Source organism: Pseudomonas sp. GW821-FHT02C04 (genome assembly GCF_059421845.1).
In genome coordinates this window covers 345,505-460,847 of record NZ_JBWKVT010000004.1, presented here as the reverse complement: position 1 = coordinate 460,847, position 115,343 = coordinate 345,505, and the positions used below count along the sequence as shown (strand labels likewise).

Genomic DNA, 115,343 nt, shown 5'->3' with positions numbered 1-115,343 from the left:
GAGTTTTTGCCTTACGAAGAAATCCGCTACGAACCGCTGGCCGATGACGAGGGCGATGCTGACAGCCCGCCGCATTACCCGACCTATGCGTTGCCCGTCATCAACCACAGCCCCGGCGGTTACTGCCTGGCGTGGCCAAAAGAAGTGCCTGCCGAATTGCAGGCCGGGGAAATGGTCGGCATCCAGGACACCACGAATCAGGGCTGGAGCATTGCCGTGGTGCGCTGGATCCGCCAGGTACGCGGGGCGGGGACGCAAATGGGCATCGAACTGGTGGCGCCACACGCCCAACCCTGCGGCTTGCAACTGGTGCGCACGCGGGACGATCACAGCCATTACCTGCGGGGTTTGTTGTTGCCGGAAATCAGCGCCATCGACTTGCCCGCGACACTATTGGCGCCACGACTGCCGTTTCAGGAAGGCAGTAAAGTCATGATCAACACCCAGGGTGAAGAACACCGCGCCGGGCTGGATCGGCGGGTGGCGAGCACACACAGTTTCAATCAGTTTGCCTATCGCTCGCTGGAGGCCGCGCAGAATGGCGGGAGCGAGGAGGATTTCGACTCGTTGTGGAAATCCCTTTAAGCCAGGACCGCAGCCGAGGGCCGCGATCCTTTGCCTAGGTCAGAGCTGCCCGTCGCGATCCCGGAAGCCCAGCAGGTACAGCACGCCATCCAGCCCGAGGGTCGAGATCGCCTGTTTCGCCGACTGTTTGACCAGCGGCTTGGCGCGGAACGCCACGCCCAGACCGGCAATCGCCAGCATCGGCAGGTCGTTGGCGCCGTCACCCACCGCGATGGTCTGTTCCAGGCGCAAACCTTCTTTTTCAGCCAGCTGTTTCAGCAGATCCGCCTTGCGCTGAGCATCGACAATCGGCTCGATCGCTACGCCGGTGCACTTGCCGTCGACCACTTCCAGTTCGTTTGCGAACACGTAGTCGATGCCAAGTTTGGCCTGCAACTGCTTGGCGAAGTAGGTGAAGCCACCCGACAGGATGGCGGTCTTGTAACCCAGACGCTTGAGTTCGGCGAACAGGGTTTCGGCGCCTTCGGTCAGGCGCAGCGAGGCGCCAATCGAATCGAGCACGCTGACATCCAGGCCTTTCAGCAGCGCCAGACGCTCCTTGAAGCTGGCGCGGAAGTCCAGCTCGCCGGCCATCGCCCGCTCGGTGATTTCCGACACCTGGTCGCCAACGCCGGCCGCTTTGGCCAGTTCGTCGATGACTTCGGCTTCGATCAGGGTCGAGTCCATGTCGAACACCGCCAGACGACGGTTGCGACGGAACAGCGAATCTTCCTGGAAGGCGATGTCGACGTTCAATTCCTGAGCCACGCTGAGGAATTCGGCGCGCAGGGCCTGCGGATCGGCCGCTTCGCCACGCACGGAGAACTCGATGCAGCCCTTGCCCTTGTCAGCCGGGGTGTCCAGTGGCATGCGACCCGACAGACGGTCGATATGGTCGATGTTCAGGCCGTATTTGGCAGTGATCGAGCTCACGGCCTGCAACTGGCCAGCGGTGACCTTGCGGGTCAGCAGGGTAACGATATGGCGTTTCTTGCCCTGATTGCCCACCCATTGCTGGTAATCCTCTTCGGACACCGGGGTGAAGCGCACCTGCTGGTCGAGCTCATAGCCCTTGAACAGGATGTCCTTGAGCACCGACTTGCCTTGTTCGGAGTCGGGAATTTCCACGAGGATGCCGAACGACAGCATGTCGTGGATCACCGCCTGACCGATATCGAGGATGTTCACACCACCCTGAGCCAGAACACCGGTAATGGCCGCCGTCAGACCGGGACGGTCGACTCCCGTGATGTTAATCAGGACGATTTCGCGCAACGCGCACCCCCGCAACTGGAAAAAAACCGCATTCTACCCACTTTCAGTGACCATCGGGCACCGCCAGCGCTTTGCCGGTCTAGGGCCTGTCGCTATACTGCGCGTCAACTTCACGGACAAAAGAGCCGAGCTCAGTGAACCGGCCCACGCCAGTTAAAACCGATAACTTCTTTCTGCTGATCTTCCGTGCACTGCGCCACCGCCGTGTACCGATTGCATTGCGCATTGCCAGCCATAACGTGATCCTGGTCGCCCTGGCCCTGGTGATCTATGCCTGCGTGATGGGCTTGCAGTTCAAGCAGGCCATGCACGAGCAGGCCGATGCGCTGGGCGAAAGCCTGACCACGCAGACCGCCACCTCCGCGACCGAGCTGCTGGTGTCCAACGACATCCTCAGCCTCAACGTGCTGCTCAACAACCTGACCAAGAACAAGCTGGTGGCCCACGCCGCCATCTACAGCGTGGACAACCGCATCCTCGCCGAGTCCGGTCAGCGGCCCAAGCACAGCCTGCTGGGCGAAGCCGAGGGCATGTACGAGAGCAAGATCACCTTCCAGGACGTAACCGCCGGGCAACTGCGCATCAGCCTGGACATGGACCAGTTCCAGCAGCCGATGACCATCAGCCTGCAAAGCATGGGCATCCTGAGTGCGATCCTGCTGGCACTGTCCCTGGCCCTGAGCCTGCGCCTTGGCCGGCACATTTCCACGCCGCTGCTGCAATTGCGTGTGTGGCTGCGCCGGATCGACGAATACACGCCGGGGATCGAACGTCAGGACGAGATTGGCGATCTGGCCCGTCAACTGCACGCCAGCTACGCTCCGGAGCCGACCATTCCCGAGCCTGAGCCGGAACCCGAGTTCGAGGACGACGACGTCGAGCCGGAGTTCGAAGTGCGCAACCTGCGCGATCCGAGTTTTGACGAGAGCCGCCCGATGGCCGCGCAGAAGCCTGCGCCCCGCCATGTGGTCAGCACCGTTGAAGACGACGATGACGAAGACCCGTTTGCCGATCTGCGTGACGAATCGCTGAACGAACCCGCGCAACCTGCCGTTCGCAAGCCAACCCCGAGCGTGCCGCAACACACGGCGGTGCTGGCGGTGCAACTGGGTTCGCAAGAACAATTGCGCCGCTTGCCACGGGCACGCCTGGAAGAGTTGCAGGATCGTTATCGCGACTGCCTGGAGCAGGCCGCTTCGCTGTATCAGGGTGAAATCGAAACCCTGAACGACGGCAGCACGCTGATGCTGTTCCACACCGAAGACAGCGGCGACGATTACCTGACCAACGCCATCTGCTGTGGCGAGTTGCTGCGAGCGCTGGGCCACCAGTTGCAGATCGAAGTCGCCGACAGCGGCATCACCCTGCAATTGCAGCTGGGCCTGACCCTCGGCGACGAACTGTTCGGCCTGAGCCAGATCGACCTGCTGCTGACCGACTCCGCCCAAGACGCTTTGGCGCTGTCGCAACACAGCCGCAACCTGTTGCTGGTGGAGCGCAAGATCGGTGACGACGCGCTGATTCGCCAGCGTGCGAGGATCCGGCCGATTGCCAGCCCTGAGGGGGCTTGCTGTGTGGAGCGATTGATGGAGCCTTATCCGTCGATGCTTGAGCGGCAATTGGCGCGGATGCATGAGCGCCGGGCCTGAAGCCTTGATGTAAAGAAGCCCGCAGATGATCGCTCGTCTGCGGGCTTTTTTGTGCGGGGTGTTTTCGTGATTGCGCCAGACTTTGGAGCCCCCTCACCCTAGCCCTCTCCCAAAGGGAGAGGGGACCGATTGGGGGATATTCGAGCGATACACCGACTTGAACGCTCGGCTGTGGATCCGTAATCGACACGATTTCTCAGGTCGATGGATAACGCCAGACACCTCGGTCAGTCCCCTCTCCCTTTGGGCGGTCCGACGTTTCGGGAGGGCTAGGGTGAGGGGCTTTTCCAGCCGAGTACCAAAGCATGATCCACCAACGCCCAGAAACAACAAAGCCCGCACAAGGCGGGCTCTGTCTTGACTCGTTCAAGCCTTAGAAGCGAAACACTTCCATATCCGTACGAATCGGCGAAGCCATCGGTATCTTCGGCTGCTTCTCGGCTTCCGCCGCCGGTGCTGCCGGTTTCGGTGCCGACTTACGCGGCGCCTCAGCGACCGGTGGCTGATTGGCCAACGGTTTGAGCGCTACCGACAACTGCTCGGCCAGACGCTGCAATAACACACCTTGCGCCTGCACCTGCGCGGCAGTGGTGCCGGCATGCTGCTCCTGCAGATGAACAATACGGTTATCCCGTACCTGACCACGACGGTCGATCAAACGCCATTGCGCGTCGAGGATCGCCGGTTGCGACTGACCCGAATCCAGACGCGTGATGGTCAACAGCACCTGCACATCCGGGGTGAACCCCAGAGTGGCCGGCGCCAATACCACACGCTGGCTGTCCAGGCGGCCGGCGACCTGACGCAACAGTAACTGATCAATGTCCGAAGACAGGCTGCCGGCCCAACGACCGTCGATCGATGCCTGCAGGCTGCCGTCCGGCTGACGCTGCAACAGGGTTTCACGTTGCAGGTAGTCGGCAACTACCACAGGGCCCAGCAAAACTGCCATGCCCGCGCTTTGCGCAGGCTGAGCCGGACTTCCGCTGTCCAGCTGATACAGCGACACCGGCTGGTGTACGCTGCAACCCGCCAGGCCAAGAACGCCGGCGAGCAGGAAAATAAGGGGGCGCAGAGAAGTCATCATCCCGTCCAGGTGGTCGCCACAAGGCTGACCACAGTGAAAATACTCAAAAAATATGAAGAACGCTCGGCCACGCCGGCGCTTGGAAAGGCCATATCATCCGTGAATATGCGTTCCGACTCCAGCGCCAAAGCGCCGATCTACGGGTTAAATCGAAGATCGGACGCTCTAGAGAGGCGTTCTCACTCATTTTCTCCGCCGGAGAAATAAGCGCGAATGCCCCCTGGCCGCTTAATTGAGGTTTTCGACGAGCAGCGCATCCACTCGCTGGAAGCCCCGCGGCAGTTTATTGCCACGGCGACCACGCTCACCCTTGTAGTGTTCGAGGTCGTCGGCTTTCAGCGACAAGGTACGTTTTCCGGCCTGCAGCACCAGCGTGGCGCCTTCCGGAAGAACGGCGATGTCCGTGACATATTCTTCGCGACTGGCCACGCGTTCACCGGAAATGCCGATGATCTTGTTGCCTTTGCCCTTCCCTAATTGTGGCAGATCGCTGATTTTGAAGATCAGCAGGCGACCCTCGGTCGTCACCGAAGCCAGCCAGTTCTGCTCGCGATCGGCCACTGGGCGCGGCGCGATCACCTTGGCATTGTTCGGCAGGCTCAACAGGGCCTTGCCGGCCTTGTTCTTGGCTTGCAGGTCTTCACCCTTGACCACGAAACCGTAGCCGGCGTCAGAGGCGATCACGTACAGCGCATCGTCTTCCGGCATCAGCACGCATTCGAACGTGGCGCCAGGCGGTGGCGTCAGACGGCCGGTCAACGGCTCGCCCTGGCCCCGTGCCGACGGCAAGGTGTGCGCGGCCACAGAGTAACTGCGACCGGTGGAGTCGATGACCACGGCTGACTGGTTGGAGCGCCCCGCCGCCGAGGTCTTGAAGCCGTCGCCGGCCTTGTACGACAGGCCGGTGGCGTCGATCTCGTGGCCCTTGGCCGAACGAATCCAGCCTTTTTCCGACAGCACAACGGTCACTTTCTCGTTCGGCAGCAGATCGTGCTCGGTCAGCGCCTTGGCTTCCGTGCGCTCGACGATTGGCGACCGACGGTCATCGCCGTAGGTTTCGGCGTCTTTCAACAGCTCGGTACGAACCAGTTTTTTCAGCTTGGCTTCGCTGCCCAGCAGGGCTTGCAGCTTGGCCTGCTCCTTGAGCAATTCGTCCTGCTCGTCGCGCAACTTCATCTCTTCCAGTCGCGCCAACTGACGCAGACGGGTATCGAGGATGTAGTCGGCCTGGATTTCGCTGAGGGCAAAACGCTCGATCAGCTTGGCTTTCGGGTGCTCCTCGGTGCGGATGATGTGGATCACTTCATCCAGGTTGAGGTAAGCGATCAGCAAACCGTCCAACAGGTGCAGGCGACGCTCGACCTTGTCGAGGCGGAACTGCAGGCGGCGACGCACGGTCAGCACGCGGAATTCCAGCCACTCCACCAGCAACGCCCGGAGGTTTTTCAGCTGCGGCTTGCCGTCCAGACCGATGATGTTGACGTTGACCCGGTAGGTCGACTCCAGCTCGGTGCTGGCGAACAAATGCTGCATCAGCGCTTCGTGATCGACGCGGCTGTTGACCGGGATAATCACGATGCGGCACGGGTTCTCGTGGTCGGACTCGTCACGCAGGTCGGCGATCTGCGGCGCTTTCGACGGTTTGGCCTGCATCAGCGCGGCGATCTGTTCCAGCACCTTGGCCCCGGAGACCTGGTGCGGCAGCGCGGTGACGATGATGTCGCCGTCCTCGACGTGGTACACGGCACGCATGCGCACCGAACCCTTGCCGGTTTCGTACATTTTCAGCAGGTCGGCACGCGGGGTGATGATTTCCGCTTCGGTCGGGTAATCCGGGCCCTGAATGTGTTCACAGAGCTGTTCGACCGTGGCTTTCGGCTCATCGAGCAGACGCACGCACGCCGTGGCGACTTCGCGCAGGTTGTGCGGCGGCACGTCGGTGGCCATGCCCACGGCAATACCAGTGGTGCCGTTGAGCAGGATGTTCGGAAGACGCGCAGGGAGAACCAGCGGTTCCTGCAGGGTGCCGTCGAAGTTCGGGCCCCAGTCTGCGGTGCCCTGGCCCAGTTCGCTGAGCAGCACTTCGGAGTAACGCGACAGGCGCGCTTCGGTGTATCGCATGGCGGCGAAGGATTTCGGATCGTCCGGCGCACCCCAGTTACCCTGGCCGTCCACCAGCGTGTAGCGATAGCTGAACGGCTGGGCCATCAGCACCATCGCTTCGTAGCACGCCGAGTCGCCGTGCGGGTGGAACTTGCCGAGCACGTCACCGACGGTACGCGCCGACTTCTTGTGCTTGGAATCGGCGTCCAGCCCCAGCTCGCTCATGGCGTAGACGATACGCCGCTGTACCGGTTTCAGACCGTCGCCGATATGCGGCAGGGCACGGTCCATGATCACGTACATGGAGTAGTTGAGGTAGGCATTTTCGGTGAAGTCAGCCAGCGACCGGCGTTCTACGCCATCTAAGCTGTCTGCAAGGTTGTCGCTCATGCGGGCCTCATCGGTTCGTTGTCTGGCGCAGCAGCATGGTGCCGCCGCGCTGAGTAAATTCAAGTTTGTTCAGGGCGCTCATGCCGAGCAGCACCTGATCACCATGCAGACCGGGCGCCACCAGTGCGCGGACGTCCCGCAGCACGATGTCGCCCAGTTGCAGGCGGTCGATACGGGTGCGATAGCCCTGGCTCAGGCCGTTGGCCGTGCTCAGGGTCACACCGAAACCTTCTTCCAGCTTCAGGCTTTTCGCCACCTCCGCCGGGATTGCCACGTCGGTCGCGCCGGTGTCGAGCATGAACTCCACCGGCCGACCGTTGATCAGGCCGCTGACGACAAAATGCCCTTGGGCGTTGCCGATCAGCTTCACTTCGATATAGCCATTGCCCTGCTGCGAAGTCACCTCTGCATTGGGATTACGCTGGCGCTCTTCCCACTGGCCGAAAAACCGCGTGGCCAGAAACAGCGCCGCGCACCAGGCCAGAATCATCAGCACCCGACCGGCGCGTTTGCCCGGCGGTTGCTGACTCACGGCTTGGCGCTCCAGCCACCCTCAGGTGCGGCGAAACGCCAGACGATCGGGCGGACCTCGCCATCGGCGCGAGGACCAAAATTATTGTCGACACCGATCCAGGCGCCTTGAGCATCGACGACCAGCGCCTCTTCCAGCCCGAAGTTCTGCGCGTAACGACGATTGCCCTGTAACAGCTCGGCCGCGTACGACCAGCAAAGCTCGACCTTGGCCGTCTGCGGATCGCGGCGACAGATCTGGTAGGCGTTGCGCTCAAGGGTAAACAGTTTGCCGTTGAACAATGACAGGTCGGAAAAATCCCGATTGACCGGTCTGGCCTTGGGAAACTGCTGCGGCTGCATTTCCATCCCGCCTTCGCTCAGCAGCACGCAGCGACCGTCACAGTCCCACACTGTCTGTTGGCGCTTGATCAGCAACAGGCCACGGCTTTGTCGTTCGGCGGCCAGCCACATCTGATCGCCCGCCGGATTGATCGCCAGGCCTTCGAAAATCGCATTGAATTGCAGCAGCAGGCCACTGGCCCGCGCTTCGCGCACCATCATCGGCGAAATTTTCAGCCACGACGACGGCCCCTGCGGCGGCACTTGCAGTACGGCTGCATGGCCTTCGCTGACAATGTAGCGATTGCCGGCGCTGTCGCAGGTGATCCCTTCGAAATCCAGATCACCGCCGCGAACGAACGACGCCGCCCAGGTCCGCGACTTGATGCCCCACGGCAAGCCGCTGTCGGGTACTGGCGGCGGATCGATGCGCACGGCAGTCGCCTGCCAGACGGGATCGCGAGTATCGAGACGGTAGATCTGATCATCATCGCGATCTGACACCGTCCACAGCTCGTTGCCACACAGGGCCAGCCCCGACAGATTGCCGCCGCGCATACCTTCGACCGGGTGTTCGGCGAGCACGCGCAGCTCTTGCACGGGCTCTGCCGACACCGTCATCGAACCCAGCAGCAACGCACCCGCCAAGGCCCAGCCAAACCGCATCAGGCCAGCACCTCGGCGAGGTTGCCCTTGGATTCGAGCCAGGTCTTGCGGTCGCCGGCGCGTTTCTTCGCCAGCAGCATGTCCATCATTTCCGAGGTCTCGGCGAAGTCTTCCCCGAGGGTCAACTGCACCAGACGCCGGGTGTTCGGGTCCATGGTGGTTTCACGCAGCTGCGGCGGGTTCATTTCACCCAGACCTTTGAATCGGGTGACCTGCGGTTTGCCGCGTTTCTTCTCGGCTACCAGACGGTCGAGGATCCCGTCGCGCTCGGCGTCATCCAGGGCGTAGAAAATCTCTTTGCCCAGGTCGATACGGTACAGCGGCGGCATCGCGACGTAGACGTGACCGGCATCCACCAAAGGGCGGAAATGCTGGACGAACAAGGCGCACAACAACGTGGCAATGTGCAGACCGTCGGAGTCGGCGTCGGCGAGGATGCAGATCTTGCCGTAGCGCAGCTGGCTCATGTCCTCGGCGCCCGGATCGACACCGATGGCCACGGCGATGTTGTGCACTTCCTGGCTGGCCAGCACTTCACTGCCGTCGACTTCCCAGGTGTTGAGGATCTTGCCGCGCAACGGCAGGATCGCCTGGAATTCCTTGTCCCGCGCCTGCTTGGCCGAACCGCCGGCGGAATCACCTTCCACCAGAAACAGTTCGGAGCGCATCGGGTCCTGCCCGGCGCAATCCGCCAGTTTGCCCGGCAGTGCCGGCCCTTGGGTGATGCGCTTGCGCTCGACTTTCTTGCTGGCTTTCAGGCGACGGCCGGCGTTGCTGATTGCCAGCTCCGCCAACGCCAGACCGGTTTCCGGGTTGGCGTTAAGCCACAGGCTGAACGCATCCTTGACCACACCGGAGACAAACGCCGCCGCTTCACGGGACGACAGACGCTCCTTGGTCTGGCCGGAGAATTGCGGTTCCTGCATCTTCATCGACAGCACGAAAGCAATGCGCTCCCAAACGTCTTCCGGCGCCAGCTTCACGCCGCGCGGCAGCAGGCTGCGGAATTCGCAGAACTCGCGCATCGCGTCGAGCAGGCCCTGACGCAGACCGTTGACGTGGGTGCCGCCCTGCTCCGTCGGGATCAGGTTGACGTAGCTTTCAGTGACCGAGGTGCCGCCTTCCGGCAACCACAACAGCGCCCACTCGACCGCTTCCTTGGTGCCGGCCAGGTTGCCGCAGAACGGCGCGTCCGGCAGGCGCTCGAATTCGCTGACCGCGTCTACCAGGTAGGAACGCAGGCCGTCTTCGTAATGCCACTCGACCTTTTCGCCGGTGCCTTTGTCTTCGAAGCTGATCAGCAGACCCGGGCACAGCACGGCCTTGGCCTTGAGCACGTGCTTGAGGCGGCTGATGGAGAATTTTGGCGAATCGAAGTATTTCGGGTCCGGCGCGAAGTACACGCTGGTCCCGGTATTGCGCTTGCCGACGGTGCCGATCACCTGAAGATCGGTGGCCTTGTAGCCGTCGGCGAAGGTCATCTCGTATTCGTTGCCGTCACGCTTGACCCGCACCCGCACCTGGGTCGACAAAGCGTTGACCACAGAAATACCTACCCCGTGCAGACCGCCGGAGAACTGGTAGTTCTTGTTGGAAAACTTGCCGCCCGCATGGAGCTTGGTGAGGATCAGCTCAACGCCCGACACACCCTCTTCCGGGTGGATGTCGACCGGCATGCCGCGACCGTCATCGCAGACTTCCAGCGAGTGGTCGGCGTGGAGGATGACCTGGATCGATTTGGCGTGGCCGGCCAGGGCTTCGTCGACGCTGTTGTCGATGACTTCCTGGGCAAGGTGGTTCGGCCGACTGGTGTCGGTGTACATGCCGGGGCGTTTGCGCACCGGGTCGAGGCCCGAGAGGACTTCGATGGCGTCGGCGTTATAGGAGCTAGCGCTGGGAGTGGCCATAAGGTCTCGTCGTCAGTGTTCGGTGAATAAGGAATTAATGGGGCAACCGCTCACAGCGCGGTGAAATCGATTGCCTGAAACAAATCGGCGCCAATGCCGGCAAAACTCAGCAACGCCGGCAATTGCCCGGCAAACCCCTGAAAACTATGGTCGCCGCCGGCCTGGATGCGCAAGGCACAGGCCCGGTAATACTGCTGGGCATGGCGATAGTCCAGCGTTTCGTCCCCGGTCTGCAACCACACCTGATACCGCTGCGAATCCTGCGGCGCCGGCACTTCCAGTTCGGCCAGGGCCGTCACATGGTCGTGGGTCAATTCCCAGGTTTCGTCGGTGTACAGGTTTTTCTGCGTCCCCAGGTATCCGTCGAACATCCGGTGCGGACTGACGGCCGGGTTGACCAGCAGGGCTTTCAGGCCATGGCGCTCGGCCAGGTGAGTCGCATAGTAGCCGCCGAGCGAGCTTCCCACCAGCAACGGCCGGCCGAGTTCGGCGATTGCCTGCTCCAGCTGACCGATGGCTTCGCGCGGGTGGTGATGCAGCGCCGGGACACGCAGTTGATCGCTCAAACCCAGCCGCTCCATCACCTCGACCAGCTGACAGGCCTTCTTCGAGGCCGGCGCGCTGTTGAAACCGTGGATATAGAGGATCGAACCGGACATTTGAGCTCCCTGGGTGTCGGCTAAAGAAAGCGGAGTTTACAGGGAGTCGGGGGGTGTTGGGCCAGCACCCGAGGAAATCAGCGCCGCGCCCCTGAATCAGTAGCCGTTGGAGCCATAATCGACGGTGAACCGGAAATCGGTGACACGCTCCACGCCCGTTTCGATCCGCCCATCCGGCAGCAACCGCAACCAGCGATACCCTGGCGCCTGTTCGCCGACCTTGAAGTCGACACTGCCCGGCTCGAACTGAATGCAAGTCGACGGCGAGGCGATCAGTCGCACGCCGTTGCGATCGCGGTCGATCTCCTGATGCACATGTCCCCACAGCACGGCGCGGGCCTGCGGGAAACGGTCGAGCACGTCGAAAAACGCTTCGGGATTGCGCAAGCCGATCGGCTCCATCCAGGCACAACCGATCGACACCGGGTGATGGTGGAAACACACCAGATGATGCCGATCCGGCGCCTCGCTCAGCGAACGGGCCAGCAATTGCAGTTGTTCATCCTGCAGATAACCCGGCACCGAACCCGGCACCGCCGAATCGAGCAAGGTCACGCGCCAGTTGCCGACATCCACCACCGGCTCCAGCAAGGCACTCTGCACCGCGGCCATTTGCATGATCTGCGGTTCGTCGTGGTTGCCGGGGATCCAGCGCGCAGGTGCGTCGATCTGCGCCGTCATCTGACGAAATTGCTGGTAGGACTCCAGCGTGCCGTCCTGGGACAGATCACCGCTGGCAACGATCAAGTCGATCTGCGGCTGCTGCTCGAGCACCAGTTCGATGACTTTTTGCAGGCTCTCGCGAGTCTTCATGCCCAGCAGCGCACCGTCCGCCTCGGCGAACAAATGACTGTCGGACAGTTGCACCAGCAACGCCGCATCGGCGGTGGTCAGAGTCGATACGCTCGGCAAGGCGTTCTCCCAAGGCTGGATCGCCGGGTCGGAAAGGTTCGCAATTATGCTGGGGGAAAGCCCCGGGAAGAAACCGCCGAACCGGACGCAGTTCACAACTTGCCGCTGTTAACAGCTATCGACGCTATCGAACGGCGGCGTACTCGTGACCGCAGGCCAGGCAATGACTCAGCCATTCTCCGAGGAAGAGATTGAGCTGGGCCTTTTCGTCCGGCTGATGCATGGCCGCGTTGGGGTAAGGATAGATGCCGCGAAAGCGTCGTGCATGTTCGGCGCTGATCACTTCGGCCATGCGCGCGTCGTGATAGACCTGCACTTCCAGTTGCGGCACCGGCAGCCACGGCAGGCTGTGTTCCTGACGCACTTGCAGGGTCGTGGTGTAGGGGCAGGCCTGCAACACTTCGATGGCCAGCACGCCGAGCATCTGGTCGCCCTGGGTCACGGCGATGCGCCGCGCTTCAGGTTCGCGGCGCATGTCCGGCAACAGTCGCATCAGGCGCGCGTAGTTGGCCTCGCAGGCGGCTTGCAGGCCCACGAGGTCGACACGATAGCGATCGCGCAGTTTGTTTACGACCATAGCCCCCTCACTTCGGCGCGATTGAGCGCCAGCCACTGCAAGGCGATGATGCTCGCCGCATTGGCAATCCGTCCGTCGCGTACGGCCTGCAAGGCATCTTCGAAGGCCCAGACCGTGACGCGGATATCTTCTGCCTCTTCCTCCAGCCCGTGCAGGCCGCCAACGCCTTCGGTGCTGCAACGCCCCAGATACAAATGCACGAACTCGTTGCTGCCCCCCGGCGACGGGAAATATTGCATCATCGGCCACAGGGCCTTGATGTCCAGTCCAGCTTCCTCCTGCGCTTCGCGGCGAGCAACTTCTTCCGGCACTTCTTCCTTGTCGATCAGACCGGCGACCAGCTCTACCAGCCAGGGATTGGTGGTCTTGCCCATGGCGCCGACGCGAAACTGCTCGATCAGCACCACTTCATCGCGCTGCGGATCGTAGGGCAGCAGGCACACGGCGTCGTGTCGCACGAACACTTCACGATTGATCTCACGGCTCATGCCACCGGCGAACAGTTCGTGGCGCAATTGCACGCGATCGAGCTTGTAGAAGCCCTTGTAGCATTGCTCGCGTCGCACGATGTCGATGGCGGACGGAATGGCTTTGGCGAAATCGGTCATGAGCATCCTCGTTTACTGCAAATCCAATACGAGGTTCATTTCAGTTACCTGCAACCTCGACTTCGCGCCATCCTAACGCGCCCGTGACGTTTGATGCAGCCCCTTTACCGTCACCGGGATGGACGGTGGAGGCGAAACCCACTCTAATTAGCTTAGTGGCGAACTGACCGCTTCGTTGAGAGTCGAAGCGGTAACTTTTTGCCTTCCCCTGTTTCAGAAAGGACGCCCATGTCGCTTTTCAAAATTGCCTCCGTGGCCGCCATCGCCCTGACCCTGGGCGCTTGCGCCAGCCTGTTCCAGCCCAACTACCGCACGCCGCTGGAAACCACCCGCGATGCCTCGGAAACACTGAAACCCGGTTGCGCCAACCCTGATTGCCCGCTGGTGAACATCGACACCCTGCACTTCCCGGCAGAGCCTGCACTGGATGGCATCGTCGAAAAACGCCTGCTGCAATTCACCCGCACATCGCCGGATGCTCCGGTTGCACCGACCCTGGCCGCCTACCGCGAGCAGTTCCTGCGCACTGCAGGCCCACGCAACAGCAGCTATTTGCAGGCGAAAGTACGCGAGCAGCATGACGGTCTGGTGATTGTCGAGGTGTCGAGCTACCTGGACACCGACGGCGCCCATGGCACACCGGGTCGCGGTTTCATCAACTATTCGCGCCAGCAGCACAAGGTGCTGAGCCTGTCGGACATGTTGGTGCCGGGTCAGGAAGAAGCGTTCTGGAAGGCTGCGCAAGTCGCGCATAACAGCTGGCTGATCAGCACCAAGCTCGATCAGGAACCGGAATATGTGAAGAACTGGCCATTCGTCAAAACCCCGCACGTGGCGCTGACCTATGGCGGCGTGATCCTCAAGTACGACGTGACCACCATCGCGCCTTATGCGCTGGGCCACGTCGAACTGAAGATCCCTTACCCGCGCCTGAACGGCATCATCAAGCCCGAGCTGTTTCCCGGCCGTAACTGAAGGCCCGGCCCAGCACCAGCTGCAACAGCCCTGCCAGGACCAGCGCCGGCAGGGTTGCGCCGACATCCGGATACAGATTGGCCAGCAAGTGATAAGTGCTGATGCCACCCAGCCAGGCCAACAGCGCCGGCCAGCGCAACGCGGCCGAAGCCACCTGGCCACTGCGCTTGCGCAGGATGAAGTGATCCACCAGCACCACGCCGAACAGCGGCGCGAACACCGAGCCGATCAGCAGCAGGAAATTCTGGTATTGCGCCAATGGCGCGAGCAAGGCGATCAGGGTGCAGATCACACCGATGGCCAGCGCCAGATGCTCGACTTTCAGGCGCAACAGAATCCCGCTGGAAACCGCTGCCGAGTGAATGTCGGCGAAGGCGTTTTCCGACTCGTCCAATAGAATCAGCAACAGTGGAATCCCCAGACCGGCACCGGCCAGCGCCAGCAGCAACGCGTTGACTTCACCGCTCGGCGCAAAGGCCAGGGTGTAAGCGACGCCCAGGCTCATCAGCCAGAAGTTGCCGATGAAGAAACCGATCGCCGTACCACCGAACACGTTCTTGGCCTTCTTACCGAAACGCGAGTAGTCGGCAATCAGCGGCAGCCATGACAGCGGCATCGCGATGGCAATGTCGAAGCCCACGGCGAACGGCATCGAACCATCCCCGGCCTGTGCCCACAGAGTGCCCAGATCGGCCTTGGCGAACAGGTTCCAGGTCAGCCAGATGCACGCGGCCAGAATCAGCCAGATGCCCCATTTACGCAGGATCTTGCGCACGAATGTCAGCGGACCGCTGACGGCGAGCAAGGTCGCCAGTGCACCGAAGCACAACGTCCACAACATCGGGCTGGCCCACAGCGAGCCTTCGCTGAACGCACGGGTGCCGAGCAGACTGGCAGCGTCGCGCATGACGATGATTTCGAACGAACCCCAACCGATCAGTTGCAGCAGGTTGAGCAGCGCCGGCAGGCTTGCGCCTCTGCTGCCGAGGCTGAGCTTCAGCGCGGCCATCGACGACAGGCCGGTATCGCTGCCGATCACGCCAACGGCGGCCAGCAGCAGGACGCCGACCAGGGTGCCGAGGAAAATCGCCAGCAGCGATCCCGACAGGCCCAGCCCCGGCGCCAGCAACGCACCGGTCTGCAATACCATCAGGCCGATGCCGAGGGAGAACCACAGGGAAAACAGATCGCGACCGCCGAATACACGCTTGTCAGCGGGCACGGCGAGGTCGGGGGAATAAGTACCGGGTTGAATGCTCAAGGGTGTTATCTCAAAGGGACATTTGTTGTTTTTTTGATCGCCATATGATCGTTCCCATGCTCTGCGTGGGAATGCCTCTAGGGACGCTCCGCGTCCAGTGACGCGGAGCGTCACGGGCTGCGTTCCCACGCGGAGCGTAGGAACCATCGGCGCGGGTGGTTCGGCGCAGAGTGCGGGAACGATCAGTGCGGGATCAAACTTTTTTGTACAGCTGACTGCCTTCCTTCTTGAACCGCTCGGCCTGTTCCGCCAGGCCTTGGGCGACGTCCACGTCGACCGCGTCGATCCGCTGGTTGGCCGCGTATTCGCGGACTTCCTGAGTGATCTTCATCGAGCAGAATTTCGGCCCGCACATCGAACAGAAATGCGCGACCTTCGCCGAGTCCTTCGGCAGGGTTTCATCGTGATACGAACGGGCGGTGTCCGGGTCCAGACCAAGGTTGAACTGGTCTTCCCAACGGAATTCGAACCGCGCCTTGCTCAAGGCGTTGTCGCGGATCTGCGCGCCCGGATGCCCCTTGGCCAGGTCCGCTGCGTGGGCGGCGATCTTGTAGGTGATGATCCCGGTCTTCACGTCATCCTTGTTCGGCAGCCCCAGGTGTTCCTTCGGCGTCACGTAGCACAGCATCGCGCAACCGAACCAGCCGATCATCGCCGCACCGATACCCGAGGTGATGTGGTCGTAGCCCGGTGCGATGTCGGTGGTCAGCGGGCCGAGGGTGTAGAATGGCGCCTCGTCGCAGCACTCCAGCTGCTTGTCCATGTTCTCTTTGATCAACTGCATCGGCACGTGGCCCGGGCCTTCGATCATGCATTGCACGTCGTGCTTCCAGGCGATCTTGGTCAGCTCGCCGAGGGTCTCCAGTTCGCCGAATTGCGCTTCGTCGTTGGCGTCGGCAATCGAGCCCGGACGCAGGCCGTCGCCCAGCGAGAAGCTGACGTCGTAGGCCTTCATGATTTCGCAGATTTCGTCGAAGTGGGTGTAGAGGAAGTTCTCTTTGTGGTGCGCCAGGCACCACTTGGCCATGATCGAACCGCCACGGGAAACGATGCCGGTCACGCGCTTGGCGGTCAGCGGCACGTAGCGCAACAGCACGCCGGCGTGGATGGTGAAGTAATCGACGCCCTGCTCCGCCTGCTCGATCAGCGTGTCGCGGAACAGCTCCCAGGTCAGGTCTTCGGCGACGCCGTTAACTTTTTCCAGTGCCTGATAAATCGGCACGGTGCCGATCGGAACCGGCGAGTTACGGATGATCCACTCGCGGGTTTCGTGAATGTGTTTGCCGGTGGACAAGTCCATGACGGTGTCCGACCCCCAGCGAATGCCCCAGGTCAGTTTCGCCACTTCTTCTTCGATGGACGAACCCAGCGCGCTGTTGCCGATGTTGCCGTTGATCTTCACCAGGAAGTTACGGCCGATGATCATCGGTTCCAGTTCGACGTGGTTGATGTTGGCCGGGATGATCGCGCGGCCACGGGCGATTTCTTCGCGCACGAACTCGGGGGTGATTTCTTTCGGGATGCTCGCGCCGAAGCTGTGGCCGGCGTGTTGCTGGTTCAGCAGGCCGGCAGCGCGGGCCTCTTGCAGCTTCATGTTTTCGCGGATGGCGACGTATTCCATCTCGGCGGTGATGATGCCTTTACGGGCGTAATGCATCTGGCTGACGTTGGCCCCGGCCTTGGCGCGGCGCGGGTTGTTGACGTGGGCGAAACGCAGCTTGGTCAGTTCGGCGTCGGCAAGGCGTTGCTGGCCGAAGTTCGAGCTCAGGCCTGGCAGGCGCTCGGTGTCGCCACGGTCGTCGATCCACGCCGAACGCACATCGCCCAGACCTTTGCGTACGTCGATCACCACGTTCGGATCGGTGTACGGGCCAGAGGTGTCGTAGACGGTGACCGGCGCGTTGATTTCGCCGCCGAAGTCGGTCGGGGTCACATCGAGGGTGATTTCGCGCATCGGCACGCGGATGTCCGGGCGAGAGCCCTGAACGTAGACTTTTTGCGAACGGGTGAACGGTTGAACCGACTGTTCATCGACCTTGGCCGAGTCACTCAGGTTGATCGCGTTTTTAGATTTTGTAGTCATCACGGGCTCTCCAGACAGCATCCAGGCAGTGGATTGTCGGAGCAGAACCTGAAAGGCACGGACGCACCAGGACTGGTGCTGTGCATCGTCGTCGAGCGTTCGATTGTCGAACAATTTCCCGGACGAAGCACAAGAGGACTCGCCGGGTGACGAGAAATCTTGTTCCCTACGCAGGCGCTAACCTGATCAGGTTCAACGGGATCCGAAATTATTCGATCTCAGCCTCATAGCAAGGCACCCCGACAAGAACCCGGCCAGTCTAGACACAACCGGCAAAGAACGCCAACACCGTGGCAAACACCATGATGAATGGCGCAATTGCGGCGGCCGACAGGATTGTGAGCGCCTCAATGCACAACTACACTCGCCTTGCCCTGCTGCGCCTTGGCGCCAAGCCTTGACGATGCAGTGCCCGCGCCCTACCTTTGGCGCCCGGATTATTTCCATAATATTCATGCTAGGGATCGCCTCATGCTGCGCAAACTCTCACTGGCTGTTGCCGTGTCTTGTGCGTCCAACGCAATGGTCTGGGCAGCAGAAGCGCCCTTGTCGACCAGGACCGATCTGGTCAGCGTCTATCAGGAAGCGGTCGACAACAACGCCGATCTGGCCGCCGCCCGCGCCCAGTACGGTGCCCAGAAAGAAGTCGTGCCTCAGGCCCGCGCCGGGCTGCTGCCGAACCTCTCCGGCGGCGCCGAAACCGCCAACGTGCGCACCTCGATCGACCAGCCCTCGGCCATCGCCAACCGCAGCGCGCACTCCTATCAGGCGACACTGGCCCAGCCGCTGTTCCGCGCCGATCGCTGGTTCCAGTACCAGGCCGCGAAGGACGTCAACGAGCAGGCCGCGCTGCAACTCTCGGCCACCGAGCAGAATCTGATCCTGCAATCGGCCGAAGACTACTTCAACGTACTGCGCAGCCAGGACAACCTGGCCTCGACCAAGGCCGAAGAAGCGGCATTCAAGCGCCAGCTCGACCAGTCCAACGAGCGCTTCGACGTGGGCCTGTCGGACAAGACCGACGTGCTGCAATCGCAAGCCAGTTACGACACCGCCCGCGCCAACCGGATCGTTGCCCAGCGTCAGGTCGATGATGCATTCGAAGCACTGATCACCCTGACCAACCGCCAGTACAACTCGATCCAGGGCATCGTCCACACCCTGCCGATCCTGCCGCCGGCGCCGAACGACGCCAAGGCCTGGGTCGACACCGCCGCCAAGCAGAACCTCAATCTGCTGGCCAGCAACTTTGCGGTGAGCTCCGCCGAGCAAACCCTGAAGCAACGCAAGGCCGGCCACTTGCCGACCCTCGACGCCGTGGCCAAGTACGAAAAAGGCGACAACGACGCCCTCGGGTTCGCCAACCCGAATGCCTTCGGTACGCCATACAGTGGCAACGTCGAGCAGAGCACCGTGGGCCTGCAACTGAACATCCCGATCTACAGCGGCGGGCTGACCAGCTCCCAGGTGCGCCAGTCCTATGCGCAACTGGATCAGAGCGAGCAGCAGCGCGAAAGCCTGCGCCGGCAGATCGTGGAAAACACCCGCAACCTGCACCGCGCGGTGAACACCGACGTCGAGCAGGTGCAGGCGCGCCGCCAGTCGATCATCTCCAACCAGAGCGCGGTGGAAGCCACGGAAATCGGCTATCAGGTGGGGACGCGCAACATCGTCGACGTGCTCGACGCCCAGCGTCAGCTCTACACCTCGGTGCGCAACTACAACAACACCCGTTACGACTACATTCTCGACAACCTGCGCCTGAAGCAGGCGGCGGGGACGTTGAACCCGGGTGACCTGCAGGACCTGACCCGTTATCTGAAGGCCGACTACAACCCGGACAAGGATTTCCTGCCGCCGGATCTGGCCAAGGCTGCGGAAGCACAGCTCAAGGCCCGGCCTTAAACAAAAAACGCAGCCCTGAGGCTGCGTTTTTTTATGGGCGGTCGATCAACCTTCCCAGGCCATCGAGCAATCGCTGCAACGCGCCCTGATTGCGGCGCATCACGCTCAATCCGGCTTCGGCCATGCGCTGTGCATCGCGCGGCAACTCGAACAGCCGCTGCACTTCTGTCGCCAGACCTTCGGCGTCATCCACTTCGGCCAACGCCCCGGCGCTGCGCAGTTGCGCGGCGATGTCGAGGAAGTTGAACAGGTGCGGGCCGCTGATCACCGGTTTCGCCAGGGCCGCCGGTTCCAGCAGGTTATGTCCGCCGTTGGGCACCAGGCTGCCGCCGACAAACGCGCTATCGGCCAGGGCGTAGAGAAACAGCAACTCGCCCATGGTGTCGCCGAGCAGCACCGACGTTGTGGCGTCGACGTTGACGCCGGTCGAACGACGCACCGTGGCGAAACCTTCGCGCTGGCACAGTTCGAACACCGAGTTGAAGCGCTCCGGATGGCGCGGCACCAGAATCAGCAGCGCATCAGGGTGATTGGCCAGCAAACGGCGATGGGCATTCAGCACCACCTCGTCTTCGCCTTCATGGGTGCTGGCTGCGATCCACACCGGACGCTCCTGCGCCTGCCATTGGCCGCGCAGTTCAGCGGCGCGTTGCAACAGCTGCGGGTCGATGGTCAGGTCGAACTTGATCGAGCCGGTGACTTCGACTGTCTCAGGGCGTGCGCCCAAATCACGGAAACGCTGCGCTTCAGCTTCGGTCTGCACGGCGAACAGGCTCATTTCGGCGAGCATCGGCGCGGTCAGTTTGCTGAACCGGCCATAGCCTTTGGCCGAACGCTCGGACAATCGACCGTTAGCCAGTGCCACCGGAATCCCGCGTTTGGCGCATTGATGAATGTGGTTGGGCCAGAGTTCGGTCTCCATGATCACCGCCAGTTTCGGCTGCACACGATCGAGAAAACGCGCCGCCGCGCACGGCAAATCGTAAGGCAGGTAGCAGTGCTGGATGCGCGGTTCGTCGGCGAACATCGCATGGATGCGCTCCGACCCGGTCGGCGTCATGCAGGTCACGGTGATCGGCAGCTGTGGATAACGTTGCAGCAGCGCGCGGATCATCGGTGCGGCCGCGATGCTTTCGCCCACCGACACCGCGTGGACCCAGATGCCGCCGGGTTGCAACGTCGGCATCCCGTAGGAGAAACGTTCGCCAATCCGTTTGGCATACGCCGGCGCCTTGCGCGAACGCAGCCACAGCCGAATCGCCACCAATGGCAGCCCCAGGTAAAACAGCGCGGTGTAGAGAGTTCTATTCATGGCGGCGGAGTTTATCGGCTTTTGCCGCCGATCGCCCGCAGGTGTATGGCAAATCGCTCCGCCAGCCAGCGCGCCGCCGGCCCGAGCGGTTCATCACGGCGCCAGACCAGCTCCACCACCAGCGCCGGCGGCGTCCATTCGCTGTCCAGTTCCACCATCAGGCCCTGATACGCCGAATACTGCACCACGTGGCGCGGCAGCCAGGCCCAGCCAAGGTCGCGCACCAGCCATTCGGCCATCACGTAGAAACTGTCGGCGCGCCACACCTGTGGGCTGGCCGGTTCACTGCCGGGGTAGACGCTGGTCTGGGTCGACATCAACAGCTGCCGATGCTGGGCAAGCTGCTGACAGTTGACCCGGGATTGCGCCGCCAGCGGATGATTGACGCCACACACCGTGACCATTTCCACGCTGCCCAGCACCCGACGCTCCAATGCCTCGGGGATTTCATCGTGATAGAACAACAGCCCGAGATCGGCCCGGCGCTCCACCAGTTTGCGCGAAACCTCGCCCTGGGCGGCGCTGGTCAGTTGCACCTCCAGGCTCGGAAACTGCTCGGCCAGTGCGCCGAAGCTTTCCACCAGTGCCTGATACGGCATTGCCTCATCCTGGGCGACGCGCAATTGCGCCTCCTGGCCGCGCAACATGGCCATGGCCCGGCCGTTCAGGCGCTCGCATTGACGCAGGACTTCCCGCGCCTCTTCGAGCAAGGCTTCACCCGCTTCGGTAAGACTCGGCTGGCGACCGCTGCTACGCTCGAACAGACTGACACCAAGGTCGTCCTCCAGCATCGCGATCGCGCTGCTGATCGCCGACTGCGCCTTGCGCTGTTGGCGCGCCACGGCGGAGAACGAACGCTGTTCGGCGACCGCGACGAACACGCGTAACTGATCCAGATTCCACTGCATGCTCATCGGCCAACCCATCTCGTAAACAGATAGGTAATGACTTTACCCCATCTGGGGAGTCACTAGAATGCCGCCTCAGAAAGCAACGCTTCACACGAGGATTTGAACATGAACGCTTACGTCTACCTGGCCATCGCCATTTGCGCCGAAGTGATCGCAACCGTTTCGATGAAAGCCGTCAAAGGTTTCAGCACGCCTTTGCCACTGGTGCTGGTCATCGTCGGCTACGGCATCGCGTTCTGGATGCTGACGCTGGTAGTGCGCAGCGTGCCGGTGGGCGTGGCCTACGCGGTGTGGGCTGGTATGGGCATCGTGATGGTCAGCATCGCCGCGCTGTTCATCTACGGGCAGAAGCTGGATATCCCGGCGATGCTCGGGATGGGCTTGATCGTGCTCGGCGTGGTGGTGATCCAGCTGTTCTCGAAAACCGCCGGCCACTGATAAGCCGATCCAGATTCCTGTGGGAGCCAGCGTGCTCCCACAATGGCGGGTGCCTTCCCTCTGTTGATCAGCAACAAATCCCCTTTTCCCCGAGTCTGTATACTGCGCCCTCGTCTTGAACACTGAGGTCGTTGCATGCCATCTCCAATTTCCACCGACGTGCTGATTGTCGGCGCGGGTGTCGCCGGCCTCTGGCTGAACGCGCGCCTGCGCCGCCAGGGTTTTTCGACCGTGCTGGTGGAAAGCGCCAGCCTCGGCGGCGGGCAGAGCGTGAAGTCCCAGGGCATCATCCACGGCGGCGCCAAGTACGCGCTGCACGGTGCGCTGACCGGCGCCTCGGAAGCCATCGCCGACATGCCGCGCCGCTGGCGTGAAGCCCTGGCCGGCGACGGCGAACTGGACCTGAGCGGCGTGCGCCTGCTGTCCGAAGCCCATTACCTGTGGTCGCCGGGCACCCTGGCCGGCAACCTCACCAGTTTCTTCGCCAGTAAAGCGGTGCGTGGCCGGGTCGATCAGGTCAAGGGCGATCAATTGCCACCGGCCCTGCAAGACAAGCGCTTCAAGGGCAAGGTCTACCGCCTCGCCGAACTGGTGGTCGATGTGCCGAGCGTGATCCAGCGCCTGGCCGACCTGGCGGGCGACGGTCTGCTCGCCGGTCAGAACATCGAGCCGTTGCTGGAAAGCGGCGTGCTGGTTGGCTTGAAAGTTGATGGCCGAGAGATTCGTGCCCAGCGCATTGTCATCAGTGCCGGTGCCGGCACCGCAGCGCTGCTGGAAACCCTCGGCCTGACTCATCCGGCCATGCAACGCCGGCCGCTGCACATGATCATCGCCAAGGGCCCGGGCCTGAAGCCGCTGTACGCTCACTGCCTCGGTGGCGGCACCAAGCCGCGCATTACCGTGACGACCCATCCGGCAGCAAATGGTCAGTGGGTCTGGTACATGGGCGGCGACATTGCCGAATCCGAAGGCGTGGCCCGTGAGCCGGCCGAGCAGATCGCCACTGCGCAAAAGGAAATCGCACAGTTGTTGCCGTGGATCGATCTCAGCACCACGCAGTGGGCAACCCTGCGCGTCGACCGCGCCGAACCGCTGCAAACCGGCCTGACCCGCCCTGACAACGCCTTCCTCGCAGAAGAAGGTCGCCTGCTGGTCGGCTGGCCAACCAAACTCGCCCTGGCACCGGACTTCGCCGACCGAGTGATCGCGTCCCTGGCACGCGATGGCATCCAGCCGAGCCACCCGGCTCCGCTGCCCGAGCTGCCAAAACCACCGATGGGCGTTCCGGCCTGGGAGCAACTGCTGCCATGAGCCTGCCGACCCTCCACGATCTGCATCGCCCGTTGGGCAGCACCGGCCTGAAGGTTTCGCCACTGGGCCTGGGCACCGTCAAACTCGGCCGCGACCAGGGCGTGAAATACCCCAACGGCTTTCAGATCCCCGACGACGACGCCGCGCGGATGCTGCTCAAACAGGCGCGAGAGCTGGGCATCAACCTGATCGACACCGCACCGGCCTATGGCCGCAGCGAAGAGCGCCTCGGCCCGCTGTTGCGCGGCGAGCGCGAGGATTGGGTGATCGTCAGCAAGGTCGGCGAAGAATTTGTCGATGGCCAGTCGACTCACGACTTCAGCGCCGCTCACACGCAGATGTCGGTGGAGCGCAGCCTGCAACGTCTGGAAACCGATTTCATCGACCTGGTGCTGGTGCACTCCGACGGCAATGACCTGGCGATTCTCAATGACAGCGAAGTCTATGCAACCCTCGCGGCGCTGAAGGCCGAGGGCAAGATTCGCGGCTTCGGCTTTTCCGGAAAAACCGTCGACGGTGGCCTGAAAGCACTGGAGCAAGGCGATTGCGCGATGGTCACCTACAATCTGAACGAGCAAAACGAGAAGGCAGTCATTGACTATGCTGCTGCCCACGGCAAAGCCATTCTGGTGAAGAAGGCGCTGGCCAGCGGTCACGTGTGCCTGAGTCCCGGCGTGGACCCGGTGCGCGCCAGCTTCGAGTTGCTGTTCGCCCAGCCCGGTGTGGCCAGCGCCATTGTCGGGACGATCAATCCGCTGCACCTCGCCCATAACGTTGCGACCGTTGCCCAGGTCCTTCGTGGTCAATGACGCCGCTTCGCGGCCTTAAGCAGGAGCCGACATGCCGCGTACGCTCATCAGAAAGAACCCGAGCAACTTCAAGACGCTGCCGCTGTTCGTCGAAGCGACGCCCGAAGGCCTGACCTACCAGAGCGTCGGCATGCCGCTGAACTTCGCTCAGACCCTGCAACGGCGCAAACCGGTCAGCGTGGCGGATGCCGAGCGATTTGCGCTGGAGCTGGCCAACCTCGGCGTCTCGGTGCGCCTGACCCTGCACTGGCAGAATCGCGATTACTGGGTGCTGGTGCGCCAGCGGCGGCAGGATCGCGGCGACGTCGTGCTCAAGCTGATTTCCGGCTACGTACCGGCCCATGAACTGAATATCCCGCTGCACACGGCGATCCAGGAGATTGCCGAAGAATGCCTGCTGGAAACCCCGGAAGGCTGGCTCGGCGGGCGTTTCAACGACACCTGGCTGCCGGCGCCGTATGCGTCGGCGCTGCATTATCGCGAGGCCCTGCCCTTTCGCCTGACGCCGCTGTCCGGTTCGGCTCGGCCGGTGCGCTGCGCCAATCTGCAATTGCTCGAACGGCCACAGGCCTACGTGCACTTGCCGACCGCGTCACTGCAATTGATCTACGACCTGCGGCTCGACGTGCCCAAGGAAGCCAAGAGCCTGAGCCTGTTCCATGTCGATGAACGGCTGGAAGGCGACCAACTGGTCGCCCGGCTCGACCGCAAACGCCCCGATCTGTACTTGATGCCACTGCAGGACGGCGAACCGCTCCCTGAGTTGTATACGCTGAAGAAAGGTCAGCTGTACCCGGCAGGCACTCGCGGTCTGTATCTGGCCGAGAGTTTCTCCAGACAGGACGGCTGGCTGGTGCGCGAGGAGCGGATTCGCTGGAAGGACTGGCTGCGGCAGCAAGGTTTGACGCCGCCGCCCAAGGACACGGGGCTGGCGCGATTGCGCGGCAAGGCGAAACAACTGCTGAAGAAGATTGTGCCGCGCAAGAAAGTGAATTCCTGAACGGCAAAAGACCGCGCCTGCGAGTGACTCCAGAGAGTCATCGCAGGCGCGGTCTTTATGTTTGCATCACTCGGACTTGCGGATTTTTTCCACAATCGCCGTGGTCGAGCTGTTTTCCACCAGCCCCAGCACTTTAACGGTGCCGCCGTAGGCTTTGACGATGTCGGCGCCGACAACCTGGTCGATGCCATAGTCGCCGCCCTTCACCAGCACGTCCGGCTTGACCTCGCGCAACAGGTTTTCAGGGGTGCCTTCGGCGAAGCTGATCACCCAGTCCACCGCACCGAGACCGGCGAGCACCGCCATGCGCCGATCAACACTGTTGATCGGGCGGCCAGGGCCTTTCAGGCGGCTGACCGAAGCGTCATCGTTGATCGCAACGATCAAGCGATCGCCCTGGGCCCGCGCCTGCTCGAGGTAGGTCACATGGCCGGCGTGGAGGATGTCGAAACAGCCGTTGGTGAATACGATCCGCTCGTTGTGCGCCCGGGCATCGGCCACCGCCAGCAGCAGTTGCTCCAGACCCAGCACGCCGCGCTCGGAACCTTCTTCACGCTGAATGGCGCGACGCAGTTCCGGGGCGCTGATCGCCGCCGTACCCAGCTTGCCGACCACGATGCCCGCCGCCAGGTTGGCCAGCGCCACCGCGTGCGGCAGTTCTTCACCGGCGGCAATCGCAGCCGCCAGGGTGGAAATCACCGTGTCGCCGGCACCGGTCACGTCGAACACTTCACGGGCCCGGGCCGGCAGGTGCAGCGCCGGATGATCCGGACGCAGCAGGGTCATGCCGTGCTCGCCACGGGTCACCAGCAGTGCGCCGAGCTCGAGGTCGTGCATCAGCGTTGCGCCCTTGCTCACCAGTTCGTGCTCATCGGCGCAACCGCCGACGATGGCTTCGAACTCGCTGAGGTTCGGGGTGATCAGGCTCGCGCCACGGTAGATCGAGAAATCCTTGCCCTTCGGGTCGGCCAGCACCGGGATGCCTTTGGCACGCGCGGCCTGGATCAGCGCCTGATGGTTTTTCAGGGCGCCTTTGCCGTAGTCGGACAGCACCAGCACCTTGATGCCTTCCAGCAGGTCGTCGACCTGAGAGGCAAGCGCCAGGGCGTCGGTGGCGAACGGTTCTTCGAAGTCGATACGCAGCAATTGCTGGTGCCGGCTCATGACCCGCAACTTGACGATGGTCGGCTGGTGCGCGATGCGCTGGAACAAGGCTCGCACGCCCGCACCCTTGAGGCTGTTGCTCAGGCTGTCGGCAGCCTCGTCATCACCGGTCACACCGACCAGCGACGCCGGCGCACCCAGCGCGGCAATGTTCAAGGCAACGTTGGCGGCACCGCCCGGGCGGTCTTCGATTTGCTCGACCTTTACAACCGGTACCGGCGCCTCAGGGGAAATCCGTGAGGTACCACCATGCCAGTAACGGTCGAGCATGACATCGCCGACCACCAAGACAGGGGCTTGATCGAATCGCGGCATGGACAACTTCATGGAGCAACCCACATACAAAATGAACAGGGGCGCGATATTAACACAGGGTTGGCGAAGGCTTGTGCGGTGGCTGCAACAGGATGAAACGACAGGCTTTTTTGCTCATTTTTTGCACAGGAACGCGGCCAGTCGATGACAGGCATCGGCCAGTTTCACCTCATCGGTATCGATCCGGCACTCGGCCGCCAACGGAGCCTCGTACGGGCTGTCGATCCCGGTGAAGTCCTTGATCCGCCCTTCTCGCGCCGCCCGGTACAAACCCTTCGGGTCGCGTCGGGCACAGACCTCCAGCGAGGTGCTGACATGCACTTCAATGAAATCGCCTTCGGCAAACAGCCGGCGTGCCGTATCCCGCTCGGCACGAAACGGTGAAATGGCGGCCACGATCACGATCAACCCGGCGTCCACCATCAACCGCGCCACTTCGGCGGTGCGCCGGATGTTTTCGCGCCGGCAGGCCTCGGTCATCCCCAGATCGCGACAAAGACCGCCGCGCAGGTTGTCGCCATCGAGCAGGAACGTATGCAGACCGAACTGGTGCAGATGCAGCTCCAGTGCATTGGCCAGCGTCGATTTGCCGGCCCCGGACAACCCGGTCAGCCACAGGCAGCGCGGTTGCTGCGACTTCTGCTCGGCGCGAGCCTGGGCGGGCAGTGCCAGGGCATAGGGGCGGATGGCCGGGGGCAACAGCGAAACGGACAGTGCTTCATTCATAGCCGAGCATCTCGTAGTCACGTTCATAGACCCGCCGAACCAGGCGTCGGGTGCGCTGCGTGCAGAAATCACGCGCCGGCGACGGACGCCGCTGACGGGAAACGTTGACGTGCTGCAATTGACTCGTCAGCCCCAGGTGCTCGCACACCAGGCGAAAATCCCGCTCCAGATGCTCCTGATAGCCGACGAAATCCAGCGCCAGGCGGCCCAGCGAATCGGTGAGAAAGTCGGTTTGCGCGGCAAAGTGCAATTGTCGCGAAATGGTGTCGGCATGTAGCCAGCGCGCAACAAAATCGTCGAAGTCGCGGTAATTCCTGACCATTTGCTGCGCTGCGTGATCACGCTCGCTCAGTTCGTTGCCCCGCAGGAACGCGTAGGCCGAATAGGCACGCTCCAGCGGATCACGCACGAAAGCGAACTTGTATGCAGCCGCAAACTGCGCGGGAAACTGTTCTTCATACCAGTACAACGGCAGATGGCCCGGCCGCCAACCGTCGAACATCGCCGCGCACACGCTGCTGCCGGCGCATTTGGGCACATGAATGAACAGGCAGGAATGCTGCGCGAAGGCCTTGGGAAAGCTCAGGTTGGCGGACATCGACTTGTTCACCACTTGCCGGTCGACCACCGACAGGCGCCCGAGCAGAAAGGTCCGCTGCGACTTGGGCAACAGTTTCCACAGATAGCGTTGCAGCATGAGAGTACCCGCGCGACGGGGATAGCCCCTTCGTTGGAAGTCAGAGTTCAGTCAGGAACCTTAACAAGCGCGATGCCGGGTTTTATGCAGGTTTGGTCAAGAAGGGTAAAGATTCGGATACAAATGGCCGGGCGCATTGCGCGCCCGACCTTCACAAGGCTGGATCAGGCGATGTCTTCGGCCGGCGCATCGAGGCCCATGGCGTTCAGACGCGCGTAGTAGCCGTTTTGCGCCAGCAGGTCGCCGTGAGTCCCGCGCTCGACGATCCGGCCCTGATCCATGACCAGAATCAGATCGGCCTTCTCGATAGTCGACAGACGGTGAGCGATCACCAGCGTGGTGCGGCCTTTCATCACCTGGTCCAGAGCCGCCTGAATGTGCCGCTCGGATTCGGTGTCGAGAGCCGAGGTGGCCTCGTCGAGGATCAGCAGCGGCGCGTTCTTGAGCAAGGCTCGGGCAATCGCCAGGCGCTGGCGCTGACCGCCGGAAAGCAGCACGCCGTTCTCGCCGACCTGGGTGTCCAGGCCTTCCGGCAGTTGCGCGATGAAATCCATCGCGTACGCATCACGCGCCGCTTTCTCGATGTCTTCACGCGGTGCCCCGGCCAGGTCGCCGTAGGCAATGTTGTTGGCCACGGTGTCGCTGAACAGGGTGACGTGCTGGGTCACTTGGGCGATGTGGCGGCGCAGGTTGAGCAACTTGTACTGCTCGACTTCCACGCCATCGATCAGGATTTCACCCTTGTCGTGGTGATAGAAGCGCGGGATCAGGTTGGCCAGCGTCGACTTGCCGCTGCCGGAGCGCCCCACCAGCGCCACCATCTGCCCCGGCTCGACCGAGAAGCTGATGTTGTCGAGTACCTGACGCTCGGTCCCCGGGTAGGTGAAGCTCAGGTTACGCACATCGAGACGACCGCTGACCGCATCGCGCTCGATCGTGCCGGTATCGACTTCCGGCTCGACGTCCAGTTGCTCGAAAATGCTTTCGGCACCGGCAACGCCCTTCTGGATGGTCGAGCTGACTTCGGACAACTGGCGGATCGGCTTGGGCAACAGGCCAGCCAGGGTGATGTAGGCCACCATGTCACCCGCCGAGGCGTCACCGCGCAGGAACAGCACCAGGAACATCAACACCGCCATGGCGCTGTAGATCACCAGTTGCAGCATCGGCGTGTAGATCGCGCCGGTGCGGGTCATGCGCAGTTGTTTGTCGGTATTGCTCTGACTGGCGTTGAGGAAGCGCTTTTCTTCGTAGGTTTCGCCGCCGAAGCTGCGCACCACGCGATAACCCTGGATGGTTTCCGAGGCCACGTGTGTCACGTCGCCCATGGCCGCCTGGATCTTCTTGCTCTGCTTGCGGAATTTCTTGCTCGCGGTACGCACCATCACGGCGATCAGCGGCAGGATCGCGACCATCACCAGCGTCAGCTTCCAGTTCATGAACAACAGGGAGGCGAACAGGAAGATCACCGTCATGCCTTCACGGATTACGACCTTGATCGCATCTGTTGCCGCCCCCGTGACCATGGTCACGTTGAAGGTGATACGCGAAATCAGATGGCCGGAGTTATGCTTGTCGAAATACCGGTTCGGCAGCACCAGCAGGTTGTTGAACAGCTGTACCCGCAGATCGTGCACCAGGCCCAGGGAAACCTTGGCCAGGAAGTAGTTGCCCAGATAGGATCCCAGGCCCTGCCACGCAGCGATCAGGATGATCAGCAGCGGTACCGCCTGCAACAGTTGCAGGTCGCGCAGGTACGGCACGGTGGGAAACAGCACTGCCTCGGGATTGGACAGACCGTCGACGAAATACTTGAGAATGTAACCGAGCATCGGCTGGGTCGATGCGAAAATCAGAAAACCGACGATGCTGATCAGGAACAGACTGATATACGGCCGGACGTAGCCGAGCAGGCGGAAGTAGATTTTCAAGCTCGAAGGGCTTGCGGCGAGACTGGAGTCGGTCATATCACGCGAGAGTCGATAAAAAGGACGCTGACTTTAGCACAGCTTCTTCAGGGTTCTGGCAATCGGGCAAAGGCTGTTATTGTTAGGCATCTTTTTCAGCATCAAATAGCCATCAATGAAATGGCCGATTAACTTCAGGATTGAATCTCACAGCATGCAACTTCGCGGCTTCAGCAGTACGTCCAATCGAATCTTCGATTTCATCAGCCTGTGGATACTTCCCGTCGGCTACTTCCTGCTCTTGTGCGCGCTGTTCTTCCTGCCGGGTCGCAGCCTGCATCACAAACTGTTTTATGGTCTGTTCAGCATTCCTGCACTGATCGCCCTGTGCCTGCGCCCGCGGGAGTTGAAAGAGCTGCTGGGCGAACCGGTGATTCTGGCGGTACTTGCGTTCATTGCCTGGGCGCTGCTCAGTCTGTGCTGGGGTCCGCCCGATGGCGAATCGTTCGGCGGCATGCTCAAACCCCCGCTGCATACCTTGCTGTTGTTCGTCGGTTGCTACCTGGTGGTGCGCTACCGCAGTGACATTATTTCGCCAATGCTGTTCGTCGCGGCCGTGGTTGCCCTGATCGCCACGATCTGTTTCCTGATCCCCTTTATCCATCATTACCAGCCAGGTGCGCGTCTGGTCGGCGGCGGGGCGTTCGACAACCCGCTGCTCAGCTCCCATCTGTTCGGTTTTTTCTGTGCCTACTGGCTCAGCGTCAGCATGTCCTGCAAACATGGCCGCCTGCTCTGGCTCAGCCTGCCGGCGATGCTGATCATGTTCGCGGCGGTGATCTCGACCGGTTCCAGAACGCCGCTGGTCGCCTTGACCATGGCGGCCTTGTGGCTGGCCTTCATCTGCTGGAACCGGCGTTCGCTGGTGATGCTGGGGTCACTGGCGGCCGTCGGCATCGCCGTGGTCGCCCTGTTCTCGAAGATGATCACCGAGCGCGGCGACTCCTACCGTTTCGAAATCTGGCAGATTGCCCTGCAAAAAATTGCCGATCACCCCTGGATCGGTCATGGCTACAACGCCGATCTGGCGATTGACCCGGGCGTTGGCTACAGCTTTCAGGAACCGCACAGTTTTGCCCTCGGCGTGCTTTATTACGTCGGCATCCTGGGCCTGCTGCCGTGGCTGTTCTTCCAGGGCTGGAGCTTGCTGAGCAGTTGGCGTCAACGCGTACAACCCTTGCTGATCATCGCCTCCACCTGGCTGGTGTTCGGCATCGGCGCCGGGCTGACAGAAGGTGGCGGCATCATCTCGCGCCCCAAGGAACACTGGTTCCTGCTGTGGATTCCGCTGGCGCTGATTGCTGCGATCAGCATCAATCAGCGGGCCCGACGACTGTTGGCAATACCGGTGCAGAAACTGTCGGTCTCCGGCCTGCAACAACGCTGCGCCGATGCTCAGGTGATTGAAGAGGACGGCCTGGGTCCAAAGGTTCTGCGCCTGACCGATGGCAGCTTCCTCAAGCTGTTCCGTCGCCGCCGCTGGTACACCTCCGGCAACTTCAACCCGTACTCCGAACGCTTCGCCATCAATAGCGAACAATTGCGCCGGATGGGCATCCCGACCCCGCAGGTGCTGAATCTGTATCGCCTGGACGATGGCAGCAGCGCGGTGCACTACGCTCCGCTGCCGGGTCACACCTTGCGTCAGGTGCTTCAGGGCATCCCTGCACCGGCGGTGCGACAGGCGCTGGTCGAACGTTTCGGCAAGTTCATGGCCCGGCTTCATGAGCAGGGTGTCTATTTCCGCTCACTGCATCTGGGTAACGTGCTGGTGCTGGAGGACGGTGAGTTCGGGCTGATCGATCTGGCCGACCTGCGCATCTATCCATCACCCTTGAGCCTTTCATTGCGCCAGCGCAACTTGCGCCACATGCAGCGCTACACGGAAGACAAGCGCTGGCTGTTCGAGGATCACTTCGATGCCCTGCTCCAGGGGTATTCAGTGACGGCCTCCAAGGCTGCCGTCGACAATCTGCACCGGCAAGTGCAACAGGGAGGTCGCCCGGCTCGGGCCCACTGATCATGACGGATACAAACCCAGTCTTTGCCGCGATAGCGTATCTGCTCGCTATCGCGACGTCGGTAATGTTCCTGCGTCTGATACCCAAAGCCGCCCTGCACCTGCGTCATAGCGGCGAAAGCCGCTATAACAGCATTGACGGCTTGCGCGGTTATCTGGCTTTTGGCGTGTTCATTCATCACGCAATCATTACCTGGTTCTACCTGCGTACTGGCGTCATCGACTTTCCGCCCAGCAATCTCTATTCCCAATTGGGCCAGGCCAGTGTCGCGCTGTTTTTCATGATCACCGGCTTCCTGTTCTGGAGCCGCCTGCTCAAACAGGGTCGCGACCATGACTGGCAGGCATTTGCGGTCTCACGGGTATTTCGGCTTTACCCGCTTTACCTGCCGCTGATGCTGATCGTGTTTGTCACCGTCTTCCACCTGCAAGGCTGGGAGCTGAAAGACTCCGGCACGCAGCTGGCCGGGCAGATACTGGCCTGGCTGACGTTCGACCGACCCGACATCAATCAGTACCCCCATAGCGGCATGTTGATTTCCAACGTGACCTGGACGCTGGCCTATGAGGTGTTTTTCTACCTGGCGCTGCCACTTCTGGGGCTGATATTCATCTACCGCAAGCACTGGCTGCAGGTGGTCCTGTGCCTGATCGGGATCTATGCCCTTTATCAGGTGGTCGGCTGGGAGCATTCGCTGAAAAAGCACTTTCTGGCGAGTTTCCTGGGGGGTATCGCCGCGGCTTACTGGGTGAGACGTCCCCATCTGGTGGCATGGAGCCAGACACGGTTCGCCACCTTCATTGCCCTGCTGGCCCTTGTTCTCGTGATGACGCAATACAAACGCGCCTTCAGCCTGATGCCGCTGCTGTTGCTGGGCGTGTTTTTCGTCATCGTGGCATCGGGCAACGCACTATTTGGCGCCTTGCGCCTGCGTAGCGTCCGCTGGCTGGGAGAGATCAGCTACAGCACCTATCTGCTGCACGGCTATGTGCTCTGGATGATGGTGCAGCAACTGCCACACCTGGTTCCCTTCAATCCACAGAACCCGATCCTCTATCTGCTGTTGATGGCCGTGTGCAGTTGTCTGCTGATCGTGATCGCCAGCCTGACATTTCTGTACGTCGAGAAACCGGGCATCGAAGCAGGCAGGAAGTTTCTGCAATGGTTACGCCAGAAGCAGGCGCCGAAAAAACTGGCCGACAAAGCCGTTCAGGACCACTGAGCGGCTACACCGGCTGACGTTGACGGGCATAACTCAGGAAAGCCTCGATGTCATCGCTGCAGAGCTTGTCGACCAGCCCACGCAGTTCGGCTTCCGGCCAATCCCACCAGGCACTCTGCAACAACTGCTGACGCTGCTCCTCGGGAAACCGCCAGCGCAGGAACTTCGCCGGATTGCCGCCCATGACCGCATAGGGTTCGACATCCCGTGTGACCAGTGCACCGGCAGCGATGATCGCGCCACTGCCGATGGTGACACCCGACAGGATCGTGCAGTTGGAGCACAGCCAGACATCGTTGCCGATTATCACGTCCCCGTGAGTACCGCTGTAATCGCAGATGCCAGCGGCCTCCGGCAGCATCGCCGGAAAGGGAAACGTGGTCACCCAGTCCGCCCGGTGATGCCCGCCAAGAAAGATCTGCACACCTACGGCAATCGAACAGTAGGCACCGATCTTCAGCGTCGAGCCTTCCTTCCAGTCATGAACGAGCGGCAGACCATAACTGCCCCGGCCAAAGCTGTAGTCAGGGTAAGCCCGGGCGAACCGCGCCGCGCCGCGTTCGATCTTCGGCAGCTTGCGAATCGCCCGTTTGGCGCGCTGCTCACGCCAGCGCTGAAGCCAGCCCATGGCTCAGTCCTTTTCCAGCGGTGAAAACAGCAACCGGCCCAGACCGCGCCAGGTTTTCTTGTTCCAGGCCTTGAGCGGAATCTGTGCCAGCAGCTCCCGCGCCAGTTTGCGGTCACGGTTGGCGGTTTTCAGGAACATCGAATTGAGCGACTTGTAGCGCACCTCGTCGTACAGCGGGTGATCGCTGAACAGCGCGTAAGTGCGCAGGATGTTTTCGATCATGAAACGATGGTTTTTGTACGAGTTCGTGGCGTGTTTGCGATAGCGCGCCATCACCACGTTCAGACCGTCGATGAAATACCCGGCGCGGGTGACTTTCAGCTCGATGTACAGATCCTCAAGACGAATCGTCGGATCGAACCCACCCACCTTGTCCAGTGCCTCGCGGCGGATCATCAGGGTCGGCGCCGGCGGATACGGCTTGCGCTCCAGGAACATGTCATCGAAATCCAGGCGACGGAACGGCACGTCCCGACGCTGGCGCTTTTCCGGGTAGAGGTTGCCATCGGCGTCCATCAACTCGATGTTGCCGGCGCAGATACCCACTTCCGGCTTGCCGTCCATGTACGCGACCTGGGTGGCGATCCGGTCCGGGTACATGATGTCATCGGAGCCGAACGGTACGATCAGGCTGCCCCTGGCCCGCGCAATCGCGCCGTTCAGCGTATTGGTCAGGCCCTGGTTCTGCTGCACGCGGAAGTCGAAGCCGTGCTTGGCCTGCAAGGCATTGATGCGCTCGACGCTATCATCCTTCGAGCCGTCGTCGACCACCAGCAGCTCAATATTCTTGTAGCTCTGGTTGATGACGCTGAGGATGCTTTCCTCGATGTACGGTCCGTGGTTATAGGACGCGATGATCACGGTGACGATGGGTTGTGCATCGCTCAGGGCGGTGACCTCACTCATGGCTGTTCCTTGCGGGCCTGCGCCAGGCCGGAGTCGATCAGGGTCAGGTATTCCTGACGGAAGACCTCGATGTCGTGTTGTTCCTGCAAATAGCGATAGGCCTGCTCGCCCTTGGCCTTGAGCTCGTCATCCGACAGCCCGAGGTAGGTATCCAGTGCCGTCACCAGGCTCGTCACGTCCTTGGGGGTGATCGACAGACCACCGGCACCTTCGATCAGCGGCAACATGGCCGGCACGTTCGACGCGATCACCGGCAGATGCCCGCTCATGCCTTCCAGCAAGGCCAGGCCCAGGCCTTCGGCCAGTGACGGCATGGTCCAGATATCGAACGCACGCACGTATTGCAAGGCGTTTTCCTTGAAGCCCAGCAGGTGCGCGCGACCGCTCAGGCCCAACTGTTCGATCTCGGCCGCCAGCGGCGCTTGCAGGCGCCCGGCACCGATGATTGCCAGTTGGGTGTTCGGGTATTTGTCTTTCAGTTGGGCGAAAGCCTGCAACAGGTAAGTGTGGCCCTTGACCGACACCAGCCGGCCCAGCGCACCGATCAGGCGCACCTTCGGGTCGATACCGAGCAGCTCACGGGCCCGCTCGCGGCTGTGTTGCAAACCTTCCGCCTGTTCGATGTCGATGGCGTTGGTGATCGCGTACGTATTCTGATCGGTGAAACCGCAATCGCAGTCCAGCAGGTACTGTTTGACCGCCGGCGACACACCGACGAAACGCCAGTGGCGATCGATCAGACGCTGGGTCTGACGACGGCGGTAGAAGCGATCGTACTCGCCAAAACCGTGGGAAATGCCGATGCACAACGGCACTTTCAACCAGCGGTTGAGCGTCAGCATCATGTTCACCGGTTTGAACCGGTTACAGATCACCACGTCGAACTTTTCCCGCCGGCAGAACTTGTACAGCTGCCACATCGCCCGCAGGCGCATGCCTTTGAGGGACTTGTCGGAAAACTCGAAATACACCGAACGGTCGGCCCGGCTGACGGCTTCACCCGGCCCGGGCTTCCCGCGCAGGAATGCTGCCGTCACCTCATAACGATCCGTCGGCAAAGCCTTGACGATCTGTTCGGCGAGGTCGGCGAAATCATGGGATTTGACGTTGTAGTCGGGCTGCAGCTGCAGAACCTTTGCGCGTTGACTCATGACTCTCCCCGTTGCGAACCCGTCGCGCCTGTTTCGCTCTGCTTCAGCACCCAGAACAACTCCTGGCGCCTGACCGCTTTGCGGAAAAATTCGTTCTCGCCGTAGACCGACGGCGTTCGGCCGGCCAGCACTCGCTGAAACAGCCGGCGCAGTCGCCGCTTGAACGGTGCCGGCGGCTGCAGGTCATGCATCATGCCCAGCGCCATGGCTTTGTCCCGTTGCAGCTCGATCGACAGCGGCAGGCACAGCGGCTGCATCGCCACGCTCGCATCGAACGTCGGCGGCAAGGCGATGCCCTGCCCGCTGTCGCCCATCGGCCAGCGATCGTTGTCGTGCAGGTGGTTGGCGTAACCGAGCAGGGTCGGTTGGTAATCGAGACCGCGCAAGGCTTCCAGTACGGCCTCCTGGGCGCAGATATGGTCGGGATGCGGATCCAGCGTCGGATGTGGCAACACGATCACATCCGGACGCGCACGAGACAGGACGTCACGCAGGTCGGCCAGCAGATTGTTCCAGGTCGGCGCGCCGTCGGCATCGCCGGGCAAGGCAAACGGATTCAACTGACGAAAAATTCGCGTGTCGCTCAGATCAGCTTCCCGCGAGCCAATCGGTTGATTCGGCGCAGCCTTCATCGCCGCCAGTTGCAGGCAGAAGTAACCGAGCTGCACGCAATGTTCCTGCGGCACACCGGCCCAACGCGGCACGGCGAGGCTGTCCCAGGCCCGCAAGCGGCCCTTGAGCCGCGATGCCTCGACCTTGTTCAGGCCCATCTGCTGATAGTGTTCGGCTTCGATCTCACCAGCGGTCAGGGTGACGATCCAGGCCTCATCGGCCTGACTGTACAAGCCGTAAGCGGCCAACTCGGCATCGTCGGCGTGCGGCGCGATCACCATCACCCGCTGCCGGCGGTAGTCCGGCTGCTCCAGCGCCCACAACACCGGCTCGCCGGTCACCCGGCAGAAACGTCCGCGCAGGCGCAGCAGCCCTTGCGACAAGGTCTGTGCCTGACCGCTGAGGTTCAGATAACGCAGGCCGTTGACGCCACGTTCGAAGGTCAGTGCATCCGGATTCGCACCGCCCGCAAGCTCCACACGTGGATCGAAGAAACGTCCCAGCCAGGTGCTTTTCACCCGCACGGCGAGGATCAGCGTGGCGTCGTCCACCAGCATCACGCCCTCGTCGAGGCGTAATTGCTCACCGCTCAAATGCACTTTCGGCTGCGGTGTGAACGGCGGAAAGCTGTATTGGTAATCGTCTTTCGGCGAGTAGAACAAGTGATCGGCGAACCACGCTTCGTGAGCGATCCAGCCAACCACCGCCAGCACCAGCGGCAACCACCAGGCCACCAGCACACCGAGGGCGATCAACACGATCAGCGCGATCAACAGGCCGATGCGTTTATTACGCCGGTGACGCTTGAGCAGTTGCTGTTTGCGGCTCATGGGCTGACTCATACGGTGAAGACCGGCACAGGATTGCACCAGCGATCCTTGTATTCACGGTCGGCACGACCGAAGGAAAAGCGCAGCGGCTTGTCCAGTGCCCGCGCGTGTTCCCAGGCAGATTGGGTATTGAGGAAACTCAGGACGCTGCCAGGGCTGAACTCACGGGTTTCGGGATCGACGCCGCCGTTGATGTACTCGACGCTGATCCACTCCGGCGCTTCGACGCGATACACCAGCTGAATGGCGATCGGCGCATCGTTGAGGAAGATCACCGAACCGATCAACAGCTCGCGCAGCAGCTCGATGACCTCGGCCATGCGTGCCGCGCCAGTGGCCGGGAAACCCCAGCGACGCTGAAACAGATCGCAGTAGATCGCTGCCAGTTCGGCACTCGAAAAGTCGCTGACCGGCCGTACGACACCGCCCGCTTCTTCCAGCAGGCGCAGTTCGCGGCGCTGGTTGTAGCGAAACTTCTTCGACAGTTCTTCCGGGGTGCGGGCCATGGCCAGTTGTTCGGTCTGCAACTTGAGACCGCTGAAGCGGTTTTCGTTGAGCGCCGACAGGTAGCGCCCGCGATGGCGCAGCGGGGCCTGGGCATCGACGGCGGCCGGCAGGATCAGCTCGGCGTTGCCGAGGTCGAACAGGCCTTTCTTGCCGTTGCGCTTGAGCACGTCCTTGGACAAGGCCAGATCACGGCCCCAGGTCGGGATCGCCGCTTTGACTTCGCCCTGCTGCTCCCAGGCCAGATAGCGCACCGGAATGCCGGCCAGATCCGCCAGACGCTCGACGACCAGCGGATGAGTCGCGACGCTGCCACCAAAACGCTGCCAGGCCTGTGCATAAGTTGAGGCGTCAACGGGCGACCAGCCACGTTCGCGCCAGCCTTGAAATCGGTTGAGCATCAGCCCCTCGGTGCCAGATCGGTAACTTGCGGCAAATGCCAGAAGGTGTCGCGTACGGCGCGGTCGGAGAAGCACTCGCGCAGGCGATCGAACATCATCTCGGCGCATTGACGGCGTTGCTGCTCGTCCATGCCGGCCAGATGTTTCAGACCCTGGGCCAGATGTTCGGCGTCACCCAGCGGGAACAGGATGCCCACGCCTTCGACCACTTCTTTCGCCCCGCCGCACGCAGTCGCCAACAACGGCACGCCAGCGGCCATGGCCTCCAGCAGCACCATGCCGAACGGTTCGTGATCTGAGCTCAGGGCAAACACATCGAACGCCCGGAAGTAATTGCGCGCGTCCGGCACCTGACCGAGAAACAGCACGCGATCACCGACGCCCAGTTCGCGGGCCAGCGCCTTGAGGTCATCCTCAAGACGACCCTTGCCGAGAATCACCAGTTGGCTGTTGGCCGGCAGACCGGGCAGCGCCGCGGCAAAACCGTGCAGCAGCGTGGCCTGATCCTTGTCCGGGTGCAGGCGACCGACGTTGCCGACAATGAATGCATCCGCAGACAAACCGAGGGTTTCGCGGGCTTCACGGGCGGACACCTGACTCATCTGCAACGCCGAAACATCGATGCGGTTGTAGAGGGTCTGGATTCGCGTCGCCGGCCATTTCGGCAGGCAGCGGCGCATGTCGTCGCGCACCGCGTCGGACACACCGAGCAGGCTCAGACGTTTGCGGAAAATGTGCGCGAACAGCTTGCGCGTGCCGCGTTTGTAATCGCCAAACGCGTGGTGCACGCCAATCACCGGCAGCGAAGTGCCGAGCAAGGCGATGTAGATCGGCTTGAAGCGATGGGCGATGCAGAAACTGAAATTGCGTGAAGCGGCGATCTTGCGCAGATCGCCGATGGCGCCCAGCTTCAGGCCACGAATGGCCTTGGAGCTGTATTCCATGAACAACACTTCGTCGGAAGCGCAGGCCGCAGCCACCTCGCTATCGGCCGCCCCGGTCAGAAAGACCGTGGTGACCCGATAACCGGTGCCCGCGAACAGGCTGGCGTACTGCCGCGCGCAGTCCAGGAACGGCCCGTCATAGCCGTGGCAGAACTGCAGCACATGGCGTTCAGCCGAGCGTGTCATAAGCGTTTGCGCCTTCTTTGACCACCAGGATGTCTTCCATGATCAGGTACTGCAGATCGGAGCCGAAGAACATGTTCAGGGCGTCGGTCGGCGAGCAGATCATCGGTTCACCACGGCGGTTGAGCGAGGTGTTCAGGGACACGCCGTTGCCGGTCAGCACTTCCAGCGCCTTCATCATGTCGTAGTAGCGCGGGTTGTATTCGCGCTTGAGCACCTGGGCCCGGGAAGTACCGTCTTCGTGGACGACTTCCGGCACGCGGGTCTTCCACTCTTCAGCCACTTCGAAGGTGAAGGTCATGAACGGCGCCGGGTGATCGATCTTGATCATCTGTGGCGCAACGGTGTCGAGCATCGACGGGCAGAAAGGCCTCCAGCGCTCGCGGAACTTGATCTGGTGGTTGATGCGGTCAGCCACGCCAGCCACGCTCGGGCAACCGATGATCGAACGACCACCCAGTGCACGCGGACCGAACTCCATGCGGCCCTGGAACCAGGCCACCGGGTTGCCATCGACCATGATTTTGGCGATCTGCTCCGGCATGTTGTCGAGCTTGCGCCAGGTCGGCTTGTTCTCGTGACGGGCGCACGCTGCGATCACGTCTTCGTTGCTGTACGACGGGCCGAGGTAGACGTGTTCCATCTTCTCGACCGGCACGCCACGGGCGTTGGACACATAGGCCGCTGCGCCGACCGCAGTGCCGGCATCGCCGGATGCAGGCTGCACGAACAGTTCCCTGACGTCATCGCGGGCGATGATTTTCTGGTTCAGCTTGACGTTCAACGCACAGCCACCGGCGTAGGCCAGTTTGCCGGTTTCCTTGAGCACGTCGCCCAGGTAGTAGTCGATCATCTGCAGCGCAATTTTTTCGAACAGCGCTTGAATGCTGGCGGCGTAGTGGATGTACGGCTCGTCGGCGATGTCGCCTTCGCGCTTCGGACCCAGCCACTCGATCAGCTTCGGCGAGAAGTAGTAACCCTTGCCCTTCTCTTTGTAGCGACGCAGGCCGATCACGTTGGCGTAGTCGGTGTTGATCACCAGCTCGCCGTTCTCGAACGAAGCCAGGCGCGAGAAATCGTATTTGCTGGCGTCGCCGTACGGCGCCATGCCCATGACCTTGAACTCACCGTCCAGCATGTCGAAACCGAGGAACTCGGTGATCGCGCCGTACAGGCCGCCGAGAGAGTCCGGATCGAAGAATTCCTTGATCTTGTGGATCTTGCCGTTTTCGCCATAACCGAAGAAGGTCGTGGCGTACTCACCCTTGCCGTCGATGCCGAGGATCGCGGTTTTCTCTTTGAAACCCGAGCAGTGGTAAGCGCTGGAAGCGTGGGCCAGGTGGTGTTCGACCGGTTCGATCTTGATTTTCTTCGGATCGAAGCCCAACTGCTCCAGGCACCAGACGATCTTGTTGCGATAGCGCTTGTAGCGACGGTTACCCATCAGGATCGCGTCGAGTGCACGGTCCGGGGCGTACCAGTAACGCTTCGCGTACTGCCAGCGGGCCTTGCCGAAAATGCTGATCGGGGCGAACGGAATCGCCACCACGTCAACGTCGGACGGCTTGATGCCAGCCTGCTCCAGGCAGAACTTCGCCGATTCGTAGGGCATGCGGTTCTTTGCATGTTTATCGCGTACGAAGCGCTCTTCCTCAGCCGCCGCGACCAGCTTGCCGTCGATGTACAAGGCTGCTGAAGGATCATGGCTAAGGGCGCCGGACAGGCCAAGAATCGTCAATGCCACAGGGGTCTAGCCTCTTTAGTCTGCATTCAGGCGCGATGCGCCTTGAAAAATGATGTGCCCTCGCACCGGGCGAGAGACAGCTAAAGGGCGGGATTATAGCTTAAAAGCGCCGACAAACCTCTAGCGGAACTGGCCGGCCGGTGCGTTGACGCAACAGAAGCTTCAACTTAGGCTCCCCTGCAAATGGACTGGGAGATCCCGGTCGGCGTTGATGCCTCGGTGAGATCACCGGGGCTTTTCGCTTTCTGGAAGCCGCAAAAGTTTTAAAAGCCTCACCCACGGCTTGGTCGCCAATAAACACTGATATTCCCGTCCACCGCCTGGCGATAGATCGTATACGGCAGGAACGCCGTATCGAACACACCGGACAGGGTCAGGTCGAGCAGGACGACCGGCACCAGAATGCCGGTAGGATCGGGCGGCGCGTGCAGCAGGCAGAAATCATGGGCGAGCCCGCTGTAGATGCGCGGAATCGACTGACAGTAGGTCTTCTGTTTGCGCAGGCCGCGCGTGGCGTCTTCATCGTCCTGCAACACCGTGACGGCGGTGCCGCAGCCGGACAGTGCCAGGGAAAATGCGCCGATCGTGATAGCGTTTTTGATGCTCAAGGTTTGCCCTCCGGGAACGTCGGGGCAAACTAGCATCGGGGCTTTGCAGGGGGCAGTTCATGGTTTCCGGGAAGGCCGTAGGACAAGTCACAAGGATTTGTCGCCACAACCCTCACCCGGATTCAACTGCAGAAACGTCTTACGCGCTGGCGAAAACAATCACGCAGTGCCCGCTACATCCTTGGGCAATCGCTGATCGATCACACGATATAACGCGCTGCTTTCCGGCCAGTTGCGCATGAACCGCGCACGATCCCGGGCATAGGCCGGGGCGAAGCTGCTCACCGAGCCGTGCTGACACATCGAATCCAGATCGATCAAGGCCCAGCGGTCTTCCTGCCAGAACAGGTTATGACCCTTGAAGTCGCCATGGCTGATGCGTTCGGCGATCAACCGCGCAAACAGTTGATCCAGTGCCTGCAACTCCGCTTCCGGCGCCTCGCCGCTTTCAACATATGGCGCAAAACGCTCGATGATGTCCGGTCCGGCCAGGTACTCGGTGATCAGGTACGCCTTGCTGCGCAGCCAGAAAAACCGCGTTTCCAGCACCGCCAGCGGTTTGGGCGTGGCGATGCCGAGGAACGCCAGGCGATTGCCTTCGCGCCACGAATGCCAGGCACGGCTCGGGCGCCAGAAGCGCTTGAGCCAATGGGCAAAGTTCTTGATGTTGTAACGCTTGATCACCAGCGGACGCCCGGCGACTTCGACCTTGCCGACGCTCGCCGCGCCGCCGGTCTTGTACAAATGGCCCTGATCGAGCAAGGCATCCGCCTGCTCCAGCATCGGCAGCATCGCGGGTTCTTCCTCGCGACGGATCGACCGCAGACCGAAAGCCCCGCGTCGCACGCTGAACAACGTGCATTCACGTCCGACCTTGATCAGGAAATCCTTCAACCGCCAGGCGCGGACCTTGTCGATCTGCTTTTGCAGGGCTTCCAGCGGCAGCGCGTGCTCGCTGTTGCTCAGCAGGTAATACACCAGCAACTCTTCAGTGAACGGCTCGAGCGACTTGGGCAACTGGGCGAAAAACACCCCGAGGTTTTCCAGCACTTTCTGCCGGGACAATGGCTGACCAGCGTTTTCTGCACAGATACCGGCACCATCGATCAGGTACAACTGACCGCCGTGGCGCAGCAGGTTGTCCAGGTGCAGGTCTTCCTGCCACAGGCCTTTGCCGTGCAATTGGCCAATGGCGCCGAGGGCTTCGGCCAGTACCGACGATTGCTCGTCGGCCAACACCGGCAAGGATTCGACCTTGCTCCAGGCATCGCCCAAGCTTTCGGCGCCTTCGAGGAACTCGAACAGCAGCCAGCCACCCTCGCCGTCCTTCAGGCCATCGGCCAGCAGCAACGGCGTAGTCATGCCCTGGGCGGCGAGCAGTTTCACCCCTTCCAGTTCACGCTGAAAATGCCGTGCAGCCTTGCTGCCAACCAGCAATTTGGCCAACACCGGACGCCCGCGCCACACGCCGGCACCGACATAGCGCTGCCCCGGCAACACCCGCAACAGGCTGAGCAACTGCAAATCAGCAGCACCCGCCGCATCCGCGAGCGAAACCGTCAGCGGCAGGCTCGGCGTACGCCCGGCATTTTTCAGGTCGGACAACTGCATCAGCGCGTCTCCTTGCGACTGCGCCGCGCAGTCAGCCGCGTGACCCAGCTATCGACCAGCGAACTGTCGACCGACTGATCGAGATAGGCCGCCAGCAACTCGCGCAACTGGGCATCACTCCACTCCGGCGCACGGCGCAGCAGCGGCTCAAGATCCTTTACCCGATCACGCTGGCCGAACAGCAGGGGCCGGGTCTTTTCCAGGTCGATCAGTTGCGCCTGATACCCGGCACCCTCGGCACGCAGGAAAATGTGCTTGGGATAGAAGCAGCCGTGCACCTGACGAACACCGTGCAGGAGCCGCGCCAGTTGGCCGCAGGCCTTGAGAATCGCCGAATGCTGCGTGACTTCGAGGCTCGACCAGCGCTGCAGCAACGAATCCAGATCATCCCAGCCGTCGAGGGCGCGGGTCAGCAGGACCGCGCGCACTTCGCCGTTGACCTTGCGCTGGCCGAAAAACGCCGCTTGCAGCGCCGGAATGCCGAGCTGGTTGTAACGGCTGATGTTGCGAAACTCCCGGGCGAACGTCGGCTCGCCAAACGGCGCGTGCAAGGTGCGGGTCAGGTAATTGCTCTGACGCTTGAGGTAATAGCCGTGGCCCTCGAGCTCAAGCCGGAACACACTGCTCCAGCCGCCGCCGTCGGTGTTCGGTTCATCCACCGCATCGAGTTGCTTGTCCCACAACGCGTCGAACGTGCCGAGGCCGTGGCGCTCCAGCAGCGCACGGTCTTCAGCGGCGAGAAAATCAGTCATTCGCGTCCCTCGAAAAATCTCACCACGTGACGAATCCGTTTCTTGTCGGCGGCATTGAGCCGGTCACGCTGGCGGTATTGCAGGTAGAAGCGCAGGCGCTGGGTGTTCGACAGGTGATATTTGGCAACCTTGTCGAGACAGGCCAGGTCCTTGGTAATCCGGTATTTGAGCCAGAAACCGCGCCAGAAATCGCCGTTCGGGCAGTCGATGAGAAAAAGCTGCGCCTGATCGTCGATCAGCAGGTTGCGCCACTTCAGATCGTTATGGGTGAAGCGATGGTCGTGCATCGTCCGCGTGTAAACGGCCAATTGCCGACTGATGCCGTCAACCCAGCTGTGACTCTTCAGCTTGGGGTCGTTGCGCTCGGCCAGTGCCGAGAGGTCCTCGGTACGCGGCAGTTCGCGGGTGATCATCGCCCCGCGATCATAGGCCATGCCATTGCGTTCCAGGCCCCAGGCCACCACTTCGGCGGTGGGAATGCCCCACTTGGCGAAACGCTTGAGGTTCTGCCACTCCATCTTCACCCGCGGCTTGCCGAGGTAACGGCGCAAGCCCTTGCCGGCGCCGACGTAGCGTTTGACGTAGTAATTGACGCCGTTGCGCTGCACACGGATGACTTCGGACAGCGGATCGCGGGTCAGACGCTCGCCTTCAAGCGCGAATACCGCTTCAAGGCTGCCAAAATCCGCTGCGAGGTCGCTGTACTCGGGTTCAAGATTCCAACCCGCCATCAGAGCGCATCCCCGTAACGCAACTTGCGCTCGTAGAGTTTGTTGGCCTTGCCTTCGAGCCAGCTCAGCAACGGCGCTTCTTCCGCCAGGATCTGGCGCAGCGGTTGCTGGAAGTAACCTTTGAGAAAGCGCAGCTTGTCGCGACGGGTCAGGCCGATGTCCAGTGCGGAAAAATACAGCGCCGCCAGATCCTTGTTGCGCCAGCGCTGAGTGATCGCCGGGCGGGTCTGGGCGCGGTGCAGGTCGATCACCGAAAGTTTGAAATCTTCCGGGGTCACCGGTTTGTCGGTGTGCAGCAGGAAGTGGCAGATGTAGCAGTCGCGGTGGTTGACCCCCGCGCGGTGCATCATGCCCGTCATGCGTGCAACTTCGGCGATCAGCGCGCGCTTGAGCGTTGGCTGCGGCGGCTGCTTGACCCAGTCGATGCTGAAGTCTTCGAGGCTGATGGTCGGCGCCAGTTCTTCGGTGACGATGAACGAATGCTGGTCCGCCGGGTTGCTGCCCTTCTCGCCGTACGCAACGGCGGTCATGGTCGGCACGCCGACTTCCTGCAGACGCTGGATAGCCTTCCATTCCTGGCCCGCGCCAAGCACCGGCAGCTTGGCGGTCAGCAGGTTCTTGAAAATCTCGCCCCAGCCAATGCCACGGTGGATCTTGACGAAAAAACCGTTGCCGTCGACTTCCGTGCGCAAAGTCCTGCGGGCTTCCAGCTCGCGGTACACCTCGCCCTGCAAGCCCTCGACTTCCGCGAACGCATCGCGGCCGGCCCAGAGGCTCTTGAACGGTTCAGCCAGCATCAACTTCATTTATGCGTGCTCCGCCAGAATCACATCGGCCGCGTGCTGCGGCATGCTGTAGAGGTCGGCCGTCTCGGCGAAAGCCAGACCGTTGCGGCTCCAGGCCGCCCGTGCAGCGTCGTCGTTCAACATGTCAGTCAGGTATTGCGTCAGTTGCGCCTGATCGAACGGTTCGTCCAGCACTCGCCCGGCATCGGCCTCGGCAATGTAATGGGCGTAACCGCAGACTGCGCTGACCAGCACCGGCAACCCGGCGACCAGCGCTTCAAGCAATACTGTACCGGTGTTCTCGTTGTACGCCGGGTGGATCAACAGATCGGCGCCGAGCAGGAAACGCGGGATATCGCTACGCCCCTTGAGGAACGTCACGTTGTCGCCCAGACCCAATGCTGCACTCTGCATCTGGAACAATTTGGGGTCATCCTGGCCGATTACAAACAGCCGGGTGCGTTTCTTCAGTTCGGCGGGCAATGCGGCCAGCGCTTTCAGGCTGCGATCGACGCCCTTGGTCTTGAATCCGGAGCCGATCTGCACCAGCAACAGTTCGTCGTCCTTGAGATTGAATTCGGCGCGGAAACCGGCGCGAATTTCGTCGGCATCCGCCGGACGCCGACGATCCTGGGCGATGCCCGGCGGCAACAGGTGGAAGCGCTCGAGCGGCGTGTCGTAATGCTTGATGAACAGCGGTTGCTGCACTTCGGAGATCATCAACACTTCAGTCTTGGCGTCTTTGGCGAACACCGCGCGCTCGTACTCGGCGAAGTGGCGATAGCGCCCCCAACGGCGATACAGCGAATTGCGCAGGTTCTGCGCCTTGTCCTCGAAGCAGCCGTCGGCGGCGTAGTAGACGTCCAGCCCCGGCATCTTGTTGAAGCCGATCAGGCGATCCACCGGGCGCCTGGCCAGGTCCGCTTCCATCCACGCGCTGAGTTTCTCGTTGCGGCGATGGTTGAAGAACGCCTTGACCGGCGCCACCAGCACTTCGAAACCGGGCGGGACGTCGCCTTCCCAGATCAGGGTGTAGACGCGGATCTTGTGGCCACGCTTCTGGCATTCGAGGGCGATGCGCATGAAATCGCGCTGCAAACCACCGAACGGGAAATACTTGTAAAGGACAAATGCCAATTGCATCAACGCAGCTCCTCAGCCATCAACAACGTGCTCAGTCGGCTGGCGACACGCTCGGGATTCAGACGCGTGAAGCACAAAGGCAACTCGCGTTTCAGGTCAAACTGACGGGCATCCTGCGCGGTCGGTTGATACGTACATTTCTTTTGCAGGCACGGCGCGCACGGGAAATCGCTGCCGAGGTGAATCTGCAGCTTGCCGTAGGCGCCGGTCAGGCCCGGATTGGTCGGGCCGAACAGCGAAATCGTCGGCACGTCCAGTGCCGCAGCGAGATGGCCGAGACCGGTGTCCACCGCGACGCAGGCCTGGGCGCCGGCCAGCACCTTGCCGACCCCGGCCAGGTTCAGCTTCGGCAGCACTTCGGCATGCTTGAAGCCGGCAGCGATGCGCTCGGCCCGGGCCTTCTCCAGCGGGTTGCCCCACGGCAGCTTGATCCCGACGCCGAGGTAGCCGACCCGCTCGGTCAGCTCACGCCAATAGCTTTCCGGCCAGTGCTTGGTGTCCCAAGTGGTGCCGTGGAGGAAAACCACGTAAGCATTCTTGCGTGGCAACTCGACCAGACGCTCGACGTTGAGGCCGTAATCACCGAGGCCTTTAGGCAGGTCGTAACCCAAGGCAATGGCAAATAACTGACGCACACGCTCGACGGCGTGCTGACCACGGGCCACCGCCAGTTTGCGGTCATAAAAACGCGCAGCGATCGGCTCGCGGGCCGAGCCCTTGTCGAGACCGGCCACCGGGGCTTTGACGTAGCGAGTCAGCCAAGCGCTTTTCAGCAGGCCTTGAGCATCGATCACCAGGTCATATTTGTTCGCCCGAACGGATTGCTTGAAGCGTTTCCACTCGCCGCTGGTGATGGTTTTCCAGAGATTCTTGCGCCAGCGGCGAATCGCCACCGGAATCACCTTGCCCACGGCCGGGTGCCAGGTCGGGATTTCGGCAAAGCCTTCTTCCACCACCCAGTCGAACTTGATCCCGGGAATGGCCCGGGCGGCGTCGGTCAACGCCGGCAACGCATGAATCACGTCGCCCAGCGAAGAAGTCTTGATCAGCAATACCCGCAACTTAATGGACCTCGACCACAGAGCCCTGCAAACGCTGCAAGGCATCGTTGACCGCGTCCGGCATCAGCTGGCGCAGGCAGTTGTAATGGCCGAAACGGCAAGTGCGATCAAAGCAAGGGCTGCAATCGAGGCCCAGACGGACGATTTCCACATGCTCGGCCAACGGCGGGGTGAAACCCGGCGAAGTCGAACCGTAGACCGCCACCAACGGACGGTTCAGCGCTGCAGCAACGTGCATCAGACCGGAATCGTTGGAAACCACAGAGTCAGCGCAGGACATCAGGTCGATGGCCTCGGCCAGCGAAGTACCGCCACTGAGGTTCACGGACTCTTCACGCAGGCCCGGAATCAGCCGTGCGCGGATGTCTTCGCCCACGGCGTGATCGTTCTTCGAGCCGAACAGCCAGACTTGCCAGCCTTCGCGGATACGCGCTTCGGCGACCTTGGCGTAATGCTCGGACGGCCAGCGTTTGGCTTCGCCGAATTCGGCACCGGGGCACAACACCAGCACCGGGCGATCGAGGGTCAGCCCGAACTTGGCCAGCGCCGCCTCGCGGGTCACCGGGTCGATCTGCAGGCTCGGGCGCGGATACGGTTTCGGCAGCTCGGCGTTCGGCTCGTAGGCCAAGGCCATGAAGCGCTCGATCATCAGCGGATAACGTTCTTTGTCCAGCGTGCGCACGTCATTGAGCAGGCCGTAGCGGAATTCACCGCGCCAGCCGGTGCGTTTCGGGATGCCGGCGAAGAACGGCACCAACGCCGACTTCAGCGAGTTCGGCAGCAGGATCGCCTGGTCGTACTGGCCGGCCAGGGATTTGCCGATCCGCCGACGGGTCGCCAGTTCCAGCGCGCCGTGGCCGAGCGGGAAGCTCAAGGCCTTGCGCACTTCAGGCATGCGCTCAAGGATCGGCCGGCTCCACTCGGGGGCCAGCACGTCGATTTCGCACTGCGGGTGGCGTTGCTTGAGACACTGAAACAGTGTCTGCGCCATCACCATGTCACCGACCCAACTGGGCCCAACGATCAGAATATTCATGTGGTTTCCAAAAACGAACCGGGGAGGCTTTACGCCTCCCCGTCTCGAGAATCAGCTTAGCCCCAGCTCGCGCCAGATCCGCATCACCTGCCGCCGTTCGTCCGCGAACTGATCGCCCGGTATCACCCCGGCGTCCTTCTGCAAGGCCTGCCGGTGGGCGGCGGAACGATAGGCCTTATAGGCCTCGCGCAACAGGCTGGCGTCTTCGACGGGCATCAGCCCCTCGTGTTCCAGCTCTTCCAGAATGCGGATATTGTCCGTCCAGCGCAGCAACGGCGGGTGGGTCTGCGACCACGCCAGGGCCGCGTATTGCACCATAAATTCAATATCGACGATACCTCCGGCGTCCTGCTTGAGGTCGAACGGCGCCGTGGCATCGAAGGCATTCGCCCCGGTACCGGCGGCGGTGCTCTTGCTGCCGAGGTTATCGCGCATCTTGGCGCGCATCTCGCTCACTTCCTGTTGCAGTTTCGCCAGATCCCGCGCCTTGCCCAGCACCTGAGCCCGTACTTTCTCGAACGCCTGGCCGACATCCTGACTACCCACCAGCACCCGCGCCCGTACCAGAGCCTGATGCTCCCACGTCCAGGCTTCATTTTCTTGATAGCGGGCAAATGCCCCCAGCGAACTGACCAACAGCCCCGACGCACCGGACGGCCGCAGGCGCATGTCCACTTCATAGAGCTGGCCGGAGTTGGTCTGCGCCGTCAGCAAGTGAATGATCCGCTGGCCAAGCCGGGTAAAGAACTGCGCGCCATCAATCGGCTTCGCCCCGTCGGTTTCCGCCTGCGGATCGCCGTCATGGATGAACACCAGATCCAGGTCCGAACCATGCCCCAACTCGATCCCGCCGACTTTCCCATAACCGACAATGATGAAGCCGGGATCGCACAACGTGCCGTCGGTGCGCAGCGGCGTGCCGTATTTGGCCACGGTCTGGCGCCAGGCCAGTGCCAGCACTTGCTCCAGAATCGCTTCCGCCAGCCAGGTCAGGTAATCGCTGACCTTCATCAACGGCAGGCTGCCGGCGATTTCCGAGGCGGCGACGCGCAAGCGGTGCGCCAGTTTGAAATGGCGCAGGGCTTCCATCTGCTGTTCGAGGTCGTCTTCCGGGATCCGGGTCAGGCGCTCGCGCAATTCGGCGGCCAGTTCCGGCGCCAAGGGCGGCTTGAACAGGCGGCCTTCGTTGAGCAATTCATCAAGCAGCAACGGGAAACGGGTGATCTGCTCGGCGATCCACGGGCTGGCAGCACACAGGGTCAACAAGCGACGCAGCGCGCCCGGGTTTTCCGTCAGCAACACCAGATAAGCCGAACGCCGGGCCACCGCTTCAACCAGCGGCAGGACCCGTTCGAGCACCAGGTCCGGATTGTCGTGCTCCACTGCCTGAGCGAGCAGGCGCGGAATAAAGGCGTCGAGGCGTTCGCGCCCCAGACGCTGCATCGCCCGCAGCTGCGGACTGCTGCGCAGACCGGCCAGCGCTTTCAAGGCTTTGGTGGCGTCGGCGAAACCGCCTTCTTCCAACTGACGGCAAGCGGCTTCTTCGTCCTGAGCCTCTTCCCACAGCGGCAGCCATTCGCCGCCGACCACCACTTCGCAGTCGGCGCCTTCTTCCTCATCGGGATCGGCGATGACCTGAGCAAAATGCCAGGCCACCCGGCCACGCCAGAACATCAGCTTTTCATGGAAGGCGTCCCAGTCGGCGAAACCGAGCATGAACGCAATGCGCGCCTGATCCTGCGGGCTGTCCGGCAGCATCTGGGTCTGGCGATCGGCAATCGCCTGGATCGCGTGTTCGGTGTAGCGCAGGAATTCATAACCTTCGCGCAACTCGCTGATCACCGCCGGCGGCAGATAACCCTGCCCTTCCAGCGTGCTCAACACCTTTAATAGAGGCCGCTGTTGCAGGCTCAGGTCGCGTCCGCCGTGAATCAGTTGAAAGGCCTGAGCGATGAACTCGACTTCACGGATACCACCGGAGCCAAGCTTGATGTTGTCGGCCATGCCCTTGCGCCGGACTTCCTGCTGGATCAACTGCTTCATGGTGCGCAGCGCTTCGATCGCCGAAAAGTCCAGATAGCGCCGGTAAACGAACGGCCGCAGCATTTCCTGCAACTGCGCCCCGGCCACCTGATCGCCGGCCACCACCCGCGACTTGATCATCGCGTAGCGTTCCCAGTCGCGGCCCTGATCCTGGTAATACTGCTCCAGCGCATTGAAGCTCAGCACCAGCGCGCCCGACGAGCCGTACGGGCGCAGGCGCATGTCAACGCGGAACACGAAACCGTCGACGGTCATCGGGTCGAGGGCCTTGATCAGGCGCTGACCGAGACGAATGAAGAATTCCTGGTTATCCAGTGCGCGCTTCACGCCGACCGTTTCGCCGCCCTCGGGGTAGGCAAAGATCAGGTCGATGTCCGACGACAGGTTCAACTCGACCGCGCCGAGCTTGCCCATGCCGAGGATGACCATTTGCTGCGGTTCGCCGCTGCGCCGGCCGGTCGGTGTGCCGAACTGTTCGCAATGGCGGCTGTACAGCCATTGATAAGCCTGGTCGATGCTTGCGTCGGCCATGTCCGAGAGGTCGCGGCAGGTCTGCACCAGATCGGCCTGGCGAGTCAGGTCGCGCCAGATGATCCGCACCTGATGCCGGGCGCGCTGACGACGCAGGACGCGGCCCAATTCATCCTCGCTCTGCGCGGTGCTGACCGCCCCGGCAATCTGTCCGCACAGCTCGCCCGGGGCGAACGGCCGGTCGAGTTCGCCGGACTGCACCAGCGACAGCAACATCAAAGGGTCACGAACGCTCTGTTCAATCACGAAATCGCTGGCGGCGGTGACGCGGGCGAATTGCGCCCAGCGCTCCGGAGTCCAGGTGGAGAAGCCTTGATCGTCTTCAAGCTGAGCGACGGCCGTACGGAACGACTGCTCGGATCGGCTGACCAACGGCAGGAGAATGGCGGGCAGTTCGGCAAGCGCGGGCAGGGTCATGGTCTATCCTTGATCGGCGTGTAAATGGCCGCTTGTAGTGATGATTGAAAAACCGCTACGCGAAGGACTGTCGAACAAAAGTGAGAAATAGCTGAAATTTCTTTTTCTTTGGCAGCCAACATCAAACTTTCACCTTTTTCGGATGGCTAAAGAGCAACCTTAACGATTATTCTCACAACGCAGTCGGAGGCCACAAGCCTTTCATCTGTAGTTTTACTACTCGTCTATACATTCGAAAGGCTGAAATGCCGGATGATTTGTAGTAAAACTACACGCCGCCGGAACAACCTGTCGGCAATCCAAGAATTTTAAATCGTCTGCCCACAAGGCCAGTCGCAAACTCAGGCAACCGATTCTGGAAGCCTTTCCGCCCTGGAGCAAGCCATGCAAGACCTCGATCCCGTCGAAACCCAGGAATGGCTGGACGCCCTGGAATCGGTTCTCGACAAAGAAGGCGAAGACCGTGCTCACTATCTGATGACCCGTATGGGCGAACTCGCGACCCGCAGCGGCTCGCAACTGCCTTACGCCATCACCACGCCTTACCGCAACACGATTCCCGTTACCCACGAAGCACGCATGCCTGGCGACCTGTTCATGGAACGCCGCATTCGCTCGCTGGTACGCTGGAACGCGATGGCCATGGTAATGCGTACGAACCTGAAAGATTCTGACCTGGGCGGTCACATCTCCAGCTTCGCCTCCAGCGCGACCCTGTACGACATCGGCTTCAACTACTTCTTCCAGGCCCCGACCGACGAACACGGCGGCGACCTGATCTACTTCCAGGGCCACACCTCGCCAGGCGTTTACGCCCGTGCGTTCATGGAAGGCCGCATCACCGAAGACCAGATGAACAACTTCCGCCAGGAAGTCGACGGTCAGGGCCTGTCGTCCTACCCGCACCCTTGGCTGATGCCTGACTTCTGGCAGTTCCCGACCGTTTCGATGGGTCTGGGCCCGATCCAGGCGATCTACCAGGCTCGCTTCATGAAGTACCTGGAACACCGCGGCTTCATCCAGCCGGGCAAACAGAAAGTCTGGTGCTTCCTGGGCGACGGCGAGTGCGACGAGCCGGAATCCCTGGGCGCCATCTCCCTGGCCGGCCGCGAGAAGCTGGACAACCTGATCTTCGTCATCAACTGCAACCTGCAGCGCCTCGACGGCCCGGTTCGCGGCAACGGCAAGATCATCCAGGAACTCGAAGGTGTGTTCCGCGGTGCTCAGTGGAACGTGACCAAAGTCATCTGGGGCCGTTTCTGGGACCCACTGCTGGCCAAGGACGTCGACGGCATCCTGCAACGTCGCATGGACGAAGTCATCGACGGCGAGTACCAGAACTACAAGGCCAAAGACGGCGCGTTCGTGCGTGAACACTTCTTCAACACGCCTGAACTCAAGGCGATGGTTGCAGACCTGTCCGACGACGAGATCTGGAAACTCAACCGTGGCGGCCACGACCCGTACAAGGTCTACGCGGCGTACCACGAAGCGGTCAACCACAAAGAACAACCGACCGTCATCCTGGCCAAGACCATCAAGGGTTACGGCACCGGTGCGGGCGAAGCGAAGAACACCGCGCACAACACCAAGAAAGTCGACGTCGACAGCCTGAAGCTGTTCCGCGACCGCTTCGACATCCCGGTCAAGGATGAAGAGCTGGAAAACCTGCCGTTCTTCAAGCCAGAGCCAAACAGCGCCGAAGCCCGTTACCTGGCCGAGCGTCGCACTGCACTGGGCGGTTTCGTCCCTCAGCGCCGCGCACAGAGCTTCAGCGTACCGACTCCGGACCTGGATACCCTCAAGGCAATCCTCGACGGTTCGGGCGACCGTGAAATTTCCACCACCATGGCGTTCGTGCGGATCCTCGCGCAACTGGTCAAGGACAAGGAAATCGGCCCGCGCATCGTTCCGATCATCCCGGACGAAGCCCGTACCTTCGGTATGGAAGGCATGTTCCGTCAGCTGGGCATCTACTCGTCCGTCGGTCAGCTCTACGAGCCAGTCGATAAAGACCAGGTGATGTTCTACAAGGAAGACCAGAAAGGTCAGATCCTTGAAGAAGGCATCAACGAAGCGGGCGCCATGAGCTCCTTCATCGCGGCCGGTACTTCGTACTCCAGCCACAACCAGCCAATGCTGCCGTTCTACATCTTCTACTCGATGTTCGGCTTCCAGCGTATCGGCGATCTGGCCTGGGCTGCCGGCGACAGCCGTACCCGTGGCTTCCTGATCGGCGGCACCGCCGGCCGCACCACCCTGAACGGTGAAGGCCTGCAGCACGAAGACGGTCACAGCCACCTGCTGGCTGCCACCATCCCGAACTGCCGCACCTACGATCCGACCTACGGCTACGAGCTGGCGGTGATCATTCAGGACGGCATGAAGAAGATGACCGAAGAGCAACAGGACATCTTCTATTACATCACCGTAATGAACGAGTCCTACCAGCAGCCAGCCATGCCGGCCGGTGCCGAAGAAGGCATCAAGAAAGGCATGTACCTGCTGGAAGAAGACACCCGCGAAGCGGCGCACCACGTACAACTGATGGGCTCCGGCACCATCCTGCGTGAAGTCCGTGAAGCGGCGAAGATCCTGCGTGAAGAGTTCAACGTCGGTGCCGACGTGTGGAGCGTCACCAGCTTCAACGAACTGCGTCGCGACGGCCTGGCCGTAGAGCGCAGCAACCGTCTGAAACCAGGCCAGAAGCCTAAGCGCAGCTACGTCGAAGAGTGCCTGAGCGGCCGTAAGGGTCCGGTCATCGCTTCTACCGACTACATGAAACTGTTCGCCGAGCAGATCCGTCAGTGGGTACCGTCCAAGGAATTCAAAGTCCTGGGCACCGACGGTTTCGGCCGCAGCGACAGCCGCAAGAAACTGCGTCATTTCTTCGAAGTCGACCGTCATTTCGTGGTGTTGGCAGCCCTGGAAGCACTGGCTGACCGTGGTGATATCGAACCTAAAGTCGTGGCCGAGGCCATCACCAAGTTCGGTATCGACCCGGAAAAACGCAACCCACTGGACTGCTGAGGAGAAACTCTGTGAGCGAACTCATTCGCGTACCTGACATCGGCAGCGGTGAAGGTGAAGTAATCGAACTGTTTGTGAAGGTCGGCGACCGTATCGAAGCCGACCAGAGCATCCTGACTCTGGAATCGGACAAGGCCAGCATGGAAGTGCCGGCCCCGAAGGCCGGCGTCATCAAGAGCCTGAAAGTGAAGCTGGGCGATCGCCTGAAAGAAGGCGACGAACTGCTGGAACTGGAAGTCGAGGGCGCCGCGCAAGCGGCCCCGGCGCCTGCCGCTGCTCCTGCTGCCAAGGCTGAAGCCAAACCGGCCGCCGCTCCTGCTGCCGCCGCGCCAGCCGCTGCACCTGCTGCCGCTTCGGTTCAGCAAGTGCACGTGCCGGACATCGGTTCGTCGGGCAAGGCACAGATCATCGAGATCCAGGTCAAGGTCGGCGACAAGGTCGAGGCTGATCAGTCGCTGATCACCCTGGAATCCGACAAGGCGAGCATGGAAATCCCTTCGCCTGCCGCTGGCGTGGTCAAGGCCATCAGCGTCAAGTTGAACGATGAAGTCGGCACTGGCGACCTGATTCTGGATCTGGAAGTGGCGGGTGCTGCGGCCCCTGCTGCAGCCGCTCCGGCCCAGGCTGCTGCTCCAGCCGCTGCTGCTGCTGCTGCGCCGGCTCCGGTCGCTGCACCTGCCGCACCGGTTGCCGACAGCGTTCAGGACATCCACGTTCCGGACATCGGTTCGGCCGGCAAGGCCAAGATCATCGAAGTGTTGGTCAAGGCTGGCGACAGCGTTGAAGCCGACCAGTCGCTGATCACCCTGGAATCCGACAAGGCAAGCATGGAAATCCCGTCGCCTGCCGCTGGCGTGGTGGAAAGCATTTCCATCAAGCTGGACGACGAAGTCGGCACTGGCGATCTGATCCTCAAGCTGAAAGTCAAAGGCGCTGCTCCGGCTGCTGCCCCGGCTCCAGCTGCCGCTGCTGCTCCGGCTGCCGCTGCACCTGCTGCTGCCGCTCCGGTTGCTGCTCCAGCCAAGCCGGGCGCCAAAGTTCACGCCGGCCCTGCCGTGCGTCAACTGGCTCGCGAGTTCGGCGTCGAGCTGAGCGCTGTCGGCGCCAGCGGTCCGCACGGTCGCATCCTGAAAGAAGACGTGCAGACTTACGTCAAAGCCATGATGCAGAAGGCCAAGGAAGCACCGGCCGCTGCTGCTGGCGCAACCGGTGGCGCGGGCATCCCGCCGATTCCGGTCGTCGACTTCAGCCGTTTCGGCGAAATCGAAGAAGTGCCGATGACTCGCCTGATGCAGATCGGTGCGTCGAGCCTGCACCGCAGCTGGCTGAACATCCCGCACGTGACTCAGTTCGATTCGGCTGATATCACCGAGCTGGAAGCGTTCCGTATCGCTCAGAAAGCCGTTGCAGAGAAGGCTGGCGTCAAGCTGACCATCCTGCCGCTGCTGCTCAAGTCCTGCGCGCACATGCTCAAGGAGCTGCCGGACTTCAACAGTTCGCTGGCACCAAGCGGCAAGGCGATCATTCGCAAGAAGTACGTGAACATCGGCTTCGCCGTCGACACCCCGGATGGCCTGCTGGTACCGGTCATCAAGAACGTCGACCAGAAGAGCCTGCTGCAACTGGCAGCCGAAGCCGCTGCGCTGGCCGCCAAGGCCCGCGACAAGAAGCTCACCGCTGACGACATGCAAGGCGCCTGCTTCACCATTTCCAGCCTCGGCCACATTGGCGGCACCGGCTTCACGCCGATCGTCAACGCGCCGGAAGTGGCGATCCTCGGTGTTTCCAAGGCAACCATCCAGCCAGTCTGGGACGGCAAAGCCTTCCAGCCGAAACTGATGCTGCCACTGTCGCTGTCCTACGATCACCGTGTGATCAACGGCGCCGCTGCCGCACGCTTCACCCAGCGTCTGAGCAGCCTGCTGGCGGACATCCGCACCATCCTGCTGTAAACCGCTTGGCCCTCCGGCAACGGAGGGCCAACCGGGTTCCACGTTTTCGAGCGCCACACGCTCGTACCTCAACCCCGTCAGTTTGGCGGGGCTTTTTTTTGCCTGAAATAACTGCCGCCCGCACTTTTCCCACAACTTGCGCTGACTTCAGCCACGGCCCAAGTCCATTTTCTGTCAATATTTTTAAGCAGCAGACAACTAACCTTGGCGCGCCGAAGTTAACCAACAAAGTTGGATAACCTCATATTCAACTTACACTTATTCGAATGGATTCGAACATGCTAAAGCCTACTGCCGGCCCGATCATTGGCCACACCACAACTCATCAGGCAAGAATTTTTGTTCGCGGCGACCTGAAAAACAGCGCCGCAGTATTTGCGGGCATTCGCTACCGGATAACTGATTCGAAACAATGGCTGAAGGGGTTGTTTGTCAAACTGGATGCCAGCCGTGACCAGTCCGGTGTCCTGGTGCTCGATAACTTGAACCCCGACACCGACTACGAATACCAGACCGGCTGGTTCAGCCCGATGAGCCCGGCCCACACGATTGAAAGCGTGGCGGAACTGCCATTGCAATGGCCACGGGAAACCTATCGCTTTCGCACCCGCAGCAGCCAGCCTCTGCAACCACGGGCCTACATCCTCGGCTCTTGCCGTTGCTTGCGACTGACCGCCGGTATCCCCGTGCTCCCGCAACTGGGCGACCGGATCTTCGCCTCGATCAGCCAACTGATCGAGGGCGCACAACCGGCGGTCAGCGCAATCATGATGAGCGGTGACCAGATCTACGCCGATGATTTGAACCTGATTGCACCCGACCGCGAATATAACGAGATCATTGCCAAATATCGCGCGGCTTTCTCTCAGCCCAACATTCAACGACTGATGTCAGGCACTTCGACTTACATGATTCTGGATGACCATGAAATAGAAGATAACTGGCCGGCGAATGCCGACACACCCGACACAGCGCTGTTTCACAATGCAATGACGGCTTATGAAATTTATCAGGCCAGTCACAGCCCGGCCTGCTCGCTGACAACTAACGGCCAAGTAGATCATTCTTCGCTGAAGCACTATTGGTATCAATTCAGCGATGGCGATATCGAATGGTTTGTGACCGATAGCCGAACCCGTCGCAACTTATCCAGCGAGAACCGCCGCATCCTGGATGAAGAGCAGGAACAGGCCTTGTGCAAGTGGCTGGTCGAAAGCCCTGCGCGGGTCAAGTTCGTGGTCACCGGCGTCATGTTTTACCCGGATCGCAGAACGAACGGCGAGGATGCCTGGATGGGCTTCCCCGAGCAGCGCCTGCGTCTGCTGGAAATCATCCGCAGGCATAGAATCAGGAACGTCGTATTCATCTCCGGGGATGTGCATGGCTCGCTGACCAGTCGTCTGACTCACAGTGAAGACTCGGACTTCGAAGTAAACACCGTCGTCTCTTCGCCGCTGAGCAACAGCAAACTGCTGCCGTACGCCACGGCATCGACGTTCATTCTCGATCAGCCGCTGGCTCGCACGGACGCGGGAGAATACCGGCACACACTGACCAGCAAGGTCGTCAGCCAGGACAATTTTGCCCACATGCTGGTCGAAGCCGAACACATCCGGGTCAACTACCACGACCGGGATGGTAAACACTTGCAATCAATCGATATTCCACTGCACTGAAATGAAAAATGTCGCCGTTCCGGACGCCAGAAGGCTCTGGAACGGCACTCTCAGCGCGCCGCTGCATTACTTTCCAGCGCCCGCTGGAGAAATGTTCAGCGCAGCCGACATATTCTTATAGCACTTGGCCTTCATGTCTCTTGTCAGTCGGTGCCGCAATGATGCAACCTTGCCGCAGGCAACAGTAAAGAGGGCGAGAGCCCGGCGCGTTCAGCAAATTTCCAAGCGAGTTCCCTTCATGAAGAGCCAACCCGATGCCGCCAGCCGTATGGTGGCCGAGGTAGTGACGCAGTTGCCTGTGCCCTCGCGGCTCGGCATGCTGCGTTTCGAGCGCCTGAATGAAGCCAGCTGGGCGATGCTGTTTCTCGATCCCAACTGTGAACGACAGTTCGGCCAGCCCGCCGTCGAACTCTGCGCTTTGGTCGGTTCGCCCTACGCCAGCCTGATGGAGCCCGAGGCGCGCTATCAGCTGCACGACGCGATCCAGCAACAACTGCGCGACAGCCCGCATTATCTGGTGCGCTACACCCTGCACACCGCCGCCGGGGCGCTGAGCATTCTCGAACTCGGTGAAGCCTACAAGCAGCACAACCGTCACCTGCTGCGCGGTTACCTGCTGGCGGTCGACGACGTGTTCGACGAAGCGCCAGCATTGCCGTCCGTCGACCTTGAAACCCAGAACTCGCGCCTGCAAATCGCCCTTGAGCTCAATCAGCGTGCCCAGCAGGAACAACTGCAGCATCTGGAGCGGGTGCGCGCCCAGCAGGACCTGATCCTGCTGCTGGCCCGCCAGCGCTACAGCAGCCAGAACTCCCTGCAAGAAGCCGCCGAACTGATCACCCGCTGCGCCTGCGATATCTATGAAATCGACTGCGCCAGCCTGTGGAACCTCGAAGGCCAGAAGCTGGTGCCGATTTCCGCCTATCACCGCGCCACCCAGGAATACATCCTGCCGGAGGTGATCGACGTCAGCGGCTTCCCCGATTACATGGACGCGCTGCACGGCAGCCGCGCCATCGACGCGCACAACGCGATGCGCGACCCACGTACCCGGGAAATGGCCGAAGCCCTGCGTCCGCGTGACGTCAACGCCATGCTCGACGCCAGCATCCGTGTCGACGGCCAGGTGGTCGGCGTGCTGTGCCTGGAGCAGACCGGCGTCACCCGCGCCTGGCAGTCCGACGAAATCGCCTTTGCCGGTGAGCTGGCCGACCAATTCGCCCAGGTCATCAACAATCACAACCGCCGCACCGCCACCAGCGCCCTGCACCTGTTCCAGCGCGCGGTCGAGCAAAGTGCCAACGCCTTTTTGCTGGTCAATTGCGACGGCGTGGTCGAGTACGTCAACCCGAGCTTTACGGCGATCACCCAGTACACCACCGAGGAAGTCCACGGCCAGCGCCTGTCGGAACTGCCGGCCCTGGAAAACCTCAGCGAGCTGTTGTTCGACGCGCCCTCGGCGCTGGCCAAGAGCAACAGCTGGCAGGGCGAATTCAAGAGCCGCCGCAAAAACCTCGAACCCTACTGGGGCCAGTTGTCGATTTCCAAGGTCTACGGCGACAACCGTGAGCTGACGCACTACATCGGCATCTACGAAGACATCACCCAGACCAAACTGGCGCAGCAGCGCATCGAGCGTCTGGCTTACACCGACAACCTGACCAACCTCGGCAACCGCCCTGCATTTATCCGCAATCTGGATGAGCGCTTCGCCCGAGACAGCGATACCCCGATCAGCCTGCTGCTGGTGGACATCGACAACTTCAAGCGGATCAACGACAGCCTCGGCCACCAGACCGGCGACAAACTGTTGATCAGCCTGGCCCGGCGCCTACGCAACAGCCTGAGCCCGAGCGGCAGCCTGGCGCGATTCGCCAGTAACGAATTCGCGGTGTTGCTCGACAACACCGACCTCGAAGCCGGCCAACAGATCGCCAGCCAATTGCTGCTGACCCTCGACAAACCGATGTTCGTCGACAACCAGTTGATCAGTGTCACAGGCTCCGTGGGCCTGGCCTGCGCGCCGCTGCACGGCCGCGACCCGCAGACCCTGATGCGCAACGCCGGCCTCGCCCTGCACAAGGCCAAGGCCAACGGCAAACATCAGGTGCAGGTGTTCACCGAAGCGCTGAACGCCGAGGCCAGCTACAAACTGTTCGTCGAGAACAACCTGCGCCGCGCCCTGACCCAGAACGAGCTGGACGTGTTCTACCAGCCGAAGCTGTGCCTGCGCAGCGGCCGGTTGCTGGGCATGGAAGCGCTGCTGCGCTGGAACCACCCGGAGCGCGGCATGATCCGCCCGGACCAGTTCATCAGCGTGGCCGAGGAAACCGGCCTGATCATCCCGATCGGCAAGTGGATCGCCCGCCAGGCCTGCCGCATGAGCAAGGCGCTGACTGCTGCGGGCATGGGCAACCTGCAAGTGGCGATCAACCTGTCGCCCAAGCAGTTTTCCGACCCGGATCTGGTGGCCTCCATCGCCAACATCCTCAAGGAAGAAGCGCTGCCGGCCAATCTGCTGGAACTGGAACTGACCGAAGGCCTGCTGCTGGAAGCCACCGAAGACACCCACTTGCAGCTCGACCAGCTCAAGCGCCTGGGCCTGACCCTGGCCATGGACGACTTCGGCACCGGTTACTCGTCGCTCAGTTACCTGAAAAAATTCCCGATCGACATCATCAAGATCGATCGCAGCTTCATCCACGAAATCCCGGACAACCAGGACGACATGGAGATCACCTCCGCCGTGATCGCCATGGCCCACAACCTGAAACTCAAGGTCGTGGCCGAAGGCATCGAGACCGCCGAGCAACTGGCGTTCCTGCGTCGGCACCGCTGCGACGTCGGCCAGGGCTACCTGTTCGACCGGCCGATTCCGGGCGCCGAGCTGATCCAGGCGCTCAAGCGCTACCCGCGCGGCCCTCTCCCTCTGTAAACCACAACCAAAGTACCCGCACATTTTGACTAGTGATTAACTGGGCATCATTGGGCACACTGGTGGTCTGTGTAATTGACATCCCATCCTGACTGAGAGGAACGATCATGGTTCTGCGCTCGGAAATTCTGGTGAACAAAAACGTGCTACCGACTAAAGAACAAGCTCTGCCTGGCCGCGAAACCGCGATGACCCTGCCTGAAAACCATTTCGTCTTCAAAGACACGCCGCTGCTTGGCCCGTTCTTCCAGGACGTCGATTTCGCGATTTTCGGACTGGGCTGTTTCTGGGGTGCGGAACGTCGCTTCTGGCAGCGTGAAGGCGTAGTCAGCACCGTGGTCGGTTACGCCGGCGGCTTCACGCCGAACCCGACCTACGAAGAAGTCTGCTCGGGCCTGACCGGTCACTCGGAAGTGGTGCTAGTGGTTTTCGACAAAGACAAGGTCAGCTACGAAGAGCTGCTGACAATGTTCTGGGAACTGCACAACCCGACGCAGGGCATGCGTCAGGGCAATGACATCGGCACTCAGTACCGTTCGGTGATCTACGCGACCCATCCGGAGCAACTGGATGCGGCGCTGAAGAGCAAAGCCGTTTATCAGGCTGAGCTGTCGAAGGCAGGCCTGGGTGAAATCAGCACCGAGATTGAACAGGCCCCGACCGTTTACTTCGCAGAGACCTATCACCAGCAGTATCTGGCGAAAAACCCGGAAGGCTACTGCGGGATTGGCGGCACTGGCGTTTGCATGCCACCGAGTCTGGCGGGTAACTGACCTAAAACTGTGGCGAGGGAGCTTGCTCCCGCTGGGGTGCGAAGCGCCCCCAAAACCGGTGAACGCGTTCTTCAAGAAGAACCGGCTCTCCGATTTTACGACTGCTGCGCAGCCGAGCGGGACGGTGCGACGACTCGACAAGCTCCCTCGCCACAAACTCTGCGAATCAGCTCTCGGCGATCAACCAATCCATCTGCCACCCACCCTGGGTCTGCCCAAGTTTCTTGGACAGCCACGGCAGCAGCTCACGCAATTCTTCCTCCAGCCCCCACGGCGGATTGGCAATCGCCAGCCCGGAACCGTTCAGACTGTTCGGCGTGTCCAGCGGATGTACCAGCAGTTCGACCCGCAGCAGTTTCGGCGCACCGGTGCCGGCCAGATCCTGATAGAAACGACGCAGCGCGCGCTGGTCCTTCACCGGATACCAGATGGCCGCCACGGTTTGGCGCATCCGGCCAATGGCCTCTTTCATCGACGCTGCACAACGCTGCATTTCATCGAGCTGTTCGAACGGCGGATCAATCAACATCACCGCGCGTTTCTCCTGCACTGGCAACATCGCGCGGGCGACATGCCAGCCCTCGCCCAGATGCACTTTGACCCGACGATCGCCGGCCATGTTGTCCTTGAGCAAAACGCCGTCTTCGGGGTGCTTCTCGTTGAGCATCACCCGGTCCTGCGGCCGGGTCAGACGCCGCGCCAGCTCCGGCGAGCCCGGGTAATAGCGCAACTGGCCATCCGGGTTCATCTCGTGCAGCACTTTCATATAGTCGGCAGTCAGCGCCGGCAGATCCGGCTGGTCCCACAAGCGCGCGATGCCTTCCAGGTACTCGCCGGTACGGTTGGCCTGATCGCCCTGCAGGTCATACAGACCGATGCCGGCGTGGCTGTCGAGATAGGCAAACGGCTGCTCCTTGCGCGACATCAGGGCGATGAGGCGGGTCAAGGTCAGGTGTTTGAACACATCGGCGTGATTGCCGGCATGGAAGGCGTGACGATAATTCATGGCTGCTCCTGCGAGGGCCGTGAAGTTTACCTTTTACCGGGCGGCAAGTCAGGGGTTGGGGGCTGAGTGGGCGTTCCCGGCGTTACACTGGCCGCAACCACCTGACAGGAAGTCTGAAAATCATGTACCGCCGGATCATTGCCCTCCTGTGCCTGCTGGGTTCATTTCACGCCTTCGCTGACGAAGAACACACCGAACAAGCACGCCAGAATCTAAAGAACTACGGCTTGAGCCACTGCATCCTGGCGCCATTCAAAGAACAATCTGCACTGGAAAAAGACATCGGACTCTCCGCCGGAGCGTACTCGTTCATGGGCAAAGGCCTGCACACCGTTGTTCAGAATGAAGACACGCTGCATGTCCTGCACGATCCCTACAAGGAAACCAGAGACTACATGCTCGCGGCCTACGATCAGACACCGTCGGCCAGCAAGCACTCGAATCGCAAAGTCGTGTTTTACGCGTGCCTTGAGGTTTACAACTCCCAAGCTTTCGACCGTTTCATCAAGACCCAGGACGCTTACGTCTCGCAATGACCACCAAACGGTAGACCGGGCGATCCTTTGAGTTTGCTGTTGTGGCGAGGGAGTTTGCAGGGTCTGTCAGGCCTGCGTTCGTAGGCGCTTTCCAATCACATCCAACACATCACAGCCGTCGCGCAACGGAATCACGCAGAGCTGGGCAAAGTCGCTCAGGATGACCGAGTCGCACTCGACCGAGCCGCGCATGCACATGTTTTCCAGGACCTGGATGACCGCGCGGATGCGGTAGTTGGCGGCGTCCATCAGGATGTCGAGCGGGGCGTGGGTGTCGATGAACAGGGTGGGCATGTCGTTGCAGTTGCTGGTCAGCGCCATGAGGCGGTTGCTGGGGTGGGGGATGAAGGGTTCGTAGGGTGGATCGGGTTTCAATGTTGGCACAGGAGTAACTCCTAACGTATTGGATGGAGCCGCCAACTCTCACTTCCACGCATTAGGTGGCGGCTGTACGCAGGTGTGGAAGACCGGGACGTTAGGCACCCGGCGCACTCGAAAGCGCCCCGCGCACAGCCACCAAAAACTCAAACGACAAAGACGTCTGACTGGTGCAGCTTGACGCGCCTAACGATAAAAGGGCTTCCACGCCCTGTCACCGAATTTGCGGTGACCGCCAAAAGACTATCCCCGCACCACCGCGCCCACCAGTTCACGCAAACCGCCGCAACTCGCAGGAAACGTCCGAAGCCCTTGCCCAGAAATTTCACTCTGACTCGTCCCGCAAGTAGTCCTGCAATGCCGAAACCGACGATTCGTCCGACGCCGAAACTTCGAAAAACCTGACAACCTTGCAGCGCAAAACATCGGCGGGAAACGCCTCGAATAACGCCGGCTGCTCCTCGCTCAACCACTGCAAGGCATTGTTGATTCGAGCATCACCGCCGAATTGCGCCAGCAGTTTTTCCGGTACCGACCACCAAGGAAACTCACGCCCCGATACCTGTGCCCTGCCCCCGATTTCAACGGCCTGACCGTTGACCAATCCTCGGGTGAGGACCGGCAGCAATTTCCCGGCATCCACCTCGGGGGACTCAAGGATCGGCAACAAGAACCGCCCATCCCAAAACCGAAAGAACACCGCTTTCCCGTCCGGCATCAGCACCTGAGTCAAACTGCGAAAGTGCTCGACCACCGCCTCAAGCCCCGCCGAAGAAACCGCCAGCCAGCCCCAGTCCCGAGACTCCGTGGTCGCCACCCAATCCAGAAACTCACAGCCTGCGTCGACGATTCCCACATAGGGCATCACCGCATCCCACTCGGCATAGATCGTTTCCGTCCAGACCGGTTTCGGCATCTGCGCATTCGAAGGCCAGGCTTTCAGCGGACCCACCGCACTGGCGCTGCTGAAAATCGCGAACAACTGCTCCGATGGTTTCAGCGGATCTCCCTTCAACCATTGATCAGGCTGCACAGACTCCCTCCTTACAGCGCTCGCATTCTTCGCAGAACGGCGCATCTCCCTTAAGGCTCATGATTTGCGCAGCAGTCAGAATCGCAGCCGGCGCCGCCACCAGTTTCTCCGGCAACCCCGGCACTGTCGGCGCGGCGCTCATCGCCGCCATCGGCGCACCACCCACCACAATCGGCACGCTGCTGAAGATCCCGCCGGGGCCGATGTTGATCCACTGCCCGCCCGCCTGAATCGTCGCGCTCGCCCCGCCGTCAATCACCACCTGCTGGCCGGCGCTGACGTGAAATTGCGCACTGGCATTGATCGCCTGATTGCTCACGCGGATGTGCCGGTCGCCGGTCACCGTCAGGTGGTCGTCCTGCTTCACCTCGGTCTGGCGCTGGCCGTGGGTGATGCGCTGTTCATCGGCTTTCAGTTCGTGTTTTGCGAGGCCAGTGACAACGACGCTGCGCTGGTTATCCACCTGCACCTGCTGATCATTCAACACATGCTGCGTCCAGTTTCGCTGGGCGCGCAGGTAGATTTCCTCGGCGCCTTTGCGATCCTCGATGCGCAATTCGTTGTAACCACCGCCACCGGGACTACTCTGGCTGCGGAAAATACTGCGGGTCTTGTCGGCCGGCAGATCCAGCGGCACCGGCGTCGCCGCGTTCGGCAGGCAACCCATGACCAGCGGTTTGTCGGCGTCGGAATCGATGAACCCCACCAGCACTTCCATGCCGACCCGTGGAATCAGCACGCTGCCATAACGGTCATGGGCCCAACCGCTGGCGACCCGCAGCCAGCAACTGGAATGTTCGTTGAGTTCACCGTCGCGATCCCACGCCAGTTGCACCTTGACCCGGCCGTACTCGTCGCAATGGATTTCACTGTCTTTCGGGCCGGTAACCACGGCCGGTTGATAACCAAGCATCCGTGGCTTTTCCGGGCCCATCGGTGGACGGAAGAACACGTCCCACGGCGTGGCGAGAAAGGTATTACGGTAACCCTGGAATTCATCGCCATCGCTGGTGACCGATTCCTCCAGCACTTGCGGCTGTCGTCCATGGTGCTCGACGGCAGTCAGCAGCCAGAGGTCATTCAAGTCCTGGCGCGGATGCTCGGTCAGTTGCAGGAAATGTCCGCTGACCAAGGCAGATTGATCGCTGCGACCTTCAGCCTGACGGTAGTCGGCGACATGTCGCTCAAGGGTGCGCTGGGCCAGTTGTTTGCCGGTTTCGCGCTCGGTGAACTGGCCGGGAAAGTGGTAATCCTCCAGCACCGGGCGCTGTTCGCTTTCTGAGCGACTTTGCAGCGACAGCCGGGGTTTGCTGAAGTCGTAATCACGTCGTGTGACCACGCTGGTGCGGGTTTCTACCCGGACGGTGAAGCGCTTGATCGCCGGCGCCGATGCGGCCATCCCGCTGCCCGGCAGGTACAGCGTCGGCTCGGCCAGACGCGGGAATACGGTTTGATCGTCGCCAAACACCAATAGATGCCCGTCCGGGCTGTGCTGAAAATGGAAATGAATGCCGACTTCGGAACACAGGCGCTGGATGAACGCCAGATCGCTCTCGGCGTACTGCACGCAATATTCACGGGGCGGGTAATCGCTGCCGAGGCGAAATTCGAAGGCATCGCGCAGGATCGAGTGATCCTTGAGGATCTGCGTCACGATCTGCGGCACGCTTTGATGCTGGAAGATTCGTTGATTGATCCGATGGCCGAGATAAGCCAGGCGTGGAACAAGGCTGACGTGATAGCGGGTCAGACGCTTGCCGGAATCCCCCTGTCCGACCCGATAGATCTGACCGTGAATACCGGAACCCTCTTCATCGAAACTCAGAAACGCCTGACAGTGCAGCAGGCTTTCAAGGTCCAGGTCTGGCCGCTCGCTGACCAGTTCCAGGTCGAAGCGAAAGGGCTGGCTGATGGCTTCCTTGCCCGAGAACTCAAGGACTTTGAGGTCAAACCGGGCGCCTTCGACGGTCAACGTGAAACGCGGTTGATTGGCAGGCGCGAACATCCGATGTCTCTCTGCAGAATGAGGGCGGGCGATTCTGCATGAGGGGCAAGGGGTGCAGGTTGGGTGACTGAAAAATCAGATTTCCCCTACTTGAAACTTCGATCTCCCCTTCAAAAATCGGCGCATCCGACTACAGACTTTTCCTTCAGAAAAATCGCAGGCAATAAAAAACGGCCCGCTTCCTGGTAGGAAACGGGCCGTTTTCTTGTGAGCCTCAGCTCATTTCCATCACTTGTTCAGATGGAAATCCTTCTCGGCCGCTTCAAAGCGTTGAACCATGCCGGTGCTCGGCTGGCCCAGCAGGCTGACGAAGTAGATCGCCAGGCTGGCGAAGATGAAGCCCGGGATGATTTCGTACAGGCCGAGCACTTCGAAATGCTTCCACACGATCACGGTGATCGCGCCGACCAGGATGCCGGCCAGTGCGCCGTCGCGGGTCATCTTCTTCCAGATTACCGAGATCAGTACGACTGGACCGAACGCTGCGCCGAAACCAGCCCAGGCGTAGGACACCAGGCCCAGCACGCGGTTTTCCGGGTTGGCCGCCATCGCGATAGCGATCAGTGCAACCAGCAACACCATGGCGCGGCCGACCCATACCAGCTCGACTTGCGAGGCGGATTTGCGCAGGAAGGTTTTGTAGAAGTCTTCGGTCAGGGCGCTGGAGCACACCAGCAACTGGCAGCTCAGGGTGCTCATCACCGCCGCCAGAATGGCCGACAGCAGGACACCGGCAATCCACGGGTTGAAGAGGATCTTCGCCAGTTCGATGAACACACGCTCGTGGTTCTCGCTCACGGGCATTGCCACGTCCGGGTTGGCCGAGAAGTAAGCGATACCGAAGAAACCCACAGCCACGGTGCCGCCCAGGCACAGGATCATCCAGGTCATGGAGATGCGACGGGCGTTGGCGATGGATTTCACCGAGTCAGCGGCCATGAAGCGCGCCAGGATGTGCGGCTGACCGAAGTAACCCAAGCCCCAGCCCATCAGCGAAATAATGCCGATGAAAGTGGTGCCTTTGAGCATGTCGAAGTTGCCAGGATCGTTGGCTTCGATGGCCAGGAACGTGGTGTCCACGCCGCCGGTGGCCAGCAGCACGATGATCGGCGTCAGGATCAGCGCGAAGATCATCAGGGTGGCTTGCACGGTGTCGGTCCAGCTTACCGCGAGGAAACCGCCGACGAAGGTGTAGGCAATTGTCGCCGCAGCACCGGCCCACAGCGCGGTCTCGTAGGACATGCCGAAGGTGCTTTCGAACAGACGGGCGCCGGCCACGATGCCGGAAGCGCAGTAGATGGTGAAGAACACCAGAATCACCACCGCCGAAATGATCCGCAGCAGGCCGCTTTTGTCTTCGAAACGGCTGGAAAAGTAGTCCGGCAGGGTCAGCGCATCGCCGTTGTGTTCGGTTTGAACACGCAGACGGCCGGCGACGAACAGCCAGTTCAGGTAGGCACCGACGATCAGGCCGATGGCGATCCAGCTTTCGGACAGGCCGGACATGTAGATGGCGCCCGGCAGGCCCATCAGCAACCAGCCGCTCATGTCGGAAGCGCCGGCGGACAATGCGGTCACCACGCTGCCCAGGCTGCGGCCGCCCAGAATGTAGTCGGAAAGGTTGTTGGTGGAGCGATAGGCCATGAAGCCGATCAGCACCATTGCTGCGATGTAGATCACGAACGTGATCAGGGTTGGATTGCTTGCGCTCATTACGTACGTGCCCTGGCTTTGTTTTTATGTAGCGGCGGCGGTTGCACCGTTTGCAGACTGACGTCTGACAGACGATTCGCACGGCCGCGCATTTATGACCAATGTTTCCCCAGGAAAGCCATTGGCCGGTACACCGGGTTCCCCGGTTGCACCTTGGGCGCGAATCCTATGCAACAAAGCAAAACAGGTGCAACCAGTTTCTTGAGAATTAGTTGCACCTACGTCGTTTTTTCGACTGCAAACCGCCTATTTTGCACTGTTCCGGCGCAGTGACACCCCTCCATCTTCCTTGAAAGCACCTATCTAGAGCGGTCATCGCGAAGCTGAAATTTATTCCTGACAAGCTGCCGAATATTCCGACAAAAAAAGGGTTGCACCCGGTTGCACCTCTGCAAGCTCACGGCTAATCTTGCCGCCAGCTGTTGTCGCGCAACTGCGGCACCTATGAGGATAAAAATATGGCTACCACCACCCTTGGGGTCAAACTTGACGACCCGACCCGCGAGCGCCTGAAGGCCGCCGCAACCTCGATTGATCGCACGCCGCACTGGCTGATCAAGCAGGCAATTTTCAATTACCTGGAAAAACTCGAGGGTGGTGCAACCCTGACCGAGCTGAACGGTTTGACCGCCAAGGATGCCGACGAGGCAGGCGAAGTCCACACCGATCACGCCCACCAATGTTTCCTCGAATTCGCCGAAAGCATCCTGCCGCAATCGGTGCTGCGCGCCTCGATCACCGCCGCGTACCGTCGCCCTGAGCCGGAAGTGGTGCCGATGCTGATCGAGCAGGCTCGCCTGCCGGCACCGATGGCCGAAGCCACCAACAAACTTGCCGCCTCCATCGCGGAAAAACTGCGTAACCAGAAGAGTGCCGGCGGTCGTGCAGGCATTGTTCAGGGCCTGCTGCAGGAATTTTCCCTGTCGTCCCAGGAAGGTGTGGCGCTGATGTGCCTGGCCGAAGCGCTGTTGCGTATCCCGGACAAAGGCACTCGCGATGCACTGATCCGCGACAAGATCAGCACCGGCAACTGGCAGCCGCACCTGGGCAACAGCCCGTCGCTGTTCGTCAACGCGGCGACCTGGGGTCTGCTGCTGACCGGCAAACTGGTGTCGACTCACAACGAAGCCGGCCTGACTTCGTCCCTGAGCCGCATCATCGGCAAGAGCGGCGAGCCGATGATCCGCAAGGGCGTCGACATGGCCATGCGCTTGATGGGCGAGCAGTTCGTGACCGGCGAAACCATCGCCGAAGCCCTGGCCAACGCGAGCAAGTTCGAAGCCAAGGGTTTCCGCTATTCCTACGACATGCTCGGTGAAGCGGCGCTGACCGAACACGACGCCCAGAAGTACCTGGCCTCGTACGAACAAGCCATTCATTCGATCGGCAAAGCCTCTCACGGCCGTGGGATTTATGAAGGCCCGGGCATCTCGATCAAACTGTCGGCCCTGCACCCGCGTTACAGCCGCGCCCAGTACGAGCGCGTGATGGATGAGCTGTATCCGCGCCTGCTGTCGCTGACCCTGCTGGCCAAGCAATACGACATCGGCCTGAACATCGACGCCGAAGAAGCCGACCGCCTGGAGCTGTCGCTGGATCTGCTCGAACGCCTGTGCTTCGAGCCGCAACTGACGGGCTGGAACGGCATCGGCTTCGTGATCCAGGCCTACCAGAAGCGTTGCCCGTATGTGATCGACTACGTGATCGACCTGGCTCGCCGCAGCCGTCATCGCCTGATGATCCGTCTGGTGAAAGGCGCGTACTGGGACAGCGAAATCAAGCGCGCCCAGGTCGAAGGTCTGGAAGGCTATCCGGTCTACACCCGCAAGGTGTACACCGACGTTTCCTACATCGCCTGCGCCCGCAAACTGCTGTCGGTGCCGGAAGTCATCTACCCGCAGTTCGCCACGCACAACGCCCACACCCTGTCGGCGATTTATCACATTGCCGGTCAGAACTATTACCCGGGCCAGTACGAATTCCAGTGCCTGCACGGCATGGGCGAACCGCTGTACGAGCAGGTTGTAGGCAAAGTCTCCGAAGGCAAGCTGAACCGCCCGTGCCGTGTGTACGCTCCGGTCGGTACCCACGAAACCCTGCTGGCGTACCTCGTGCGTCGCCTGCTGGAAAACGGCGCCAACACTTCGTTCGTCAACCGCATCGCCGACCAGTCGATTTCGATTCAGGAACTGGTGGCCGATCCAGTTGCGCAGATCGAGCAAATGGCGACCGTGGAAGGTGGTTTCGGCCTGCCGCACCCGCGCATTCCGCTGCCGCGTGACCTTTATGGTTCCGAGCGCGCCAACTCCAGCGGTATCGACATGGCCAACGAACATCGTCTGGCATCGCTGTCCTGCGCCCTGCTGGCGACCGCGCACAACCACTGGAAAGCCGCGCCGATGCTCGGTTGCGCCTCCAGCAACGAAGCACCGGCACCAGTCCTGAACCCGTCCGATCTGCGTGACGTGGTCGGCCATGTGCAGGAAGCCACCGTCGAAGACGTCGACAACGCCATTCAATGCGCCCTGAACGCTGCACCGATCTGGCAGGCCACCCCGCCGGCCGAACGCGCCGCGATTCTGGAACGTGCCGCCGACTTGATGGAAGGCGAGATTCAGCCGCTGATGGGCCTGCTGGCTCGCGAAGCCGGCAAGACCTTCGCCAACGCCATCGCCGAAGTCCGCGAAGCGGTCGACTTCCTGCGTTATTACGCAGTGCAGGCCCGCAACGATTTCAGCAACGACGCCCACCGCCCACTGGGCCCGGTGGTCTGCATCAGCCCGTGGAACTTCCCGCTGGCAATCTTCAGCGGTCAAGTCGCCGCCGCACTGGCCGCCGGTAACCCGGTCCTGGCCAAACCGGCCGAACAAACTCCGCTGGTGGCTGCACAAGCCGTACGCCTGCTGCTCGAAGCCGGGATCCCGGAAGGCGTGCTGCAACTGCTGCCGGGTCGCGGTGAAACCGTCGGTGCCGGCCTGGTGGGTGACGAGCGCGTCAAAGGCGTGATGTTCACCGGTTCCACCGAAGTCGCGCGCCTGTTGCAACGCAACATTGCCGGTCGCCTCGACAACCAGGGCCGTCCGATTCCGCTGATCGCCGAAACCGGCGGCCAGAACGCGATGATCGTCGACTCTTCGGCACTGACCGAACAGGTGGTGATCGACGTGGTGTCGTCGGCCTTCGACAGCGCCGGTCAACGTTGCTCGGCCCTGCGCGTCCTGTGCTTGCAGGAAGATTCGGCTGATCGCGTCATCGAAATGCTTAAAGGTGCGATGGCTGAAAGCCGTCTTGGCAACCCGGAGCGCCTGTCCGTGGACATCGGCCCGGTGATCGACGCCGAAGCCAAGGCCGGCATCGAGAAGCACATCCAGGGCATGCGCGACAAAGGTCGCAACGTGTACCAGGTGGCTATCGCCGATACCGAGGAAGTCAAACGCGGCACCTTCGTCATGCCGACCCTGATCGAACTGGAAAGCTTCGACGAGCTGCAACGCGAGATCTTCGGCCCGGTGCTGCACGTGGTGCGCTACAAGCGTAAAGAAATCGACCAGTTGATCGCCCAGATCAACGCCTCCGGTTACGGACTGACCCTCGGCGTGCACACCCGCATCGACGAGACCATCGCCAAGGTGATCGACAACGTCAACGCCGGTAACGTCTACGTCAACCGCAACATCGTGGGTGCCGTGGTCGGCGTCCAGCCGTTCGGTGGTGAAGGCCTGTCGGGTACTGGTCCGAAGGCCGGTGGTCCGCTGTACCTGTACCGTTTGCTGTCGACGCGTCCTACCGATGCCATCGAACAATCCTTCGCTCGCGGTGATGCAGCCGTGGCACCGGATGTTCGTCTGCGTGACGCCCTGAGCAAACCGCTGGTCGCCCTGAAAGCCTGGGCCGACAGCAACAAGTTCGCCGACCTGAGCACTCTGTGCGTGCAATACGCAGCCCAGTCGCAAAGCGGTATCACCCGCGTACTGGCCGGCCCGACCGGCGAGAAGAACAGCTACGCGATCCTGCCGCGCGAGCACGTGCTGTGCCTGGCGGACATCGAAGGTGACCTGCTGACCCAACTCGCTGCGGTACTGGCAGTGGGCGGTTCGGCGGTCTGGCCGGAATCCGACACCAGCAAGGCATTGTTCGCACGCCTGCCGAAGGAGATTCAGGCGCGGATCAAGCTGGTTTCCGACTGGAACAAGGATGACGTGGTGTTCGACGCGGTTCTGCATCACGGCCATTCCGACCAGTTGCGTGCGGTCTGCCAGCAGATCGCCAAGCGTGCCGGCGCCATCGTCGGGGTTCAGGGCCTGTCCCAGGGCGAGACCAACATTGCGCTGGAGCGCCTGGTGATCGAGCGCGCATTGAGCGTCAACACCGCAGCAGCGGGCGGTAACGCCAGCCTGATGACCATCGGTTAATCGCCGACTCTGTCAGCAACATAAAAAATGGGCGCCCTCACCGGCGCCCATTTTTTTTGCCTCTCCATCACCGTTATCAATCTTCCTGTTCAGCCTTTATTCGCAAGCCTAGACTCGGTCCATTCCAAAAAAAGGTAGGCCGCCATGTCCGAGACGCTGCTCAGTTCCCGCAATCTGGCTTTCGAGCTGTACGAAGTCCTCGATGCCGAGGGCCTGACCCGGCGCGAGCGGTTTGCCGAACACAACCGCGAAACCTTCGATGCCGCCATCGGCACGGCGCGCAACATCGCCGAAAAGTACTTCGCACCGCACAACCGCAAGGGTGACGAAAACGAGCCGCGCTACGAGAACGGTCAGGCGATTCTGATTCCCGAAGTGAAACCGGCGGTGGATGCCTTCCTCGAAGCCGGATTCCTCAACGCCGCGCGCAGTTTCGACGCTGGCGGCATGCAACTGCCTACATTGTTGTCCCAGGCCTGCTTCGCCCACTTTCAGTCGGCCAACGCGGCGTCGACCTCGTACCCGTTCCTGACAATGGGCGCGGCCAACCTGATCGAAAGCTTCGGCACCGACGAGCAGAAGCAGCGCTTCCTGCAACCGATGATCGACGGTCGCTTCTTCGGCACCATGGCCCTGACCGAACCCCATGCCGGGTCGTCGCTGTCGGATATTCGTACCCGCGCAGAACCGGCGTCCGACGGCACTTATCGCCTGAAGGGCAACAAGATCTTCATCTCCGGCGGCGATCACCCGCTCTCGGAAAACATCGTGCACATGGTGCTGGCCAAATTGCCGGACGCGCCAGCCGGGGTGAAGGGAATTTCGCTGTTCATCGTGCCCAAGTTTCTGGTCAACGATGACGGCAGCCTCGGCAAGCGCAATGACGTGCTGCTGGCCGGGCTGTTCCACAAGATGGGCTGGCGCGGAACGACCTCGACCGCGCTGAACTTCGGCGATAACGGCGAGTGTGTCGGCTATCTGGTGGGCAAGCCGCATCACGGTTTGAGCTACATGTTCCAGATGATGAACGAGGCGCGGATTGGCGTCGGCATGGGCGCGGTGATGCTCGGTTACGCCGGTTACCTGTACTCGTTGGAGTATGCCCGCGAACGTCCACAGGGCCGTGTGCCGGACAGCAAGGACCCGACGACGGCGCCGGTGGCGATCATTCAGCACGCGGATGTCAGACGCATGCTGCTGACGCAGAAGTCCTACGTCGAAGGTGCGTTCGATCTTGGCCTGTACGCGGCGCGGCTGTTCGATGACACCACCACGCTGGAAACCGAAGCCGGGCGCAAACAGGCCCATGAATTGCTGGACCTGCTGACGCCGATCGTCAAATCCTGGCCATCGGAGTTCTGCCTCAAGGCCAACGAACTGGCGATCCAGATTCTCGGCGGCCACGGCTACACCCGCGAATACCCGGTGGAACAGTACTACCGCGACAATCGCCTGAATCCGATCCACGAAGGCACCCACGGCATTCAGTCCCTTGATCTGCTGGGACGCAAACTGGCGCAAAACGGTGGCGCCGGGCTCAAGCAACTGATTCGCCTGATTGCCGACACGGCCGAACGCGCGGTGGCGTACGAATCGTTGACCGCATTGCGTGAGCCGCTGGAGAAACTGGTCGCACGCCTGCAGAGCGTGACCATCGGCTTGCTGACGGATCTGGCCCAGGGCAAGGTCAACAGCAGCCTGGCGAATTCGGCGCTGTACCTGAAAGTGTTCGGGCACACGGTGATTGGCTGGCGCTGGCTGGAGCAGGCGATTCGGGCCGAAGAAGGGTTGGCCAAGGGGAATGCGGCGGATACCGACTTCTATAAGGGCAAGTTGCAGGCGGCGCGGTATTTCCTGACGTGGGAAGTGCCGGGTTGCCATCATGAGCTGGCGTTGCTGGAGGCTCGGGATGATACGTGCCTTGCAATGCAGGACGCGTGGTTCTGACCCGTTGATGATCGTTCCCACGCGTTGCGTGGGAACGATCAACTAATCAGGTAAGTTTGAACCCACCCATCTGCCGCGCCAGATCATCCGCCAGCCGCTGCAGCATCTGACAATCCTCACGACAAGCCCGAACCTCTCCCGCCGTCGCCCGCGCCAGATCGGAAATCCCCTGCACGTTGCGGTTGATCTCCTCGGTCACCGCCGACTGCTCCTCCGTCGCCGTCGCCACCTGATGGTTCATGTCGCTGATGCGCTCGACCTGCCCGGTAATCGCGGTCAAAGACGCACCCGTACGCTGGCTCGACTCTACGCCGGTGCCGGTTGCCGCCTGTCCCGTACGCATTGAAGACACCGCATTCTCCGCCCCCTGCTTGAGGCTGCCGATCATCTGCTGGATTTCGTCAGTGGATGCCTGAGTGCGGCGCGCCAAGGTGCGCACTTCATCGGCCACCACAGCAAAACCACGCCCCATGTCCCCGGCCCGCGCCGCTTCAATCGCCGCATTCAGCGCCAGCAGATTGGTCTGCTCGGAAACACCGCGAATCACTGCCAACACTTGATCGATCGACGCCACCTGATGCGCCAACTCACCCACCGCCCCCGCCGCGACGCCGATTTCATCGGACATGCTTTCTATATGGCGAATCGAACTGCCGACCACTTCCCGCGCCTGCATCGCTTCATCGCGAGCCGTTTGCGAGGCGAGCGCAGCGTTGCCTGCGTTCTGGGCGATTTCCTGCACGGTCAGGCCCATTTCGTGGACGGCGGTGGCAACCATGTCGGTCATTTCCTGCTGGCGACCGGAGCGCTCGGCGGTGTTATCCACAACCCTGGCAACTTGGCCGACCGCAACGCGCAGACGCTCACTGGTGGTCAGCACCTCGGCGATCATCCCGCGCTGACTGTCGAGGAAACGGTTGAAGCCCCGAGCGAGGTCGCCCAGCTCGTCGGCGCGGCTGGAATCTAACCGATGGGTCAAATCTCCACCACCGCTACCGATTGCTACCAGTGCGGCTGTTACCTGACGAATCGGGCGCACCAATCCCTGAGCCAGCCAGATCACCAGCGCCAGACAAACCAGCGCCACCGCCAGACCGATGCCGCTGCTCATCCACATCGCACGGCGGGCTTCGGCGTAGATCTGTGACTGCGGCACTTCGGCCACCAGGGTCCAACCGAGGTCACGCAAAGGCAGGCTGAAGGCGAGGAAGTCTTCGCCGTCACGCTGGAAGCTGCTGTTGGCCGCCACTTTATGGCCCATGACCGCTTGTGCCGCGCTTGCGCCGATCTGCTCGCTCAAGGTGCGCTTGCCGCTGAACTGTGCTTCGGGATGGACCTGGATCAAACCGTCGGAACGCACGAGATAGACCTTCCCGCGCTCGCCGAAGCTGAAGTTGTGGATCAGCTCCGACAGCTCTTTCATGCTCAACCCGAGCCCCGCAACGCCGACCACTTTGCCGGCCTGCTCGACCTTCAAATCGATGAACAGCGCCAACTCTCCGGTTGCCCCGTCGTTGTCGATGTTCAGGGTTCGGGGCTGATTGCTGTCGAGGAAAGAGTAAAACCAGGCGTCGGCCGATTTGGATCGGCTGAGGGTGCGATCCAGGCCTTTTTCGGTGATGTAGTGATTGGATTCCGTGCCGATGATCAGCGCGGTAAACGCCTTGTGTTCGGCGCGGATGCCTTCCAGATACTGCGCGAAGCCTGCCGTTTTAGCGGAATCTTCGCCATTGGCCAGCCAATCGCGGACCATCGTATTGCTGGCAATGTCTTTGGCGGCGGTGAGGGGTTGAACGAGAATTCGCTCGATGTCGTTGCGCGTCGCTTCGATGCTCGACGGCAACGCCTGCTCGACCAGATAGCTCTGGGCGAGGCGGTTGACCACCAGGGTATAAATGCCAACCACGATCAGGATGCTGACCAGCAGGGCGGTGCCCATGCCGAGGATCAACTGCCATTGAATACTGCGACGCCAGAACTGCATGGAGCACCCCCCAAAGAATAAGAGGCTGAAACACTGCAACAGCCGTGCCGATTGTATACAACGCAATCGACAATCTTATTCTTTGGTTGTGCGCAACCCATCAACCCTGATTGATGGTCTTGGCGATGGTCTCGACCGTGGCGCTGACTTGCTCTTGGTAACGCTCGAGTTCCTGCTGGTGCTGCTTCTTCATTTCAATCTGCTGCGAGCACAGATTCATCGCCGCCAGCACCAGCAGGCGGTCACCGATCAGCGTCGGGTATTTGCGTTTGGTGTCGGCCAGTGCGGCCTTGAGCATCAATGCGGCGTCCAGCAGGGTCTGTTCTTCCCCGGCCGGTGCCTTGATCGAATAGTCCTCCCCCATGATGGAGACGACTTTTACCCCTGCTGTGCCGTGGTTCATGCGCTGACAGGACCTGCGTTGACGCGATCAACCAGGGCCTGGATGCGAGCGGCAGTGGCGCCGTGTTTTTCTTCCTGCTCCATCAGGCTCAGTTGCAGGCTTTCGTTTTCATCCTTGGCCTGGGCCAGTTCCGTGGACAGGGTCTGGTTGGTTTCCGAGAGGGTCTGGTTCTGTTGCACCAGATCGCTGACGAGCTGTTCCAATTGGCTGAGGGATGCTTCCAACATTTTGATCTTCCAGGGCATTTTCAAAGGGCGCGTACGATAAAGAAAAGTCGTCGTGGATGCCAGGGTTAAACCGGCGCAAGGCCTTGATTTTCCTGGTGGCCGACCGTTCCTGCGAGTGTTAGAGACTGTGATCTGCCGATCTGGTTCCTGCACTTCGTCGCCCGGCCTTCAGTGCGACAAATACGCGCACCGGCTCAAGACTTTAGTCGTATGACCGATAAGTCATCCAACAGCAGTCTCAGCCCGCATGGATGCGGCCCTTCCTGGTATACGCCCCATGTCCCTTCGCAATATGAATATCGCCCCCCGGGCGTTCACCGGTTTTGCCCTGATCGGCGGCCTGATGCTCATTCTCGGTGTGTTCGCCCTGAACCAGATGAGCAAGATCCGCGGCGCCGCCGAAAACATCACCACCACCAGCGTGCCGAGCATCAAGAACCTCGACGAGTTCACTCAGCTGACCCTGCGCCTGCGAGTGCTGTCGTACCGTTTGCTGGTGAACCGCGAGCCGGACATCCAGCAGAAAACCATCGAACTGCTGGAGATGCGCAACCAGCAGATCCGCAAGGCCCAGACCGATTACGAGCCGTTGATCGGCAGCCCGGCCGAACGTGCGGCCTATGACCAATATGTGCAGTTGCTGGGTCAGTACCGCCAGATCGAAGACCGGATGAAAACCCTGTCGCGCAACAATCAGGTGGATGAACTGCGCAACCTGCTGAACACCCAGTTGCTCGACAACTCCGAAGCGATGAACTCGGTGCTCAACCGTCTGATGCAAATCAACGGCGAGCAGATCAGCACCACCAACCAGCAAGCCGCCGAGCAGTTTTCTTCGGCTTTCAGCCTGGTGGTGACGCTGCTGGTGATCGCGACCGGCCTGACCTTCCTCTTCGCCTGGCTGCTGACCCTGAGCATCACCAAGCCGATTTCCAAAGCGCTGGATGCGGCGGAAACCATCGCCGAAGGCAACTTGACCCAGCCGATCCACGTTGACGGCACCGACGAAGCCGGACGCCTGCTGGCGGCCATGGCCAAGATGCAATCGAAGCTGCGCGACACCCTGCAGCGAATCTCCGGCTCGGCCACCCAACTGGCCTCCGCCGCCGAAGAGCTGAACAGCGTCACCGACGAAAGCGCCCGTGGCCTGACCCAGCAGAACAACGAAATCGAGCAGGCTGCCACCGCAGTCAACGAGATGACCAGCGCGGTTGAAGAAGTCGCACGCAACGCCGTCAGCACCTCGGAAGCCTCGAAGAACGCCACCACCTCCGCCGGCGACGGCCGTGACCTGGTGCAGGAAACCGTCAGCGCCATCGAACGCATGAGCGCCGACGTGCAGAGCACCGCCACCCTGATCGGTGATCTGGCCAACGAATCCCGTGACATCGGCAAGGTGCTGGACGTGATTCGCGGCCTGGCCGACCAGACCAACCTGCTGGCACTGAACGCTGCCATCGAAGCGGCCCGTGCCGGTGAAGCCGGTCGCGGTTTTGCCGTGGTGGCGGACGAAGTCCGTGCCCTGGCGCACCGTACTCAGCAATCGACCAGCGAAATCGAGCGCATGATCGGCAGCATCCAGAGCGGCACCGAACACGCCGTGGATTCGATGCGCAACAGCACCGAACGCGCCGAATCGACCCTGAACATCGCCCGTGGCGCCGGCCTGTCGCTGGACACCATCAACACGGCCATCGTCGAAATCAACGAGCGCAACCTGGTGATCGCCAGCGCCGCCGAAGAGCAGGCGCAGGTAGCGCGGGAAGTGGATCGCAACCTGGTGAACATTCGCGATCTGTCGGTGCAATCGGCGACCGGCGCGAATCAGACCAGTGCGGCGAGCAACGAGCTGTCGCGCCTGGCGCTGGATCTGAACAATATGGTTGGGCGGTTCAGCCTGTAACCTTCCGCATGACTGATCGTTCCCACGCCCGTGGGAACGATCTTGCACTCCGCGCAAAAAGCTTTTTGACAGCATCACATTTCAACAGGTTAGAATCGCTGGCACGCAGACTGCATGGTCAGTTTGTGCCCGTCTTTCCGCTTCTGGAGTACTGCCTTTGAATGCGACGACCATCAACAGCCTGTTCTTGATCGGCGCGTTGCTGGTAGGTGCGAGCATTCTTGTCAGTTCCCTTTCGTCGCGTCTCGGCATCCCGATTCTGGTGATCATCCTTGCAGTCGGCATGACTGCCGGGGTCGATGGCGGCGGCATCATTTTCGATAACTACCCGACGGCCTATCTGGTCGGCAACCTCGCTCTGGCGGTGATCCTCCTCGACGGCGGTTTGCGCACCCGGGTGTCCAGTTTCCGCGTGGCCTTGTGGCCGGCCTTGTCGCTGGCCACCGTCGGCGTCCTTATAACCACCGGTCTCACCGGCATGGCCGCTGCGTGGCTGTTCGACCTGAACCTGATTCAAGGCCTGTTGATTGGCGCCATCGTCGGCTCGACGGACGCCGCGGCGGTGTTCTCGCTGCTCGGCGGCAAGGGCCTGAACGAACGGGTGACCGCCAGCCTGGAAATCGAATCCGGCAGCAACGACCCGATGGCGGTGTTCCTCACCGTGACCCTGATCGACATGCTCGCCAGCGGCCAGACCGGCCTGCACTGGAGCCTGTTGACCCACCTGATCCGCGAGTTCGGCATCGGTGGCGTGATCGGCCTCGGCGGCGGCTGGCTGATGCTACAACTGGTCAACCGGATCAACCTCGCCACCGGCCTCTATCCGATCCTGGTAATCGCCGGCGGCCTGGTGGTGTTCGCCCTGACCAACGCCCTGCACGGCAGCGGCTTCCTCGCCGTTTACCTGTGCGGCCTGGTGATCGGCAACCGTCCGGTGCGCAGCCGTCACGGCATCCTGCACATGCTCGACGGCATGGCGTGGCTGGCGCAGATCGGCATGTTCCTGGTGCTGGGCTTGCTGGTTACTCCTCACGACTTGCTGCCGATCGCCCTGCCTGCTCTGGGCCTGGCGCTGTGGATGATTCTGTTCGCACGGCCACTGTCGGTGGTGGTCGGGTTGCTGCCGTTCAAGGCGTTCCACGGTCGCGAAAAGGCCTTCATTTCCTGGGTCGGCCTGCGTGGCGCGGTACCGATCATTCTCGCGGTGTTCCCGCTGATGGCCGGGCTGCCGAATGCGCAGCTGTACTTCAACCTCGCGTTCTTCATCGTGCTGGTGTCGCTGCTGGTGCAGGGCACGAGCCTGCCGTGGGTGGCCAGACTGCTCAAGGTGACGGTGCCGCCGGAGCCTGCGCCGATCTCCCGTTCGGCCCTGGAAGTGCACATCACCAGCGAGTGGGAGCTGTTCGTTTACAAGCTCGGCGCGGAGAAATGGTGCATCGGTTCGCCCCTGCGGGAGCTGAAAATGCCCGAAGGCACACGTATCGCAGCCCTGTTTCGCGGTCAGCAACTGCTCCATCCGTCGGGTAGTACGGTGCTGGAAGTCGATGATTTGCTGTGCGTTATCGGCCATGAACACAACTTGCCGGCCCTCGGAAAACTGTTCAGCCAGGCACCGCAACGGGGCCTCGATCTGCGTTTCTTCGGCGACTTCGTACTCGAAGGAGACGCCCAGCTCAAAGCGGTTGCGGCCCTGTACGGCCTTCCGGCCGATGGCATCGATCCAGACATGACCCTGGGCCACTTCATTGCCCAGAAAGTCGGCGGTGCGCCGATCGTGGGCGACCAGGTGGAATGGAACAACACCCACTGGACGGTTGCGGTCATGGACGGGAACAAGATCGCCAAAGTGGGCGTCAGATTCCCCGAAGGAAGTCGCCCGGGCCCCGGGCTCTTCCTCTAAACTGCCTCCACTCTCACTTGCTTGACCGGTCTCTATGCCTACCCTGCGCTCCTTTTTCCTCGCGGCCCTGCTGGGCCTGAGTCTTACTGTCGGCCCGCTGCACGCCGCAGAACCGCCATCCAGCGACGCCGTGCAGGCCAACCTGGACAAGCTCACCGACAGCAAACTGCCCGAGGCCGACAAAAAGGCCCTGCAAACGCTCCTGCAAAACACGCTGAACCAGCTCAACAACCGGCGTGACTACGAGCAGAAGCTGAGCGACCTCAAGCAGCAGTTGGCCACCGCGCCGAAGCAGACCATCGAGAACGCGCGCGAACTGACGCGACTCAAGGCCACCCCTGTGGTGCCAGTGGCGCAGCGCTTCACCAAAGAAAACATCCAGCAGCTGGAACAGATACTCACCGAGCGCTCGACCCAGCAAAGCGATCTGCAAAAAGCCTTGGCCGATGCCAACAGCCTGATCATCACTGCGCAGACTCGCCCTGAGCGCGCCCAGGCAGAAATCGCCAGCAGCCAGACGCGCATCCAGCAGATCAACAGCATCCTCAAGACCGGCAAGGACAGCGGCAAGACCCTGAGCGCCGAGCAACGCGACCTGCTCAACGCCGAGCTGTCGGCGCTCAATGCACTGATCCCGCTGCGCCGTCAGGAACTGGCCGGCAACAACCAGTTGCAGGATCTGGGCAACAGCCAGCATGACCTGCTCACGGAAAAGTCCGACCGCCTGGACCATGAGATTCAGGAACTGCAAACCCTGATCAACCAGAAACGTCTGACCCTGTCTCAGGAAACCGTGACGCAGCAGTCGATCGAGGCTCAGAAGTCCGGCAGCAGCACCCTGCTCGCCACTGAAAGCGCGGCCAACCTCAAACTCTCCGACTATCTGCTCAAAAGCACCGACCGCCTCAACGAACTCACCCAGCAGAACCTGCAGACCAAGCAGCAACTGGACAGCGTGACCCAGAGCGATTCGGCCCTCGACGAGCAGATCAATGTGCTCAAGGGCAGCCTGCTGCTGTCGAAGATTCTCTATAAACAGAAACAGGCGCTGCCGCGCCTCAAGGTCGACCGCGACCTGGCGGATCAGATCGCCGACATTCGCCTGTACCAGTTCGAAATCAACCAACAGCGCGAACAGTTGAGCAATCCGGCGACTTACGTGGACACCCTGCTGTCCACCCAGCCGCCGGAGCAAGTCACGCCGCAGCTGCGCAAGAGTTTGCTGGAGCTGGCCAACACCCGCGTCGATCTACTGGAGCGGCTGAGCCGCGAACTGAGCGCGATGCTCAACGAGTCGATCACCCTGCAACTGAACCAGAAGCAACTGCTGAGCACCGCGCAAAGCCTGCGCGCGACCCTCGACGAGCAGATGTTCTGGATCCCCAGCAACAAGCCGCTGGACAACGAGTGGATTCGCGGCGTGCCGGAACGCCTGAAACGCCAGATCGACACCCTGCCGCTGGCCTCGAGCCTGAGCGAACTGACCGACGGCCTGACCCAGCGCCCGTTGCTGTTCCTGCCGCTGGCGCTGCTGATCGGCGCGCTGCTGTGGCGCCGCAAACAGTTGTATTCACGACTGAACAAGGTTCACCAGGACATCGGACACTTCAAACGTGACAGCCAGTGGCACACGCCGCAGGCGATTCTGATCAACATCCTGCTGGCGATGCCGGTGGCGCTGGGCCTGGCGTTGTGCGGGCTGGCGCTGCAGATCGATGCCCGGGGCCAGAACGCCAACATGGGCGCAGCCCTGCTGCAAATGGGTCAGGCGTGGCTGGTGTTCTATACCGCTTACCGGATCCTCGCGCCGGGCGGTGTGGCCGAGCTGCACTTCCGCTGGGAAAAACCGCAGGTCGAATTCCTACAGGGCTGGGTGCGTCGCCTCGGTCTGGTGGTGATGGCACTTGTGGCGGTGGTGGCGGTTGCCGAGCTGCAACCGGCGGCGCTGGCCGATGACGTCATCGGCATGCCGGTGGTGCTGACCTGCTACGCCCTGATGGGGTGGCTGCTCAGTCGACTGCTGATCAGCAGCCCGGCCCACGAAAACGCCTCGCTGTTCCGCAAGGCCGTGGGTGTGATGTTCACGCTGCTGCCGATCGCGCTGTTCGTCGCGGTGTGCTTCGGCTACTACTACACCGCGCTGAAACTCAGCGACCGCTTGATCAACACCCTGTACCTGCTGATGTTCTGGCTGGTGATCGAAGCCACCTTCGTCCGTGGCCTCGCGGTCGCGGCACGGCGCCTGGCCTACCAGCGCGCCCTGGCCAAACGTCAGGCAGCGAAAGAAGCCGGCGACGGAGAAGCGGTGATCGAAGAACCGACCCTGGACATCGAAAAGGTCAACGAACAGTCCCTGCGCCTGATTCGCCTGGCGCTGCTCGGCGGTTTCATCGCCGCGCTGTACTGGGTCTGGGCCGACCTGATCACGGTGTTCTCGTACCTCGACAACATCACCCTCTACGAATACACCAGCGGCACCGGCGCCAACATGAGCATGGTGCCGATCAGCATCGGCGACATGCTCGGCGCGCTGATCATCATCGGTATCACCTTTGCGCTCGCACGCAACTTGCCGGGCCTGCTGGAAGTGTTCGTGCTGTCGAAACTCAATCTGGCCCAGGGCAGTGCCTACGCGACCACGACGCTGCTGTCGTACGTGATCGCCGGGGTCGGTTTCGTCTCGACCCTGTCGACTCTCGGCGTGAGCTGGGACAAGTTGCAATGGCTGGTGGCGGCGCTGTCGGTCGGCCTCGGCTTCGGTATGCAGGAGATCTTCGCGAACTTCATCTCCGGCATCATGATCCTGTTCGAACGTCCGGTGCGGATCGGTGACACCATCACCATCGGCAACCTGTCTGGCACGGTGAGCAAGATCCGCATCCGCGCCACGACCATCACCGACTTCGACCGCAAGGACATCATTGTCCCGAACAAGACGTTCATCACCGGGCAACTGATCAACTGGTCGCTGACCGACACCATCACCCGGGTGACGCTGAAACTCGGCGTCGATTACGGTTCCGATCTGGACCTGGTCAAGGAATTGCTGCTCAAGGCCGCCCGGGAAAACCCGCGCGTGCTGAAGGAGCCCGAGCCGCATGTGTACTTCCTCAACTTCGGCGAAAGCACCCTCGACCACGAACTGCGCATGCACGTGCGCGACCTCGGTGACCGCAACCCGGTGATCGACGAGGTCAACCGCTTCATCAACCGCGAGTTCAAGAAGCAGCACATCAACATCTCGTTCCGGCAGATGGAGGTTTACCTGAAAAACCTCCACGGCCAGGAGTACAAACTGGTGCCGGTCGAAGACGACAGCAAAACCATCGTGCCCGTCAGCGGCGAGCAAAAACCGCTGCAAGAGCCGCCGCCCGCCAAACTCGACTAACCCGACTAATCCCAGCAGAATGCTCGGACATTCTGCTGGAGCCGGCCCTTGAAAGCCCTCGACGAACTGACCTTCGACAACCGCTTCGCCCGCCTGGGCGACGCGTTCTCGGCCCATGTGCTGCCTGAACCGATCGACAACCCGCGACTGGTGGTCGCCAGCCCGGCGGCCCTGGCGCTGCTGGATCTGGATCCGGCGACGGCCGACACCCAGGAATTCGCTGAACTGTTCGGCGGCCACAAGTTGTGGGCCGATGCCGAGCCGCGGGCGATGGTCTATTCCGGGCATCAATTCGGCGGCTACACCCCGCAACTGGGCGATGGTCGCGGGCTGCTGCTGGGCGAGGTCTACAACGCGGCCGGCGAGCATTGGGACTTGCACCTCAAGGGCGCCGGACAGACACCGTTTTCGCGCATGGGAGATGGTCGTGCGGTGCTGCGTTCGTCGATCCGCGAGTTCCTCGCTTCCGAAGCGCTGTATGCGCTGAACATCCCGTCTTCACGCGCCGCGTGCGTGATCGGTTCCGACACCCCGGTCTGGCGTGAGAAACAGGAACGCGCCGCGATGGTGCTGCGGCTGGCGCCAAGCCACGTTCGCTTCGGCCATTTCGAATATTTCTATTACACCAAGCGTCCCGAGCAGCAGAAGTTGCTCGGCGAACACGTGCTGGCGATGCACTTCCCCGAATGCCTGGAACAGCCGGAACCGTATCTGGCGATGTTCCGCGAAATCGTCGAGCGCAACGCCGAGCTGATCGCCAAGTGGCAGGCCTACGGTTTCTGCCACGGGGTGATGAACACCGACAACATGTCGATCCTCGGCATCACCTTCGACTTCGGCCCGTTCGCCTTCCTCGATGACTTCGATGCGAACTTCATCTGCAACCACTCCGATGATCAGGGCCGGTACTCGTTCAGCAATCAGGTGCCCGTCGGCCAGTGGAACCTCAGCGCCCTGGCCCAGGCCCTGACGCCGTTCATCAGCGTCGAAGCCCTGCGCGAAACCCTTGGCCTGTACCTGCCGCTGTTCCAGGCCCATTACCTCGACCTGATGCGCCGCCGTCTGGGCTTCACCACGGCCGAGGACGAGGACCAGCAACTGCTGGAACAACTGCTGCAATTGATGCAGAACAGTGGTGTCGACTACACCTTGTTCTTCCGTCGTCTGGGTGAGGAATCAGCGGATCAGGCTGTTGCCCGGTTGCGCGATGACTTTGTGGATATCCGAGGTTTCGACGCCTGGGGCGAGCGTTACGTCGACCGTGCTGCACGCGATGGTGCGACCGATCAGGAACAACGCCGCGCGCGGATGCATGCGGTGAATCCGCTCTACATCCTGCGCAATTACCTGGCGCAGAAGGCGATCGATGCGGCGGAACAGGGTGACTATTCGGAGGTTCGCCGACTGCATGCGGTGTTGAGCAATCCATTCGAGGAACAGCCTGGAATGGAGAGCTATGCGGAACGGCCGCCGGAGTGGGGAAAGCATTTGGAGATCAGTTGTTCGTCGTGATCAAGGTCAGGTAAACACGTCGATCGGTACATTGAAGCGCTCGGCCAACCAGCGGATTTGGCGCAGGTTGAGCTTGCGCTTGCCACTCAATACTTCCGAAACAACCGATTGAGTCCCGACACCCGGCAGGTCGCTTTGTGTCAGGCCGTGCTCGCGCATCATATAGCCGAGGACTTCTTCGCCGCTCGCCTCGGCCATGGGGTGATGCGTGCGATCCCATTCCGCAATCCAGTCACTAATGATGTCGACCAGACTCATCAATGGATGCGATTCATCATCACCGGTTATGTCGAGTATTTCTTCGACAGCCCGCACCAGCCTGTCGTAGTCCTCTTCACTTTTCGGTTTTCGAAGCAAAGGCGAGACAAACTCCCAGTGCTCGGCAACCGTCTTGATCAGAATGCTCATACCTTTCCCTCCTTCCATTTACCGCGCTCGTATTCGCGGTGATCAAGCACATGCTTTATGTAGAGCGTCCGAGATCGATAACTGACGAAAGCGATCAACCTCAGTTTGTTGCCTCCAATATCGAAAACATGAAATTCACCGACCTTGTCAGTCGCAGGAAAAATTGACTTCATCGCCGCGAAATCGCAGGGATTACTTCTTTTTGCCAAACGAAACCACTGTGCCAATGCACTTGCTGCCTGTGGCCACATTTCCTTGGCCTCTCGAATTGGTTTTTCGCTAAACACATGCATGCAACATCCTTATCGCATTCTGCTATGGGGAGTTAATCACAGATCAAAGATATCGCAAGTTGCGATACTGCCAGGCAGACCAACGGACTCAGCCGGCATCTCTCAGCCTAGGCTCGGTGCTGAACACTGCACGATTGAAAATATGAGCAAACGTCTCCAACTAGCAGTCATCAGTTCTCCTCCGGATCCCTATCATGACCGACCCACTCCTCATCCCCTGCCCCTCCTGCAACGGCCTCAACCGCATTCCAGCCGAGCGCCTCAACGACCACCCGAAATGCGGGCGCTGCAAGTCAGAGGTGCTGTTGAGCAAGCCGTTCGAACTCAAGCAAGGCGACTACGCCAGCCAGATCAAAGGCGATCTGCCGTTGCTGGTGGACGTATGGGCGGACTGGTGCGGGCCGTGCAAGTCGTTTGCGCCGGTGTTCGAGCAAGCCGCTGCGCAATTGGCAGGCAAGTGCCGGCTGGCCAAGCTGGACAGCGAGGCCAATCAGCAGTTGTCGGCGCAATTGGGGATCCGCTCGATTCCGAGCCTGATTCTGTTCAGGAATGGCCGTGAGGTGGCGCGGCAGAGCGGGGCGTTTCCGCTGCCGCAACTGATGGCGTGGCTGCGCAGCCAGGGCATCTGATCGCGGCGCACATTCCCTGTGGGAGCGAGCCTGCTCGCGATGACGGTTGCTCATTCAACAAATGGTTTGAATGAAAGACCGCTATCGCGAGCAGGCTCGCTCCCACAGTTCTTGATGCTGGCTCAGACGGTCAGGCGTCTTCCAGCAGGTTGTGCAGTTCGACGAACTGCTGCGTCAGCTTGTGTCGCGGATCGAGGTGGATCAGCGGTGTGCTGGCCTGGTGCGATTCGCGCATGCGCACTGAGCTGGCGAGGTAAACCGGCAGCACCGGCAAGCCTTCAGCGATCAATTCATCGAGAATCTGCTGCGGCAGGCTGGCCCTGGCCTGGAACTGGTTGACCACGATGCCTTCGACTTCCAGGCCTTCGTTGTGGTCATCCTTCAACTCTTCGATCTCCGACATCAGCCCGTACAAGGCCTGGCGGGAAAAGCTGTCGCAATCGAAGGGAATCAACACCCGATCGGCAGCAATCAGCGCCGAAACCGCATAAAAATTCAGGGCCGGCGGCGTATCAAGGTAGATACGGTCGTAGTCCTCGCTCAACTCATCGAGCAACTTACGCAGCTTGTTGATCTTGTGCTTGGCCTCGAGTTTGGGCTGCAAGTCGGCCAGTTCCGCCGTGGCGGTGATGATGTGCAGGTTGTCGAACGGGGTTTCGTAGATATCGGCCTTGTTCTTCTTGGAGAACGGGCCTGAAGACAGGGTCTGCTTGAAGAAGTCGGCAATACCCATCGGAATGTCGTCACCGGTGAGCCCGGTCAGATACTGAGTGGAGTTGGCCTGGGCATCGAGGTCCACCAACAGCGTGCGATAACCTTCGCTGGCGCTGACCGCCGCCAGATTGCAGGCGATGCTGGATTTGCCCACGCCACCTTTCTGATTGAACACCACGCGCCGCATGACAAAACCTCCGTGTATCAAAGAATGACCGAGTGTAGTGGTGCCCGACCCCGCTTCGCTACCTTCACGGACACGGACTACAGGGTCAGGCGCAAATATCTCAATGGACACGGCGCAAATGCCGCCATTGACCGCCGATATGCCCGACAGACAATCCCGCCGCAATCCGGATAATGGCCAAGTGACAGTTTTTGCCATGTACCCTTCGGTCCATTTCAGCGCGCAAAATGTAACCAGCATTTGCTACACACTCGTCGCACCGGGATAATGCGCGCCACCCGGCGCCAAGCGCCACGCCACTTTCGGCAAGGTCAGCACCTCTGTGGCTTTGGCAGAACCGCGTCAAAAACAGCCCGCAGGGGCGGGATGAATGTCCGTGATCAACTTCAACATCGCCCAATGGCGCGCCTGGGCTCCCGGGCTCGACAGTGTGGACGCCTGGCAAGCCTGGAGCCGACAGCCGGTCGTGCTCCCGAGCAGCGATGCCGCACCCGATGTGTCGTTCCTTCCCGCCATGCAGCGCCGCCGTCTCAGCCGCCTGGCGCGGATGGCCTTCAGTGTCGGCTGGCCACTGGCCGACGGTCGGGAAAACCTGCCGCTGGTCTTCGTGTCCCGCCACGGTGAAACCCCGCGCACGTTCGACATCCTCAGCGACCTGGCCAACGAACAACCGCTGTCACCGACCCAGTTCAGCCTCTCCGTGCACAACGCGATCATCGGCCTGTGGTCGATCATGCGCGGCGAAACCAGCGAGATGACGGCCCTTGCCGCCGCTGGCGACGGCCTCGAACACGGCGTGCTGGAAGCCGCCGCCCTGCTGGAAGAAGGCGCTCCCGCCGTGCTGCTGGTGATCACCGAAGAGCAGCCGCCCGAGGCCTATTCGGCGTGGATCGATGATGTGCCGTTTCCGTATGCGGTGGGTTTGCTGCTGACCCCCGGTACCGACTGGCGGCTGACCCTGAACAGCGCCCCGGAAGCACTGTCCAAAGCGCAATGGCCCCACGCGTTGAATCTGCTGCAAACCCTGCTCGGCCAGCAAACCCTTTGCCAACATGCCTGGAAAAATCGTGTATGGACCTGGCAACGCAACCCGTGACCGAAAAAAACCGCGACGCCTACTACTGGCGTCTGCTGGCCACCGCCACCAGCTTCGCCCTGTTCGGGCTGGGCGGGCTGTGCCTGCGCCTGCTGGTGTTTCCGCTGCTGGGTTGCCTGCCGGGTGACGCGAAGACCCATCGGGAGCGGGCACGGCAGACCGTCAGTCGGCTGTTCTGGTTTTTCGTCCGGTTCATGGCCCGCACCGGGGTGCTGACCTACGACATCCAGGGTGCTGAGCGCCTTGGCCGTCCGGGGCAGATGATCATCGCCAACCACCCGTCGCTGATCGACGTGGTGTTCCTGATCGGTCTGGTGCGCCACGCCAATTGCGTGGTGAAAAAAAGCCTGTGGGAAAACCCTTTCACCCGCGGCCCGCTGCGCAGCACCGAATACATCAGCAACGACGGCAGCATGGACATGCTCGATGCCGCCGCCGATGCGCTGCGAGACGGGCAGACCCTGATCATTTTCCCGGAGGGCACCCGCACCCAGCCCGGACAGGCACCGGCCTTCCATCGGGGCGCGGCGGCCATCGCACTGCGGGGTGCGAAAATTCTCACCCCGGTGATCATCAAGGTCAGCCCGACTACGCTGACCAAGGCCGAACCCTGGTATCGCATCCCCTGCCGCCGTGTTCACTTCAGTTTTCGCGTCGGGGCCGATATAGACCCACAGACCTTTGCCGCACAAGGCCCTGCACCGCAGGCCTCGCGCAAGCTCAACGACTTTCTGCACCATTTTTTTATCAAGGAGCTCGCCGAAGATGAGCGATCTGCACCGTGAGATAAAACTGCTGATCATCGACGCCCTGGGCCTCGAAGACATCAGCGTCGACGATATTGGCGACGACCAGACGCTGTTTGGCGAAGGCCTGGGCCTGGATTCGGTCGACGCCCTGGAACTTGGCCTGGCCATCCAGAAAAAGTACGGCATCAAGATCGATGCCGACGCCAAGGACACCCGCAACCATTTCACCAACGTGGCGAGCCTTGCGGCGTTCGTCACGGCAAAACAGGCAGCTTGAGACCGGACCATGCAAACTCGTGACGACATTTTCAACACCCTGCGCGATGCCCTGGTCGAGCTGTTCGAACTGGACCCGGCCCGTGTGAGCCTGGAATCGAACCTGTATCAGGACCTGGAAATCGACAGCATCGACGCGGTCGACCTGATCGACCACATCAAGCGTCAGACCGGCAAGAAAATCGCCGCCGAGGAATTCAAGTCGGTGCGCACCGTCGGCGACGTGGTCGAGGCGGTCTACCGTCTGGTTCAACCGGCCGCATGAGCCGACTGATCGGCCTCGGCCTGCTGCTGGCAGGCCTGTTGTACCCCTTTGCGGTGTATTTCGGCATGGAGCACTTTGCGCCGTGGCAGTTCGGCCTGCTGCTGGGCAGCCTGTGGCTGGCCCGCGCACTGACCGGCGAGCGCAAGCCCGGCAGCCTGTGGATGGCGTGCGTGGCGATCGTGTTCTGCCTGCTGCTGGCGCTGTTCGACAGCCCGCTGTTACTGCGCTGGTACCCGGTGCTGATCAGCGGCTTCATGTTGATGCTGTTCAGCCTGAGCCTGAAATATGGCCCGCCGATGGTCGAGCGCCTGGCGCGAATTCGCGAGCCGCAACTGCCGCCCGAAGCGATCCGCTACACCCGCCAGGTCACCGTGGCCTGGAGCGTGTTCTTTTTCTGTAACGGCTTGTGCGCGGCCCTGCTGACCCTTTGGGCGCCGCTGCACTGGTGGATGTTGTACACCGGCCTGATCTCCTACGGATTGATCGGCCTGATGTTTGCCATTGAATGGCTGATACGACAACGGGTAAGAGGTCGCCCATGAACTGGATAAAACTTGAGCAACTGTTGCTCAAGGATCTGCCGCAGCGCGCCATCACCGTCGCGCCGGCGCTCGATCACGCACACCTGCGCGAACAGGCCCTGAGCCTGGCTGCGGGCCTGCAAGCCAAAGGTGTGCAGCGAATGGCCGTGCACCTGGAAGATGCCGCAGAACTGGCCGTCGCCCTGCTCGGTGCCTGGCGCGCTGGCGTCAGCGTGTTGCTGCCTTCGGATCTGCAAGCGCAGACCCGCCAGCGCTGGTCGAACGAAGTCGACCTGTGGCTGACCGATCACGCGGACGACGCGCACCTGAGCGATTGGCAGCACACCGCACTGACCGGCGCCGAACTGGATCTCGACCAGTGCCGCCTGAGCCTGTGCACCTCCGGCTCCAGCGGCGAACCCAAGCGCATCGACAAATCCCTGCGGCAACTGGCCAACGAAGTCGAAGCCCTCGAGCAACTGTGGGGCGCGGATCTCGGTGAGGCCTGCATCATCGGCAGCGTCGCCACCCAACACATTTACGGTCTGCTGTTCCGTGTGCTGTGGCCGCTGTGTGCCGGACGCCCGTTTCTACGCAAACAACTGGCCTTTCCCGAAGACATGCAGCGCGCCAGTCGCGAGCACCCGGCCTTCGCCTGGGTCGCCAGCCCCGCACTGCTCAAGCGCATGGGCGACAACCTCGACTGGCCGGCCCTGAGCGCCGTGCGCCGGGTGTTTTCCTCCGGTGGTGCGTTGCCGGCGGATGCCGCGCAAAGCCTGCACCAGCGTTTGCAACAGTGGCCGACGGAAATCCTCGGCAGCTCGGAAACCGGCGGGATCGCCTGGCGTCAGGGCGAGTCGCTGTGGCAGCCGTTCGCCGGGGTCGAGCTGAGCCAGGATGGCGACGGCGCCCTGTTGATCGCCTCGCCGTACTTGCCTGTCGGGCATGTCGAACACACCGCCGATGCCGCGCGCATCGAGGCCGATGGTCGTTTCGAACTGCTCGGGCGACTGGACCGGATCGTCAAACTGGAAGAAAAGCGTATCTCCCTGCCGATGCTGGAGCAGGCCTTGGTCGCCCACGAGTGGGTCGCCGAAGCGCGACTCGGTGTGGTGCAGGAAAACCGTGCGTCTCTCGGTGCCTTGCTGGTGCTCAGCGAATCCGGTCTGTTTGCCCTGCGCGAACACGGCCGGCGCAGCCTCACCGAAACCCTGCGCCGTCACCTCGGCGAGCATTGCGAAGCCCTCGCCCTGCCTCGGCGCTGGCGCTTGCTGCGACAACTGCCGCTGAACACTCAGGGCAAGTTGCCTCAGGCCGACGTCGAAGCGCTGCTGCTGGCACCCCGTCCGAAGGCACCGGAAGTTCTGGAGCAGACCGAAACCGAGGGCGAATGGAGCCTGCAACTGAGCGTGCCGCCGGATCTTGCCTACTTCAGCGGTCACTTCCCCAAGGCCCCGGTGTTGCCCGGCGTGGTGCAGGTCGAATGGGCGCTGAACCTCGGTCGGCACTTGCTGAACCTGTCTGGTGCATTCGCCGGGATGGAAGTGCTGAAGTTCCAGCAACTGGTGCGCCCCGGCGATGAAATCCAGTTGCACCTGCGCTTCGACGCCGAACGCGGCAAGCTGTATTTCGCCTACCGCAACGACACCGCGACCTGCTCCAGCGGCCGGATTCTGCTGGGGACTGCCGATGCATAATCCTTGTGCGGTCATCCCGGTCTACAACCACCAAACCGCGATCTCCACGGTGGTCGACGCTCTGCTCGCCCAAGGCTTGCCGTGCATTCTGGTGGACGACGCCAGCAGTAAATCCTGCGCAGCCGTGCTGGATGTTCTGGCCGAACGCGAGCGCGTGTATCTGGTGCGACTCACCACCAATCAGGGCAAGGGCGGCGCGGTGATGACCGGCCTGCGTGAAGCCGCGCGACTGGGTTTCACTCATGCCTTGCAGGTCGATGCCGACGGTCAGCACGACTTGCAGGACGTCAGCCGCTTCGTCGAAGAATCCCGTGCCCATCCGCGAGCGCTGATCTGCGGTTATCCGCTGTACGACGCCAGTGTGCCCAAGGGTCGGCTGTACGCCCGTTACCTCACGCACGTGATGGTGTGGATCAACAGCCTGTCGCTGCAGATCCGCGATTCGATGTGTGGTTTCCGTGTCTATCCGCTGGAGCCGACACTGGCGCTGATCGACTCGGCGCGGATCGGCAAGCGCATGGATTTCGACTCGGACATTCTGGTACGCCTGTCATGGCGCAACCAGCCGATGCGCTGGCTGCAAACCAGCGTGCACTACCCGCTGGACGGCGTGTCGCACTTTCGGATGTTCCACGATAACGTGCTGATTTCGAGCATGCACACGCGCCTGTTCTTCGGCATGTTGCTGCGCTCGCCCGCGATTCTCTGGCGACGGTGGCGCGCATGACCGTCGAGACCGACAAGAAGCACTGGGCCGACCGCGAAGAGCGCGGCAGTTTCCTGCTGATGAAATTCACCGCGTTCGCCGCCAAGGTTCTTGGCCGACGCCTGCTGAGCCCGTTGCTGTACGGCATCGTCCTGTACTTTTTCCTGTTCGGCCGCACGGCCCGGCGCAGTGCCTGGCAGTATCAGCAACGCCTCGCCGACTGGAGCGGTCGCCACGAGCTGCGTCCGAGCCTGTGGCGGGTGTTCGGGCAGTTCATGGCGTTCGCCGATTCGCTGCTCGACAAGCTCGACGTGTGGAACCGCAAGCTGCGCATCGAGCAGATCGAAATCATCGACCCGGCGCTGTTGCGCGATCAGTTGCGCGGTAGGCGCGGGCAAATGCTGGTAGGCGCGCATTTGGGTAACCTCGAAGTGTGCCGGGCGCTGGCGGAGATCGGCGAAAAGGTCACCATGAACGTTCTGGTGCACACCAAGCACGCCGAACAATTCAATCGCTTGCTGGGCGAGGCCGGGGCGACCAATCTGCGACTGATCCAGGTCAGCGAGCTGGACCCGGTGATCATGCTGCAACTGCACGAACGCCTGGAGCGCGGCGAATGGCTGGCGATTGCCGGCGACCGCGTGCCGCTGCACGGCGGGCGCAGCGTGACCGTGGACTTCCTCGGCCACCCGGCGCGTTTCCCACAAGGCCCGTGGCTGCTGGCCGGCCTGCTGAAATGCCCGGTCAATCTGCTGATGTGCCTCAAGCAACCTGACGGGCACTATCGCCTGACCCTCGAGCCATTCGCCGATGCCGTGACGTGGACACGCCGCGATCGCGAACAGGTCATTCATCAGTGGGCGACCCGCTACGCCGAGCGCCTGAGTCACTATTGCCTCGAAGCACCCAAGCAATGGTTCAACTTTTACCCTTTCTGGAAGACCGATGACGACGCCAACCCATGAGCCGGTAACCTTCGGCGAACGCCCTTTGCGCATCGAAGACGTGCTGGCCCTGGCCAACCGTCAGGCACCCGTGCAGTTGCAGAGCGACGCCGACTACCGCGAACGCATCGCCAAAGGCGCGCGGTTCCTCGATTCGCTGCTGGACAAGGAAGGCGTGATCTACGGTGTGACCACCGGTTACGGCGACTCCTGCGTGGTCGCGGTGCCGCTGCATCACGTCGAGGCGCTGCCACGTCATCTCTACACCTTCCATGGCTGCGGGCTGGGCAAACTGCTCGACGCTCAGGCCACCCGCGCGGTGCTGGCGGCGCGTTTGCAGTCGCTGTGCCACGGCGTGTCCGGGGTGCGCATCGAACTGCTGGAGCGGCTGCATGCCTTCCTCGAACACGACATCCTGCCGCTGATCCCCGAAGAGGGTTCGGTGGGCGCCAGCGGCGATCTGACGCCGCTGTCCTACGTCGCCGCGACTCTGTCCGGCGAGCGTGAAGTGATGTTCCGTGGCGAACGCCGCCAGTCCGCCGATGTGCATCGCGAACTCGGATGGATGCCGCTGGTGCTGCGCCCGAAAGAAGCGCTGGCACTGATGAACGGTACCGCCGTGATGACCGGTCTCGCCTGCCTTGCCTACGCCCGCGCCGATTACCTGCTGCAACTGGCTACCCGCATCACCGCGTTGAACGTGGTGGCGCTGCAAGGTAATCCGGAACACTTCGACGAGCGCCTGTTCGCCGCCAAGCCGCATCCGGGGCAGATGCAAGTTGCCGCATGGCTGCGCAAGGATCTGGCGATCGACGCACCGACCGCGCCGCTGCACCGGTTGCAGGATCGCTACTCGCTGCGTTGCGCACCGCATGTGCTCGGCGTATTGGCCGACAGCCTGAACTGGCTGCGTTCGTTCATCGAGACCGAGCTGAACAGCGCCAACGACAACCCGATCATCGACGCCGAAGCCGAGCGCGTGCTGCACGGCGGGCATTTCTACGGCGGGCATATCGCGTTCGCCATGGACAGCCTGAAAAACCTCGTGGCCAACGTCGCCGACCTGCTTGACCGGCAACTCGCGCTGCTGGTGGACGAGCGTTACAACCACGGTTTGCCGAGCAACCTGTCCGGCGCCAGCGCGGATCGGGCGATGCTCAACCATGGCTTCAAGGCTGTGCAGATCGGCGCCAGCGCCTGGACCGCCGAAGCGTTGAAAAACACCATGCCGGCCAGCGTCTTCTCGCGCTCCACCGAGTGCCACAACCAGGACAAGGTGAGCATGGGCACCATCGCCGCCCGCGACGCCATTCGCGTGCTGGAGCTGACCGAACAGGTCGCCGCCGCCACCTTGCTCGCGGCCAATCAGGGCGTCTGGCTGCGTGGCCGTGATGAAGACGCACGACCACTGCCACCGTCGCTGGCCGCCATGCACGAAGAGCTGGCCAAAGACTTCCCGCCAGTCATCGAAGACCGCGCCCTGGAAGGCGAACTGCGCCTGTGCCTGCAACGTATCGCCGAACAACACTGGAGGCTGCATGCGTAGCGCCGGAGTGCTTCACGCCGATACGGAAATCCTCGTGCCGTTCTTTGACATCGACACCATGCACGTCGTCTGGCACGGCCATTACGTGAAATACCTGGAAGTGGCACGCTGCGCGTTGCTCGACAAGATCGGCCACAACTACAACCAGATGGTCGACTCGGGCTACGCCTGGCCGGTGATCGACCTGCAATTGCGCTACGTGCGCGGCGCGGTGTTTGGTCAGCGGCTGAACGTGCGCGCCAGCCTGGTGGAATGGGAAAACCGCCTGAAGATTCACTACCTGATCACCGACGCCCAGACCGGCGAACGCCTGACCCGCGCCAGCTCGGTGCAGGTCGCCGTCGAGGTGAGCAGCCGCGAGATGCAACTGGCCTCGCCGAAAATCTTCACCGATGCCGTGGAAAGGATGCTGCGATGAATGTGTTTGTGAAATCCCTCGGAGCCTTGGCGCTGCTGACGCTGTCGTCGCTGGCCAATGCCTTCGACCTGCAACAGTTGAGCGATCAGTTGGCGAAACCGGACGTGATCCACGGCCAGTTCATCCAGGAAAAGCACCTGCGCGCCCTGCCCCAGCCGCTGATCAGCAAGGGCAGTTTTGTCCTCGCTAAAAATCACGGCCTGCTCTGGCTGCTGAAAACCCCGCTGCAGCAGGATTACCGCATCAGCGCCAAAGGCATTGCCCGTCGTGACCTCAACGGTTGGCAACTGTTGCCCGGCAAGAGCGCCGGCGCCGAGCAGAACCGTTTGTTCCTCGCCGTCCTGCAAGGCGACAGCAGCGGTCTGCAACGGGATTTCGAACTGGCCCTGAACGGCGACGCGCAGAAATGGCAACTGACGCTCACCCCGCGTTCGGTGCTGCTCAAGCAAGTGTTCAACCGGATCAACATCACCGGCGGCACGCTGGTGAGTACCATCGAACTGCTGGAAACCCAGGGCGACAGCACCGTTCTGCGCATGCAGGACAGCACCGCCGGCCAACCGTTGAGCGACGCGGAGCAACATGACTTTGCCGAGTGAACGCAGGCTGCCCTGGCTGTTCCTGATCCTGCTGCTGGCCGTCGTCGCACTGGGCGCCTGGCAGTGGCGCGACGGCGCACCGCTGTCGGCGAACCTGATGGAGCTGGTGCCCGGCACCCATCCGGACGCCGTCGAGCAGCGTGCCGAACAACGCATGCAGGAACCGCTCAACCGGGAAATGCTGGTATTGGTCGGTCACACCGATCGCCAGCAGGCCGTCGCCATGGCCCAGACCCTGGGCGAGCAATGGCAGGCCAGCGGCCTGTTCAAAAAGGTCCAGTGGAACCTGCAAGCCGATCTGCCCGCCCTGCGCATGCAATTGCTGCAAGGGCGACTGGCAATGCTCTCGGCCGATGATCGACAGTTGCTGATCGAACACCCGGACGCCTTCATCCAGCAACGGGTGCAGGCGCTGTTCGACCCATTCACCGGTTTCAGTCTGGTGCCGAGTCAGGACGACTGGCTGGGCCTCACCGGACGCATCCAGAACAACCAGCCGCAGCATGGCGCGGTGCAGCTGGACATCGGCAGCGGCGCGCTGATTGCCGATGCCGACGGCAAGAGCTGGGTGCTGCTGCGCGCGCGCACCACCGGCAACGCCTTCGACATGAACCTGCCGCTGCAAGTCGCCGCGCTGCTGCAACACAGTCGCGAGCAAGCGACGAAATCCGATGTGCAACTGCTGGCCGCCAGCGGTTTGCTGTATGCGGCCAATGGTCAGCAACAAGCGACCCGGGAAATTTCCTGGGTCGGCGGCGGCGCTACCCTCGGCATTCTGTTGCTGCTGTTGTTCGCCTTCCGCCGCTGGCGGGTGTTGCTGGCGTTCATTCCGGTGCTGGTGGGCATGCTGTTCGGTGCGGTGGCCTGCGTGGCACTGTTCGGGCATCTGCATGTGATGACGTTGGTGCTCGGTTCGAGCCTGATCGGCGTGGCGGTGGATTACCCGCTGCACTATCTGTCCAAGAGCTGGAGCCTCAAGCCGTGGCGCAGTTGGCCGGCGCTGCGCCTGACCCTGTCGGGCCTGACCCTGAGCCTGATCACCAGCGCCATTGGTTATCTGGCGCTGGCCTGGACGCCGTTCCCGGCCCTGACCCAGATCGCCGTGTTCTCCGCCGCCGGGCTGCTGGGCGCCTACCTGTCAGCGGTGTGCCTGCTGCCGGCGCTGTTGAGCAACGTCGAGTTACGCCCGGCGCAGTGGCCGCTACGTCTGGCCGAGCGCATGGTCAGCCTTCGGGAAACCCTGCTGGAACACGTGCGCACACCGATTCTGGCGGCACTGCTGATCGCGTTCTGCGCCGGCGGCCTGGTGCAACTGCAAAGCAAGAACGACATCCGCCAATGGGTCGGCGCGCCGCAGCACCTGACCGACGAAGCGCAGGCCATCGCCCGCATCACCGGTTATCAGCCGACCAGTCAGTTCTTCCTGGTGCGCGCAGAAAACCAGGAGCAACTGCTGGAGCGCCAGGCAGCCCTGAGCGAGCGCCTGGATCAACTGGTCAACCTCGACAAGTTGCAGGGTTATCTGGCGCTCAACCAATTGGTCAGCCCGCCGAGCCAGCAGCAACAGGTTCGCGAAGCGCTGAACAAATTGCCGCAATTCTGGCAGCCCCTGCTTGAGGTCGGCGTACCGCTGGCAGCCCTGCAAACCGAACTGACGCAATTGCAGGCCCTGCCCGCCGAAGACATCGACGCCGCACTCATCGGCCCGCTCGGCGAGCCCTACCGCACCTTGTGGCTCGGCCCGACCGAGGAAGGCGTGGCCGCGATGGTCAGCCTGCAAGGCCTGAACAACCCGGCGCTGCTGCGGGTGCAGGCGCTGGATCTGCCCGGTGTGGAATTGGTGGATCGCCTCGGTGACTTGAACCGGGTGTTTGCCGAAACCCAAATCAGCGCCGCCGAGCTGAAACTCGCCTCCTGCGTGCTGATCGTACTGGTGCTGATCCTGCCGTTCGGTCTCGGCGGTGCGTTGCGCATTGTTTCCCTGCCGCTGCTCGCGGCGCTGTGCAGCCTGGCCAGCCTCGGCTGGCTCGGTCAGCCGCTGACCCTGTTCAGCCTGTTCGGCCTGCTGCTGGTGACGGCGATCAGCGTCGACTACGCGATCCTCATGCGTGAGCAGGTCGGCGGCGCGGCGGTCAGCCTGCTTGGCACTTTGTTGGCGGCGCTGACGACCTGGCTGTCGTTCGGCCTGCTGGCGGTGTCGAGTACGCCGGCGGTGAGCAACTTCGGTCTGTCGGTGAGCCTCGGGCTGGCCTTCAGCTTCATGCTCGCGCCTTGGGCCGGGCGTCATGCCCATGCCGCGACAGTCGCGGAGCCGGCAGCATGATGATCGCGATTTTCTGGCTGATGGCACTGGCCCTGTTCGCCGTGGCCACCCGCGTCGGTCGATATTTCGGGCTGATTCCGATCGTCAGCCAGTTGCTGCTGGCCAGCTTCGTCCTGCCGCTGTTGATGTACTTCTGGATCGAGCCGGGCTGGCAACTCAGCGGTGCCGAACTGATTGCGCCGGCCTGGCTGAAGAACCTCTACAGCCTGAGTTTTGCGCTGTTGCTCGGGCACATTCTCAGCGACGTGATCGACCTGCGCCTGGATCGTCAGAGCGTGAAAATCGCCGTGCCGAGTTTCGCCGTACCGTTCGCCTGTGGACTCGCAACGGCGTACTGGCTACTGCCGGCGCAACCATGGATCAACTCGCTGGCGATCGGTCTGGTGTTCGCCATCACCGCGATCCCGGTGCTGTATCTGTACCTGCGCCACATCGACTATCCGCCCGCCGCTACCCGACGCTTGGTGCAGACTGCAATCCTGATCGACCTGACCTGCTGGACCCTGTTCGGCCTCGCTCAGGGCAGCCTGCACCTGAGCAGTCTGTTGCTGCCGCTGGGGCTGGCCTGCGTGCCATTGCTGTTGCGCGTGTTCGGCATCCGCCGGCCGCTGACGTACAGTCTGGGCTTTTTTGCGCTGCTGGTGCTGGCTGAACACTACAAACTCAATGCACTGATTTTCGGCATCGGCTACCTGCTGTGCATGGCCGCGCTGAAGGTGCCGTTGGTGCTGCCGCTGCCGGCACGCTGGATGAACCGTTTGCAGACGTGGATCGCGATTCCGCTGATCCTCACCTTCGGCATCGTCCAGATCGACGTGCACAGCGCCCTCGCCAGCCTCGGCGCTGTGCAATGGATGGCGCTGCTGCTGTTGCCGATCGCCAGCAAACTGCTGGGCAACTGGCTGGGCCTCGGCTGGGCCGGAGCCTCGTTCGAAGGCGCCAGCCGCTGGCGCGAAAGCGTGCTGCTGAACATTCGCGGCTTGAGCGAAATCGTCTTTCTCAACTTGCTGTTGCAACAACAACTCATCAGCCCGGCGCTGTACTTTGCGCTGATGCTGATGGGCCTGATCGCGACGCTGTTGCCGGCCTTCATCGGCCTGCACCGTGCGTCTTTGAACCCTATTGCCGTACCCAGGAGCTCGCGTGCCAATCGTTGAAATGGAATCCCGTCAGGTCGTGATCATCGGCGCCGGCCCGTCCGGCGCCATCGCCGCCGCGTTGCTCAAACGCAAGGGACACGACGTGCTGGTCATCGAGCGCCAGCATTTCCCACGGTTCTCCATCGGCGAAAGCCTGCTCAGCCATTGCCTGGATTTCGTCGAAGAAGCGGGGATGCTCGAAGCGGTGAACGCGGCCGGATTCCAGCGCAAGACCGGCGCGGCATTCGCCTGGGGCGAGCGCTACAGCGCGTTCGATTTCGGCGATACATTCACCGGCGGCAAACCGACCACCTTCCAGGTGCAACGCGCCGACTTCGACAAATTGCTGGCCGATCAAGCCGCGCTGCAAGGTGTGGAAATCCGTTATGGCGACGCCATTGTCAGCGTCGACTTCGAGCGTCCGCGTCCGCAACTCGATGTGCATCGCGAAGACGGCAGCGAGTACCGCGTCGAGGCCGATTTCGTTCTCGATGCCAGCGGCTACGGCCGCGTGCTGTCACGCTTGCTGGACCTGGAGGCGCCGTCGAATTTCCCGGTGCGCCAGGCCGTGTTCACCCACGTCGAAGATCACATCGACCACCCGGCCTTCGACCGCGAGAAAATCCTCGTCACCACCCACCCGCAGCATCGTGACATCTGGTTCTGGACGATCCCGTTCAGCAACGGTCGCTGCTCGGTCGGCGTGGTCGCGGCAGCCGAACATTTCGCAGGGCGCGATGCCGACCTCGACGCCTGCCTGCGCGGTTTCATCGCCGAAACCCCGAGCCTGGCCAAGGTGCTGAACAATGCGGTGTGGGACACTCCGGCGCGTACCCTCGGCGGTTATGCGGCCAACGTCAAAACCCTGCACGGCCCCGGTTTTGCCTTGCTGGGCAACGCGGCGGAATTTCTCGACCCGGTGTTCTCTTCCGGCGTGACCATTGCCATGCGCTCGGCGAGCATGGCCGCCGGTGTGCTGCATCGACAGTTGCAGGGTGAAACGGTGGACTGGCAAAGCGAGTTCGCCGAACCGCTCAAGCGCGGCGTCGATACCTTCCGCTGCTATGTCGAGGGCTGGTACGCCGGCACCTTCCAGGACGTGATTTTCCACGAGCAAGGCTCCCCCGAAATCCGTCGCATGATCTGCTCGATCCTCGCCGGCTACGCCTGGGACGAACGCAACCCGTTCGTCAGCGAAGCGCGCCGTCGGCTGAAGACGATCTCCGAACTCTGTGCAAGGGACGACACATGAATTACTTGAGCGACAGCTACGTCGAGGAAACCCGTTTCGGCTTCTGGTTCCTGCGCAGCCACACCTGGCAGCACCATGTGTTGCGCGTGGCGATCAACGATTTGCGCGGACTGTTCAGCGAGTCGCTGCCGGCCAATCCGGTGCTGCTGGATGCGGGCTGCGGCCAGGGTAAATCCTTTGGCCATCTGCGCCAGACCTTCGCGCCACAGCGTTTGATCGGCGTCGATGCCGATCCGCACAGCCTGGAATTGAGCGCCGCAGAAGCCGCGCGTCAGGGCTTCGCCGTCGAGCTGATCGGCAGCGACTGCGCGACATTGAATGTGCCGGATGCGAGCGTCGATCTGCTGTTCTGTCACCAGACCTTCCATCATCTGGTGGAACAGGAAAAAGCCCTCGCTGAGTTCTACCGGGTGCTCAAGCCGGGCGGTTATCTGCTGTTCGCCGAGTCCACCGAGGCTTACATTGATACATGGGTCATCCGTTGGTTGTTCCGCCATCCGATGCACGTGCAGAAGAGTGCGGCGCAGTATCTGGGAATGATTCGCCAGCAGGGATTCAAGTTCGGCGAGCGGAATGTTTCCTACCCGTACCTGTGGTGGAGCCGGTCGAAGGACTTTGGTCTGCTGGAACGTTTTGGCCTGCGCAAACCGAAGCCGTTTGGTCAGCGTGAAGAAACCCTGGTCAACGTCGTGGCGCGCAAACCGCTGGAAGAGGCCGTCTGATGCTGCGTGTTCTGCTGCTCGCCTGCGTCCTGCTGCTGACCGCGTGCGCCAGCCAGGCGCCGTTGCCTGTGGATAACCCTACGCTGCCCTTGCCGCTGCAACTGCACATCGAGCGCCAGCAAGCCGAGCAGCGCCAGGACTGGTTGCTGGTGATCCAGCGCGAGGGGCAAGGCATTCGCTGGTCGATGATGGATCCGCTGGGCATCCCCCAGGCCCGTCAGCAACTGATCGATGGGCGCTGGCAGGCTGACGGGCTATTGCCGCCGAATCCGGAAGCCCGGGAGTTGTTCGCTGCGCTGCTGTTCGCCCTGACGCCTGCCGGCGAACTGTCGCGCAATTACCCCACCGCGCAGCAACACGGCGGGCAACGTTCATTGCCGGCACGCTGGGACATCCGATATTCGCAACCGTTGAGCTTCGAATTGAACCTGCCCCAAGGCCCGCACTATCGGGTTTCTCCCTTAGGTGAATCGACGCCATGACCGCCTACCTCAACGCCCTCGGCGTGATCTGCGCCCTGGGCCGTGACAAGCAAGAAGTCGCCCGCAACCTGTTTGCCGGCGATTGCTCAGGCATGCGCCACGAGTCTGGCTGGGTGCCGGAGCGCGTGTTGCCGGTGGCCGCAGTGCACGGCGAACTGGCGGCGATCCCATCGCAGATGTTGGCGCAAAAGAGCCGCAACAATCAGTTGCTGCTGGAAGCCGCGTTGCAGATTCGCGACGACATCGACGCCGCCATTCAGACCTATGGCCCCGACCGCGTCGGCGTGGTGCTCGGCACCAGCACTTCGGGCATCGACGAGGCCAGCCAGGGTCTGGCGCATTACATTCGCGACCAACAGTTCCCGGCTGATTACGACTATCGGCAACAGGAACTTGGCGCCCCGGCGACCTTCCTCGCCGACTGGCTGCAACTGAGCGGCCCGACCTACGTGATTTCCACCGCGTGCACTTCCAGCGCCCGGGCCTTGATGAGCGCCCGGCGCCTGCTGGATCTGGGGATGTGCGATGCGGTGCTGTGCGGCGGTGTCGACAGCCTGTGCAAGCTGACTCTCAACGGATTTTCGTCGCTGGAAGCCGTGTCCGACGAGCGCTGCAACCCGTTCTCGGCCAACCGCAACGGCATCAACATCGGCGAGGCCGCGGTGCTGTTCGTGATGAGCAAACAGCGCGGCGACGGCACGGCCATTGCCCTGCTGGGCGCTGGCGCCAGCTCCGATGCGCACCATATTTCCGCACCGGAGCCGTCCGGCCGTGGCGCGTTGCAAGCCATGCAACAGGCGCTGGATCGCGCGCAGCTGCAAGCCACGCAAATCAGTTATCTGAACCTGCACGGCACCGCCACTCAGCACAACGACGCCATGGAAAGCCTGGCCGTTTCCACGCTGTTCCCGCAGGGCGTGGCGTGTTCCTCGACCAAGCCGATGACCGGCCACACCCTCGGTGCTGCCGGCGCACTGGAAGCCGCGTTCTGCTGGCTGAGCCTGAGTGCCGACAACCCCGACCACGCCTTGCCGCCGCACGTCTGGGACGGCCAGGCCGATCCCGACCTGCCAGCGCTGAAGTGGGTGACCGCGAACGAACGCCTGGCGTCCATTGCACCCCGCTACCTGATGAGCAACTCGTTTGCCTTCGGTGGCAATAACGTCAGCCTGATTATCGGAGACGCCCCATGAATGACTGGCCGCTCGCCGAATTGCTGCCCCACGCTGGCGACATGATTCTGATCGACCGGATCCTTAGCTTCGACGACGAGCAGATCCACACCACCCTCACCGTCCGGCCCGGCGGCCTGTTCAGCCTGCCCGACGGCAGTCTTCCGGCCTGGGTCGGCGTCGAGTTGATGGCACAAAGCGTCGCCGCGTTCGCCGGCTGCCATGCACGGCAAAAAGGCAACCCGGTGGAGCTGGGCTTTCTGCTCGGCACACGCAAGTTCGAATGCAATGTCGCGGCCTTTCCGGTTGGCAGCGAACTGACCATACATGGCCTGCGCTCGCTGGAAGACGACAACGGCATGGGCGTCTTCGAATGCCACATCAATGCACCCGGCATCGAAGCCAGCGCCCGGCTGAACGTGTTCCGCCCGCCGCACGCGGCGCAATATCTTGAACAATTGAAGGAGTCGAACGATGACTGAATTCGTACTGGTCACCGGCTCCAGCCGTGGCATTGGCCGCGCCATCGCACTGCGCCTGGCCCAGGCTGGCCACGATATCGTCCTGCATTGCCGTAGCGGCGTGGCCGAAGCGCAAGCGGTGAAATCCGAAGTCGAAGCGCTCGGACGCCATGCGCGCATCCTGCAATTCGACGTCGCCGACCGCGAAACCTGCAGAGCCATCCTCGAAGCCGATATCGAAGCCCACGGCGCGTACTACGGCGTGGTGCTCAATGCCGGGCTGACCCGCGACGGCGCTTTTCCGGCCCTCAGCGATGACGACTGGGACGTAGTTTTGCGTACCAACCTCGACGGCTTCTACAACGTCCTGCACCCGGTGATGATGCCGATGATCCGCCGCCGCGCCGCCGGTCGCATCGTTTGCATCACCTCGGTCTCGGGGCTGATCGGCAACCGTGGCCAGGTCAACTACAGCGCCTCGAAAGCGGGTGTGATCGGTGCCGCAAAGGCGTTGGCGATCGAACTGGCCAAGCGCAAAATCACGGTGAACTGTGTCGCGCCGGGCTTGATCGACACAGCCATGCTCGATGAAAACGTGCCGGTGGAAGAACTGATGAAAATGATCCCGGCACAACGCATGGGCACGCCGGAAGAAGTGGCCGGTGCGGTGAATTTCCTGATGTCGGCGGAAGCGTCGTACATCACCCGCCAGGTGCTGGCAGTCAACGGAGGCTTGTGCTGATGAAGCGCGTTGTCGTCACCGGCATGGCCGGCATCACCTCGCTGGGCAGCGACTGGGACACCATCGCCGGCAACTTCGCCGCCAACCGCAGCGGCATCCGCCGGATGGACGAGTGGGATCGCTTCAGCGAACTCAACACCCGACTGGCCGGGCCCATCGACGATTTTCTGGTGCCGGCGCACTGGACCCGCAAACAACTGCGCAGCATGGGCCGGGTCTCGCGGCTGGCGGTCGGCGCGGCTGAAAAAGCCTTGGCCGATGCCGGCCTGCTCGGCGACGAATCGATCAAGGACGGCCGTATGGGCGTGGCCTGCGGTTCGTCCACCGGCAGCACCGACGAGATCAAGGCGTTCGGCAACATGCTGCTGAATTCGGTGGCCGAAGGCCTCAACGCCAACTCCTACGTGCGGATGATGCCGCACACCACGGCGGCGAACATCAGCATCTTCTTCGGCCTCACCGGTCGCCTGATCCCGACCTCCAGCGCCTGCACCAGCGGCAGCCAGGGCGTCGGTTATGCCTACGAGGCGATCAAGTTCGGTCGCCTGCCGCTGATGCTCGCTGGCGGTGCCGAAGAGCTGTGTCCGACCGAGGCCATGGTGTTCGACGCGCTGTACGCCACCAGCCTGAAAAACGATGCGCCGCAAACCTCGCCACGTCCGTATGACAAGGGCCGCGACGGCCTCGTGATCGGTGAAGGTGGTGGCATGCTGGTGCTCGAAGAACTGGAACACGCCCTCGCTCGCGGCGCGCACATTCACGCCGAAATCGTCGGTTTCGGCAGCAACGCCGACGGCCAGCACACCACTCGTCCCGAGCAGGTCACCATGCGCCGTGCGATGGAGCTGGCACTGGAAGACGCGGGTCTGACGCCTGACGCCATCGGTTACGTGAACGGTCACGGCACGGCCACCGAGCAGGGCGACATCGCCGAAACCCTGGCCACCAGCAGCCTGTTCGGCGAGCGCATGCCGATCAGCTCGCAGAAGAGCTTCCTCGGCCACACCCTGGGTGCCTGCGGTGCGCTGGAGTCCTGGTTCAGCATCGAAATGCTCAATCGCGACCTGTACGTGCACACGCTCAACCTCGACGAAGTCGACCCGCACTGCGGCAAGCTCGATTACCTGCGCGGCGAATTCCGCCAGATGCACCACGATTACGTGATGAACAACAACTTCGCGTTTGGCGGGGTCAACACCTCGCTGATCTTCCGCCGCTGGACGCAACCGAATTAATTCAGGTCAAGGAGACCTCCATGCGTTTGAACAAACTCGCGGCCGCCACCCTGCTGCTCTGCGCCTTGCCCGCCGTCAGCCAGGCCCGTGACACGGCGGTGTACCTGCCGTTCGACAAGGCGGTCGCCGAGGCAACCCGCACCGGCAAGATCGACGGTAGCGTGAAGTTCTATCTGGCGGGCAACGCCCCGGCCGGCAAAGTCACCGTGGTCAGCAGCGGCGCGGTGACCAACAAGAAGACCAACGCCTTCAACAAGTCCGATGAAGTGGCCTGCGAATGGGTCGTGCAATCGGCGATCATCAGCCTGCACCAGGCCGCGAAAAGCGCCGGCGCCAACGCCGTGACCAACATCGTCAGCTTCTACAAGAGCAACGAGCGCAAGGATGCGAAGAACTACGAGTGCCACGCGGGCGCGATCATGGCGGGTGTAGCCTTGAAGGGTGATCTGGCGACGGTTCAATAACGGCCGGAAACGACAAAGGGCGCCTTTCGGCGCCCTTTCACAAACAGGTTGGCTTGTCATCGCCTCTCACCTGTCTGGCTCTGCGATGGCTGGTTGCCCAGGATCCTCAGAGTCTCACAAGCCCCTTTCGGGAACGCCGGCAGTATTGCCTGAAAAGGTACTCCCCACAACGCTGGCATTTCGCTGCACCTTTGCATGCACCATCTACACTCGCTCAAACAGGCCGACACATAGCGCCTGCCGGAACGGCGAGCCCGGTCGGTCGAGCACTCGCGGTTCTCTTTCATCGTCAAGGAGATGACCATGCAAGCGAAAGCCCTGATCGCCGCCGCCCTTTTCAGCCTGCTCCCCAGCGCCAGCCACGCCACCAACCTGATGTACATGCCGTTCGAAACCGTGCTGTCGGATGCGATTCGTGCCGGGCGGCTGGATGGCAGTGTGAAGTTCTACCTGATCGGCAATGGACCACAGGGGACTCAGCGGATGTTGCAGCGCGGGGTCGTCAGCGATCTGAAGACCAACGGTTTCAACAAGAGCGATCACGACTCGTGCGAGTGGGTATTGCAGTCGAACCTGATCGCGCTGCAGGCCCAGGCCAAGCGCGTCGGGGCCAACGCGGTGACCAATATCGTCAGCTACTACGACCAGCATGTGCGCAAGGATCTGAACACTTACGAATGTCGGGCCGGGGTGTTTGTGACGCGGGTGGCGTTGAAGGGTGATCTGGTGCGGCTGCCTTGATCAGCCGGCTTCGACCTTGCGTGTAAGCAACTCGACAAACGCCTTGGCCATTGGCGATTTCTGATCCTTGCGCTGCACCAGCCACACTGCTGTCACTGCCTCGGGATCCAGCAGCGGTCGATAGACCACGCCGTCGATGCGCATCCGCTGATACGAGGCCGGCATGACCGACACACCCAGACCTGCTGCCACCAGACCGATGATGGTCATGGCTTCGCCGGCCTCCTGGGCAAAGTGCGGGCTGAACCCGGCGTCACGGGCCAGGCTGATCAGTTGCGAGTAAAGACCGCTGCCGTAGCTGCGCGGAAAGAACACGAACGGCTCCAGAGCCAGAGCCGACAAAAACAGACCTTCCTCACTGCCCTGTGCCAATGGATGTTTGGAACTGAGCACCGCGACCAAGGGCTCGCGCATCAGTTCGACCACGCTCAGCGAATCCGGCAGGCCCAGCGGGCGCATGATGCCGACCTCGATCGACTCGTCCACCAGCGCGTCAGCCACCATGGTGCTGCTCATCTCCCGCAGATTCAGGTGCACGGCCGGGAAACGCTGGCGGAAGGAAAAAATCGCCTGGGGAATGGTCGAGTTGAACGGCGCCGACGAGGTGAAGCCGATTTTCAGTTCACCCAGTTCGCCGAGCTGCGCGCGGCGGGCCACATCCGCCGCTTTATCGACCTGAGCCAGCACCAGCCGCGCCTCCTCCAGAAACAATCGCCCGGCTTCACTTAGCTCGACCCGACGATTGGTACGCTCGAACAGCCGTGCGCCGACTTCCTGCTCCAGCGCCTGAATCTGCTGGCTCAGCGGCGGCTGGGAGATGCCCAGCACCTGGGCGGCGCGGCCGAAGTGCAGTTCTTCGGCGACGGCGATGAAGTAGCGCAAGTGACGCAATTCCATGGAAACCCCATTAGGTCGTTAAAGCTATCAAACAGGTCGAACAATATATTGGATAGAAACATTAGCCAGCTATATGATTTTTTCATTGCCTGCCTGCCCGCGCCCTCCGAGGTCTGATGTGAAAACCGCCGTCGCTCCACTGGCCCATGAAGTCCCGCCCGCTGCGGCGGACGATGTGCTGACCGAACTGCAAGAGATCTACATCGAGAAAGGCACGCCCGCGTTCATGCGCACGGTGCTCGCGCTGTTCAGCGGCGGCTTCGCGACCTTCGCTCTGCTTTACTGCGTGCAGCCGATGATGCCGTTGCTGTCCCAGGAATATTCGATCAACGCGGCGCAGAGCAGCCTGATTCTTTCAGTGGCCACCGGCATGCTGGCCTTTGGTCTGCTGATCACCGGCCCGATTTCCGATCGGGTCGGGCGTAAACCGGTGATGGTCGCCGCTCTGTTTGCCGCAGCCCTGTGCACCATCGCCAGTTCGATGATGCCGAGCTGGCACGGCGTGCTGATCATGCGTGCGCTGATCGGGTTGTCGTTGAGTGGTCTGGCGGCGGTTGCAATGACTTACCTCAGCGAGGAAATCCATCCGCAGCACATCGGTCTGGCGATGGGCCTGTACATCGGCGGCAACGCGATTGGCGGGATGAGCGGGCGATTGATTACCGGTGTATTGATCGACTTCGTCAGCTGGCACACGGCGATGCTGGTGATCGGCGGCCTGGCGCTGATTGCGGCAGCGGTTTTCTGGAAGATCCTGCCGGAGTCGCGCAACTTCCGCTCCCGCTCGCTGCACCCGCGCAGCCTGCTCGACGGTTTCACCATGCACTTTCGCGATGCCGGCCTGCCGTTGCTGTTCCTTGAGGCGTTCGTGCTGATGGGCGCGTTCGTCACGTTGTTCAACTACATCGGCTACCGTCTGCTGGCCGAGCCGTATCACCTGGATCAGGTGTTTGTGGGACTGTTGTCGGTGGTCTATCTGTCGGGCATCTACAGCTCGGCGAAAATCGGCTCGCTGGCCGACAAACTGGGCCGCCGCAAAGTGCTGTGGGCGACCATCGCCCTGATGTTCGCCGGCCTCGCCCTGACCATGTTCACACCGCTGCCACTGGTGATCATCGGCATGCTGATCTTCACCTTCGGCTTCTTCGCCGCACACTCGGTGGCCAGCAGCTGGATCGGCCGTCGGGCGCTCAAGGCCAAGGGCCAGGCGTCGTCGTTGTACCTGTTCAGCTATTACGCTGGCTCGAGCATCGCCGGGACGGCGGGCGGGGTGTTCTGGCACATGGCCGGGTGGAACGGGATCGGCCTGTTTATCGGCGCGCTGTTGCTGGTGGCACTGTTGGTGGCGTTGAAGCTGGCGAAGTTGCCGCCGTTGGGCGGCGTCAAAGCCTGATTCACGCCCACAAAAAACGCCCGGCATAAGCCGGGCGTTTTTGTTTTCTACCATTAGAGCTGAGCGCCGATCACTCGTGATACTGCGCCGACAACTCGTGCACCGCACGCAGGAACGCGCCCGCGTGTTCCGGGTCGACTTCCGGCGTGATGCCGTGGCCGAGGTTGAACACGTGGCCGCTGCCCTTGCCGTAGCTGGCGAGGATGCGCCCGACTTCGGTGCGGATCGCTTCCGGCTTGGCGTACAGCACGGTCGGGTCCATGTTGCCTTGCAGCGCGACCTTGTCGCCAACGCGGGCGCGGGCGTTGCCGATGTCGCAGGTCCAGTCCAGGCCCAGCGCGTCGGCGCCAGCGTCGGCGATGCTTTCCAGCCACAGGCCGCCGTTCTTGGTGAAGAGGATCACCGGCACCTTGCGACCGTCGTGTTCGCGGATCAGGCCGCTGACGATTTTCTTCATGTAGGCCAGGGAGAATTCCTGATACGCCGCCGCCGACAGGTTGCCGCCCCAGGTATCGAAGATCTGCACCGCTTGCGCACCGGCCTGGATCTGGCCGTTCAGGTACGAGGTCACCGACTGCGCCAGCTTGTCCAGCAGCAGGTGCATGGCTTGCGGGTTGTCGTAGAGCATCGCCTTGGTCTTGCGGAAGTCTTTCGACGAGCCGCCTTCGACCATGTAAGTAGCAAGGGTCCATGGGCTGCCGGAGAAACCGATCAGCGGCACGCGGCCGTTCAGTTCGCGGCGGATAGTGCTGACCGCGTCCATCACGTAGCCGAGGTCTTTGTGTGGATCAGGGATCGGCAGGGCTTCGATGTCGGCCAGGGTGCTGACGACTTTCTTGAAGCGCGGACCTTCACCGGTCTCGAAGTACAGGCCCTGGCCCATGGCATCGGGAATGGTGAGGATGTCGGAGAACAGGATCGCCGCGTCCAGTTGCGGATAGCGGTCGAGGGGTTGCAGCGTGACTTCGCAGGCGAATTCCGGATTCATGCACAGGCTCATGAAATCACCGGCCTGGGCGCGGCTGGCGCGGTATTCCGGCAGGTAGCGGCCGGCCTGGCGCATCATCCACACAGGGGTGACGTCTACGGGTTGCTTGAGCAGGGCGCGGAGGAAACGGTCGTTCTTCAGGGCAGTCATGTCGGCATCCGGAAAAAAAGTGCGGGCATTTTCTCAGAGCGCGACGCAAAAGGCACGGTTGCAGGTCAGCCTTTTGTCTATCGGGTCAATTTGTCGCAAGGATTTCGCGGATTTCAGCAACACCCTGAAAACAATGTGGGAGCTGGCAAGCCAGCTCCCACAGGTTTTGCGGCGCAGTTTCGAGCGGGGTTTAGACGCCCAGGTAATCCAGGATCCCTTCAGCCGCATTGCGGCCTTCGAAGATCGCCGTCACCACCAGGTCGGAACCGCGCACCATGTCGCCACCGGCGAAGATTTTCGGGTTGCTGGTCTGGTGCTTGTACTGACCTTGCTCAGGCGCAACGACGCGGCCCTGGCTGTCGGTCTGGATCTCGAACTGTTCGAACCACGGCGCCGGGCTCGGGCGGAAACCGAAAGCGATGACCACGGCGTCGGCCGGGATGATCTCTTCGGAGCCCGGGATCGGCTCGGGGCTGCGACGGCCACGGGCGTCCGGTTCGCCGAGACGGGTCTCGACCACTTTCACGCCTTCGACCTTGTCTTCACCAACGATAGCGATCGGCTGGCGGTTGTAGAGGAATTTCACGCCTTCTTCCTTGGCGTTCTTCACCTCTTTGCGCGAGCCGGGCATGTTCGCTTCGTCACGACGATAGGCGCAGGTCACCGACTTGGCGCCCTGGCGGATCGACGTGCGGTTGCAGTCCATCGCCGTGTCGCCACCGCCCAGAACCACAACCTTCTTGCCTTTCATGTCGACGAAATCTTCCGGCGACTTTTCAAAGCCCAGGTTGCGATTGACGTTGGCGATGAGGAAGTCCAGCGCGTCGTAAACGCCCGGCAGGTCCTCACCGGCAAAACCGCCCTTCATGTAGGTGTAGGTGCCCATGCCCATGAACACGGCATCGTATTCGGCGAGCAGTTGCTCCATGGTCACGTCCTTGCCGACCTCGGTGTTGAGGCGGAACTCGATGCCCATACCGGTGAAGACTTCGCGGCGATTGCTCAGCACAGTCTTCTCAAGCTTGAACTCGGGAATGCCGAAGGTCAGCAGACCGCCGATTTCCGGGTTCTTGTCGAACACCACCGGGGTCACGCCGCCGCGCACCAGCACGTCGGCACACCCGAGGCCCGCCGGGCCTGCACCGATGATCGCGACACGCTTGCCGGTCGGTTTGACCTTGGACATGTCCGGGCGCCAGCCCATGGCGAACGCGGTGTCGGTGATGTACTTCTCGACCGAACCGATGGTCACCGCACCGAAGCCGTCGTTGAGGGTGCAGGCACCCTCGCACAGACGATCCTGCGGGCACACCCGGCCGCAGACTTCCGGCAGGGTGTTGGTCTGGTGCGACAGCTCGGCGGCCTGGAGGATGTTGCCCTCGGCCACCAGCTTCAGCCAGTTCGGAATGAAGTTGTGCACCGGGCACTTCCATTCGCAATACGGGTTGCCGCAACCCAGGCAGCGGTGGGCCTGGTCGGCCGACTGCTGGGGTTTGAACGGTTCGTAGATTTCCACGAACTCTTTCTTGCGTTGACGCAACAGTTTCTTCTTCGGATCTTTGCGCCCGACGTCGATGAACTGGAAGTCGTTATTCAGACGTTCAGCCATTGTTAAAACCTCATCAAACTCTTCAGGCGCATATCACTGCGGGTTGGCACGGGTGCTGGAAAGCAACGACTTCAGGTTGGCAGCCTTCGGCTTGACCAGCCAGAAACGACGCAAGTAGTCATCGAGGTTCTCGGCGAGTTCACGACCCCACTCGCTGTCGGTTTCCTCGACGTACTCGTTCAGCACGTTCTGCAGGTGGCTGCGATAGGCTTCCATCGCTTCGCCGCTGATCCGCTGGATTTCCACCAGTTCGTGGTTGACCCGGTCAACAAAGGTGTTGTCCTGGTCGAGCACGTAGGCGAAACCACCGGTCATGCCAGAGCCGAAGTTGTAACCGGTCTTGCCCAGGACGCAGACGAAACCACCGGTCATGTACTCGCAGCAGTGATCGCCAGTGCCTTCCACGACCGTGTGGGCACCGGAGTTGCGCACGGCGAAACGCTCGCCTGCGGTGCCGGCGGCAAACAGCTTGCCGCCAGTGGCGCCGTACAGGCAGGTGTTGCCGATGATGGCGCTGTTCTGAGTCTGATAAGCGCTACCCTTCGGCGGCACGATGACCAGTTTGCCACCGGTCATGCCTTTGCCGACGTAGTCGTTGGCGTCGCCTTCCAGGTACATGTTCAGACCGCCGGCGTTCCACACGCCGAAGCTCTGACCCGCCGTGCCCTTGAAGCGGAAGGTGACTGGCGCCTTGGCCATGCCCTGATTGCCATGCTTGCGGGCGATTTCGCCGGAGATCCGCGCGCCGATCGAACGGTCGCAGTTGCAGATGTCCAGTTCGAACTCGGCGCCGCTGAGGTCGTTGATCGCCGACGTCGCCATCTCGACCATTTTCTCGGCCAGCAGGCCCTGGTCGAATGGCGGGTTGCGCTCGACGCCGCAGAACTGCGGTTTGTCCGCCGGGATGTGATCGCTGCCCAGCAGCGGGGTCAGATCCAGGTGGTGTTGCTTGGCGGTCTGGCCTTCGAGGATTTCCAGCAGATCGGTGCGGCCGATCAGCTCTTCGAGGGAGCGCACACCGAGCTTGGCCAGCCACTCACGGGTTTCTTCGGCGACGTAGGTGAAGAAGTTCACCACCATGTCGACGGTGCCGATGTAGTGATCCTTGCGCAGCTTCTCGTTCTGAGTCGCGACGCCGGTGGCGCAGTTGTTCAGGTGGCAGATGCGCAGGTATTTGCAGCCCAGCGCAATCATCGGTGCAGTGCCGAAGCCGAAGCTTTCGGCGCCGAGGATCGCTGCCTTGATCACGTCGAGGCCGGTTTTCAGGCCGCCGTCGGTCTGCACCCGGACTTTGCCGCGCAGGTCGTTGCCGCGCAGGGTCTGGTGGGTTTCGGCCAGGCCGAGTTCCCACGGTGCGCCAGCGTATTTGATCGAGGTCAGCGGCGAAGCACCGGTGCCACCGTCGTAGCCGGAGATGGTGATCAAGTCCGCATAGGCCTTGGCCACACCGGCGGCGATGGTGCCGACGCCCGCTTCGGCCACGAGTTTCACCGAAACCAGCGCCTTCGGGTTGACCTGTTTCAGGTCAAAGATCAACTGCGACAAGTCTTCGATGGAATAGATGTCGTGGTGCGGCGGTGGCGAAATCAGGGTCACGCCCGGCACTGCATAACGCAGTTTGGCGATCAGCCCGTTCACTTTACCGCCCGGCAGTTGCCCGCCCTCGCCCGGCTTGGCACCCTGGGCGACCTTGATCTGCAGCACTTCGGCGTTGACCAGGTATTCCGGGGTCACCCCGAAACGGCCAGTCGCGACCTGCTTGATTTTCGAGCTCTTGATGGTGCCGTAGCGTGCCGGGTCTTCGCCGCCTTCGCCGGAGTTGGAA

The 115,343-nt window shown here is 61.7% G+C and carries 95 protein-coding genes, 1 pseudogene and 1 riboswitch (2 of these 97 only partly in view); of the genes and pseudogenes, 46 read left to right on the top strand and 50 right to left on the bottom strand.

The window, feature by feature from the left end; all coding sequences use genetic code 11:
* Positions 1–585: the 3' end of a cyclic-di-GMP receptor FimW-related protein gene (locus AC07VV_RS17720; protein WP_495036962.1), read on the top strand. 1,170 nt of this gene lie to the left of the window's left edge; 585 of the gene's 1,755 nt are visible here — the last part of the coding sequence; its start codon lies off the left edge, out of view; it ends in the stop codon at positions 583–585.
* A 39-nt stretch (positions 586–624) separates the two neighbouring features.
* Here AC07VV_RS17720 and serB read toward each other — a convergent pair whose 3' ends face one another.
* A complete protein-coding gene (serB, locus tag AC07VV_RS17715; protein WP_007952163.1) occupies positions 625–1,839 on the bottom strand; it encodes a phosphoserine phosphatase SerB in 1,215 nt (404 codons plus the stop codon).
* Positions 1,840–1,973: 134 nt separating this feature from the next.
* Here serB and AC07VV_RS17710 point away from each other — a divergent pair, with 134 nt between their 5' ends.
* Positions 1,974–3,488 (top strand): AhpA/YtjB family protein, encoded by a 1,515-nt coding sequence (locus tag AC07VV_RS17710; protein ID WP_495036961.1) that lies wholly within the window; start codon positions 1,974–1,976, stop codon positions 3,486–3,488.
* A 373-nt stretch (positions 3,489–3,861) separates the two neighbouring features.
* Here AC07VV_RS17710 and AC07VV_RS17705 read toward each other — a convergent pair whose 3' ends face one another.
* The 9 genes from AC07VV_RS17705 to AC07VV_RS17665 form a co-directional block, all read right to left on the bottom strand.
* Complete coding sequence (locus AC07VV_RS17705; protein WP_495036960.1) at positions 3,862–4,572, bottom strand: PqiC family protein; 711 nt, start codon at positions 4,570–4,572, stop codon at positions 3,862–3,864.
* A gap of 231 nt (positions 4,573–4,803) precedes the next feature.
* Entirely contained in the window at positions 4,804–7,068 is a 2,265-nt protein-coding gene (parC, locus tag AC07VV_RS17700) for a DNA topoisomerase IV subunit A (RefSeq protein WP_096819836.1), read from the bottom strand.
* Between the two features lie 7 nt (positions 7,069–7,075).
* The gene (locus AC07VV_RS17695) at positions 7,076–7,600 is read right to left on the bottom strand and encodes a retropepsin-like aspartic protease family protein (RefSeq protein WP_457382954.1); all 525 of its coding nucleotides are present in this window, start codon (positions 7,598–7,600) and stop codon (positions 7,076–7,078) included.
* Positions 7,597–8,586, bottom strand: a complete 990-nt coding sequence (locus AC07VV_RS17690) for an esterase-like activity of phytase family protein (protein WP_495036959.1) — start codon at positions 8,584–8,586, stop codon at positions 7,597–7,599. Before AC07VV_RS17690 ends, AC07VV_RS17695 begins: the two co-directional genes overlap by 4 nt.
* The gene (gene parE, locus AC07VV_RS17685; RefSeq protein WP_096819839.1) at positions 8,586–10,493 is read right to left on the bottom strand and encodes a DNA topoisomerase IV subunit B; all 1,908 of its coding nucleotides are present in this window, start codon (positions 10,491–10,493) and stop codon (positions 8,586–8,588) included. The genes AC07VV_RS17690 and parE overlap by 1 nt, the downstream gene beginning before the upstream one ends.
* A 50-nt stretch (positions 10,494–10,543) precedes the next feature.
* Positions 10,544–11,152, bottom strand: a complete 609-nt coding sequence (locus AC07VV_RS17680; RefSeq protein ID WP_085711138.1) for a YqiA/YcfP family alpha/beta fold hydrolase — start codon at positions 11,150–11,152, stop codon at positions 10,544–10,546.
* Positions 11,153–11,248: 96 nt separating this feature from the next.
* Positions 11,249–12,064, bottom strand: a complete 816-nt coding sequence (gene cpdA / locus AC07VV_RS17675; protein ID WP_495036958.1) for a 3',5'-cyclic-AMP phosphodiesterase — start codon at positions 12,062–12,064, stop codon at positions 11,249–11,251.
* A 124-nt stretch (positions 12,065–12,188) separates the two neighbouring features.
* A complete protein-coding gene (locus AC07VV_RS17670; RefSeq protein WP_096819841.1) occupies positions 12,189–12,641 on the bottom strand; it encodes a DUF1249 domain-containing protein in 453 nt (150 codons plus the stop codon).
* The gene (locus tag AC07VV_RS17665) at positions 12,632–13,249 is read right to left on the bottom strand and encodes an NUDIX domain-containing protein (RefSeq protein WP_495036957.1); all 618 of its coding nucleotides are present in this window, start codon (positions 13,247–13,249) and stop codon (positions 12,632–12,634) included. Before AC07VV_RS17665 ends, AC07VV_RS17670 begins: the two co-directional genes overlap by 10 nt.
* 228 nt (positions 13,250–13,477) lie before the next feature.
* Here AC07VV_RS17665 and AC07VV_RS17660 point away from each other — a divergent pair, with 228 nt between their 5' ends.
* Positions 13,478–14,224 (top strand): RsiV family protein, encoded by a 747-nt coding sequence (locus AC07VV_RS17660; protein WP_495036956.1) that lies wholly within the window; start codon positions 13,478–13,480, stop codon positions 14,222–14,224.
* Here the strand turns inward: AC07VV_RS17660 and cytX are convergent.
* Entirely contained in the window at positions 14,193–15,485 is a 1,293-nt protein-coding gene (gene cytX / locus AC07VV_RS17655) for a putative hydroxymethylpyrimidine transporter CytX (protein ID WP_495036955.1), read from the bottom strand. The two genes, AC07VV_RS17660 and cytX, sit on opposite strands and share 32 nt — an antisense overlap.
* 193 nt (positions 15,486–15,678) lie before the next feature.
* Positions 15,679–17,568: a phosphomethylpyrimidine synthase ThiC gene (gene thiC / locus AC07VV_RS17650; RefSeq protein ID WP_085685256.1), complete on the bottom strand. Its 1,890-nt coding sequence runs from the start codon at positions 17,566–17,568 to the stop codon at positions 15,679–15,681.
* 146 nt (positions 17,569–17,714) lie between these two features.
* Positions 17,715–17,820: riboswitch (TPP riboswitch) on the bottom strand.
* A 219-nt stretch (positions 17,821–18,039) separates the two neighbouring features.
* Between thiC and AC07VV_RS17645 the strand changes: the two genes are divergently transcribed.
* The gene (locus AC07VV_RS17645; protein WP_495036954.1) at positions 18,040–19,473 is read left to right on the top strand and encodes a TolC family outer membrane protein; all 1,434 of its coding nucleotides are present in this window, start codon (positions 18,040–18,042) and stop codon (positions 19,471–19,473) included.
* A 31-nt stretch (positions 19,474–19,504) separates the two neighbouring features.
* On the opposite strand, the gene waaA is transcribed toward AC07VV_RS17645, so the two are convergent.
* Complete coding sequence (waaA, locus tag AC07VV_RS17640) at positions 19,505–20,785, bottom strand: lipid IV(A) 3-deoxy-D-manno-octulosonic acid transferase (protein WP_096819847.1); 1,281 nt, start codon at positions 20,783–20,785, stop codon at positions 19,505–19,507.
* Between the two features lie 11 nt (positions 20,786–20,796).
* On the bottom strand, positions 20,797–21,699 hold the full coding sequence (locus tag AC07VV_RS17635; protein WP_096819848.1) for a LysR family transcriptional regulator: 903 nt from the start codon (positions 21,697–21,699) through the stop codon (positions 20,797–20,799).
* Positions 21,700–21,801: 102 nt separating this feature from the next.
* On the opposite strand from AC07VV_RS17635, the gene AC07VV_RS17630 reads away from it, so the two are divergent.
* The 4 genes from AC07VV_RS17630 to AC07VV_RS17615 all read left to right on the top strand — a co-directional run bounded on the left by AC07VV_RS17630 (position 21,802) and on the right by AC07VV_RS17615 (position 25,254).
* Positions 21,802–22,134 carry a DMT family transporter gene (locus tag AC07VV_RS17630; RefSeq protein ID WP_096819849.1) on the top strand — a complete coding sequence of 111 codons (333 nt, stop codon included), beginning with the start codon at positions 21,802–21,804 and terminating at the stop codon, positions 22,132–22,134.
* A gap of 135 nt (positions 22,135–22,269) precedes the next feature.
* Positions 22,270–23,445, top strand: a complete 1,176-nt coding sequence (locus tag AC07VV_RS17625) for an NAD(P)/FAD-dependent oxidoreductase (protein WP_495036953.1) — start codon at positions 22,270–22,272, stop codon at positions 23,443–23,445.
* Complete coding sequence (locus tag AC07VV_RS17620; RefSeq protein WP_495036952.1) at positions 23,442–24,254, top strand: aldo/keto reductase; 813 nt, start codon at positions 23,442–23,444, stop codon at positions 24,252–24,254. The genes AC07VV_RS17625 and AC07VV_RS17620 overlap by 4 nt, the downstream gene beginning before the upstream one ends.
* 31 nt (positions 24,255–24,285) lie before the next feature.
* Entirely contained in the window at positions 24,286–25,254 is a 969-nt protein-coding gene (locus AC07VV_RS17615) for a metal ABC transporter ATPase (protein ID WP_495036951.1), read from the top strand.
* A gap of 66 nt (positions 25,255–25,320) precedes the next feature.
* On the opposite strand, the gene hldE is transcribed toward AC07VV_RS17615, so the two are convergent.
* From hldE to msbA, 4 genes are all read right to left on the bottom strand, one after another.
* Positions 25,321–26,745 carry a bifunctional D-glycero-beta-D-manno-heptose-7-phosphate kinase/D-glycero-beta-D-manno-heptose 1-phosphate adenylyltransferase HldE gene (gene hldE / locus AC07VV_RS17610; protein WP_096819853.1) on the bottom strand — a complete coding sequence of 475 codons (1,425 nt, stop codon included), beginning with the start codon at positions 26,743–26,745 and terminating at the stop codon, positions 25,321–25,323.
* A 102-nt stretch (positions 26,746–26,847) separates the two neighbouring features.
* A complete protein-coding gene (gene cysC / locus AC07VV_RS17605; RefSeq protein ID WP_495036950.1) occupies positions 26,848–27,459 on the bottom strand; it encodes an adenylyl-sulfate kinase in 612 nt (203 codons plus the stop codon).
* The gene (locus AC07VV_RS17600) at positions 27,452–28,156 is read right to left on the bottom strand and encodes a sulfotransferase family 2 domain-containing protein (protein ID WP_495036949.1); all 705 of its coding nucleotides are present in this window, start codon (positions 28,154–28,156) and stop codon (positions 27,452–27,454) included. Before AC07VV_RS17600 ends, cysC begins: the two co-directional genes overlap by 8 nt.
* A gap of 164 nt (positions 28,157–28,320) precedes the next feature.
* The gene (msbA, locus tag AC07VV_RS17595; protein WP_096819856.1) at positions 28,321–30,123 is read right to left on the bottom strand and encodes a lipid A export permease/ATP-binding protein MsbA; all 1,803 of its coding nucleotides are present in this window, start codon (positions 30,121–30,123) and stop codon (positions 28,321–28,323) included.
* Positions 30,124–30,277: 154 nt separating this feature from the next.
* On the opposite strand from msbA, the gene AC07VV_RS17590 reads away from it, so the two are divergent.
* Both AC07VV_RS17590 and AC07VV_RS17585 read left to right on the top strand, forming a co-directional pair.
* Positions 30,278–32,143, top strand: a complete 1,866-nt coding sequence (locus AC07VV_RS17590; protein ID WP_495036948.1) for an O-antigen ligase family protein — start codon at positions 30,278–30,280, stop codon at positions 32,141–32,143.
* Between the two features lie 2 nt (positions 32,144–32,145).
* Positions 32,146–33,366, top strand: a complete 1,221-nt coding sequence (locus tag AC07VV_RS17585; RefSeq protein WP_495036947.1) for an acyltransferase family protein — start codon at positions 32,146–32,148, stop codon at positions 33,364–33,366.
* 4 nt (positions 33,367–33,370) lie between these two features.
* Here AC07VV_RS17585 and AC07VV_RS17580 read toward each other — a convergent pair whose 3' ends face one another.
* From AC07VV_RS17580 to glnE, 16 genes are all read right to left on the bottom strand, one after another.
* Entirely contained in the window at positions 33,371–33,994 is a 624-nt protein-coding gene (locus tag AC07VV_RS17580) for a CatB-related O-acetyltransferase (protein WP_495036946.1), read from the bottom strand.
* 3 nt (positions 33,995–33,997) lie between these two features.
* Positions 33,998–34,882 carry a glycosyltransferase gene (locus AC07VV_RS17575; RefSeq protein WP_495037066.1) on the bottom strand — a complete coding sequence of 295 codons (885 nt, stop codon included), beginning with the start codon at positions 34,880–34,882 and terminating at the stop codon, positions 33,998–34,000.
* A 14-nt stretch (positions 34,883–34,896) separates the two neighbouring features.
* Entirely contained in the window at positions 34,897–36,051 is a 1,155-nt protein-coding gene (locus tag AC07VV_RS17570; RefSeq protein WP_096819860.1) for a glycosyltransferase family 4 protein, read from the bottom strand.
* Positions 36,048–37,493: a PIG-L family deacetylase gene (locus tag AC07VV_RS17565; protein WP_495036945.1), complete on the bottom strand. Its 1,446-nt coding sequence runs from the start codon at positions 37,491–37,493 to the stop codon at positions 36,048–36,050. The genes AC07VV_RS17570 and AC07VV_RS17565 overlap by 4 nt, the downstream gene beginning before the upstream one ends.
* A gap of 8 nt (positions 37,494–37,501) precedes the next feature.
* Complete coding sequence (locus AC07VV_RS17560) at positions 37,502–38,398, bottom strand: antimicrobial resistance protein Mig-14 (protein ID WP_495036944.1); 897 nt, start codon at positions 38,396–38,398, stop codon at positions 37,502–37,504.
* Positions 38,398–39,528, bottom strand: coding sequence for a glycosyltransferase (locus tag AC07VV_RS17555; protein ID WP_495036943.1), 1,131 nt, complete (start codon positions 39,526–39,528; stop codon positions 38,398–38,400). Before AC07VV_RS17555 ends, AC07VV_RS17560 begins: the two co-directional genes overlap by 1 nt.
* A complete protein-coding gene (locus AC07VV_RS17550; RefSeq protein ID WP_495036942.1) occupies positions 39,512–41,269 on the bottom strand; it encodes a carbamoyltransferase family protein in 1,758 nt (585 codons plus the stop codon). Before AC07VV_RS17550 ends, AC07VV_RS17555 begins: the two co-directional genes overlap by 17 nt.
* Before the next feature lie 272 nt (positions 41,270–41,541).
* A complete protein-coding gene (locus AC07VV_RS17545) occupies positions 41,542–41,877 on the bottom strand; it encodes a YceK/YidQ family lipoprotein (RefSeq protein ID WP_495036941.1) in 336 nt (111 codons plus the stop codon).
* A 159-nt stretch (positions 41,878–42,036) separates the two neighbouring features.
* Positions 42,037–43,488, bottom strand: a complete 1,452-nt coding sequence (locus tag AC07VV_RS17540) for a lipopolysaccharide kinase InaA family protein (RefSeq protein WP_495036940.1) — start codon at positions 43,486–43,488, stop codon at positions 42,037–42,039.
* Positions 43,488–44,240, bottom strand: a complete 753-nt coding sequence (locus AC07VV_RS17535; RefSeq protein WP_495036939.1) for a lipopolysaccharide kinase InaA family protein — start codon at positions 44,238–44,240, stop codon at positions 43,488–43,490. The genes AC07VV_RS17540 and AC07VV_RS17535 overlap by 1 nt, the downstream gene beginning before the upstream one ends.
* Positions 44,237–44,971: a lipopolysaccharide kinase InaA family protein gene (locus AC07VV_RS17530; RefSeq protein ID WP_495036938.1), complete on the bottom strand. Its 735-nt coding sequence runs from the start codon at positions 44,969–44,971 to the stop codon at positions 44,237–44,239. Before AC07VV_RS17530 ends, AC07VV_RS17535 begins: the two co-directional genes overlap by 4 nt.
* Positions 44,971–45,777, bottom strand: coding sequence for a lipopolysaccharide core heptose(I) kinase RfaP (rfaP, locus tag AC07VV_RS17525; RefSeq protein WP_495036937.1), 807 nt, complete (start codon positions 45,775–45,777; stop codon positions 44,971–44,973). The genes AC07VV_RS17530 and rfaP overlap by 1 nt, the downstream gene beginning before the upstream one ends.
* Positions 45,778–46,899: a glycosyltransferase family 4 protein gene (locus AC07VV_RS17520; RefSeq protein WP_495036936.1), complete on the bottom strand. Its 1,122-nt coding sequence runs from the start codon at positions 46,897–46,899 to the stop codon at positions 45,778–45,780.
* Positions 46,899–47,960 carry a lipopolysaccharide heptosyltransferase I gene (gene waaC, locus AC07VV_RS17515; protein WP_085711109.1) on the bottom strand — a complete coding sequence of 354 codons (1,062 nt, stop codon included), beginning with the start codon at positions 47,958–47,960 and terminating at the stop codon, positions 46,899–46,901. The genes AC07VV_RS17520 and waaC overlap by 1 nt, the downstream gene beginning before the upstream one ends.
* A 1-nt stretch (position 47,961) precedes the next feature.
* Positions 47,962–48,996 carry a lipopolysaccharide heptosyltransferase II gene (gene waaF, locus AC07VV_RS17510; protein ID WP_039766536.1) on the bottom strand — a complete coding sequence of 345 codons (1,035 nt, stop codon included), beginning with the start codon at positions 48,994–48,996 and terminating at the stop codon, positions 47,962–47,964.
* A 51-nt stretch (positions 48,997–49,047) separates the two neighbouring features.
* Entirely contained in the window at positions 49,048–51,987 is a 2,940-nt protein-coding gene (gene glnE, locus AC07VV_RS17505) for a bifunctional [glutamate--ammonia ligase]-adenylyl-L-tyrosine phosphorylase/[glutamate--ammonia-ligase] adenylyltransferase (protein ID WP_495036935.1), read from the bottom strand.
* Between the two features lie 384 nt (positions 51,988–52,371).
* Here glnE and aceE point away from each other — a divergent pair, with 384 nt between their 5' ends.
* The 5 genes from aceE (at position 52,372) to msrA (ending at position 62,353) form a co-directional block, all read left to right on the top strand.
* Positions 52,372–55,017: a pyruvate dehydrogenase (acetyl-transferring), homodimeric type gene (gene aceE / locus AC07VV_RS17500; RefSeq protein WP_096819872.1), complete on the top strand. Its 2,646-nt coding sequence runs from the start codon at positions 52,372–52,374 to the stop codon at positions 55,015–55,017.
* Between the two features lie 11 nt (positions 55,018–55,028).
* The gene (gene aceF / locus AC07VV_RS17495) at positions 55,029–56,969 is read left to right on the top strand and encodes a dihydrolipoyllysine-residue acetyltransferase (RefSeq protein ID WP_495036934.1); all 1,941 of its coding nucleotides are present in this window, start codon (positions 55,029–55,031) and stop codon (positions 56,967–56,969) included.
* A 278-nt stretch (positions 56,970–57,247) separates the two neighbouring features.
* Positions 57,248–58,645, top strand: a complete 1,398-nt coding sequence (locus AC07VV_RS17490) for an alkaline phosphatase D family protein (protein WP_495036933.1) — start codon at positions 57,248–57,250, stop codon at positions 58,643–58,645.
* Positions 58,646–58,883: 238 nt separating this feature from the next.
* Entirely contained in the window at positions 58,884–61,580 is a 2,697-nt protein-coding gene (locus AC07VV_RS17485; RefSeq protein ID WP_493071368.1) for a putative bifunctional diguanylate cyclase/phosphodiesterase, read from the top strand.
* A 107-nt stretch (positions 61,581–61,687) separates the two neighbouring features.
* Positions 61,688–62,353 (top strand): peptide-methionine (S)-S-oxide reductase MsrA, encoded by a 666-nt coding sequence (gene msrA / locus AC07VV_RS17480; protein WP_096819876.1) that lies wholly within the window; start codon positions 61,688–61,690, stop codon positions 62,351–62,353.
* A gap of 166 nt (positions 62,354–62,519) precedes the next feature.
* On the opposite strand, the gene AC07VV_RS17475 is transcribed toward msrA, so the two are convergent.
* Positions 62,520–63,359, bottom strand: coding sequence for a 23S rRNA (adenine(2030)-N(6))-methyltransferase RlmJ (locus AC07VV_RS17475; RefSeq protein ID WP_007952304.1), 840 nt, complete (start codon positions 63,357–63,359; stop codon positions 62,520–62,522).
* A 122-nt stretch (positions 63,360–63,481) separates the two neighbouring features.
* Here AC07VV_RS17475 and AC07VV_RS17470 point away from each other — a divergent pair, with 122 nt between their 5' ends.
* Positions 63,482–63,895 (top strand): T6SS amidase immunity protein Tai4 family protein, encoded by a 414-nt coding sequence (locus tag AC07VV_RS17470; protein ID WP_495036932.1) that lies wholly within the window; start codon positions 63,482–63,484, stop codon positions 63,893–63,895.
* Between the two features lie 66 nt (positions 63,896–63,961).
* On the opposite strand, the gene AC07VV_RS17465 is transcribed toward AC07VV_RS17470, so the two are convergent.
* The 4 genes from AC07VV_RS17465 to putP all read right to left on the bottom strand — a co-directional run bounded on the left by AC07VV_RS17465 (position 63,962) and on the right by putP (position 69,024).
* Positions 63,962–64,279, bottom strand: a complete 318-nt coding sequence (locus AC07VV_RS17465) for a hypothetical protein (protein ID WP_495036931.1) — start codon at positions 64,277–64,279, stop codon at positions 63,962–63,964.
* Between the two features lie 319 nt (positions 64,280–64,598).
* Positions 64,599–65,351: a DUF4123 domain-containing protein gene (locus AC07VV_RS17460; protein WP_495036930.1), complete on the bottom strand. Its 753-nt coding sequence runs from the start codon at positions 65,349–65,351 to the stop codon at positions 64,599–64,601.
* Complete coding sequence (locus AC07VV_RS17455; protein ID WP_495036929.1) at positions 65,296–67,311, bottom strand: type VI secretion system Vgr family protein; 2,016 nt, start codon at positions 67,309–67,311, stop codon at positions 65,296–65,298. The genes AC07VV_RS17460 and AC07VV_RS17455 overlap by 56 nt, the downstream gene beginning before the upstream one ends.
* A 228-nt stretch (positions 67,312–67,539) precedes the next feature.
* Positions 67,540–69,024 carry a sodium/proline symporter PutP gene (putP, locus tag AC07VV_RS17450; RefSeq protein WP_495036928.1) on the bottom strand — a complete coding sequence of 495 codons (1,485 nt, stop codon included), beginning with the start codon at positions 69,022–69,024 and terminating at the stop codon, positions 67,540–67,542.
* A gap of 458 nt (positions 69,025–69,482) precedes the next feature.
* Between putP and putA the strand changes: the two genes are divergently transcribed.
* Together putA and AC07VV_RS17440 are read left to right on the top strand one after the other, a co-directional pair.
* Positions 69,483–73,436, top strand: a complete 3,954-nt coding sequence (gene putA, locus AC07VV_RS17445) for a trifunctional transcriptional regulator/proline dehydrogenase/L-glutamate gamma-semialdehyde dehydrogenase (protein WP_495036927.1) — start codon at positions 69,483–69,485, stop codon at positions 73,434–73,436.
* A gap of 144 nt (positions 73,437–73,580) precedes the next feature.
* Positions 73,581–75,383: an acyl-CoA dehydrogenase gene (locus AC07VV_RS17440; RefSeq protein WP_495036926.1), complete on the top strand. Its 1,803-nt coding sequence runs from the start codon at positions 73,581–73,583 to the stop codon at positions 75,381–75,383.
* A gap of 46 nt (positions 75,384–75,429) precedes the next feature.
* On the opposite strand, the gene AC07VV_RS17435 is transcribed toward AC07VV_RS17440, so the two are convergent.
* The 4 genes and pseudogenes from AC07VV_RS17435 to AC07VV_RS17420 form a co-directional block, all read right to left on the bottom strand.
* Positions 75,430–76,161 (bottom strand): methyl-accepting chemotaxis protein, encoded by a 732-nt coding sequence (locus AC07VV_RS17435; protein WP_495037065.1) that lies wholly within the window; start codon positions 76,159–76,161, stop codon positions 75,430–75,432.
* A gap of 135 nt (positions 76,162–76,296) precedes the next feature.
* Positions 76,297–77,322, bottom strand: a pseudogene (locus AC07VV_RS17430) (cache domain-containing protein); the annotation flags it as partial.
* Between the two features lie 145 nt (positions 77,323–77,467).
* Positions 77,468–77,770 (bottom strand): cell division protein ZapA, encoded by a 303-nt coding sequence (locus AC07VV_RS17425; protein WP_096819884.1) that lies wholly within the window; start codon positions 77,768–77,770, stop codon positions 77,468–77,470.
* A complete protein-coding gene (locus AC07VV_RS17420; RefSeq protein ID WP_007952320.1) occupies positions 77,767–77,997 on the bottom strand; it encodes a hypothetical protein in 231 nt (76 codons plus the stop codon). The genes AC07VV_RS17425 and AC07VV_RS17420 overlap by 4 nt, the downstream gene beginning before the upstream one ends.
* A 277-nt stretch (positions 77,998–78,274) precedes the next feature.
* Here AC07VV_RS17420 and AC07VV_RS17415 point away from each other — a divergent pair, with 277 nt between their 5' ends.
* The 4 genes from AC07VV_RS17415 (at position 78,275) to selO (ending at position 86,700) form a co-directional block, all read left to right on the top strand.
* Entirely contained in the window at positions 78,275–79,900 is a 1,626-nt protein-coding gene (locus tag AC07VV_RS17415; RefSeq protein ID WP_096819885.1) for a methyl-accepting chemotaxis protein, read from the top strand.
* A 157-nt stretch (positions 79,901–80,057) separates the two neighbouring features.
* The gene (locus AC07VV_RS17410; protein WP_457380382.1) at positions 80,058–81,800 is read left to right on the top strand and encodes a potassium/proton antiporter; all 1,743 of its coding nucleotides are present in this window, start codon (positions 80,058–80,060) and stop codon (positions 81,798–81,800) included.
* 34 nt (positions 81,801–81,834) lie between these two features.
* Positions 81,835–85,188 carry a mechanosensitive channel MscK gene (gene mscK / locus AC07VV_RS17405; RefSeq protein WP_495036925.1) on the top strand — a complete coding sequence of 1,118 codons (3,354 nt, stop codon included), beginning with the start codon at positions 81,835–81,837 and terminating at the stop codon, positions 85,186–85,188.
* 48 nt (positions 85,189–85,236) lie between these two features.
* Positions 85,237–86,700 carry a protein adenylyltransferase SelO gene (selO, locus tag AC07VV_RS17400; RefSeq protein WP_495036924.1) on the top strand — a complete coding sequence of 488 codons (1,464 nt, stop codon included), beginning with the start codon at positions 85,237–85,239 and terminating at the stop codon, positions 86,698–86,700.
* A 6-nt stretch (positions 86,701–86,706) separates the two neighbouring features.
* Here the strand turns inward: selO and AC07VV_RS17395 are convergent, their stop codons facing one another.
* Entirely contained in the window at positions 86,707–87,108 is a 402-nt protein-coding gene (locus AC07VV_RS17395; protein ID WP_495036923.1) for a helix-turn-helix domain-containing protein, read from the bottom strand.
* Entirely contained in the window at positions 87,105–87,401 is a 297-nt protein-coding gene (locus tag AC07VV_RS17390; RefSeq protein ID WP_134825235.1) for a type II toxin-antitoxin system HigB family toxin, read from the bottom strand. Before AC07VV_RS17390 ends, AC07VV_RS17395 begins: the two co-directional genes overlap by 4 nt.
* A 194-nt stretch (positions 87,402–87,595) precedes the next feature.
* Here AC07VV_RS17390 and trxC point away from each other — a divergent pair, with 194 nt between their 5' ends.
* On the top strand, positions 87,596–88,030 hold the full coding sequence (trxC, locus tag AC07VV_RS17385) for a thioredoxin TrxC (protein WP_495036922.1): 435 nt from the start codon (positions 87,596–87,598) through the stop codon (positions 88,028–88,030).
* A gap of 130 nt (positions 88,031–88,160) precedes the next feature.
* On the opposite strand, the gene AC07VV_RS17380 is transcribed toward trxC, so the two are convergent.
* Positions 88,161–88,931: a ParA family protein gene (locus tag AC07VV_RS17380; protein WP_096819891.1), complete on the bottom strand. Its 771-nt coding sequence runs from the start codon at positions 88,929–88,931 to the stop codon at positions 88,161–88,163.
* Positions 88,932–89,301: 370 nt separating this feature from the next.
* Here AC07VV_RS17380 and AC07VV_RS17375 point away from each other — a divergent pair, with 370 nt between their 5' ends.
* The 22 genes from AC07VV_RS17375 (at position 89,302) to AC07VV_RS17270 (ending at position 108,481) form a co-directional block, all read left to right on the top strand.
* On the top strand, positions 89,302–90,027 hold the full coding sequence (locus AC07VV_RS17375; protein WP_495036921.1) for a beta-ketoacyl synthase chain length factor: 726 nt from the start codon (positions 89,302–89,304) through the stop codon (positions 90,025–90,027).
* On the top strand, positions 90,003–90,812 hold the full coding sequence (locus tag AC07VV_RS17370; protein ID WP_495036920.1) for a lysophospholipid acyltransferase family protein: 810 nt from the start codon (positions 90,003–90,005) through the stop codon (positions 90,810–90,812). Before AC07VV_RS17375 ends, AC07VV_RS17370 begins: the two co-directional genes overlap by 25 nt.
* Positions 90,793–91,053, top strand: a complete 261-nt coding sequence (locus AC07VV_RS17365) for a phosphopantetheine-binding protein (protein WP_085711082.1) — start codon at positions 90,793–90,795, stop codon at positions 91,051–91,053. The genes AC07VV_RS17370 and AC07VV_RS17365 overlap by 20 nt, the downstream gene beginning before the upstream one ends.
* A 9-nt stretch (positions 91,054–91,062) precedes the next feature.
* Complete coding sequence (locus tag AC07VV_RS17360; protein WP_007909503.1) at positions 91,063–91,317, top strand: acyl carrier protein; 255 nt, start codon at positions 91,063–91,065, stop codon at positions 91,315–91,317.
* Entirely contained in the window at positions 91,314–91,859 is a 546-nt protein-coding gene (locus tag AC07VV_RS17355) for a COG4648 family protein (RefSeq protein ID WP_249482645.1), read from the top strand. The genes AC07VV_RS17360 and AC07VV_RS17355 overlap by 4 nt, the downstream gene beginning before the upstream one ends.
* Entirely contained in the window at positions 91,856–93,535 is a 1,680-nt protein-coding gene (locus AC07VV_RS17350; RefSeq protein ID WP_495036919.1) for an ApeI family dehydratase, read from the top strand. The genes AC07VV_RS17355 and AC07VV_RS17350 overlap by 4 nt, the downstream gene beginning before the upstream one ends.
* Positions 93,528–94,262, top strand: a complete 735-nt coding sequence (locus tag AC07VV_RS17345; protein WP_495036918.1) for a glycosyltransferase family 2 protein — start codon at positions 93,528–93,530, stop codon at positions 94,260–94,262. Before AC07VV_RS17350 ends, AC07VV_RS17345 begins: the two co-directional genes overlap by 8 nt.
* The gene (locus AC07VV_RS17340) at positions 94,259–95,206 is read left to right on the top strand and encodes a lysophospholipid acyltransferase family protein (protein ID WP_495036917.1); all 948 of its coding nucleotides are present in this window, start codon (positions 94,259–94,261) and stop codon (positions 95,204–95,206) included. The genes AC07VV_RS17345 and AC07VV_RS17340 overlap by 4 nt, the downstream gene beginning before the upstream one ends.
* Positions 95,187–96,731 carry an HAL/PAL/TAL family ammonia-lyase gene (locus AC07VV_RS17335; protein ID WP_495036916.1) on the top strand — a complete coding sequence of 515 codons (1,545 nt, stop codon included), beginning with the start codon at positions 95,187–95,189 and terminating at the stop codon, positions 96,729–96,731. Before AC07VV_RS17340 ends, AC07VV_RS17335 begins: the two co-directional genes overlap by 20 nt.
* Positions 96,724–97,149, top strand: a complete 426-nt coding sequence (locus AC07VV_RS17330; RefSeq protein ID WP_495036915.1) for an acyl-CoA thioesterase — start codon at positions 96,724–96,726, stop codon at positions 97,147–97,149. The genes AC07VV_RS17335 and AC07VV_RS17330 overlap by 8 nt, the downstream gene beginning before the upstream one ends.
* On the top strand, positions 97,146–97,748 hold the full coding sequence (locus tag AC07VV_RS17325) for an outer membrane lipoprotein carrier protein LolA (RefSeq protein WP_495036914.1): 603 nt from the start codon (positions 97,146–97,148) through the stop codon (positions 97,746–97,748). Before AC07VV_RS17330 ends, AC07VV_RS17325 begins: the two co-directional genes overlap by 4 nt.
* On the top strand, positions 97,732–100,071 hold the full coding sequence (locus AC07VV_RS17320) for an MMPL family transporter (protein WP_495036913.1): 2,340 nt from the start codon (positions 97,732–97,734) through the stop codon (positions 100,069–100,071). The genes AC07VV_RS17325 and AC07VV_RS17320 overlap by 17 nt, the downstream gene beginning before the upstream one ends.
* Complete coding sequence (locus AC07VV_RS17315; RefSeq protein ID WP_495036912.1) at positions 100,068–101,228, top strand: cation:proton antiporter; 1,161 nt, start codon at positions 100,068–100,070, stop codon at positions 101,226–101,228. The genes AC07VV_RS17320 and AC07VV_RS17315 overlap by 4 nt, the downstream gene beginning before the upstream one ends.
* On the top strand, positions 101,215–102,462 hold the full coding sequence (locus AC07VV_RS17310) for an NAD(P)/FAD-dependent oxidoreductase (protein ID WP_495036911.1): 1,248 nt from the start codon (positions 101,215–101,217) through the stop codon (positions 102,460–102,462). The genes AC07VV_RS17315 and AC07VV_RS17310 overlap by 14 nt, the downstream gene beginning before the upstream one ends.
* Entirely contained in the window at positions 102,459–103,184 is a 726-nt protein-coding gene (locus tag AC07VV_RS17305; protein ID WP_495036910.1) for a class I SAM-dependent methyltransferase, read from the top strand. The genes AC07VV_RS17310 and AC07VV_RS17305 overlap by 4 nt, the downstream gene beginning before the upstream one ends.
* On the top strand, positions 103,184–103,666 hold the full coding sequence (locus AC07VV_RS17300; RefSeq protein ID WP_495036909.1) for a hypothetical protein: 483 nt from the start codon (positions 103,184–103,186) through the stop codon (positions 103,664–103,666). Before AC07VV_RS17305 ends, AC07VV_RS17300 begins: the two co-directional genes overlap by 1 nt.
* Positions 103,663–104,859: a beta-ketoacyl-[acyl-carrier-protein] synthase family protein gene (locus AC07VV_RS17295; protein ID WP_495036908.1), complete on the top strand. Its 1,197-nt coding sequence runs from the start codon at positions 103,663–103,665 to the stop codon at positions 104,857–104,859. The genes AC07VV_RS17300 and AC07VV_RS17295 overlap by 4 nt, the downstream gene beginning before the upstream one ends.
* Positions 104,856–105,320: a hotdog family protein gene (locus tag AC07VV_RS17290; protein WP_495036907.1), complete on the top strand. Its 465-nt coding sequence runs from the start codon at positions 104,856–104,858 to the stop codon at positions 105,318–105,320. Before AC07VV_RS17295 ends, AC07VV_RS17290 begins: the two co-directional genes overlap by 4 nt.
* The gene (locus AC07VV_RS17285) at positions 105,313–106,041 is read left to right on the top strand and encodes a 3-ketoacyl-ACP reductase FabG2 (RefSeq protein ID WP_495036906.1); all 729 of its coding nucleotides are present in this window, start codon (positions 105,313–105,315) and stop codon (positions 106,039–106,041) included. Before AC07VV_RS17290 ends, AC07VV_RS17285 begins: the two co-directional genes overlap by 8 nt.
* Positions 106,041–107,276, top strand: coding sequence for a beta-ketoacyl-ACP synthase (locus AC07VV_RS17280; protein ID WP_493091264.1), 1,236 nt, complete (start codon positions 106,041–106,043; stop codon positions 107,274–107,276). The genes AC07VV_RS17285 and AC07VV_RS17280 overlap by 1 nt, the downstream gene beginning before the upstream one ends.
* 20 nt (positions 107,277–107,296) lie before the next feature.
* Positions 107,297–107,740: an excinuclease gene (locus AC07VV_RS17275; protein WP_493091266.1), complete on the top strand. Its 444-nt coding sequence runs from the start codon at positions 107,297–107,299 to the stop codon at positions 107,738–107,740.
* Positions 107,741–108,043: 303 nt separating this feature from the next.
* Positions 108,044–108,481, top strand: coding sequence for an excinuclease (locus tag AC07VV_RS17270; protein WP_085711066.1), 438 nt, complete (start codon positions 108,044–108,046; stop codon positions 108,479–108,481).
* Here AC07VV_RS17270 and AC07VV_RS17265 read toward each other — a convergent pair whose 3' ends face one another.
* Positions 108,482–109,378, bottom strand: a complete 897-nt coding sequence (locus AC07VV_RS17265; RefSeq protein WP_039766450.1) for a LysR family transcriptional regulator — start codon at positions 109,376–109,378, stop codon at positions 108,482–108,484.
* A gap of 118 nt (positions 109,379–109,496) precedes the next feature.
* Between AC07VV_RS17265 and AC07VV_RS17260 the strand changes: the two genes are divergently transcribed.
* Positions 109,497–110,771, top strand: a complete 1,275-nt coding sequence (locus AC07VV_RS17260) for an MFS transporter (RefSeq protein WP_096819912.1) — start codon at positions 109,497–109,499, stop codon at positions 110,769–110,771.
* 70 nt (positions 110,772–110,841) lie between these two features.
* On the opposite strand, the gene hemE is transcribed toward AC07VV_RS17260, so the two are convergent.
* The 3 genes from hemE to gltB all read right to left on the bottom strand — a co-directional run.
* Entirely contained in the window at positions 110,842–111,909 is a 1,068-nt protein-coding gene (gene hemE, locus AC07VV_RS17255; RefSeq protein ID WP_007952372.1) for a uroporphyrinogen decarboxylase, read from the bottom strand.
* Between the two features lie 190 nt (positions 111,910–112,099).
* Positions 112,100–113,518, bottom strand: a complete 1,419-nt coding sequence (locus AC07VV_RS17250) for an FAD-dependent oxidoreductase (protein WP_007909438.1) — start codon at positions 113,516–113,518, stop codon at positions 112,100–112,102.
* Positions 113,519–113,551: 33 nt separating this feature from the next.
* A protein-coding gene (gltB, locus tag AC07VV_RS17245) for a glutamate synthase large subunit (RefSeq protein WP_495036905.1) crosses the window boundary here: on the bottom strand, positions 113,552–115,343 show its end. It continues 2,654 nt past the right edge of the window; 1,792 of the gene's 4,446 nt are visible here — the last part of the coding sequence; its start codon lies beyond the right edge, outside the window; its stop codon occupies positions 113,552–113,554.

Excerpts from the sequence above, each read along its gene's own strand:
- AC07VV_RS17705 (WP_495036960.1), bottom strand. The coding sequence starts at position 4,572 with ATGACTTCTCTGCGCCCCCTTATTTTCCTGCTCGCCGGCGTTCTTGGC.
- parC (WP_096819836.1), bottom strand. The coding sequence starts at position 7,068 with ATGAGCGACAACCTTGCAGACAGCTTAGATGGCGTAGAACGCCGGTCG.
- AC07VV_RS17690 (WP_495036959.1), bottom strand. The coding sequence starts at position 8,586 with ATGCGGTTTGGCTGGGCCTTGGCGGGTGCGTTGCTGCTGGGTTCGATG.
- parE (WP_096819839.1), bottom strand. The coding sequence starts at position 10,493 with ATGGCCACTCCCAGCGCTAGCTCCTATAACGCCGACGCCATCGAAGTC.
- AC07VV_RS17680 (WP_085711138.1), bottom strand. The coding sequence starts at position 11,152 with ATGTCCGGTTCGATCCTCTATATCCACGGTTTCAACAGCGCGCCGGCC.
- AC07VV_RS17670 (WP_096819841.1), bottom strand. The coding sequence starts at position 12,641 with ATGGTCGTAAACAAACTGCGCGATCGCTATCGTGTCGACCTCGTGGGC.
- AC07VV_RS17665 (WP_495036957.1), bottom strand. The coding sequence starts at position 13,249 with ATGACCGATTTCGCCAAAGCCATTCCGTCCGCCATCGACATCGTGCGA.
- AC07VV_RS17660 (WP_495036956.1), top strand. The coding sequence starts at position 13,478 with ATGTCGCTTTTCAAAATTGCCTCCGTGGCCGCCATCGCCCTGACCCTG.
- thiC (WP_085685256.1), bottom strand. The coding sequence starts at position 17,568 with ATGACTACAAAATCTAAAAACGCGATCAACCTGAGTGACTCGGCCAAG.
- AC07VV_RS17645 (WP_495036954.1), top strand. The coding sequence starts at position 18,040 with ATGCTGCGCAAACTCTCACTGGCTGTTGCCGTGTCTTGTGCGTCCAAC.
- waaA (WP_096819847.1), bottom strand. The coding sequence starts at position 20,785 with ATGAATAGAACTCTCTACACCGCGCTGTTTTACCTGGGGCTGCCATTG.
- AC07VV_RS17635 (WP_096819848.1), bottom strand. The coding sequence starts at position 21,699 with ATGAGCATGCAGTGGAATCTGGATCAGTTACGCGTGTTCGTCGCGGTC.
- AC07VV_RS17630 (WP_096819849.1), top strand. The coding sequence starts at position 21,802 with ATGAACGCTTACGTCTACCTGGCCATCGCCATTTGCGCCGAAGTGATC.
- AC07VV_RS17625 (WP_495036953.1), top strand. The coding sequence starts at position 22,270 with ATGCCATCTCCAATTTCCACCGACGTGCTGATTGTCGGCGCGGGTGTC.
- AC07VV_RS17620 (WP_495036952.1), top strand. The coding sequence starts at position 23,442 with ATGAGCCTGCCGACCCTCCACGATCTGCATCGCCCGTTGGGCAGCACC.
- AC07VV_RS17615 (WP_495036951.1), top strand. The coding sequence starts at position 24,286 with ATGCCGCGTACGCTCATCAGAAAGAACCCGAGCAACTTCAAGACGCTG.
- hldE (WP_096819853.1), bottom strand. The coding sequence starts at position 26,745 with ATGAAGTTGTCCATGCCGCGATTCGATCAAGCCCCTGTCTTGGTGGTC.
- cysC (WP_495036950.1), bottom strand. The coding sequence starts at position 27,459 with ATGAATGAAGCACTGTCCGTTTCGCTGTTGCCCCCGGCCATCCGCCCC.
- AC07VV_RS17600 (WP_495036949.1), bottom strand. The coding sequence starts at position 28,156 with ATGCTGCAACGCTATCTGTGGAAACTGTTGCCCAAGTCGCAGCGGACC.
- msbA (WP_096819856.1), bottom strand. The coding sequence starts at position 30,123 with ATGACCGACTCCAGTCTCGCCGCAAGCCCTTCGAGCTTGAAAATCTAC.
- AC07VV_RS17590 (WP_495036948.1), top strand. The coding sequence starts at position 30,278 with ATGCAACTTCGCGGCTTCAGCAGTACGTCCAATCGAATCTTCGATTTC.
- AC07VV_RS17585 (WP_495036947.1), top strand. The coding sequence starts at position 32,146 with ATGACGGATACAAACCCAGTCTTTGCCGCGATAGCGTATCTGCTCGCT.
- AC07VV_RS17580 (WP_495036946.1), bottom strand. The coding sequence starts at position 33,994 with ATGGGCTGGCTTCAGCGCTGGCGTGAGCAGCGCGCCAAACGGGCGATT.
- AC07VV_RS17570 (WP_096819860.1), bottom strand. The coding sequence starts at position 36,051 with ATGAGTCAACGCGCAAAGGTTCTGCAGCTGCAGCCCGACTACAACGTC.
- AC07VV_RS17565 (WP_495036945.1), bottom strand. The coding sequence starts at position 37,493 with ATGAGCCGCAAACAGCAACTGCTCAAGCGTCACCGGCGTAATAAACGC.
- AC07VV_RS17560 (WP_495036944.1), bottom strand. The coding sequence starts at position 38,398 with ATGCTCAACCGATTTCAAGGCTGGCGCGAACGTGGCTGGTCGCCCGTT.
- AC07VV_RS17555 (WP_495036943.1), bottom strand. The coding sequence starts at position 39,528 with ATGACACGCTCGGCTGAACGCCATGTGCTGCAGTTCTGCCACGGCTAT.
- AC07VV_RS17540 (WP_495036940.1), bottom strand. The coding sequence starts at position 43,488 with ATGCAGTTGTCCGACCTGAAAAATGCCGGGCGTACGCCGAGCCTGCCG.
- AC07VV_RS17535 (WP_495036939.1), bottom strand. The coding sequence starts at position 44,240 with ATGACTGATTTTCTCGCCGCTGAAGACCGTGCGCTGCTGGAGCGCCAC.
- AC07VV_RS17530 (WP_495036938.1), bottom strand. The coding sequence starts at position 44,971 with ATGGCGGGTTGGAATCTTGAACCCGAGTACAGCGACCTCGCAGCGGAT.
- rfaP (WP_495036937.1), bottom strand. The coding sequence starts at position 45,777 with ATGAAGTTGATGCTGGCTGAACCGTTCAAGAGCCTCTGGGCCGGCCGC.
- AC07VV_RS17520 (WP_495036936.1), bottom strand. The coding sequence starts at position 46,899 with ATGCAATTGGCATTTGTCCTTTACAAGTATTTCCCGTTCGGTGGTTTG.
- waaF (WP_039766536.1), bottom strand. The coding sequence starts at position 48,996 with ATGAATATTCTGATCGTTGGGCCCAGTTGGGTCGGTGACATGGTGATG.
- glnE (WP_495036935.1), bottom strand. The coding sequence starts at position 51,987 with ATGACCCTGCCCGCGCTTGCCGAACTGCCCGCCATTCTCCTGCCGTTG.
- aceE (WP_096819872.1), top strand. The coding sequence starts at position 52,372 with ATGCAAGACCTCGATCCCGTCGAAACCCAGGAATGGCTGGACGCCCTG.
- AC07VV_RS17490 (WP_495036933.1), top strand. The coding sequence starts at position 57,248 with ATGCTAAAGCCTACTGCCGGCCCGATCATTGGCCACACCACAACTCAT.
- AC07VV_RS17485 (WP_493071368.1), top strand. The coding sequence starts at position 58,884 with ATGAAGAGCCAACCCGATGCCGCCAGCCGTATGGTGGCCGAGGTAGTG.
- msrA (WP_096819876.1), top strand. The coding sequence starts at position 61,688 with ATGGTTCTGCGCTCGGAAATTCTGGTGAACAAAAACGTGCTACCGACT.
- AC07VV_RS17475 (WP_007952304.1), bottom strand. The coding sequence starts at position 63,359 with ATGAATTATCGTCACGCCTTCCATGCCGGCAATCACGCCGATGTGTTC.
- AC07VV_RS17470 (WP_495036932.1), top strand. The coding sequence starts at position 63,482 with ATGTACCGCCGGATCATTGCCCTCCTGTGCCTGCTGGGTTCATTTCAC.
- AC07VV_RS17460 (WP_495036930.1), bottom strand. The coding sequence starts at position 65,351 with ATGCGCCGTTCTGCGAAGAATGCGAGCGCTGTAAGGAGGGAGTCTGTG.
- AC07VV_RS17455 (WP_495036929.1), bottom strand. The coding sequence starts at position 67,311 with ATGTTCGCGCCTGCCAATCAACCGCGTTTCACGTTGACCGTCGAAGGC.
- putP (WP_495036928.1), bottom strand. The coding sequence starts at position 69,024 with ATGAGCGCAAGCAATCCAACCCTGATCACGTTCGTGATCTACATCGCA.
- putA (WP_495036927.1), top strand. The coding sequence starts at position 69,483 with ATGGCTACCACCACCCTTGGGGTCAAACTTGACGACCCGACCCGCGAG.
- AC07VV_RS17440 (WP_495036926.1), top strand. The coding sequence starts at position 73,581 with ATGTCCGAGACGCTGCTCAGTTCCCGCAATCTGGCTTTCGAGCTGTAC.
- AC07VV_RS17435 (WP_495037065.1), bottom strand. The coding sequence starts at position 76,161 with ATGGTTGCCACCGCCGTCCACGAAATGGGCCTGACCGTGCAGGAAATC.
- AC07VV_RS17425 (WP_096819884.1), bottom strand. The coding sequence starts at position 77,770 with ATGAACCACGGCACAGCAGGGGTAAAAGTCGTCTCCATCATGGGGGAG.
- AC07VV_RS17420 (WP_007952320.1), bottom strand. The coding sequence starts at position 77,997 with ATGTTGGAAGCATCCCTCAGCCAATTGGAACAGCTCGTCAGCGATCTG.
- AC07VV_RS17415 (WP_096819885.1), top strand. The coding sequence starts at position 78,275 with ATGTCCCTTCGCAATATGAATATCGCCCCCCGGGCGTTCACCGGTTTT.
- mscK (WP_495036925.1), top strand. The coding sequence starts at position 81,835 with ATGCCTACCCTGCGCTCCTTTTTCCTCGCGGCCCTGCTGGGCCTGAGT.
- AC07VV_RS17395 (WP_495036923.1), bottom strand. The coding sequence starts at position 87,108 with ATGAGCATTCTGATCAAGACGGTTGCCGAGCACTGGGAGTTTGTCTCG.
- AC07VV_RS17390 (WP_134825235.1), bottom strand. The coding sequence starts at position 87,401 with ATGCATGTGTTTAGCGAAAAACCAATTCGAGAGGCCAAGGAAATGTGG.
- trxC (WP_495036922.1), top strand. The coding sequence starts at position 87,596 with ATGACCGACCCACTCCTCATCCCCTGCCCCTCCTGCAACGGCCTCAAC.
- AC07VV_RS17380 (WP_096819891.1), bottom strand. The coding sequence starts at position 88,931 with ATGCGGCGCGTGGTGTTCAATCAGAAAGGTGGCGTGGGCAAATCCAGC.
- AC07VV_RS17375 (WP_495036921.1), top strand. The coding sequence starts at position 89,302 with ATGTCCGTGATCAACTTCAACATCGCCCAATGGCGCGCCTGGGCTCCC.
- AC07VV_RS17370 (WP_495036920.1), top strand. The coding sequence starts at position 90,003 with ATGGACCTGGCAACGCAACCCGTGACCGAAAAAAACCGCGACGCCTAC.
- AC07VV_RS17365 (WP_085711082.1), top strand. The coding sequence starts at position 90,793 with ATGAGCGATCTGCACCGTGAGATAAAACTGCTGATCATCGACGCCCTG.
- AC07VV_RS17360 (WP_007909503.1), top strand. The coding sequence starts at position 91,063 with ATGCAAACTCGTGACGACATTTTCAACACCCTGCGCGATGCCCTGGTC.
- AC07VV_RS17355 (WP_249482645.1), top strand. The coding sequence starts at position 91,314 with ATGAGCCGACTGATCGGCCTCGGCCTGCTGCTGGCAGGCCTGTTGTAC.
- AC07VV_RS17350 (WP_495036919.1), top strand. The coding sequence starts at position 91,856 with ATGAACTGGATAAAACTTGAGCAACTGTTGCTCAAGGATCTGCCGCAG.
- AC07VV_RS17345 (WP_495036918.1), top strand. The coding sequence starts at position 93,528 with ATGCATAATCCTTGTGCGGTCATCCCGGTCTACAACCACCAAACCGCG.
- AC07VV_RS17340 (WP_495036917.1), top strand. The coding sequence starts at position 94,259 with ATGACCGTCGAGACCGACAAGAAGCACTGGGCCGACCGCGAAGAGCGC.
- AC07VV_RS17335 (WP_495036916.1), top strand. The coding sequence starts at position 95,187 with ATGACGACGCCAACCCATGAGCCGGTAACCTTCGGCGAACGCCCTTTG.
- AC07VV_RS17330 (WP_495036915.1), top strand. The coding sequence starts at position 96,724 with ATGCGTAGCGCCGGAGTGCTTCACGCCGATACGGAAATCCTCGTGCCG.
- AC07VV_RS17325 (WP_495036914.1), top strand. The coding sequence starts at position 97,146 with ATGAATGTGTTTGTGAAATCCCTCGGAGCCTTGGCGCTGCTGACGCTG.
- AC07VV_RS17320 (WP_495036913.1), top strand. The coding sequence starts at position 97,732 with ATGACTTTGCCGAGTGAACGCAGGCTGCCCTGGCTGTTCCTGATCCTG.
- AC07VV_RS17315 (WP_495036912.1), top strand. The coding sequence starts at position 100,068 with ATGATGATCGCGATTTTCTGGCTGATGGCACTGGCCCTGTTCGCCGTG.
- AC07VV_RS17305 (WP_495036910.1), top strand. The coding sequence starts at position 102,459 with ATGAATTACTTGAGCGACAGCTACGTCGAGGAAACCCGTTTCGGCTTC.
- AC07VV_RS17300 (WP_495036909.1), top strand. The coding sequence starts at position 103,184 with ATGCTGCGTGTTCTGCTGCTCGCCTGCGTCCTGCTGCTGACCGCGTGC.
- AC07VV_RS17295 (WP_495036908.1), top strand. The coding sequence starts at position 103,663 with ATGACCGCCTACCTCAACGCCCTCGGCGTGATCTGCGCCCTGGGCCGT.
- AC07VV_RS17290 (WP_495036907.1), top strand. The coding sequence starts at position 104,856 with ATGAATGACTGGCCGCTCGCCGAATTGCTGCCCCACGCTGGCGACATG.
- AC07VV_RS17285 (WP_495036906.1), top strand. The coding sequence starts at position 105,313 with ATGACTGAATTCGTACTGGTCACCGGCTCCAGCCGTGGCATTGGCCGC.
- AC07VV_RS17280 (WP_493091264.1), top strand. The coding sequence starts at position 106,041 with ATGAAGCGCGTTGTCGTCACCGGCATGGCCGGCATCACCTCGCTGGGC.
- AC07VV_RS17275 (WP_493091266.1), top strand. The coding sequence starts at position 107,297 with ATGCGTTTGAACAAACTCGCGGCCGCCACCCTGCTGCTCTGCGCCTTG.
- AC07VV_RS17270 (WP_085711066.1), top strand. The coding sequence starts at position 108,044 with ATGCAAGCGAAAGCCCTGATCGCCGCCGCCCTTTTCAGCCTGCTCCCC.
- AC07VV_RS17265 (WP_039766450.1), bottom strand. The coding sequence starts at position 109,378 with ATGGAATTGCGTCACTTGCGCTACTTCATCGCCGTCGCCGAAGAACTG.
- hemE (WP_007952372.1), bottom strand. The coding sequence starts at position 111,909 with ATGACTGCCCTGAAGAACGACCGTTTCCTCCGCGCCCTGCTCAAGCAA.
- AC07VV_RS17250 (WP_007909438.1), bottom strand. The coding sequence starts at position 113,518 with ATGGCTGAACGTCTGAATAACGACTTCCAGTTCATCGACGTCGGGCGC.